The 115,343-nt window shown below is 62.6% G+C and carries 82 protein-coding genes, 1 pseudogene and 1 riboswitch (2 of these 84 running past the window's edge); of the genes and pseudogenes, 42 read left to right on the forward strand and 41 right to left on the reverse strand.

The window, feature by feature from the left end; genetic code table 11:
* The 14 genes from nadA to EJ073_RS13780 form a co-directional block, all read left to right on the forward strand.
* Nucleotides 1–955, forward strand: partial view of a quinolinate synthase NadA gene (gene nadA / locus EJ073_RS13715; protein ID WP_189347625.1) — the 3' portion only. Its footprint begins 20 nt before the window's first position; 955 of the gene's 975 nt are visible here — the last part of the coding sequence; its start codon lies off the left edge, out of view; it ends in the stop codon at nucleotides 953–955.
* The gene (locus EJ073_RS13720; RefSeq protein ID WP_126056209.1) at nucleotides 952–2,487 is read left to right on the forward strand and encodes an L-aspartate oxidase; all 1,536 of its coding nucleotides are present in this window, start codon (nucleotides 952–954) and stop codon (nucleotides 2,485–2,487) included. Before nadA ends, EJ073_RS13720 begins: the two co-directional genes overlap by 4 nt.
* Nucleotides 2,487–3,341, forward strand: coding sequence for a carboxylating nicotinate-nucleotide diphosphorylase (gene nadC / locus EJ073_RS13725; RefSeq protein WP_126059215.1), 855 nt, complete (start codon nucleotides 2,487–2,489; stop codon nucleotides 3,339–3,341). Before EJ073_RS13720 ends, nadC begins: the two co-directional genes overlap by 1 nt.
* Before the next feature lie 62 nt (nucleotides 3,342–3,403).
* A complete protein-coding gene (gene bioB, locus EJ073_RS13730; RefSeq protein ID WP_126056210.1) occupies nucleotides 3,404–4,405 on the forward strand; it encodes a biotin synthase BioB in 1,002 nt (333 codons plus the stop codon).
* Complete coding sequence (locus tag EJ073_RS13735) at nucleotides 4,402–5,541, forward strand: 8-amino-7-oxononanoate synthase (RefSeq protein ID WP_126056211.1); 1,140 nt, start codon at nucleotides 4,402–4,404, stop codon at nucleotides 5,539–5,541. Before bioB ends, EJ073_RS13735 begins: the two co-directional genes overlap by 4 nt.
* Complete coding sequence (gene bioD / locus EJ073_RS13740; RefSeq protein ID WP_126056212.1) at nucleotides 5,538–6,173, forward strand: dethiobiotin synthase; 636 nt, start codon at nucleotides 5,538–5,540, stop codon at nucleotides 6,171–6,173. Before EJ073_RS13735 ends, bioD begins: the two co-directional genes overlap by 4 nt.
* Nucleotides 6,173–7,438 (forward strand): adenosylmethionine--8-amino-7-oxononanoate transaminase, encoded by a 1,266-nt coding sequence (locus tag EJ073_RS13745; protein WP_126056213.1) that lies wholly within the window; start codon nucleotides 6,173–6,175, stop codon nucleotides 7,436–7,438. The genes bioD and EJ073_RS13745 overlap by 1 nt, the downstream gene beginning before the upstream one ends.
* The gene (locus tag EJ073_RS13750) at nucleotides 7,435–8,418 is read left to right on the forward strand and encodes a beta-ketoacyl-ACP synthase III (RefSeq protein WP_126056214.1); all 984 of its coding nucleotides are present in this window, start codon (nucleotides 7,435–7,437) and stop codon (nucleotides 8,416–8,418) included. The genes EJ073_RS13745 and EJ073_RS13750 overlap by 4 nt, the downstream gene beginning before the upstream one ends.
* A gap of 90 nt (nucleotides 8,419–8,508) precedes the next feature.
* Nucleotides 8,509–8,625: riboswitch (TPP riboswitch) on the forward strand.
* A 103-nt stretch (nucleotides 8,626–8,728) separates the two neighbouring features.
* Entirely contained in the window at nucleotides 8,729–10,564 is a 1,836-nt protein-coding gene (gene thiC / locus EJ073_RS13755; RefSeq protein ID WP_126056215.1) for a phosphomethylpyrimidine synthase ThiC, read from the forward strand.
* Entirely contained in the window at nucleotides 10,561–11,562 is a 1,002-nt protein-coding gene (gene thiO / locus EJ073_RS13760; RefSeq protein ID WP_126056216.1) for a glycine oxidase ThiO, read from the forward strand. The genes thiC and thiO overlap by 4 nt, the downstream gene beginning before the upstream one ends.
* Nucleotides 11,531–11,728: a sulfur carrier protein ThiS gene (gene thiS / locus EJ073_RS13765; protein WP_126056217.1), complete on the forward strand. Its 198-nt coding sequence runs from the start codon at nucleotides 11,531–11,533 to the stop codon at nucleotides 11,726–11,728. The genes thiO and thiS overlap by 32 nt, the downstream gene beginning before the upstream one ends.
* A 2-nt stretch (nucleotides 11,729–11,730) precedes the next feature.
* The gene (locus EJ073_RS13770) at nucleotides 11,731–12,504 is read left to right on the forward strand and encodes a thiazole synthase (protein ID WP_126056218.1); all 774 of its coding nucleotides are present in this window, start codon (nucleotides 11,731–11,733) and stop codon (nucleotides 12,502–12,504) included.
* The gene (locus EJ073_RS13775) at nucleotides 12,501–13,106 is read left to right on the forward strand and encodes a thiamine phosphate synthase (RefSeq protein ID WP_126056219.1); all 606 of its coding nucleotides are present in this window, start codon (nucleotides 12,501–12,503) and stop codon (nucleotides 13,104–13,106) included. Before EJ073_RS13770 ends, EJ073_RS13775 begins: the two co-directional genes overlap by 4 nt.
* Nucleotides 13,097–13,858, forward strand: coding sequence for a hydroxymethylpyrimidine/phosphomethylpyrimidine kinase (locus tag EJ073_RS13780; RefSeq protein ID WP_126059216.1), 762 nt, complete (start codon nucleotides 13,097–13,099; stop codon nucleotides 13,856–13,858). The genes EJ073_RS13775 and EJ073_RS13780 overlap by 10 nt, the downstream gene beginning before the upstream one ends.
* 69 nt (nucleotides 13,859–13,927) lie before the next feature.
* Here the strand turns inward: EJ073_RS13780 and EJ073_RS13785 are convergent, their stop codons facing one another.
* The 12 genes from EJ073_RS13785 to EJ073_RS13840 all read right to left on the reverse strand — a co-directional run bounded on the left by EJ073_RS13785 (nucleotide 13,928) and on the right by EJ073_RS13840 (nucleotide 23,029).
* Nucleotides 13,928–14,755, reverse strand: coding sequence for a DUF1445 domain-containing protein (locus tag EJ073_RS13785; RefSeq protein WP_126059217.1), 828 nt, complete (start codon nucleotides 14,753–14,755; stop codon nucleotides 13,928–13,930).
* Between the two features lie 169 nt (nucleotides 14,756–14,924).
* A complete protein-coding gene (sctT, locus tag EJ073_RS13790; RefSeq protein ID WP_126056220.1) occupies nucleotides 14,925–15,740 on the reverse strand; it encodes a type III secretion system export apparatus subunit SctT in 816 nt (271 codons plus the stop codon).
* 9 nt (nucleotides 15,741–15,749) lie between these two features.
* Nucleotides 15,750–16,019 carry a flagellar biosynthetic protein FliQ gene (locus tag EJ073_RS13795; RefSeq protein ID WP_126056221.1) on the reverse strand — a complete coding sequence of 90 codons (270 nt, stop codon included), beginning with the start codon at nucleotides 16,017–16,019 and terminating at the stop codon, nucleotides 15,750–15,752.
* Nucleotides 16,020–16,036: 17 nt separating this feature from the next.
* Entirely contained in the window at nucleotides 16,037–16,690 is a 654-nt protein-coding gene (gene sctR, locus EJ073_RS13800) for a type III secretion system export apparatus subunit SctR (protein WP_126056222.1), read from the reverse strand.
* Nucleotides 16,683–17,798, reverse strand: a complete 1,116-nt coding sequence (gene sctQ, locus EJ073_RS13805) for a type III secretion system cytoplasmic ring protein SctQ (RefSeq protein ID WP_126056223.1) — start codon at nucleotides 17,796–17,798, stop codon at nucleotides 16,683–16,685. Before sctQ ends, sctR begins: the two co-directional genes overlap by 8 nt.
* Nucleotides 17,799–17,818: 20 nt before the next feature.
* Nucleotides 17,819–18,307, reverse strand: coding sequence for a hypothetical protein (locus EJ073_RS13810; protein ID WP_126056224.1), 489 nt, complete (start codon nucleotides 18,305–18,307; stop codon nucleotides 17,819–17,821).
* Nucleotides 18,294–19,652, reverse strand: coding sequence for a FliI/YscN family ATPase (locus tag EJ073_RS13815; protein ID WP_126056225.1), 1,359 nt, complete (start codon nucleotides 19,650–19,652; stop codon nucleotides 18,294–18,296). The genes EJ073_RS13810 and EJ073_RS13815 overlap by 14 nt, the downstream gene beginning before the upstream one ends.
* Nucleotides 19,649–20,266 carry a type III secretion system stator protein SctL gene (gene sctL, locus EJ073_RS13820; RefSeq protein WP_126056226.1) on the reverse strand — a complete coding sequence of 206 codons (618 nt, stop codon included), beginning with the start codon at nucleotides 20,264–20,266 and terminating at the stop codon, nucleotides 19,649–19,651. The genes EJ073_RS13815 and sctL overlap by 4 nt, the downstream gene beginning before the upstream one ends.
* A 4-nt stretch (nucleotides 20,267–20,270) precedes the next feature.
* Nucleotides 20,271–20,888: a SctK family type III secretion system sorting platform protein gene (locus EJ073_RS13825; RefSeq protein ID WP_126056227.1), complete on the reverse strand. Its 618-nt coding sequence runs from the start codon at nucleotides 20,886–20,888 to the stop codon at nucleotides 20,271–20,273.
* Nucleotides 20,885–21,610, reverse strand: coding sequence for a type III secretion inner membrane ring lipoprotein SctJ (sctJ, locus tag EJ073_RS13830; protein WP_245455575.1), 726 nt, complete (start codon nucleotides 21,608–21,610; stop codon nucleotides 20,885–20,887). Before sctJ ends, EJ073_RS13825 begins: the two co-directional genes overlap by 4 nt.
* Before the next feature lie 124 nt (nucleotides 21,611–21,734).
* A complete protein-coding gene (locus EJ073_RS13835; RefSeq protein ID WP_126056229.1) occupies nucleotides 21,735–22,367 on the reverse strand; it encodes a hypothetical protein in 633 nt (210 codons plus the stop codon).
* Between the two features lie 17 nt (nucleotides 22,368–22,384).
* Nucleotides 22,385–23,029, reverse strand: coding sequence for a type III secretion protein (locus EJ073_RS13840; protein ID WP_245455577.1), 645 nt, complete (start codon nucleotides 23,027–23,029; stop codon nucleotides 22,385–22,387).
* 104 nt (nucleotides 23,030–23,133) lie between these two features.
* Between EJ073_RS13840 and EJ073_RS13845 the strand changes: the two genes are divergently transcribed.
* Together EJ073_RS13845 and EJ073_RS13850 are read left to right on the forward strand one after the other, a co-directional pair.
* Nucleotides 23,134–23,754: a hypothetical protein gene (locus tag EJ073_RS13845; RefSeq protein ID WP_126056230.1), complete on the forward strand. Its 621-nt coding sequence runs from the start codon at nucleotides 23,134–23,136 to the stop codon at nucleotides 23,752–23,754.
* A gap of 3 nt (nucleotides 23,755–23,757) precedes the next feature.
* The gene (locus EJ073_RS13850) at nucleotides 23,758–24,684 is read left to right on the forward strand and encodes a LysR family transcriptional regulator (RefSeq protein WP_126056231.1); all 927 of its coding nucleotides are present in this window, start codon (nucleotides 23,758–23,760) and stop codon (nucleotides 24,682–24,684) included.
* A 23-nt stretch (nucleotides 24,685–24,707) separates the two neighbouring features.
* Here the strand turns inward: EJ073_RS13850 and EJ073_RS32930 are convergent, their stop codons facing one another.
* The 3 genes from EJ073_RS32930 to EJ073_RS13865 are packed head-to-tail and all read right to left on the reverse strand — an operon-like array spanning nucleotide 24,708 to nucleotide 36,686.
* The gene (locus tag EJ073_RS32930) at nucleotides 24,708–31,856 is read right to left on the reverse strand and encodes an SH3 domain-containing protein (RefSeq protein WP_348627268.1); all 7,149 of its coding nucleotides are present in this window, start codon (nucleotides 31,854–31,856) and stop codon (nucleotides 24,708–24,710) included.
* A 20-nt stretch (nucleotides 31,857–31,876) separates the two neighbouring features.
* A complete protein-coding gene (locus EJ073_RS32105; protein WP_126056233.1) occupies nucleotides 31,877–35,752 on the reverse strand; it encodes a LysM domain-containing protein in 3,876 nt (1,291 codons plus the stop codon).
* On the reverse strand, nucleotides 35,679–36,686 hold the full coding sequence (locus EJ073_RS13865) for a MurR/RpiR family transcriptional regulator (RefSeq protein WP_126056234.1): 1,008 nt from the start codon (nucleotides 36,684–36,686) through the stop codon (nucleotides 35,679–35,681). The genes EJ073_RS32105 and EJ073_RS13865 overlap by 74 nt, the downstream gene beginning before the upstream one ends.
* Before the next feature lie 214 nt (nucleotides 36,687–36,900).
* Between EJ073_RS13865 and EJ073_RS13870 the strand changes: the two genes are divergently transcribed.
* The 6 genes from EJ073_RS13870 to EJ073_RS13895 all read left to right on the forward strand — a co-directional run bounded on the left by EJ073_RS13870 (nucleotide 36,901) and on the right by EJ073_RS13895 (nucleotide 42,193).
* The gene (locus EJ073_RS13870; protein ID WP_126092905.1) at nucleotides 36,901–37,083 is read left to right on the forward strand and encodes a hypothetical protein; all 183 of its coding nucleotides are present in this window, start codon (nucleotides 36,901–36,903) and stop codon (nucleotides 37,081–37,083) included.
* A 121-nt stretch (nucleotides 37,084–37,204) separates the two neighbouring features.
* Entirely contained in the window at nucleotides 37,205–38,206 is a 1,002-nt protein-coding gene (locus tag EJ073_RS13875) for an EscD/YscD/HrpQ family type III secretion system periplasmic domain-containing protein (RefSeq protein ID WP_126056236.1), read from the forward strand.
* A 38-nt stretch (nucleotides 38,207–38,244) separates the two neighbouring features.
* The gene (locus EJ073_RS13880) at nucleotides 38,245–38,643 is read left to right on the forward strand and encodes a hypothetical protein (RefSeq protein WP_126056237.1); all 399 of its coding nucleotides are present in this window, start codon (nucleotides 38,245–38,247) and stop codon (nucleotides 38,641–38,643) included.
* Nucleotides 38,644–38,660: 17 nt separating this feature from the next.
* Entirely contained in the window at nucleotides 38,661–38,972 is a 312-nt protein-coding gene (locus EJ073_RS13885; RefSeq protein ID WP_245455579.1) for a hypothetical protein, read from the forward strand.
* Nucleotides 38,969–41,140, forward strand: a complete 2,172-nt coding sequence (gene sctV / locus EJ073_RS13890) for a type III secretion system export apparatus subunit SctV (protein ID WP_245455581.1) — start codon at nucleotides 38,969–38,971, stop codon at nucleotides 41,138–41,140. The genes EJ073_RS13885 and sctV overlap by 4 nt, the downstream gene beginning before the upstream one ends.
* A gap of 12 nt (nucleotides 41,141–41,152) precedes the next feature.
* Nucleotides 41,153–42,193, forward strand: coding sequence for an EscU/YscU/HrcU family type III secretion system export apparatus switch protein (locus EJ073_RS13895; protein ID WP_126056238.1), 1,041 nt, complete (start codon nucleotides 41,153–41,155; stop codon nucleotides 42,191–42,193).
* A 180-nt stretch (nucleotides 42,194–42,373) separates the two neighbouring features.
* Here the strand turns inward: EJ073_RS13895 and EJ073_RS13900 are convergent, their stop codons facing one another.
* From EJ073_RS13900 to EJ073_RS13925, 6 genes are all read right to left on the reverse strand, one after another.
* On the reverse strand, nucleotides 42,374–43,177 hold the full coding sequence (locus tag EJ073_RS13900) for an efflux RND transporter periplasmic adaptor subunit (protein ID WP_189347401.1): 804 nt from the start codon (nucleotides 43,175–43,177) through the stop codon (nucleotides 42,374–42,376).
* Nucleotides 43,178–43,226: 49 nt separating this feature from the next.
* Nucleotides 43,227–45,062, reverse strand: coding sequence for a prepilin peptidase (locus EJ073_RS13905; protein WP_126056240.1), 1,836 nt, complete (start codon nucleotides 45,060–45,062; stop codon nucleotides 43,227–43,229).
* 198 nt (nucleotides 45,063–45,260) lie between these two features.
* On the reverse strand, nucleotides 45,261–46,109 hold the full coding sequence (locus EJ073_RS13910; RefSeq protein ID WP_126056241.1) for a SapC family protein: 849 nt from the start codon (nucleotides 46,107–46,109) through the stop codon (nucleotides 45,261–45,263).
* A gap of 191 nt (nucleotides 46,110–46,300) precedes the next feature.
* Nucleotides 46,301–48,448 (reverse strand): peptidase M50, encoded by a 2,148-nt coding sequence (locus tag EJ073_RS13915; RefSeq protein ID WP_126056242.1) that lies wholly within the window; start codon nucleotides 48,446–48,448, stop codon nucleotides 46,301–46,303.
* Between the two features lie 2 nt (nucleotides 48,449–48,450).
* Nucleotides 48,451–50,322 (reverse strand): HlyD family efflux transporter periplasmic adaptor subunit, encoded by a 1,872-nt coding sequence (locus tag EJ073_RS13920; protein ID WP_126056243.1) that lies wholly within the window; start codon nucleotides 50,320–50,322, stop codon nucleotides 48,451–48,453.
* 65 nt (nucleotides 50,323–50,387) lie between these two features.
* Nucleotides 50,388–76,076: a matrixin family metalloprotease gene (locus EJ073_RS13925; RefSeq protein WP_245455583.1), complete on the reverse strand. Its 25,689-nt coding sequence runs from the start codon at nucleotides 76,074–76,076 to the stop codon at nucleotides 50,388–50,390.
* Nucleotides 76,077–77,646: 1,570 nt separating this feature from the next.
* Between EJ073_RS13925 and EJ073_RS13930 the strand changes: the two genes are divergently transcribed.
* Nucleotides 77,647–78,351 carry a TetR/AcrR family transcriptional regulator gene (locus EJ073_RS13930; RefSeq protein ID WP_126056245.1) on the forward strand — a complete coding sequence of 235 codons (705 nt, stop codon included), beginning with the start codon at nucleotides 77,647–77,649 and terminating at the stop codon, nucleotides 78,349–78,351.
* 9 nt (nucleotides 78,352–78,360) lie between these two features.
* Here EJ073_RS13930 and EJ073_RS13935 read toward each other — a convergent pair whose 3' ends face one another.
* Genes EJ073_RS13935 through EJ073_RS13945 form a run of 3 tightly spaced genes read right to left on the reverse strand, consistent with a single transcriptional unit; the run spans nucleotide 78,361 to nucleotide 81,838 of the window.
* On the reverse strand, nucleotides 78,361–80,391 hold the full coding sequence (locus EJ073_RS13935; protein WP_126056246.1) for a N,N-dimethylformamidase beta subunit family domain-containing protein: 2,031 nt from the start codon (nucleotides 80,389–80,391) through the stop codon (nucleotides 78,361–78,363).
* Nucleotides 80,388–80,726, reverse strand: coding sequence for a hypothetical protein (locus tag EJ073_RS13940; protein ID WP_126056247.1), 339 nt, complete (start codon nucleotides 80,724–80,726; stop codon nucleotides 80,388–80,390). Before EJ073_RS13940 ends, EJ073_RS13935 begins: the two co-directional genes overlap by 4 nt.
* A gap of 5 nt (nucleotides 80,727–80,731) precedes the next feature.
* A complete protein-coding gene (locus tag EJ073_RS13945; protein WP_126056248.1) occupies nucleotides 80,732–81,838 on the reverse strand; it encodes a polyamine ABC transporter substrate-binding protein in 1,107 nt (368 codons plus the stop codon).
* A 511-nt stretch (nucleotides 81,839–82,349) separates the two neighbouring features.
* On the opposite strand from EJ073_RS13945, the gene EJ073_RS13950 reads away from it, so the two are divergent.
* Nucleotides 82,350–82,571 (forward strand): helix-turn-helix transcriptional regulator, encoded by a 222-nt coding sequence (locus EJ073_RS13950; protein ID WP_126056249.1) that lies wholly within the window; start codon nucleotides 82,350–82,352, stop codon nucleotides 82,569–82,571.
* An 831-nt stretch (nucleotides 82,572–83,402) separates the two neighbouring features.
* Here the strand turns inward: EJ073_RS13950 and EJ073_RS13955 are convergent.
* Nucleotides 83,403–83,750, reverse strand: coding sequence for a hypothetical protein (locus EJ073_RS13955; RefSeq protein ID WP_126056250.1), 348 nt, complete (start codon nucleotides 83,748–83,750; stop codon nucleotides 83,403–83,405).
* A 163-nt stretch (nucleotides 83,751–83,913) separates the two neighbouring features.
* Between EJ073_RS13955 and EJ073_RS13960 the strand changes: the two genes are divergently transcribed.
* Together EJ073_RS13960 and EJ073_RS13965 are read left to right on the forward strand one after the other, a co-directional pair.
* Entirely contained in the window at nucleotides 83,914–85,605 is a 1,692-nt protein-coding gene (locus EJ073_RS13960) for a winged helix-turn-helix domain-containing protein (protein WP_126056251.1), read from the forward strand.
* Nucleotides 85,606–85,678: 73 nt separating this feature from the next.
* Nucleotides 85,679–85,975 carry a hypothetical protein gene (locus tag EJ073_RS13965; protein ID WP_126056252.1) on the forward strand — a complete coding sequence of 99 codons (297 nt, stop codon included), beginning with the start codon at nucleotides 85,679–85,681 and terminating at the stop codon, nucleotides 85,973–85,975.
* Between the two features lie 117 nt (nucleotides 85,976–86,092).
* Here the strand turns inward: EJ073_RS13965 and EJ073_RS13970 are convergent, their stop codons facing one another.
* The 5 genes from EJ073_RS13970 to EJ073_RS13995 form a co-directional block, all read right to left on the reverse strand.
* Nucleotides 86,093–87,826 (reverse strand): adenylate/guanylate cyclase domain-containing protein, encoded by a 1,734-nt coding sequence (locus EJ073_RS13970; RefSeq protein WP_126056253.1) that lies wholly within the window; start codon nucleotides 87,824–87,826, stop codon nucleotides 86,093–86,095.
* A gap of 1,005 nt (nucleotides 87,827–88,831) precedes the next feature.
* Complete coding sequence (locus EJ073_RS13980) at nucleotides 88,832–89,515, reverse strand: transporter substrate-binding domain-containing protein (RefSeq protein ID WP_126056254.1); 684 nt, start codon at nucleotides 89,513–89,515, stop codon at nucleotides 88,832–88,834.
* Nucleotides 89,499–90,293, reverse strand: a complete 795-nt coding sequence (gene hpaI / locus EJ073_RS13985) for a 4-hydroxy-2-oxoheptanedioate aldolase (protein WP_126056255.1) — start codon at nucleotides 90,291–90,293, stop codon at nucleotides 89,499–89,501. Before hpaI ends, EJ073_RS13980 begins: the two co-directional genes overlap by 17 nt.
* Nucleotides 90,294–90,301: 8 nt before the next feature.
* On the reverse strand, nucleotides 90,302–91,084 hold the full coding sequence (locus tag EJ073_RS13990) for a fumarylacetoacetate hydrolase family protein (RefSeq protein WP_018237596.1): 783 nt from the start codon (nucleotides 91,082–91,084) through the stop codon (nucleotides 90,302–90,304).
* 24 nt (nucleotides 91,085–91,108) lie between these two features.
* Nucleotides 91,109–92,002 (reverse strand): intradiol ring-cleavage dioxygenase, encoded by an 894-nt coding sequence (locus EJ073_RS13995; protein WP_126056256.1) that lies wholly within the window; start codon nucleotides 92,000–92,002, stop codon nucleotides 91,109–91,111.
* A 255-nt stretch (nucleotides 92,003–92,257) separates the two neighbouring features.
* Here EJ073_RS13995 and EJ073_RS14000 point away from each other — a divergent pair, with 255 nt between their 5' ends.
* From EJ073_RS14000 to EJ073_RS14045, 10 genes and pseudogenes are all read left to right on the forward strand, one after another.
* Nucleotides 92,258–92,995 carry a GntR family transcriptional regulator gene (locus tag EJ073_RS14000; RefSeq protein WP_126056257.1) on the forward strand — a complete coding sequence of 246 codons (738 nt, stop codon included), beginning with the start codon at nucleotides 92,258–92,260 and terminating at the stop codon, nucleotides 92,993–92,995.
* Complete coding sequence (locus tag EJ073_RS14005) at nucleotides 92,995–93,816, forward strand: sugar phosphate isomerase/epimerase (RefSeq protein ID WP_126056258.1); 822 nt, start codon at nucleotides 92,995–92,997, stop codon at nucleotides 93,814–93,816. Before EJ073_RS14000 ends, EJ073_RS14005 begins: the two co-directional genes overlap by 1 nt.
* A gap of 46 nt (nucleotides 93,817–93,862) precedes the next feature.
* Nucleotides 93,863–94,528, forward strand: coding sequence for an amino acid ABC transporter permease (locus EJ073_RS14010; RefSeq protein WP_126056259.1), 666 nt, complete (start codon nucleotides 93,863–93,865; stop codon nucleotides 94,526–94,528).
* Between the two features lie 9 nt (nucleotides 94,529–94,537).
* Nucleotides 94,538–95,187: pseudogene (locus EJ073_RS14015) on the forward strand (amino acid ABC transporter permease).
* A 40-nt stretch (nucleotides 95,188–95,227) separates the two neighbouring features.
* On the forward strand, nucleotides 95,228–96,052 hold the full coding sequence (locus EJ073_RS14020) for a transporter substrate-binding domain-containing protein (RefSeq protein WP_126056260.1): 825 nt from the start codon (nucleotides 95,228–95,230) through the stop codon (nucleotides 96,050–96,052).
* Between the two features lie 8 nt (nucleotides 96,053–96,060).
* Nucleotides 96,061–96,834, forward strand: coding sequence for an amino acid ABC transporter ATP-binding protein (locus EJ073_RS14025; protein WP_189362980.1), 774 nt, complete (start codon nucleotides 96,061–96,063; stop codon nucleotides 96,832–96,834).
* 18 nt (nucleotides 96,835–96,852) lie between these two features.
* Nucleotides 96,853–97,710 (forward strand): shikimate dehydrogenase, encoded by an 858-nt coding sequence (locus EJ073_RS14030; RefSeq protein WP_190233856.1) that lies wholly within the window; start codon nucleotides 96,853–96,855, stop codon nucleotides 97,708–97,710.
* A 14-nt stretch (nucleotides 97,711–97,724) separates the two neighbouring features.
* Nucleotides 97,725–98,093, forward strand: coding sequence for a 5-carboxymethyl-2-hydroxymuconate Delta-isomerase (locus EJ073_RS14035; protein ID WP_126056263.1), 369 nt, complete (start codon nucleotides 97,725–97,727; stop codon nucleotides 98,091–98,093).
* A gap of 34 nt (nucleotides 98,094–98,127) precedes the next feature.
* Nucleotides 98,128–98,577: a type II 3-dehydroquinate dehydratase gene (aroQ, locus tag EJ073_RS14040; RefSeq protein WP_126056264.1), complete on the forward strand. Its 450-nt coding sequence runs from the start codon at nucleotides 98,128–98,130 to the stop codon at nucleotides 98,575–98,577.
* A 7-nt stretch (nucleotides 98,578–98,584) separates the two neighbouring features.
* Nucleotides 98,585–99,622 (forward strand): Gfo/Idh/MocA family oxidoreductase, encoded by a 1,038-nt coding sequence (locus EJ073_RS14045; RefSeq protein WP_126056265.1) that lies wholly within the window; start codon nucleotides 98,585–98,587, stop codon nucleotides 99,620–99,622.
* Nucleotides 99,623–100,000: 378 nt separating this feature from the next.
* Here the strand turns inward: EJ073_RS14045 and EJ073_RS14050 are convergent, their stop codons facing one another.
* Genes EJ073_RS14050 through EJ073_RS14075 form a run of 6 tightly spaced genes read right to left on the reverse strand, consistent with a single transcriptional unit; the run spans nucleotide 100,001 to nucleotide 104,361 of the window.
* Nucleotides 100,001–101,260 carry an ABC transporter substrate-binding protein gene (locus EJ073_RS14050; RefSeq protein WP_126056266.1) on the reverse strand — a complete coding sequence of 420 codons (1,260 nt, stop codon included), beginning with the start codon at nucleotides 101,258–101,260 and terminating at the stop codon, nucleotides 100,001–100,003.
* A gap of 49 nt (nucleotides 101,261–101,309) precedes the next feature.
* The gene (locus EJ073_RS14055; RefSeq protein ID WP_126056267.1) at nucleotides 101,310–101,738 is read right to left on the reverse strand and encodes a hypothetical protein; all 429 of its coding nucleotides are present in this window, start codon (nucleotides 101,736–101,738) and stop codon (nucleotides 101,310–101,312) included.
* A 5-nt stretch (nucleotides 101,739–101,743) separates the two neighbouring features.
* Nucleotides 101,744–102,799 (reverse strand): aldo/keto reductase, encoded by a 1,056-nt coding sequence (locus EJ073_RS14060; RefSeq protein ID WP_126056268.1) that lies wholly within the window; start codon nucleotides 102,797–102,799, stop codon nucleotides 101,744–101,746.
* Complete coding sequence (locus EJ073_RS14065) at nucleotides 102,796–103,149, reverse strand: TIGR04076 family protein (protein ID WP_126056269.1); 354 nt, start codon at nucleotides 103,147–103,149, stop codon at nucleotides 102,796–102,798. Before EJ073_RS14065 ends, EJ073_RS14060 begins: the two co-directional genes overlap by 4 nt.
* Nucleotides 103,142–103,633, reverse strand: coding sequence for a DUF3830 family protein (locus EJ073_RS14070; protein ID WP_126056270.1), 492 nt, complete (start codon nucleotides 103,631–103,633; stop codon nucleotides 103,142–103,144). The genes EJ073_RS14065 and EJ073_RS14070 overlap by 8 nt, the downstream gene beginning before the upstream one ends.
* On the reverse strand, nucleotides 103,630–104,361 hold the full coding sequence (locus EJ073_RS14075) for a GntR family transcriptional regulator (RefSeq protein WP_126056271.1): 732 nt from the start codon (nucleotides 104,359–104,361) through the stop codon (nucleotides 103,630–103,632). Before EJ073_RS14075 ends, EJ073_RS14070 begins: the two co-directional genes overlap by 4 nt.
* Before the next feature lie 163 nt (nucleotides 104,362–104,524).
* Here EJ073_RS14075 and EJ073_RS14080 point away from each other — a divergent pair, with 163 nt between their 5' ends.
* From EJ073_RS14080 to EJ073_RS14100, 5 genes are read left to right on the forward strand one after another with little or no spacing between them, the layout of a single operon-like run.
* Complete coding sequence (locus EJ073_RS14080) at nucleotides 104,525–105,325, forward strand: ABC transporter ATP-binding protein (protein ID WP_126056272.1); 801 nt, start codon at nucleotides 104,525–104,527, stop codon at nucleotides 105,323–105,325.
* On the forward strand, nucleotides 105,322–106,089 hold the full coding sequence (locus EJ073_RS14085) for an ABC transporter ATP-binding protein (protein WP_126056273.1): 768 nt from the start codon (nucleotides 105,322–105,324) through the stop codon (nucleotides 106,087–106,089). Before EJ073_RS14080 ends, EJ073_RS14085 begins: the two co-directional genes overlap by 4 nt.
* On the forward strand, nucleotides 106,086–106,994 hold the full coding sequence (locus EJ073_RS14090) for a branched-chain amino acid ABC transporter permease (protein WP_126056274.1): 909 nt from the start codon (nucleotides 106,086–106,088) through the stop codon (nucleotides 106,992–106,994). The genes EJ073_RS14085 and EJ073_RS14090 overlap by 4 nt, the downstream gene beginning before the upstream one ends.
* Complete coding sequence (locus tag EJ073_RS14095; RefSeq protein ID WP_189363233.1) at nucleotides 106,991–107,965, forward strand: branched-chain amino acid ABC transporter permease; 975 nt, start codon at nucleotides 106,991–106,993, stop codon at nucleotides 107,963–107,965. Before EJ073_RS14090 ends, EJ073_RS14095 begins: the two co-directional genes overlap by 4 nt.
* A gap of 5 nt (nucleotides 107,966–107,970) precedes the next feature.
* Complete coding sequence (locus EJ073_RS14100) at nucleotides 107,971–109,260, forward strand: FAD-dependent oxidoreductase (RefSeq protein WP_189375256.1); 1,290 nt, start codon at nucleotides 107,971–107,973, stop codon at nucleotides 109,258–109,260.
* 267 nt (nucleotides 109,261–109,527) lie between these two features.
* On the opposite strand, the gene EJ073_RS14110 is transcribed toward EJ073_RS14100, so the two are convergent.
* Together EJ073_RS14110 and EJ073_RS14115 are read right to left on the reverse strand one after the other, a co-directional pair.
* Nucleotides 109,528–110,715: an acyltransferase gene (locus tag EJ073_RS14110; RefSeq protein WP_126056276.1), complete on the reverse strand. Its 1,188-nt coding sequence runs from the start codon at nucleotides 110,713–110,715 to the stop codon at nucleotides 109,528–109,530.
* Nucleotides 110,716–111,065: 350 nt separating this feature from the next.
* Nucleotides 111,066–111,728: a hypothetical protein gene (locus EJ073_RS14115; protein ID WP_245455586.1), complete on the reverse strand. Its 663-nt coding sequence runs from the start codon at nucleotides 111,726–111,728 to the stop codon at nucleotides 111,066–111,068.
* A gap of 35 nt (nucleotides 111,729–111,763) precedes the next feature.
* On the opposite strand from EJ073_RS14115, the gene EJ073_RS14120 reads away from it, so the two are divergent.
* Nucleotides 111,764–112,216, forward strand: a complete 453-nt coding sequence (locus tag EJ073_RS14120) for a nuclear transport factor 2 family protein (protein ID WP_245455588.1) — start codon at nucleotides 111,764–111,766, stop codon at nucleotides 112,214–112,216.
* A 74-nt stretch (nucleotides 112,217–112,290) separates the two neighbouring features.
* Here EJ073_RS14120 and EJ073_RS14125 read toward each other — a convergent pair whose 3' ends face one another.
* From EJ073_RS14125 to EJ073_RS14140, 3 genes are all read right to left on the reverse strand, one after another.
* The gene (locus EJ073_RS14125; RefSeq protein ID WP_348627260.1) at nucleotides 112,291–113,511 is read right to left on the reverse strand and encodes an NAD(P)/FAD-dependent oxidoreductase; all 1,221 of its coding nucleotides are present in this window, start codon (nucleotides 113,509–113,511) and stop codon (nucleotides 112,291–112,293) included.
* Nucleotides 113,512–114,253: 742 nt separating this feature from the next.
* Nucleotides 114,254–115,078 (reverse strand): plasmid partitioning protein RepB C-terminal domain-containing protein, encoded by an 825-nt coding sequence (locus EJ073_RS14135; RefSeq protein WP_126056277.1) that lies wholly within the window; start codon nucleotides 115,076–115,078, stop codon nucleotides 114,254–114,256.
* Nucleotides 115,075–115,343 carry the end of a recombinase family protein gene (locus EJ073_RS14140; RefSeq protein ID WP_126056278.1) on the reverse strand. It continues 1,294 nt past the right edge of the window, so only the last 269 of its 1,563 coding nucleotides appear in the window; its start codon lies beyond the right edge, outside the window; it ends in the stop codon at nucleotides 115,075–115,077. The genes EJ073_RS14135 and EJ073_RS14140 overlap by 4 nt, the downstream gene beginning before the upstream one ends.

The raw sequence follows: 115,343 nt of genomic DNA on the forward strand, positions 1-115,343 counted from the left end.
CACGGCCGCGCTCTACGAACGCGTGCGCCGGGTCATCCCACCGATCGAATGGCCCGCCTTCGCCGGCGACATCGACGCCGTTCTCGACCTGAAGCGGCAGCGAAACGCTGTCATCCTGGCGCACAACTATCAGACGCCGGAGATCTTCCATTGCGTCGCCGATATCGTCGGCGACAGCCTGGCGCTTGCCCGCAAGGCGATATCGGCCGAAGCGGACGTGATTGTGCTGGCCGGCGTGCATTTCATGGCCGAGACGGCAAAGCTGCTTAACCCTGAGAAGACCGTGCTCATTCCAGACCTGCGCGCAGGCTGTTCACTGGCGGACTCTATTACCGCCGAGGATATCCGCCTGCTCAGGCAACGCTACCCCGGCCTGCCGGTCGTCACCTATGTCAACACGTCGGCTGAGGTGAAGGCCGAGTCCGACATCTGTTGCACGTCAGGCAATGCGAAAGCGGTCGTCGAGTCCCTTGGCGTTCCCCGGGTGATCATGCTGCCGGACGAGTATCTGGCCCATAACATCGCCGCCCAGACCGACGTGGAGATCATCGCCTGGAAAGGGCATTGCGAGGTGCATGAGCGCTTCACGCCAGCCGATATCCGCGAGTTGCGCGAAAACCATCCCGGCGTGACGGTGCTCGCGCATCCCGAATGCCCGCCCGATGTGGTGGCCGAGGCCGACTTTTCCGGCTCGACCGCCGCCATGTCCGATTATGTCGAAAGGCAAAAGCCGCCCCGCGTCGTGCTGATGACGGAATGCTCGATGAGCGACAATGTCGCGCTCCAGCATCCCGAGGTCGAATTCATCCGACCCTGCAATCTCTGCCCGCACATGAAGCGGATAACGCTGGCCAGCATCCGCATGGCGCTCGAGCAGAACCGCCATGTCGTCACCATTGAGCCGGAGATTGCCGGGCGCGCGCGGCTGGCCGTCGAGCGGATGCTGGCGGTATGAGCATGGACGTCCGCGACCTCGACGACCGGCCGGTCATCATCGGCGCCGGCATAGCCGGGCTGATGACCGCACTACACTTGGCACCCGAGCCGGTGCTTCTGCTCTCAAGATCGCCGCTTGGCGCGGATGCGTCCAGCGCGTGGGCGCAAGGCGGGCTTGCCGCCAGCATGGGCGATGATGATGACCCGATCCTCCATCTTACCGATACGCTCGCCGCCGGTGACGGCCTTTGCGATGCGGAAGCAGCAAGGCGCATCGTGTACGCTGCGCCCGCCGCGATCGAATATCTGGCACGGTTTGGGGTTCGTTTTGATCGGACGCCGGCAGGCGCCCTTCGTCTCGGACTGGAGGCCGCGCACAGCCGGCGGCGCATCGTTCATGCCGGTGGTGACGGCAGCGGACGAGAGGTCATGCGTGCCCTGGTCGCGGCGGTACGTTCGACGCCGACAATAGAGGTGATCGAGGGCTTCGAAGCGCGCCGGCTGGTGGCGGAGGACGGCAGAATCGCCGGTGTCCTGGCGAGCGGCGCGGCAGGTCCGGTGTTCCTCGCGACGGCACGGGTCGTCCTCGCCACGGGTGGGATCGGTGGCTTGTTCCACGACAGCACCAATCCTCTGGGCAGTTGCGGACAGGGTCTGGCGTTGGCGGCCCGTGCGGGGGCTGTGCTTGCCGATCTGGAATTCGTCCAGTTCCATCCGACCGCGCTTGACGAGCCGAAGCGCCCGATGTCGCTGATCAGCGAAGCCGTTCGCGGCGAAGGCGCAACCTTGGTCGATGAGACGGGCCGGCGGTTTCTCAGCGGCGTGCAAGGAACGGAACTTGCGCCGCGCGACGTGCTGGCGCGTGCCGTCGGGAACCATCTGGCCAGCGGACACCGCGTCTTTCTCGACGTGCGGGAAAGGCCCGGCCCGACATTCGCGCGGCAGTTCCCGACGATCGCATTGGCTTGCAAAGAGGCCGGCATCGATCCGGCGCGTGACCTCATTCCCATCCGACCGGCGCAGCACTACCACATGGGTGGTGTGGCCGTGGATCTGGCCGGCCGCACATCGGTTCAAGGACTTTGGGCTTGCGGCGAAGTCGCCTCGACCGGATTGCATGGCGCCAACAGGCTCGCCAGCAATTCCTTGACCGAGGCGGTGGTCTGCGCACGCTGGGTGGCAGAAAGCCTGCGGGGGATCCCTGCCCGGCGTGCACAGCAAACGTTTGCAAGTGACTCTCCGTCGCCCGATCCGGCAGCAGTGCGCCCTGTCTTGTCGCGCGCGCTCGGTGTTGTACGGAATCGCGAAGGCCTGGAAGCAGCGGCGCGTGCCTTGTTGCCGCTCGCCGAGTGCGCGGATGCTACCTCAGGTCCGGCCGTGGTCGGGCTGATGATCACGATTGCCGCGTTGCAACGTCGGGAAAGTCGCGGCGCCCACCAGCGGACGGATTTTCCCCTTCATGCGGCCGTCGCCCGCCGCTCAGAAATCACCCTGGAGGCCGCCCTGAGGACAGCGCGGGAACTCGAACCTCGGCTGGAATGCCTGACATGATGGACCTCTCGCCACTTCCCACAATCATGTTTGAGCCTCTGGTACGGGCAGCTCTGCTCGAGGACCTTGGCAGGGCCGGCGATTTGACCACGGACGCCATCGTGGCGAATGAACGCCACGTGACGACCGTGCTGGCGGCGCGCCAGCAAGGCGTCGTCGCCGGCCTTGATCTGGCGATGCTTGCCTTCAAGCTGATCGATCCGAATGTCGAGATGACGGTGGAACGCGCGGACGGCAGCGAGGTCGCGCAGGGAGAGGTCATCGCCTCGGTGAGCGGCCCGGCCCGCGCCATTCTCACGGCGGAACGCACGGCGCTCAATTTCCTGGGCCATCTCAGCGGCATAGCCACGGCGACGACATCAATCGTCAATGCGGTCCGGGGGCACAAGGCGAAAATCGTCTGCACCCGCAAGACGACTCCTGGCTTGCGAGCGGTCGAAAAATACGCTGTGCGCGCCGGCGGCGGCGCCAATCACCGCTTCGGCCTCGACGACGCCATCCTGATCAAGGACAACCACATCGCCATCGCCGGCGGAATTCGCCCGGCAATGGAGCGGGCGCGAATGAGCGTCGGCCATCTCGTCAAGGTCGAAGTCGAGGTCGATACGCTGGTCCAGTTGGAAGAGGCCTTGGCGCACGCGCCCGACGCAGTCCTGCTGGACAACATGTCAGTCGATGACTTGCGCAATGCGGTGGCCATGGTGGGTGGCCGGGCGGTCACCGAGGCGTCTGGCAGGATCACCGCCGCGATTGCGCCAGCCGTTGCCGCAACCGGTATCGACCTGATTTCCATCGGCTGGTTGACTCACAGCGCCCCGATCCTCGATATCGGCCTCGATTATCGTGAGCTTTGATCGTCGGACCTGGCCATCTAAAGTCTAGCCGGTCTCGCCACAACGCAAGGAACAGGATCGAAATGCACGCAGCGATTTCGGAAAAGACCGCGCCTGAAGTTCAATCCCTCGGCGACCGCCGGGTATGGAGCCTGGAAGAAGCCCAGGCTCTCCACGATGCACCTTTCAACGACCTCTTGTTTCAGGCGCAGACCGTTCACCGCCAGAACTTCGATCCCAACAAGGTCCAGCTCAGCCGACTTCTCAGCATCAAGACGGGCGGCTGTCCGGAGGATTGCGGCTATTGCAGCCAGTCGGCGCACCATGAAAGCGGGCTGAAGGCGTCGAAGCTGATGGAGGTCAGGCGCGTCATCGCTGAAGCGACCAAGGCGCGCGACGCCGGCGCCACCCGCTATTGCATGGGCGCCGCCTGGCGAAATCCCAAGGGGCGCGACATGGATGCGGTCGTGGCGATGGTCGAAGGCGTCAAGGCGCTGGGCATGGAGACCTGCATGACGCTCGGCATGCTCGACCTCGGCCAGGCGCAGCGGCTGAAGGAGGCCGGCCTCGACTACTACAACCACAACATCGACACCTCCGAGCGCTACTACTCAGAGATCATCTCGACCCGGACATTTGCAGACCGCCTGGATACGCTGGCCAATGTCCGCGACAGCGGCATCAAGGTCTGCTGCGGCGGCATTGTCGGCATGGGCGAAGAGCCGGTGGACCGGATCGACATGCTGGTGACATTGGCCAACCTGCCGGAACATCCGGAAAGCGTTCCGATCAACATGCTCATCCCGATCGCCGGCACCCCGCTTGCCGATGCCAGGCCGATCGAGCCGATCGAGTTCGTGCGCGTGATCGCGCTGGCGCGCATCATGATGCCGAAATCGCATGTCCGACTTTCCGCCGGGCGCACCGCCATGACCGACGAGATGCAGGCGCTGTGCTTCTTTGCCGGCGCCAACTCGATCTTCGTCGGCGACACGCTGCTGACGGCGGACAATCCCGGCGAGGACAAAGATACGCTGCTGTTCCGCCGTCTCGGCATCGAGCCGATGGACCTCGAGGCGCAATGAACGAAGCGCCGCTTGCCCGCTATGACGCGACCTTGCGCGGACTGGCGCGCAAGGACCGTCTGCGGACGCTTTCGCCGCGCGCTGGGCTCGATTTCTCGTCGAACGACTATCTCGGGCTCGCCGCCTCCAAAAGACTGGGCGACGCGGTTGCGGCGGCGATCGCGCAGGGCACGCCGGTCGGCGCGACCGGATCTCGGCTGCTGCGCGGCAACGCGCCGGAACACGAGGCACTGGAGGCGGACGCGGCAGCGTTCTTCAGAGCCGACCGCGCGCTGTTCTTCGGCAGCGGCTACATCGCCAACTTCGCCCTGCTCACCGCCCTGCCGCAGAAGGGTGACCTTTTGGTCCTCGACGAATTGGCTCATGCCAGCATGCATGAGGGGGCCCGCGCTGGCCGCGCCGAGTTCAAGCTCGCCGTGCACAACGACGTCGATGCTTTCGAGGATGCAATCACGCGCTGGCGCGCCGAAGGCGGCACCGGGCGCGTCTGGATCGTGGTCGAAAGCCTCTACAGCATGGATGGCGACCGCGCGCCGATGGAGGACCTGGTCGCGCTTGCCGACCGGCACGAGGCCTTCATCGTCGTCGATGAGGCGCATGCCACCGGCGTCTGGGGGCCAGACGGCCGCGGCCTTGCCGCCGCTTTCGAGGGCCGCGACAACATCGTCGCGCTCCACACATGCGGCAAGGCGCTCGGCGCGGCCGGTGCGCTCGTCACCGGGCCGGAACTGCTGTGCGACTATCTCGTCAACCGCTGTCGGCCATTCATCTACTCCACCGCGCCATCGCCGCTGATGGCCGTGGCAGCGCGCGAGGCGATTGCCATGCTGTCCGACGAGCCCCAACGCCGTGCCCAGTTGCAGGAGCGCGTTGCCTTCGCGGGCCGCCAATTGGCCGAGCGCTGCGGCGTAGCCCCCAGCGGCTCGCAGATCCAGCCCTTCGTCATCGGCGACAACGGGCGCACCATGGCGGTGGCGGCGGCGCTGCAGGCGCGCAGTTTCGACATTCGCGGCATTCGTCCGCCGACCGTCCCCGAGGGCACATCGCGCCTGCGCATTTCGCTGACGCTGAATGTCGACGAGGCCGACATTTCGGCCATGGTCGAGGCGCTCTTCGAGGTGTTGGCGGCGGCATGACCAAGCGCATCGTCATCACCGGAACAGATACCGGGATCGGCAAAACGGTGTTTTCGGCCGGGCTCGCCTGCCTGCTCGACGGCTTCTACTGGAAGCCGGTGCAATCGGGCCTCGACGAGGAGACCGACAGCCAGGTCGTGGAACGGCTCGCCGGCTTGCCGCCGGGGCGCGTGCTGCCCGAAGTGTATCGCCTGAAGGAGCCGCTATCGCCGCATCGTTCAGCCGAACTCGACGGCGTCGCGATAGACGCCGCAGAGCTGTCGCTTCCGGACTTGCCGGGCCCGCTCGTCATCGAAGGCGCCGGGGGACTGATGGTGCCGCTCAACCGGCGCACTAAATTCATCGACATCTTCGCGCAGTGGCGAGTGCCGGTCATCCTGTGCGCCCGTACCAAGCTCGGCACGATCAACCACACCCTCCTGTCGATCGAGGCGCTCAGGGCCCGATCCATCCCGCTCATCGGCATTGCCTTCATCGGCGATGAGGTGGCCGACACGCAGAGAACAATCGTGGAATTCAGCGGCGTGCGCCAGCTTGGCAGGCTGCCGCTGCTCGATCCGCTGACGAGTGAGAATCTAAGGGAGGCGATGATTACCGGCTTCGACCTCACAGCGATTGCGGGAGGCGAATGATGCCGCAGTCCGATGTGTGGCATCCCTTCACCCAGCACGCGCTCGAGCCCGCCATCCCCGAAATCGTCCGGACGGAAGGCGCCTACCTCTACAAGGCCGACGGCACGTGCATCCTGGATGCCATTTCCTCCTGGTGGGTCGTCACCCACGGCCACCGCCATCCCCGCATCATCAAGGCCATCGAGACGACCGCGGCGAGCCTCGACCAGATCATCTTCGCTGGCTTCACCCACGAGCCGGCCGAACGCCTGGCCAGGGCGCTTGTCGGCCTCGCTCCGGCCGGCCTCGAACGGGTGTTCTATTCCGACAGCGGCTCGACCTCCGTCGAGGTCGCGCTGAAGATGGCACTCGGCTACTTCCGCAATATCGACGCGCCGCGCTCGCGCATCGTCGTCATGGAGCACAGCTATCATGGCGACACCATCGGCACGATGAGCGTCGGCGCTCGCGGCGTGTTCAACGCTGCCTACGAGCCCCTGTTGTTCGAGGTCGACACCATCCCCTTCCCGGCTGCCGGGCGCGAGCAGGAGACGCTCGATCGGTTCGAGGCAGTCTCCCGCGACCGGCACGCAGCCGCGCTGATCGTCGAGCCGCTGGTGCTCGGCGCCGGCGGCATGCTGATGTATCCGGCATGGGTTCTGGCCGAGTTGAAGAAGATCGCCGAGGCCTCTGGCACGCTGCTGATCGCCGACGAGGTGATGACCGGCTGGGGCCGCACCGGAACCATGTTCGCCTGCGAGCAGGCATCAATCTCACCGGACATTCTGTGCACCTCGAAAGGGCTGACGGGCGGCGCAATCCCGCTGGCGGCGACGATTGCCACCGATGCCATCTTCCAGGCCCATTATTCCGAGGACCGGAAGAAGACATTCTTCCACTCGAGTTCCTACACTGCCAATCCGATGGCCTGCGCGGCCGCACTCGCCAATGTCGAGATCTGGCGTGACGAACCGGTGGCCGAGCGGGTCGCGGCCCTGAGTGCAAGACAGGCCGCAGGGCTTCATCGTTTTCGTGACAATCCTTTTTTCACCGACAGCCGCGCAACCGGGACGATCGCGGCTCTCGATCTGCGCACCGGCTCCGCCGGCTATCTGGCCGAGATCGGGCCGAAGCTGCGCGCTTTCTTCCTCGAGCGCGGGCTGCTGGTGCGTCCGCTCGGCAATGTCCTCTATCTTCTGCCGCCCTATTGCATCACCGGCGAAGAACTCGACGGTCTCTATGACGCCATCGAGGAGGCCGGGGAACGCTTCGGCGCTAAGCCATGAGCAGGTCGTCGCGCCTTCTCGGGTTCGGCCATCATGCGCCGGCGCGCAGGGTCGAGAATCAGGAGATCGAAGATCGTCTCGGGCTCGAGCCCGGCTGGATCGAGCGGCGCACCGGGATACGGTCGCGCTTCTGGGCAACCGACGACGACACACTGTCGGGCCTTGCCGCGCAAGCCGGCGACATGGCGCTGACGAATGCCGGCATCGACCGCGGCGACATCGGTCTTCTGTTGCTTGCCACCTCGACGCCTGATCACCTCCTGCCGCCCAGCGCGCCGCTGGTCGCGCATCGGTTGGGACTGAGCCGCGCCGGCGCGATCGATCTGACCGGCGCCTGCGCCGGCTTCATCTATGCGCTTATGTTTGCCGATGGCTTCACCCGCCTGCACGGCAAAGCCGCCATCGTCATTGCCGCGAACATCCTTAGCCGCCGCATCAACCCGGCCGAGCGCGCCAGCGCGGTTTTGTTCGCCGATGCCGCCGGCGCCGTGGTGATCGGGCCCGGCGATGAACCGGATCGGGGCATTCTCGGCGCATCGGTTGATTCCGATGGATCGCGCTACGGGCTGATCCAGATTCCGGCGGGCGGAAGCAACAAGCCCTTCCACGCCGACCTCGATCTCGCTGAGACCCGGATGACGATCACCGACGGCCGCGAAGTGTTCGCCAAGGCGGTCGAGATGATGACCGCCTGCTCGCGGGAGGCGCTCACTGCTGCCCGCATGCGACCGCAAGACATCGACCGGTTCGCACCGCATCAGGCCAACGTCCGCATCTTCGATGCCGTCGGGCGAAACCTCGGTATCGATGATCGTGCGATCGTCAAGACGATCGTCGAATACGGCAATTCCTCCGCCGCGACGATCCCGCTCTCGCTGTCGCTCGCGCATCGGAAGCAGCCGTTTAGGCCAGGCGAAAAGGTTCTCCTGGCGGCGGCAGGTGCGGGTCTCAGCGGCGGCGCCCTGGTGGTCGGGATCTAGCCGGGTAGCGGTGCTGACGGGACAGACTGACTGTATGAGATGACTGGCCGAACACGGCTTGACAAAGTGGCGCCCGCCCGTCCAACCTGAGGCATTCACCAGGGGAGTCCCGGCAAGGGGCTGAGATACTGCTGGCTTTCGCGGCGCAGTGACCCGTTGAACCTGATCCAGTTCATACTGGCGTAGGGACGGTGCAAGCGCTTCGCGGGAGTCTATGCCCGAGGTCCTGTTTCGGCAGGGCGACCAAAGCGTCTTTTCATCCTTCCGGCACAGAACTGGGTCTCCAATGCATGAGCAAAGGAGCCTCAAGATGAATGCCCTCACCCCCACCGTGTCGACGGGACCGCTGCCCGCCTCACGCAAGATCCACAAGCAAGGCAGCCTCCACCCGCGGATCAGGGTGCCGATGCGCGAGATCGCCGTCCATCCGACCGCCGGCGAGCCGCCGGTGACGGTCTATGACTCCTCCGGCCCCTATACCAACCCTGCGATCGAAACGGACATCGAAAGGGGCCTCGCCCGGCCTCGGCAGGACTGGATCGCGGCGCGCGGAGATGTCGAGGCCTATGACGGCCGCCACGTGCGGCCGGAAGACAACGGGTTCGCGACGGGCGAGCGCCTGACGCCGGAATTTCCGGTCCGCAATCGGCCGCTGCGGGCCAAGGCCGGCAAGGCGGTGACCCAGCTTGCCTATGCGCGCGCCGGCATCATCACGCCCGAGATGGAGTTCGTCGCGATCCGCGAGAATCTGGGCCGCGAGGCCCTGCGCGGCAAGCTTAAGCGCGACGGCGAAGCCTTCGGCGCGGCGATCCCCGACTTCGTCACGCCGGAATTCGTGCGCGACGAAGTGGCGCGCGGACGGGCGATCATTCCCGCCAACATCAATCATCCCGAGAGCGAGCCGATGATCATTGGCCGCAATTTCCTGGTCAAGATCAACGCCAATATCGGCAACTCCGCCGTCACCTCGTCGATGGCCGAAGAGGTCGAGAAGATGGTGTGGGCGATCCGCTGGGGCGCCGACACGGTGATGGATCTTTCCACGGGCCGCAACATCCACAACATTCGCGAATGGATCGTGCGCAATGCGCCGGTGCCGATCGGCACGGTGCCGCTTTACCAGGCGCTGGAAAAGGTGGGCGGCATCGCCGAGGACCTGACCTGGGAGGTGTATCGCGACACGCTGATCGAGCAGGCCGAGCAGGGCGTCGACTATTTCACCATCCACGCCGGCGTGCGGCTGCACTATATCCCGCTGACCGTCGACCGGGTGACCGGGATCGTCTCGCGCGGCGGCTCGATCATGGCCAAATGGTGCCTGCACCATCACCGGGAGAGCTTCCTCTACGAACACTTCGCCGAGATCTGCGACATCTGTCGCGCCTACGACGTGTCCTTCTCGCTCGGCGACGGGCTTCGTCCGGGCTCGATCGCCGACGCCAACGACGCCGCGCAGTTCGCCGAGCTGGAAACGCTAGGCGAGCTGACTCAGATCGCCTGGGCCAAGGACTGCCAGGTGATGATCGAGGGGCCCGGTCATGTGCCGATGCACAAGATCAAGCAGAACATGGACAAGCAGCTCGCCGTCTGCGGCGAGGCGCCGTTCTATACGCTGGGGCCGCTGACGACTGACATCGCGCCGGGCTACGATCACATCACCTCCGGCATAGGTGCTGCCATGATCGGCTGGTTCGGCACGGCAATGCTCTGCTACGTCACGCCGAAGGAACATCTCGGCCTGCCCGACCGCAACGACGTCAAGACCGGCGTGATCACCTATAAGATCGCTGCGCATGCCGCGGATCTCGCCAAGGGCCATCCGGCGGCGAAGGTCAGGGACGATGCCCTTTCCCGCGCGCGGTTCGAGTTCCGCTGGGAAGACCAGTTCAACCTGTCGCTCGACCCCGAAACGGCGCGCTCGTTCCACGACGAGACCTTGCCCAAGGAGGCGCACAAGCTGGCGCATTTCTGCTCGATGTGCGGGCCGAAATTCTGCTCCATGCGCATTTCCCACGACATCCGCGCCGAGGCGCAGAAAGAGGGCATGGCGGCGATGGCGGCGAAATATCGCGAAGGCGGCGATCTCTACGTGCCGGCGGACGAGATCGGCGCACCGCCCATACCACAGGGGCGTGAGCGGTCATGAAGGTGCTGGTCAGAGGGGCCGGCGTCGCCGGCCTCACCGCCGCCTTCGAGCTCGCCATCCGCGGCGCGACGGTGACGGTTGCGGAGACAAGGCGCGGCCTTGGCGGCAATGCGTCCTGGTTCGCCGGCGGCATGCTGGCGCCCTGGTGCGAGCGTGAAAGCGCCGAGCAGCCGGTGCTGGATCACGGACGCGACGCCGCCGACTGGTGGGAGGCGGTGTTGCCCGGCCAGGTGACACGGGCCGGAACGCTGGTTGTGGCAGCGCTGCGCGATGCGGGCGAGCTTGACCGCTTCGCCAGCCGTACGTCAGGCCATCGGCGTGTCGACGAAGACGAAATCGCGCTGCTGGAGCCCGACCTCGCCGGTCGCTTCCGCCGTGGACTGCTTTTCCCCGAGGAGGCTCATCTCGACCCGCGCCAGGCGATGACGGCACTCCACAACAGGCTCGCAGCCATGGACGTCTCATTCCGCTTCGGTACCGACGCCGGGCGGGTTTCCGGTTTCGATCGCCAGATCGACTGCACGGGAATGGCCGCTGTCAACGGCAGGCTGCGCGGTGTTCGCGGCGAGATGCTGATCCTGCACACCCCCGACGTCTCGCTGTCGCGCCCGGTCCGGCTGCTTCATCCGCGCTTTCCGCTCTACATCGTGCCGCGCGCCGACCACCGTTTCATGGTTGGCGCGACGATGATCGAAAGCCAGTCCGGGGGACCGATCACAGTCCGTTCGGTGATGGAGTTGCTTGGCGCTGCCTGCGCTCTGAATCCGGCATTCGGCGAGGCTGGTATCGTTGAGACCGGCGTCGGCATTCGCCCGGCTTTTTCCGACAACCTGCCGCGTGTCGAGACTCACGGAAGTACGATCGCGATCAACGGACTTTATCGCCATGGCTTTCTGCTGGCACCCGCCATGGCGCGCGAGGCGGCCGAGATTGTCTTCAGTCAGGACAAACCTTTGGAGTCTACACATGAAACTGATCGTCAACGGCGAAGCGCTTGAGACCCCAACCACGACGCTGGCGGCGCTGCTTGCAGCACTCGACTATGAGGGCGACTGGCTGGCCACGGCCGTCAACAGCGACCTCGTGCACAAAGCCAGCCGGGCAGCATTCCAACTGAGCGACGGCGACCGGATCGAAATCCTCTCGCCGATGCAGGGAGGCTAGCGATGTTGGAGCTTCTGGGAACGACGCTTCCCTCGCGCCTGCTTCTCGGCACGGCACAATATCCTTCGCCGGCCATCCTTGCCGATGCAGTTCACGCGTCGGGCGCGTCGGTGGTGACCGTCTCCTTGCGGCGGGAGATGGCGGGCGGCAGGGCCGGCGAAAAATTCTGGTCGCTGATCCGATCGCTCGGCACGAAAATCCTGCCCAACACCGCCGGCTGCCACTCCATCAAGGAAGCGGTCACGACTGCGAGCATGGCGCGCGAAGTGTTCGGGACGAGTTGGATCAAGCTCGAAGTGATCGGCAACCACGACACACTACAGCCGGACGTATTTGGCCTTGTCGAAGCCGCCCGTATCTTGTGCGAGGATGGCTTCTCGGTATTCCCCTATACCACCGACGACCTCGTCGTCGCCGAGCGGCTGCTGGAGGCTGGCTGCAAGGTCCTGATGCCATGGTGCGCGCCGATCGGTTCAGCCCTCGGGCCGGTCAACATCCCGGCGCTGCGCTCGATGCGCAGGCATTTCCCCGACGTTCCGTTGATTGTCGATGCCGGACTTGGACGTCCGTCGCACGCGACAACCGTGATGGAACTCGGCTTTGACGCCGTGCTCCTGAACACGGCGGTCGCCAAGGCGGCCGATCCGGTCGGCATGGCGCGCGCATTCGGCAAGGCGGTCGATGCCGGCCGCGAAGCGTTCTGCTCGGGAATGCTCGAACCGCGCGAGGTCGCGATGCCGTCGACGCCGACATTCGGCAGGGCGGTTTTATCATGAAGCTCGATCCCTTCTACCTGATCGTCGATAGCGCCGCCTGGATCGAACGGTTGGCGCCGGTCGGCGTCAGGCTGGTTCAGTTGCGCATCAAGGCCATGGACGAGACCGGGTTGCGCGCCGAAATCCGCAAGGCGAAGGCCTTATGCGCCGAGCACCAATGCCAGCTCATCGTCAACGACCACTGGCGCCTGGCAATCGAGGAAGGTTGCGACTTCATCCATCTCGGCCAGGAGGATTTGCAGACCGCCGACCTCTTGGCTGTACGCGCAGCCGGCATGCGGCTCGGGCTCAGCACGCACGATCATGCCGAACTGGAAACGGCCCTGGCCGCCAGGCCTGACTACATCGCGCTCGGCCCGGTCTATCCCACCATCCTGAAGAAGATGAAATGGGCGCCGCAAGGGCTGGAGCGGATCAGCGAATGGAAGCGCCGGGTCGCGCCGATCCCGTTGGTCGCGATCGGCGGCCTCGACCCCGACCGGCTCGGCGGTGTCTTCGCTGCTGGTGCTGACAGCGCAGCAGTGGTCACCGACATCACGCTGAATGCCAATTCCGAGGCGCGCACGCGGGAATGGATCGAAAAGACAGAACGATGGCGCTAGGGCAAGACCCACATGTGCTTGTCGTTGGCGGATCGGACTCCAGCGGGGGCGCCGGGATTGTACGCGACATCGAGACGATGTCTTCCATTGGTGTGCGCACCTGCCTGGCTGTCACCGCGCTAACCGTGCAGACGCACGACGCCGTCATGGAAATCCACAATTCGCCACCCTGGCTGGTGGCCAAGCAGATGCACGCCGCGCTGCAGGCGAACAGGGTAGAGGCGATTAAGATCGGCATGCTCGCGACGGCTGAGACCGTCGTTGCCGTTGCAGCCGTTTTACGTGAAAATCCAGGGGTTCCGGCAGTACTCGACCCAGTGCTGGCGTCAACATCAGGCAGGGTGCTGCTGGAAGCCGGCGCCATCGCCGTCATGAAGCGCGACCTGATGCCACTCTGCCGCCTGATCACGCCCAACCTCTTCGAACTGGCGCTGCTTGTGGGCGCTGAGTGCGCTGCCGACGAGGGTGGCGCGGTCAGGCAGGGTCAGGACTTGCTGGGCGCTGGTGCGCAGGCCGTGTTGATCAAGGGGGGTCATGCTTCGGGACCCCGATCGACCGATATCCTGTTGCGCTCCAATCAAGAACCGATCCGTTTCGACACGCCGCGCCTTGCCGCATGGATGCGCGGGACGGGCTGCATGCTGGCCAGCGTCATTGCGGCGCACCTGGCAAAGGCGCACCCGCTTGAGGACAGCGCGCGTAAGGGCAAGCTTTTTGTATTCGAGAGACTGCAGGAGCATGCAGCCGAATGACGGGGGCTTTATGTGGGGTCCGCGCAGTCTCGAACTCTTGAAAGGTCGAAGATGACCACCCTGCGCTTGCTAAAAGACCTTGAAAGCGCCCGCATCTGCTCGTGCATCCAAGTCCGTGATCAGCATGTGCCCCGGCGACACGGTGATCGAGATTTCGAGTTCGGCACGAGCGAGCGCATCTTGGGCGGTCAGGCTACTGGCCCAAAATACAGGGACCTCCCCGTCCATGATTTCGACCGCATCGCCCCAGTCGGGAGCCATCAAGTCCTTTATCCCGATAATCGTCGGCTCTCCGACATGGATGGGAGAGCCGTGTGCATGCGGGAAGCGTGCGGTGAGGGCGCGAACCTTGTCAACGTCGCAACGCCTTATCGGGCGCATGGAGACGACCATTTCGCCACCAAACGGGCCGACGCCGAGCGTCTCGATCCTGGTTCGGAATTTGGGCAAGGCTTTGCCGCATCCGATGCTGCGGAGCTGGATGCCCTTCCCGGCAAAGGCGGCTTCGACTGTAAGCGAACTGCCCAGCGCGAAAACGGCAAAGTCTTCTCGCCACAGATCGATGATGTCCGTTTTCTGGCGGATCAGCTCCCCGAAGTAATAGATGTTGTACTGGGGGGCATCGGTGCGGATGTCGATATCGCCCAATGCCGGGAGCAATGGACTGCCGGCTCGGCTCACGCCCACCAATGGACACGGTTTTGGGTTGCGCACGCAGAACCGGTGGAAATCGCCAGCGAAGCTGCGGGGCACTATCACGACATTGGCCTGGAGCTTGCCGCGCGCAAGCCCTCCTGTGTGCCCTTCATAGGCACCCATCCTAACCAGCCTGCGCAGCCTATCCGCATCGACCAGTCGCAAATTGTCATAGAACAATGAAGTGATCTGGCGAGGCATTGGCTTCCAATGGAGATGCACGTTCAGCGGCACGTCGAGAGCGCGTAAGATCATCGGCGGGTCGACCGCTTGTCAAATCGTCAGAATCTTTCCTCAATGATAAATTGTATTTATTGGTCGGCCAATCGTGGCTGTCGTTATCATTAGCGTTTGCGAATAAAGCTTCTGTTCACTGACAACTGCGGCAGCCAATAGCTTCTATCTGGCGGCCGGCTTCGTGCAGGAAGCCAAGGTCCCGATTCATGTAAAACAGCAGAAACGCCGCGTAGAGCACGAAGACGAGACTGAAGACCAGCGTCTTGACCACCAGCGAAAGCGCAAAGACGTTCAGATGCGGCGAAGCGCGTGCCAGGAAGGCAAGCACAATGTCGGACAAGAGCATGCAGATGATGAGCGGGAAGACGAGCGTCAGCGCCATCATCAGGATGCGATTCAGCAGACCGAGGAATATCGCGGCAGCATCCTTGCTGAAGACTGGCAGGAGTTGGTCGATCGGCCAAAGGCCATAGCTGTCATAGAGGCTGGTCAGGGAAAGTTCGAAGCCGCCGGCGGCCAGATAGACCGTGACCATGATGACGGCGAGCAAGGTGCCGGTGGCACTCGTCTCGTGGGTCATCATCGGATCGATCAGCGTCCCCATCGTCGAGCCGCGCTGCAGGTCAAGGATATCGCCGGCGGCCTCCGCCGCCCAGAACGGTATGCCCATCGCCAGCCCGAGCGTTACTCCGACTACGACCTCCTTGAGCATGTAGAGGACGATCATCGTCGTCGTAATGTCGGTGTTCGTCAGTTTGTTCACGATCATCGGAAAGACCGGAACGGCCAGCGCCAGAGCCACGCCGTTGCGCAGAAGCCCGGATAGCGGCACCCGCGAAAAGAGCGGCATCAGCAGCATGAAACCGGTCATGCGTGCGAGCGCGAATGCGCCTGCCAGCAGATAGAACTGAAGCTCCTTGATGGATGCGAAGAGTGGTTCGACCGGCATCGGCGCGCCTCAACGCGTGACGACGGGGAACTCGTCCAGCGCCGTCGAGGCCTGCTCGGCGATCTGCTGGCCAAGCAGCGGACCGAAGACGATGATGACCAAAAGGATCACGACGAGCTTGATCGTCTGCGGCAAGGACTGGTCCTGAATCTGCGTCAGCGCCTGGGCAAGTCCGACAAGGATGCCGACCGCCAGCGCCGCGATGATCGCCGGGCTGGACGCGAACAGCACCGTCCAAAGCGCGCCTTGGACCTTCGCCAGGATGAAGTCATTGCTCATGCAAACCCCCGGCGGCGTCAGCCATAGCTCAGGATGAGGCCATGCATCAGCCGCGACCAGCCATCGATGGCGACGAAAAGGAACAGTTTCAGCGGGATCGAAATGAGGACCGGCGAGACCATGATCATACCCAGCGTCATCAGGACGTTGGCGACGACGATGTCGATGATGAGGAAAGGGAGATAAAGCAGGAAGCCGATCTCGAAGGCACGGGTCAGCTCGGAGGCGACAAAGGCGGGAACAAGGATCGAGAGATCGTCGTCCTTGAGATTCTGGCGCGCCTGTTCCGGCCACAGGCGGGTCGTTCCATCGAGAAAGAACTGCCGCTCTTGCGGCTGGGTGAATTTCATAAGGTGTCGCTGCAAAGGTTCCTTGACCAGTTGCGCCGCCCTGGCGAGGTCGTCCGTGGTCTGGAATTGAACCTGCCCTTCCTGAAGCCGGCCGGACATCTCGCTCAGCAACGGCGTCGTGACGTAGACGGTGAGCACCAGCGCTATGCCGTAGAGCACCAAATTGGGCGGCATCTGCTGGACGCCGAGCGCATTGCGGATGAGAAAAAGCACGACCGAAATCTTCAGGAATCCCGTCATCGTGACGACTGCCAGCGGCAGCAACCCGACGACGCCGACAGCGATCAGGATCCCAAGCAGGTTGGGCGAATTCTCAAGCATTGTCGAACATGCGGAGGATTCGCACGCCCAGGCTTTCTCCGATGCGCACAATCTCGCCACGGCCGACACGCTTGCCGTTGGCGATGATGTCCACATTCGCCTCCGTCACATCGGCGAGCGCAACCACTGCACCGGGCGCAAGCTGCCTTACTTCGCCCAGAGGCATTGCCGTGCGGCCGATCTCGAAGGCGAGTGCGACCGGCAGCTCGTCCAGGGTCGACTCTTCCAAAGTCTGGCCGGCCGGCGGCGGCGTGTTCTGGTTCATGCTCCACTCCCAATTCGATCCAGCGATTGCAGTCGGCGCGGCAAGCAATTGCGGCCCGCCGGCGATCAACGCCACCGGCGCATAAAGGCGCTCGGCAATGATGAGTGCCGCCATGCGTTCCTCTTCCGCGTCCTTGAAAAGCACCACATCGTCAGCCTGCAGGCTTCGAAGCTCGCCAAGGGTGATCGCAAGCGGGCCACGCCGAAGGCAGACCGGCAGCGGAAATTCGGCTGGGATCGGCGGCCTCGCCTTGCCGAGCTCGTCGAGAAGGCGGCCGAACCGCGCCGCCAGGCCTGCGTCTTTGGTGTTCAGGACGCAGACTATGGTTTCATCCTTGCCGGTCAGGACAAAGGCGAATGGGGGATCGTCCGGAGTGGTGTCTCCTGGTGCGACCGAGGTGATCGTGATCGTCCCACCCAGTCTGCCCTCGATCCATTCGAGATCTACTTCGAACGCGGCCTCCAACAGCAGTGCGGCGTGGGCGGGCGCCAATCGTTTCATGTCGGCTAGGTCGTCGGCCCTGGCGAAGCCCTGTTCAACGACGGAAAGCGGCAGGCGCAATTTACCCGTCGTGTCTCCGACCATGAACGCGATGTTCCACAGCTGCTGGTTCTCAGGGTTCGACGCCGACCAGGCGGCGGCGATCGCCACCGCCTTTCCCGCAATCGTTATCTCGGCGGGAGCACGGCGGCGGTAGAAGGCGTTCAATGCGCCAACGTCCACAGCCGCAACAGATTCCAGCGTCAGCCGTTCGCCAATGCGCGACCGTGTGGTCGTGCGTTTCGCTGGTTTTACCCGCGCTTTCGTTTTTGCCGGGGCGAAGGCTTGAGGCATCACATCCATAGTCACAGTCACAGATTGGGTTATCGTTCTGTGGGCGGGCGCGGTGGGCCGCGCTCCTCTTCCTCGGAAAGTTCGGCAAGCGCCAGGCGACGACGCGCGGTGCGTTTGCTCAAATGCTCCAGAAGCCCATCCAGCTTCACTACGGCCTTCATGCTTGCGCGATGATGCTTGCGGGCTACCGACAACTCCACCTTCCGTCGCTGTGCGGCGACCTCGGCCATCTTCTCGCTTTCCCGCAACTGCTCGGTTTTTCTGGCGGCGATTTCGAACCGTCCCTGAAGCCGGGAGAGGCTGGCCGCCTTGACCGGCTGTCCAACAAGCGCACCGAAGGCTGCATCTTCGGCGTCGACTATGCGCTGAAGGTGCTCCGTGACCGCGGCGGCCGCCTCCTGCCCCTCCCTTGCGGCCCGGTGCGCGGCGGCGTGCCTTCTGATCACCACTTCCTTTGCGCGTTCTTCACGGCGGTGTCTGAGGTCGCGCAATCGAGCGATCATGTCACGCTCCTTCATAAGCGATCTCCCGCATGCGTTGGCGTGTCTTCTCGATGCTCTCGTGTGTGGCGGACGCCTGTCGCAGGAAGGCGTTGATGGCGTCGATCTTCGCCACAGCCTCATCCGCCACCGCATCGCCGCCCTTTTCATACTCGCCGACGCGCAGGAGAAGTTCGATATCGGCGTAGCGGGCAAGCAGCTCGCGCAGGCGGCTGGCGTCGGCCCGATGCACCGGGGGCACGACGGCATCCATCAGACGGCTTCGGCTGCGCAGGACGTCGATGGCGGGGAAATGGTTGCGCTGCGCAAGTTCGTTCGACAGGAAGACGTGGCCATCTAGAAGCGCCTGGATTTCCTCGGCGACCGGATCCAGCGTGCCGTCGCCTTCCAGGAGAACGCTGTAAAGGCTGGTGATGGACCCCACGCGACCAGGGCCCGAGCGCTCGAGCAGCCGCGGCAGGACGGCAAACAGCGAAGACGGAAAACCGCGACGCGTCGGTGGCTCGCCCGAGGCCAGGCCGATCTCGCGCTGGGCACGGGCAAATCTCGTAATGTTGTCCATCGCAAGCAGCACATGCTTGCCCTGGTCGCGAAAATATTCCGCAATGCTAGTCGCCACATAGGCCGCCTTGACGCGCTCGATGGCGGGCCGGTCGGATGTCGCGACGACGACGATTGCCCGCTGCCGCCCTTCCGGTCCAAGCTGATGCTCTAGGAATTCGCGAACCTCGCGTCCACGTTCGCCGACAAGGGCGACCACGGCGACATCGGCATCGGTGCCGCTGACGATGTCGGAAAGCAGGATCGACTTGCCGACACCGGGCTCGCCGAAAATGCCGACGCGCTGTCCGCGCGCGCAAGTGAGCAACCCATCGAGAGCGCGGATTCCAAGCTGGATCGGCTCGGAAATCAAACTGCGCTCGAGCGGAGATGGCGGATAGGCATTGACCGGATAGCTGCCGACAATGCCATCCGGCGAGAGCGGCTCGCCGTCCAATGGCTCGCCGAGCGCGCTGATCACCCGACCCAAGAGGCCAGGACCGACGGGCACCAACTGCTCCTTTCCGGTCGCAACGACCTCCGTCAGGCTTGAAAGACCGGTCAGGTCGCCAAGCGGAACGAGGATCGCCATCTCGTCCATCAGGCCGACGACTTCCGCCTTGGTCGTCCTGCCGGTTCTGGGGTCTACCAATTCACATATCTCGCCGATCCGGGCCTCCTCCACGGTCGCGTGGATGACCGTGCCGGTAACCCGCCGCACGCGCCCTCGCCTCGGCCGGCTGGCATCGTCGCGCAGGCCGGAACGCAGGCCGGGGATGATGGACGCCAGGCGATTTTCGATTTCGGCAGCGTGCGCCGTCATGGAACCTCCGCCTTTGACCCTATCGCGGCCGCTATGGCATTGAGCTGCGCGTCGATGCTGGCATCGACGACGGCAAAGTCGGTCGAAACGATGCAGGCGCCGGCCGCCAGCGCATCATCCGCGTCGATCTCGACGGTCATGCCCAGATCGCTCTCGCGCAAGACCGCGTCCAGCTCATCGCGAACCCTGTCGACGGAAGCGGGATGAACCCGGACTTTCAGATATTTGGCGCGGCGTATTTCGGAAACCGCGTGCCTCGCGGCCTTGGCGACAAGCGTGCCGACGTCGAACTCGCCCAGCATTCGCCTGACGATTTCGATGGCCAGACCGATGACTTCCGCCTGCAGTCCGCCAAGATAGCGATCCACCTTGACCGCTGTTTCGCCGATCAGCCGCGTGGCGTCCGCATCGCCCTGCGCCTTGCCGTCCTCATAGCCCTGCGCATATTCGGCCGCGTAGGCTCGGCGAGCGGCCTCACGCAACTGCTGGGCATCGCGCCTCGCCTCGTCGAGAAAGGCGTGCCCATCCTGCCAGGCGCGCGCCTCAGCGGCGCGCAGGATGCGGGCATAAGGGCGCCCTGGCATGTCATTGGTCGCTGTTCCCGGTTCGACCATTACGCTAGCCCATCGCTCGTCGGACAATCGCCGGACCGGCTTCGGCAAACGGCTCAGTCGTCTGATCGACAAGCTCGTGCGGCATCAGCTTGAGACGAACTCGCATGCTCGTCCCGCCCGGCATCGCCTGACACCACGCGCCAAGGCAACTCAGGCCGTCGGCATAGACGCGACGGTGAATATCCTCCAAGGGCTGCAAAGGCTGCAGCGGACCGGCCAGGTCGCGGTTGGCGACCGCGAACGTGCAGAGATCCGCACCGAGTGCCACCTGCAACGCATCGGCCTCGCGTCCGTCAATGACAGCGGCCAGATTTCCGGCCCAGTAGATCGCGCCCGAGCGAAGCACGAGTTCCTCCAACTCCTCCCCCGATGACAAGGCGATTGCCCGATCCACCGCGTCGGCCGGTTCATCGACCGCGCAAGAGAGCCGATAGCGCTCGAGCAGCAAATTCGACAAGCGCTGCTGCAGGCGTTGTGTCCGCAGCATGCGCTCGCAAGCGGCCTCGCTGATCGTGCCGTCAAAGCAGTCCGCCAGCCGAGCCGCATCCGCATAGGATGCGGGGTTGGACATGAATGCCTGCCATTCCGGGCTGGCGGTTTGCTGCGAGCCAGTCCGGGTCATGTCTTCTTCACCGGCAGAGCGGTCGCGTCGAGCGCGTAGACACCCGGACGTCGATACCACTGGAGGTAAGCCAGCCGGGCAGCCAGCGCGAGTATGGCGGCCGCCATGCCGTAAAACAGCCACATGGCGGCGGCGACGCTGTCCGGATGCAGCCAAAGTCCGAGGAATGTCGTGAAGCCTGCTTCGCCGGTTTGTTGTTCGGGGGCCGTTGCGGTCACCGGAATGAGCGTGACCGAAACATTGTCATAGGTCAGTCCGGCGATGCCCTTGGCTACCAGCATCTTGACCTGCGGGATCAGCTCATTCATCGGAACCGATGCGCGATGCCGGATGAAGACGGAGGCGGACGACGGCACCAACTGCTGTCTCAGCGGATCGTTTTCGGGCAGGACGAGATGAACGCGCGCCGAAAGCACGCCGTCGATGTCCGAGATCGTCTGCGAAAGTTCCTGGCTCAAGCCGTAGATCATCGTCGCCCGCTCCTCTACCGGCGAGGACACCAGCCCATCTCTCTTGAACACCTCGCCGAGCGTCTGGAATTCCTGCTTGGGCAGCCCGCTTTCATCGAGAATCACCATGGCTTCGGCGAAACGGTCCTTCTGCACGGAGACCGTCATCTTGCCGTCCTTGCCGGCCTCGCGCTGGGCCGGAATCCCGTGACGCATCAGCGTGGCGACGATCTCGTTGGCCTGCCGCTGGTTGAGGTTGGAATAGAGCTCCACCGAGCACGCCTGCAGCACAAGCATACCCGTGACAACGAGCGCGACACGGCACCAGGCGCCGCACCGATTCAAAAACGTTGATCGCTGCGGCAAGGACAGGGTGGGCACGAACACTCCGTAGCGCTTACTGTTGCTTGATCAGCGTGCTGGTGGACGACGTGACCGCGGTCACGCTGCTCGTCACCACCTCGAGATTGGCGGCTGCCCACATCACCGAAATCGATCGCTCGAGCAGTTGCTCGGCATTCTTTGCAGGCGCGTTTTCGCCTTCCTTGCCCGATGGCGCCGCCTTGCCGGCGCCTTCGGGCACCGAGGCTGCTTCAGCGTTCACGGGGGCGTTCGCCTGGCCAAGGGCTTTCTGGACCTGCTGCATGGTTCCTTCAAGCGACCGAACGGCTGACCCAAAGAGTGCCGAGGGATCGGTGAGCGCCCCACCCCCTGCCTTCTCCGCCTCGGCCAGATAGTCGAAGAGTTGGCGTTCGACGATCGGTTCGGTCCGTTCCGCTTTGGCGGATTGTCCAACCATTGCCGGATTGGCGCCGGACGATGCCTGCGCCACCTGCTGACCGGCCCGCGTAGCGACATCGCCGCGCTCGGGCGTGCTGGCCTTTGCGACATCGTGCTTTTCCTGCTTGGCGCCTACCATCCGGTTACCCGGCTGCGCTGCCGCGCCGGCGGTGATCTGCTGTTGTGCGCTTATACTGGTGGTCAAATTTGCCAGCGATGCTTCCAGGGCTCCAATCGGCGCGATCTGCATGAACCTGGCCTCCTGTTTCAGTTTGGACTGACGGGCACATTCTGTGTCTCCGCCAGCTTGCCGCCGCGGAAAACGCGGATCGAAACGACTTTGCCGGGCTCCTGCTTCGTGCTCGATGCGGGAACGCCAAGTGTCTTTCGGACGAGTTCCACATAGGACGGCGGCCCAGACACCGAGACGACATCGTCTTGCCTGGAAACCTTGATCGGAAACCTCGGATCGATGACGCCCAGGCGCTGCAGCCGATCTTCCGCGCCGGCAGCCGTGTCGGCATTGAGCGGGATCATCTCCGTCTGGACTTCAGCCTCGGTCGCGACGTTCATGACGATGCCGTCGAAATGCCAGACCAGCCCGTACCGATTGCAGATCTCTTCCAGGAATTCGCGGGCCGTTCCAACCGGCATGCCGGCGCTCAGGCGCCCCTTCACAAGCTTGCTGACACGCATTGGCACGCGCATGTTGCGGCCAAGCTCGACCAGCGCGTCCGTCACCGACTGATCGACCGTGATGTATTTGTAAGGACCGGCAGGCCAGCGTGGCTCGGCGGCATTTGCCCACGAGGAAGCAAGGCCAAGCATCAGGATCATCGCAAGGCCGCCCGCGAAGACAGCCTTGGTTCCCGACGACCAGTCCGCATGGCAGGTACCGCGTCCCGTCAACATAGGTCCTATCGCAAAGGGACGCGAAGTGATGGCCCGCGTCGCCTGTCTCGTGGTTTACCCGCCAATTCACTTGTATCGTGCGCACTGCAAAATTGGAAGTCCAATTGGATTTCTATTGCGCATTTGGTTCCAAATGTTGCGAACGGTGCGCAAAGCGATATGGTGCGCGCTGGAATCAGACATCACCGGTTCGTGATCGCCGGTTCGATGCTCGAATTTGGGAGGGATGGGGCTCGGTGGCGGCAAACGGGAACCTGGTCGCGAGCCTGGATGCTCACGCCGGAATTCCGGGGCGCTGGACCCTGGTCTGTCCGCGCCTCGTCCAGCGCTTGGGTGAATCAGTTCTGATTGCTGCCACGTTGACTGTCGCCGCGGCGCCGGCGCAGGCTCAATCGAACAGCGGCTATGACCCGCGCAGCTGGAGCTACGATCAAGCCAGAAATGCGCTGGTCTCGCCATCCGCTCCCGACCAGGTTCCGGGGAGAAACACGGTCGGCAATCCCAGGGAGATCGTGGATTTCGATGAGGCTCAACGGAAAGGATCGATCGTGATCAACACCACGAAGCGGCGCCTCTACCACTTATTGGGAGACGGCAAGGCGCTGCGATATGCGGCGTCGGGAGGGAGGGCTCGAGTGGTCCGGTCGCGACACGATTTCGAGCAAGAAGGACTGGCCGGATTGGCGCCCGCCAGCCAGATCGGCGCCCAGATTGTCCGGCATTGAACTGTGATCCCTTTCAACATCAAGCAGCTCGAAACCTTTGTCCTGGTGGCGACTTTCGGAAGCTTTCGAAAGGCGGCGGAACGTCTGAACACAACACAGCCGGCGGTGTCGACCCGAATTGCCGGTCTGGAAGAAGCGCTCGGCGCGAAGTTATTTGAGAGGCAGAGCAGCACCGTAAGGCTGACCGCAGAGGGACAACGGCTGCTGCCGCCAGCGCAGCGGGTGCTGCGCGTGGCCGAACGGCTGCAGTTGACGGCAAACTCTCTATCGGAGACCGCGGGAGTGCTCAGGCTCGGGGTTGCCGAGACCATCGTGCACACCTGGCTTCCCGATTTCCTCAAGGAATTGCAGGTAAACTATCCGCTCGTCGATACCGATATCGTCGTCGACACAACGACGACCCTTCGCAACGAGCTCATGTCCCACAGACTCGATCTTGCGGTGCTGATGGGCCCCATTCAGGAATACAGCATCGAGAATATGGAGCTGCCATCCTTCCCGCTCGTATGGGTCTGCTCGCCCGCCTTGAAACTACCCAACCGGGGCAAGCTGACGGTGAGCGACCTGATGCAATTCCCAATCATCAGCTATGCGCGCACGACGAGACCTTACAGTGAGCTTTACCGCAAGCTGACCGGCGAGTTTGAAGCGACGCCGCGTATCTTTCCCGCCAATTCGCTGGCCGCTTCCATCAAGATGACGCTGAACGGGATCGGTATCGCCTCCCTCCCCAGGGAAGTCGTCCAAGACCACACGGCCAGCGGCACCCTGCGCATCGTCGACTGCGAATGGCATCCCTCCGACCTGCGGTTCACCGCTTCGTACTCCTCCGAGCCATCGAATCCGATAGCGGAGCGGGCGGCAAAGTTGGCCGGTTGCATCGCACATGCATATGCCGCCAGAATCGGCAAGGCGCAGCCTGCCGACTAGCTCGCAGTTGAGCCCGTGGCGCCTCAGCCGACCGACGCTGCTGGCAGATAGATGCGATCGCCTGAAAAGATCACATCCGGGCTCATAATATGATCCATGTTGAGCACGACGGTCGCCGCCACGTCCGCAGAATGGCTCCTGGCGATCAGGCGAATGCTGTCGCCGCTCTTCACCTCGACCCACTGATAGCCGCCCTTCTCCAGCGCTGGATTCGTGCGGCCCTTGGCGTTGCTGCTGCCATCGGGATGAACCTCGACATAGTCGCCGGAAACCCAGCCGCTATGCATTTTACCGTCCGGTCCGAAACCTTCGACAGGTATCCAGGCTTCTCCCGACGGATCGGTCGAAGGTTTCGCGGTCTGTTCGACGAACGTGCCGGGCTGCAGGACCGTGGCCACGTTCGAATTCCCGTCGGGCTCCGTCCGCAGATTCAGACCGTCATCCGCCGACACCACGAGCTGCGGGAAGTCTTCGGGCGGGGTTTGCGGCTTCCCTGGAACATCGGAGGGATCATCGGGCTGCTGGGACGACGCATCGCCATTCTGCTTTTTCGGATCGGGTGGAGAGGTCGGCGCGCCCTCCCAAGGCTCCGCCAGCAAGGAATCCAGCGAGAAGAGAAGCATTCCAATGCCGAATGTGATGCCCAAAGTCCACCGGTCCCATGAACCCCAACGTTTGTCGGACTTTTCCGCCGCCGCGATATCGGCATCGGTTCGCGGCACAGAACGGCGATTCATTCGGTCCGTCCTTATGGCCGACGCCCAGAATTCGGCGCAGCCGAACGTGAACAGGGTGCCCGCGACCGTGGCGATCGGCGCCGGCCAGGAGTGCAGCGTATAGACGGCACAGCCAAGCACATAGCCGGGTCCAGCCAGATGTTCGGCCACATTTCGGATCACCGGTCTGCCGGTGAACGACTGCAGCATCGACTTCGTGCCATAGACGACGTTGCCGAGCGAAAACGTGCTGTTGACGACAAGGTCCTTACCCTGGATCATCCCGGTCGCGGCACCTGGCGCCGCTGCAATGAATGTGGCCCCGCCGAGCGCGTTGAGGAATCGCCCGAACGGCTTGTGATTTGCGGTTGCGTTGGGGAAGATCGCCTGCGAGCCGAAAACGAAGCCTCGCACGCCAAATGCCACGGCTGCGGCAGTCGCGCTCCAGGTTGGCGGCAACGAACTCCACAACGCGTAGGAGGTGGTCGACATGCCGCCAAAGGTGGCGAGCGCCTGAGCGTTTTCGCGCATCCTCGCATGGCTGAGGGCCAGGTCGACACTGGCAGCCTGATCCGGCGTCATCGCCTTCTTGTGGGTGGCACGGAAGGTCGTCAGTTGCAGCACGGAGAGGGCGTTCGTCTGATCCGTCGACATCCAGGCAAACTGCGTTGGCGTGAACTTGCGCAATTGGCCGGGGCCGAGCTCGCCAAGCTGCTTCGGCGTGAGGGCCGCTATCTGCTGCTTCGTCAGCGCCTCGATCTGATGAATCGTCAGGGCGCCAAGCTGCTCACGCGTAAGCGCCGAAATATGGTCCGGCGACAGCTGTGCCGTCGTCACGGGATTGCGTGCCGCGACAAGGTCGGGATTCAACGCCGCGAACTGCGTGGCATCAAGATGGCCGAGTTGGACAGGTCTCATGGCGGCGAACTGCTCCGACGTGAAGGCATTGCGCTGCTCGTCGCTGAGCCCGGCTATCTGGTCGGGCGTCAGCTTGCGCACTTGCTCGATGGTCAAGGCAGAAAGTTGCTCAGGTGAGAGGGCAGCGACCTGATCCGGCCGCAAGGCGCTGATGCGGCCAGGGGCAATAGCCTGCAATCTGCTTGGCCTGATCGCCTGCAGCTCTTCGGCGCTCACCGCCTGCAACTGCTTCGGCCGCAGCGCCGCAACCTGATCGAACGTCAGCTGCTGCTCGGGGCTCAGTGCGGCCACCTGTTCGGGCGTCAGCCTGGCGATGTGCTCCGGCTTGATTGCATGCAGTTGCGCGTCGGTCAGCCCGGAAATCTGATCGGCCGAAAGCGACCTGACCTCGGGCCCGGTCGGCGCGCGCACAGGTTCGGCAAATCCCGGCTCCACGGCGGAACTTACCGGAAGCTCGAGGCCGACGAACTTTCCGCTGGCGGGGTCGAAGACCGCCCTGCCGCGGTCAGGTGCTAGGGGCCATGCGGCACCTGCGGACGATGCTTCGGCGGAAGCGTTCAACACCTGCGGCGTTTCGCTGGCCAGAGGCGCCGCCTCATTGACCACGGCCTCGGTCACCGGCGTCTCCGACGGCGCGCTGATATCCCAGAATTCGTCGGCCGGCCGCAGGATTATCTGCGGGCGTTCGGGCGTCGACACGCCCGGAGCAACGGCATCCTCGTTGCGGGTGAACCCGCCGACGAAGTTGCCGTCAGGATCCATCATCCTCCATCCGTAGACCTCGTTCCACGGTATGCTGCCGTCGATCGCCGTCTCGTCGACGCCGGCCATCCTGTCGCCGACAGGCCGGCCCATCGCCTCGAACTCGGTCGGGACGTGGAGGCGTGGTCTGCTTGGATTCAGCGTGTAAAGATAGGTGTAGCCTTGCTGGCGCGCCGCCCGCGACTCTTCCGCGACGAAGGTCTTGGCCCCGGAGACCGACTGGCTCGTACCAACGAATCGGCCATGGGTGTTGCCCATCACATAGTTGCTCAGCGCGATGCCTTGCGGATTGTCCACCCAGATTCCTGTCGGCGGCGGTGGCGAGAAGCCGCCCGCGTCCCTGATCTCGCTCGGCGAGCGCGTATCGGCGCGGAAAACATAGGGACCGACATTGCCGCGCGACGGGCGGCCGGCATTGCTTGCTTCCTCGGCCGCATTGGCAGGTTGATCGCCCTGTTCCGGCAGGCTTCCCGGCACATGGTCGTCGGAGGCGCCGCGTATCCAAGGCAGCACGACGGCTTCACCCGTGTCGGGGTCATAGACCAGTATGTGCGTCTTGTCCTGGACCTCCGGAGCATCGGCCGCGGCGCGGGGTCCGTCGGAAGGCGGCACATAAACCTGCTCCGGGCTCCTCGGCTCGGTGCCCAGCATTGCCGCGACGATCACCTCGCCATTCCTGTCCTGGAGACGGATGGTTCGGCCCACGCCGACCTGGTTCGACGCCGGTTGAGATTGCGGTGTTGCCGTGGCGGGCTTGCTGTGTCCAAAGATGTTGCCGATAATTCGCGCGTCATCGAGCGCCTGCTGCAACTCCGCGGAAGGCGGCGCATCGAGGAACACCCAGCGCGGCTGATAGGCCGGGTTCTCGTTGCGCAGCGCAACGTCCTTGTTGATCTGCTCCTGCAGTTTTGGCGTCAGCGGTACTTCACGCATCTGGGCGACACCGTTTATGGTCGTCCAGCGATGGTAGGTCTTGACCTCGATGGCCTCGATCACGTCCGGGCTCTTGAAGACAGGCGAATCCACGTAGCGCCCGCCCTCGCCGAAGACGGGATGCGGGCCGTCCGGATTGGCCGCGACCGGGAAATGCGCCTCTCCAAGCGATCCGTTGAGTTCGCGTGTGTAAGTCTCGCCGGCCTTCCATTTTTCAGGCTGCCGCATGTTGCGGACCTGCTGCAGCGAATGGGTCGTTGGCGGCGCTGCTTCGATTGCCTTCCTGGCCGGCATTGCCTGCGGCGGCACGGTTTCTCCCTCCGGCCGTCCCTGGCTGCCCGGGACGTGGTCCTGCGAGCCGCCGCGCACCCATGGCAGGACGTACGCTTCGCCCGTCTCCGGGTCCCGATACAGAATATGCGACTTGTCCATCAGCTCCGGTTCGTCGCCGCGCGCCTTTGGTCCGTCGGCCGGCGGCACATAAACCCGCTCCGGACTGGCCGGCCCGGTGCCCAGCACTGTGGCGGCGATCACATTGCCGCTCTCGTCCTGAAGCTGCAGGGTTCTTGGCGGGCGTTTACCGGCCGACGCAGCGTTGGCGGCGCCAGCGGCCGCGTCTTGCCCAGGCGCAGGGTTGCCTGCCGGCGGTGCTGGCCGTCGAAACAAAAGAGGCCGGTCTGAAGGCGAAGGAGCAACTCCTTGCCTTTGATACCAGCGCGCAAGCGGCTGTTGCTGGTCGGATGGCGCCAGATAGACAAATTCCGGCGGCGGCATCTCAATTGGTTTTGCCTGTGTCTCGAGGAAGTCTCGGACGGCGCTCATCGCGCCAGGCGGAATGAAAGCTTCATCCTCAAGCGACAGCAACGTGGATTGGCGGAACGCCTCAATATCGGCCTTCTGACTGGGTGTCGCCGTCGTTTCGAGTTCATCCAGCCATTTTGCGAACGACGCCCGGCCGCCTCTCGGAAATGCGATACCTCCTCCCATGTCAGCTCGCTGGTCGAGCTCATGCAGCCAGCGCGGAACCGCTATTTCCACAGGCAGTGTGTCGCCAAAGGTAAATCCACGTCTAACGAAATCGGCTTTCGCGACGATCGGGGCGACCTCAGGCAAATTCGTTCGATAAAAGAACCTGATCTCGCCTGTGAAGGCCAATGGCAATTGCAGGAACGGGACCGAGGGCACGCGGAATTTGAGGGCTGGGCTCCGTACCGCAAGCGTGACGTCTAGTGTCGAGGCGACAGCCTCGCGCTTGCCAAAAAGGTTGACGTAGATCGGACCGTCCGAGCGAACGTAATGATTGTAGGGCGCAGGCAATTTGCGCAGGATGATGCGATCGGGACTTGGCAGGAATTTGTGGAATGCCTCGTTGACGATGACCTCGAGCCGGCTTGCGCCGGGATTCCAGACGCGTCGACTTTTTCCCGTGAGATCGACAATTGTCTCTCCCAGTGCCAATCCGGGAACAGCAGATTGCCGCATCCCGCTTTCTGAGCCAGGAATGAACAACATCGATTTCTGAGCATCGATTTCTCCCGACGCCACCAGTTCCCGGATGGTGCTCATGTCAGGATTGTCGGCAAGAGCCTGCGCCGTGTTTTTGTCTTTCACCACGAATTGGGCCCTCAACCGGAGGCGGTCAAGTACTCCCCTGTTTGCGTCGACGAAATCTGAATTGACGATGGTTCCCTTGGGCAATGTTGCGTTCATCGCCACTTCGTATCGCTTCTCGACGCTCAGCAAACTCGTCAGATAATACTTGTCTTCGAGATAAACCTTCCGATACGGAACATCGCCATCGAACTCAGAGAATTCGGTCTTGCCGTCCGCCATTTGACGGAAGAAGTCGCTTTCACCGTTCCTCAAAGTTGCCGACTTTGAGCGAAGGGCGAGGCTGAATGTGAGCTCCAGGGCCCAACCCTTATTCCCTGCCTGACCCTCGACACGGGCAGAACGCGGCATAACCGTGAAGACAGAATCCGGGGCGTCGCCGAACAGCCCCTGACGGGCCGCGTTGAGAAGATCCTCCCCTTTGAATTGAAAGGCGGTCTGGCGCTGAACTTTGAGACCGAGTTGTGCGAGCGTGATATTGCGATGCTCGTTCGGGCGAATGGAGATCCCTAGTTCCTTGCCGAGTGTGTAGCGTACCGGTTCGAGCGACCCGTATTTGACGCTGTCGGCAAATGACTGCCAAAGGGCACGATAGCCGCTGCGTGTTCCGAACCCCACCATGTATGACCGCCAGGTCGGCGATCCTAGCTGAAGTGCCTCGGGCACACCCGGGATCGAATGGACAGCCAGGTTTAGCGGATCGGAATTGAAGCGGACGCGACCGAGCGCCGATATCCTGAAGTCTGGCCAGTTCTTCTGTTTGGCCGGCTCGACCCCTGCCGGTGGGTTGGCGCCAGCGGCTGCGCTTTCGTCCACCTCTCTCCGCAGCGTTTGTGGAATGCCATCCGGACCATAGCGCTCGGCCAGCTCACGGCTGGAATAGTAGCCTTGCTCCCGCTCGTAACGGGCCACGAGCTGCTCGGTGGTCAAGCCGTCGAGATAGGCCGAGGGCGTCGTCGGATCCTTGCCGGTGGTGTAGACATACCCGCTCGTGTCGCGTTCAGGTGTGCCGGTGAACCTGCGTGTCTCCGGGTCCCATACAAGATGCAGGGCGCCGTCCGTCACGATCGGCTTGTTCGGCACGATGATAGGATCGCCGCCAGCGGGGATGGATGAGCTTCGCACGGCCGAGCCGTCCGGATCGCGGCCCGGCAGCATGGTCGGGTCATCGGCGCCTGGCTCATGCAACACGATCGGCTGCGACAGCTGGCCGTCGCCTGATAGATCATTCCTGTCGCCTGCGGGTGGCGGCGGGTTCTGGCCCTCTGATTCGCCGGCCGGCAGCGCGCGCTGGCCGGTTGGATTTCCGGCGTCCGCCGTGTTACCGAAACCATATCCCTGCTGGTCGCTGGTTTCGCCGATCACCTCGCCCTGGATAACGATCTCATTCGGGTCCGGCATGACGTGTTCGCCGGTGGGCCTGTAGACACCGTCCGGGCCCATCGCGTAGACGGCCCGCGGTCGCGGTCCCGAATCCGCTCCGCCAGGCGGTGGGGAGCCTGGCGGCGGAGACCCCGGCGGTGGAGTCCCGTCGCCGCCCCGAGGGCCGGCCGCTCCAGGCATATTGTACAGCAGCGAGCGGCCGCCCAGGCCGGTGCCGACCGCACCCGTACCGATGCCCATGATGGCGTTCGCAAGTTCGGCAAAGGACATTTCGCCGCCATGCTCGGCCAGATCCTCCGCCGATCTGGCAAGCACCGGAACACCCGTGACAACGCCGCCGACATCAAGGCCCCAGGCTGTGGTGGTCAGCTTGCTGCCGCTTTGCAGATAGTTCGCTGCCTGTTCGGCATATGAGGATTGCGTTACGTTTACGCGGAATTTGCCAATGCCCCAGCTGGCGTCGCTCATCCGCGCCATCCCGAAACCGCCAGCGAAAGCCTCGGACGTGGACAAGCCGGCCCTTGCCAGGCCGAACGTGCGCAGGGCACCGGCGCCTACCGGCAGGAACGCAGTCACGCCGGTCGCGATATTCCAGGCCGACTGGCTATCGAAGTCGCCGCCCTGAAGCAGGTGCTCACCTTCCTTGTACAGAGTCTTGCCGCCAAGAGCGGCACCGGAGGTGATCGCGATGGGAATGGCCCATTGACCGCCTGGAACGAACGAGACGATGGTGGCGGCGCCGGCCACGATGCCAAGACCGATGTCGGTGGCCTTGTCCCAGAAATCCACCTTGCGCGCGTCGGCGACCTCCAGTTCGTCGAGTGAGAATCCGTCGGCGCCGAGTCTCATGTCGCCGCCCCTGGCCAGGATCAGCTTGCCCTTCTCGCTGAAGATGCGGTTCTCGTGCTGGAATTCGTCGAAACTGCCGTAGTATTTGCCGGAGCTGTCGACATAGCCGACGTCTTTTCCATCGCTCCTGATCGCGAATAATGCTGTCGACGATTCCATCCCGCCATCAAGCGAGAACATCGGAACGAACTTGACCTCTGCGTCTTCGCCGGCGCGGTCAGTGATTTCACCGGTAACCTTTGCGACCCCTCGCTCGATGCATCGAGACCGAGCGCGCGGGCAACCGCGCCGCTGAGCTCGCCAGGCTTGTATTGCTTGTATTCGCCGGTGAACCCGTTCTCGTACAACCGGTTGAGCTGAACCTGGTAGCCGGCGAGCGCCTGATCCCTGTGCTCCTCAAAATACGTGTTCTTGAGCCGCGCCTCATGCTCCTCGTTGCCATATGTCAGAAGCTTGGGGCTGCTTGCATAGAAGCTGTACCAGTCGCGCGCCGCCACCATCGCAGGGCGGACATCCTCCTCCCAGGTCTCCAATTGAGACTTCTCGGTTTCAGCCAAACCCCTGTCGATTTCCGCGGCCGCCACTTCGGGGTGCACCCAAAGCCACTGGCCACCTATCTCGATCCGGACCGACTTGCCGCTGGCACCGATTGCGCCCGCTCCTTCCTTCTCGTAGGCAGCGGCAACGTCCGGTGCGACCCAAAGATCGCGACCGTTTACAGTGATCTTGACCGGCGTCTCGCCTGGTTGGAGCGTGCCGGTGGGCGCTTCTACCGTTCCCCCGCCATGCTCGGCGATGGCATTGTCGCGAGCCGTCGTCGCGTCGACGAGCCTGGTTTTTGCATCTTGCAGCTGTGCGTCAAACCGCTCGACCTGCACGCCGATGATGTTGGATTTGGCGGCCGCCAGCGCCGATTGCGAACCTGTTCCGGAGGGCGTGCAGACCGGCGCCGACGTCGGGCTTTGCGTCGAGGCCATTAACTCCTGCCACTGCCTGTTGAGCGGATCGTTGCGGAAATCGTCCCTGATATTCTTGTCGTCGAGATCGTATGTCAGAGCATATTTCAGGACTGGCGTGTCATTGCCGTTCTCATCGCTGAAAACATCATTCTCGTAGGTGTTTACGAGATAGAGCTGTCCATTTTCCTCGATCACTTCCTGCGACTTCAGGTTGCCGGTGTTCTCGCCTGCACCGTTCGTGTAGCCGTCCCAATCAAAATGGTGCGGATTTCTCTGCATCGCTTGCGCGATCAAGGCTTGCTTGATCGGCTCGACCCGCACGGCAAGGTCGGCCGCATCTTTTTGCGCAACTCCAAATTGCTCATACGCCTCAGCCAGGGTCACCTGGCTGGCTGCCGCCTCCTGCATCGCTCTCAGGTTCTCGAGCCTGCCATTGATTTCGGTATGCTCGGGGCTTCCGGGCTTGGCCTCGGCAAGCTCCAGCTCTGTTGCACCGACCATCTGGTCGATCGTGGCCTTGTTGCCTCGCGCAGTGTGCAGCGCCGCGTTGATAAAGAGCTGTGCGGCTTCGGCGTGCTCAGCTTTGCCCTGAAGGTTGATTTCCTCACTGGTAGGCCCGCCGGGAGCCCCTACGGACGGCTTGCTCGGATCGCTGAGCACCGGCAGCGTCGCCTGCTTGTCGATGGCGTCAAGGAGGCTCCTCTCGCCCTCCTCGTACTCAGCCCGGGCAGTGCTGGCACTTTGAAGCATGTTGTTGGCGGTGGTCAGCCGCGCTTGCGCATCTGCAAGCGTGCCTTTCGGCTCGGGGGCCTGCAATTGCAGCCCATACGGCGCCAAGACCCTGTCAAGTGTCGTCCCGGCACTCGTCATGGCTCCGCTATATTCGGGATCCAGGGCATAGACGTCGAGTTGGGCTGCGCTCTGCCCAGGCTTTGCCTGTGCTTCGCCGAGGCGCGCTATCACAGCGTTCTCGGCGGCGATCGCCCGCGCAACTTCCGGATCGAACCATTGCCAGCTCCCGTCGACCATCAGCGGCACCCATTTGCCGCCTGACGGAGCCGTGGCCGACGGCGGCTCGCCGAACGGGCCGACCGATGTGGCGCTGCCGTCGAGATTCGGCGTCGCAGGCTTGCCGCCGCCATATTGCTCGATTGCGTCCCTTACTGCTTGCTGCGCGTCTGCGGCTTCCTGGGCAAGCTCGGGACTTGCCCCGCCGAGCACGCCCTCCAGAATCGTCTTGAGAACCGTGTCGGCCTTGGCCTGTTCGGGATCTCTGCTCTGCGGATTGATCGATAGCAGCAGTTCGGCCAACGCCTGCTGCGCCGTGCCAACCTCGATCTTCAGGTCGCTGCCGGTGCTGTTGTTGTGCAGCGTCATGCTGCCGTCGGGCCCGGTGGTCAGCGTGTAGCCGTTGAAGGTGACTTCCACGGTCGTGCGCGTACCGTTTTCGATGGTGATCTTTTCACCGACGTGGATGACGTTCGGGTCGCGAGCGGAGCTGAAAAGCTCAGGATTCGTCCGTCTGAGATCATCCAGCGATACGCCATATTGCCGCGCGATCAGGGTCAGGCTGTCGCCCGGCTTGACCTCGTATACGACAGGTTCGCCGCCGTTGATCTCCTCGGTGGTCGTCGTCGTCACCCGGCCGTCCTTGTCGGTGACGATCTTGGTTTCAGTTCCGGTCCGCGGATCGACGATCGTGGTGGTGGTCTCGCCAGTCTCGGTGTTGCGGACGCTGTGGCGGGTCCTGCCGTTGCCATCGACGGACTGCGACGTTTCCTGGCCGTCGGCGGTGGTCACGACGGTGCGTTGGTCATGCTGATAGTCGTGCGAGTAGACAGTCTTGTCGCCGGTGTGCGGATCGACGATCTCGACAGACTGTACGTCGCCGTTGTCGCTGGTCGGTTGCTGGGTGGTCACCTTATAGCCAGCGGCCTGCAATTCGGCGATTACCTGCTCGCTGGTGAGGCCATTTTCCCGTGCGATCTGCTCGATGCTTTTTCCGTCGGCGAGACCGTTCTTGATGTTCTGGGTGCTGGCGCCACCAGGATCCTGGGAGGGCCTCAGAATAGTCTTGCGACCGTCCGGACCGGTGACGGTGGTTACGGGAAGCGCCGGGCCGACGCCCGGCGTTACCGTTTCCACCGAGGCACCATTGGGCAGCGACGTCCGCTCGGTGACGGTGCCGGTGCCGAGATCGTCTTCATACCGCGTCGTGATGGCGCCGGTATCGGGATTGTAGCTGCTGGTTTCTTTGCGCCCGAGCCCGTCGCGGACCGGCGTGGTGGTTGCCGCGACGTTGGGTTGTGCCTGGACGCTCGTATAGTAGCTGTCGTGCTGATAGTCGTAATATTGGGTGACGGTGCGGCCGCCGGCATCCGTGATCTTCGTCGTCTGCACGTCGCCGTTGCCGCTCGTCGGGTCGGTGGTCGACACGGTCATTCCGCCGGATCTGAGCGCGGCGATGACCTGTTCGCGCGTCATGCCGCGGGCGGACGCAATCTGGTCGATGCTCTTGCCGCCGGTGACGTCGTTGACAATGTTGCGGGCGGTAGTCGCATCCCTGGGATTCTCTTCGGCCGCGCCCCCATCAAGTTTCACTGGCGTCACCGCGGGTGCGGCAAGATCGGGTTGCACATAGAGAGCCGGCGCCACCGTCGCGCCATTGCCTGAGGTGCCGGTGCTGGCATTGACGCCCGGCGTCGCCGGAGCCGCAACCGGTGGCGGTTGAAGGGAACTGAGTTGCGTGTTCACCTGCGCCAGTTGCTGGCGTGCCTGTGCCGCCCAATCACGCTCGCCCATTCTGTTGGCGAGCCTGATCTGCTCCCGCAACTGTGCCGCCTGTGCCTCCAGTCGCGCTATCTCAGCGGTGTTTGCCTTGGCGTTGACCTTTTGCGGCTGGACGGGCGGCTTGGTGAGCGTTATCGGGCGAACCATCTGGACGACCTCCGGAAATCACTGTTGCCGGCAGCCCGGCTGCCGTCACGCCCGCCCCGACAGCACCCGTTCCATTGCTATCTGGGGGCTTCCAATAAATGCCGAAAGCAGCAAGCTGCCCTTCCGACTGCTTTACTCGATCTGCGGCATTCACCTCGGACTGCGCAGCCGTCACCGCCGCCAGAATTTCGACGGCGGCGAAGGCAGGCGCGAGGCTGCGGAAGAACGACTGCGAGTTTGACGTGACGATAATTGCTTCCCGCGCGATCCGGGCCAGCGGCGACACGCTGCTGTCGGTGATTGCCACCACGCCGACACCTTGGCGGACCGACTGGCGCGCCACTTCGATGGTCGTGCGCTCATAAGGCGACATGCCCACAGCCAGAAGCACGTCGCCACCTCCGGCATGCTGCAGGACATCCAGACCCGCGCCGCCCATCTCGCCGACGAGCGTAACCTTGCGGTCGCCATCGACCAGAAACGACATGATGTCAGCGCAATGGCTCGCCACCGGATAGGCCGAGCGCGACGCGAGGACGAACAGATTGGCGGACCGCGCAAGCAAGCCGGCGGCGGCGATCAATTGCATGGCACTGCCATATTCGCCGAGACTTGCAATCTGCGCCGCGAGCGTATCGGCAACGACCCCGACCGTCGAATATCCCGGATCGCCATCCTGCTTGCCCTGACGCGCCGGCTCACCAACGATTGTCTCACGAAGCGCGCGCGCATAGAGGCTGCGCATGTCCTCGTAGCCATCTAGGCCAAGCCATCGCGCCAGCCGCATCATCGTGCTGTGCGAAACGCCGGCCTGGTGCGCCTGCTCGCGCATCGACATCAGCGCGACATCCTTGGGATGGTCGAGCACGAAACGCGCGGCGACCCGCAACTGCGGCGGCATATTCTCGAACCGTTCGACCAACAGCTCGGCCAAAGGACCTTTTTCCATTTTTGAATACCCCATTCACCCGGCTTGGAGGTTACTCCTTGAACGCCGGCAACGCAACAGTTGGAACTGTAGTGGCTCAAATATTCCAAATGGACTTTCATTTTCGGCCATACTGCCTTAAGCTGCCTTGGCAACGTGCCGGATCGCGGCTGTGTGAATCCCGGCGCTTGCAACTTGAATTTCTCGCAAGGAGACAATGATGGCTGCTACCCCTCCCATTACGTCCGGCTCTGCAGGGTCGCCGGAACAGAACCTGGACAAGATGATCAAGCACCAGGAGCGCATGTTTGGCCTGGAGATCACGAAAGAGATCGCGAAATCCCAGCATGACATGCTGATGAGCACCGCGAGGACGCTCGGCCAGTCGGCTGAGAAGGCTTAAGGCAAGGTTCCGCGACCCCATGCGCCGCCGCGAGCAATCGGCGGCGCACTTGTACGGCAGGATTTTTCAACACCGGCGTCAGGCTGCATTTGAAATCGTCATCGGCGGGAGATGAAGTGGCATGACCGATACTCCTATCGGCAGGTATCTGGATGCGGCACCGGCGCGCCGGTTGCGGTCGATCATCGCCCTCTCGCCGGCATCCGGACACTCCGTTGTGCTCAGCGTCACGCACGGATTCCACACCGGCGCCGAACTCTGCTTGGTCGAGCCGCAGTATACGATCGGCTCCAGCACGGAGTCGGACATTGTTCTCAGAGACGCCGGCATCGCGCCGGTCCACGCAAGGCTGCGGCGCAAAGGCGGCCAATTTGAGATCGAAGCCGTCGGCGGCGATGTCGCGCTCGCCACAGGCGAGACCATCCATGAAGGCCACGGCAGCCGCTGCAGGCTGCCGCTCACGATCGACGTCGGCGATGCCCGTATACGGCTGGTTAACCCGGAACGCCCCGCAAGTCGGTGGTCCTTTTCCAATCGCCCGCTCCTGGTCGCGGGCAGCGTTCTGTGCGCCGTATTCGCCCTCTCGCTCGCTGCGAACGGTCTCTCTCTCGCCAAGCCGGACATTGGCGAGATGCAACCCGCTCAAGATGGTGAACCGGTCAGAATGGCCTTTGCCGGCGAGACCGGGAAGGAAGTGCTGGACGATTCATCACCGGCGGAGCTGCAAACCGCCGCCGAAGCGGAAAGCCAGCTCAAGCAACGTCTGGAGCAATCCGACATAAGCACCTTGACCGTTCAGCGATCGCCGGGGCGTCTCGTGGTCTCGGGCATGATCCCGAATGACAAGAGCGGCGTCTGGACGGAAACGCAATCCTGGTTCGACCAGGCGTTCGGCGCGCACATTCCGCTGGTCTCCAACGTCATGATCGGCGATGCGCAGCAGGCCCCGCGCCTGACGCTGCAGGCGATATGGTATGGCGACCGGCCTTACGTCATCGCAGCCGACGGCGCCCGCTACCACGAAGGTGCATTCACCAATGACGGCTGGACCATCAAGCACATCGGCGAGACGGAACTTCTCCTGACGAAGGGCGGCGCCACGGTCGCGCTGAAATATCCGTGAACCGTCGGCTTGAAGGGCCACGACTCGATTCGGCAAGGATGGACACGGCTGGCCGCGAGGTGCGCCAGGCGGAAGGCGTGCGCGGCCAGGCTATCAACCGGCGACGGATGAATGGCGTCGACAAGGCCGCGAGCCGCGCTCAGGGAACGAAATCCGCCGCTGGTGCTGAAAGGCCGCAAACCGCGGAGTTCCAACCCTCCGGCGAGGCGGCTGGCGAATCGCTTGATGAGATCCTCATCAACTTCGTCATGCCCCGTATACCCGAGCCAGCCATCTTGCGGCGCTCCGTGCCTATCCTCCAGCATTTTGTGACACACCTGGTCCCCGACCTGGAGGGCGGCGAGCAGCTCAAGTCGCTTGCGAGAACGCTGATGGAGGATGAAATCGAGCGTCATCGCGACCTGCTTGGTCGCATGCAGGAAGGAATCGAAATCTGACCGGCCCGGATGACACGGTGCATCTGCTGCATGTCCTGGGCTTTCTCTACGGGTCTCACGGGCAGGCAAAGCGGGGCGCGGCGTATCTGCTCATCGCCGCGCAGCTGTCGCCGGGAAATGCCGGCGTGCTGAGGACATTGGCGCATCTGCTCATCCTCGATGGCGAGGCGGAAAAGGCGCTGGCCACGATTGCCAGGCTGGAGACCTTGGAAGGAATGGACCATCCGGCGCTTGCCTTGCTGAAGAGCCGCGCCTTGCTCGTGGCGGGGCGCAAGACCGAGGCGCACAGCGCCCTGCTGAGCTTCCTGTCGCAACGAGGCGTTCAATGACCATGACCGTGTCGGAGCGGCTTCTACAATTCCTTGCCAGGCTGTCACGCCGCAGCGATCTGGTCATCGCCGTCCTGCTGCTCGTCGCGGTAGTGATGATGCTCATTCCCTTGCCGACATTCCTCGTCGACATTCTCATCACCGCCAATATCGCCATCAGCGTGCTCATCCTGCTGGCATCGTTTTACGTTTCCCATCCGCTGCAGTTCTCGTCGCTGCCGTCGGTCATCCTCATCGCCACCTTGTTCCGGCTGGCGATCACGATCACGACGACGCGACTGATCCTGCTGCAGGCCGATGCTGGCGAGATCATTACCGCCTTCGGCACCTTTGTCGTCGGCGGCAGCATTGCGGTCGGCCTGGTCATCTTCCTGATCATCACCATCGCGCAGTTCATCGTGGTCGCGCGCGGTGCCGAGCGCGTCGCCGAAGTGGCGGCGCGCTTCACGCTCGATGCGCTTCCAGGCAAGCAGATGAGTATCGATGCGGAACTGCGCAACGGCGATATCGATCAGACGGAGGCACGTCGTCTGCGCCAGCAGCTGGAGCGCGAGAGCCAGCTGTTCGGCGCGATGGACGGCGCCATGAAATTCGTCAAGGGCGATGTCATCGCCGGCATCGTGATCATCCTGGTCAACCTGATCGGCGGTTTCGCGGTCGGGACGCTGCAGCACGACATGTCCCTCGGTGACGCGGCCGCGACCTACTCGCTGCTGACCGTGGGTGACGGGCTGGTGGCGCAAATACCGGCACTGCTCGTCGCCGTGGCCGCAGGCACGATGGTGACGCGCGTCGGCAGCGCCGACGGTGCGGGCGACCTTGGCCGGCAAATAACCAGTCAGCTTCTGCGCGACTCCCGAGCACTCGGTCTTGCCGCGGTGATCATGGTCGGCCTTGCCATCGTGCCAGGTTTTCCGTCGATCGTGTTCCTGATCCTCGGCGCCAGCTTCGGTGCCGGCGCCTACGCAATCAGTCGCCGTACCGCCCGGGAATCCGAGCCTGACGACGACGCCGGCCAGATCGCAACGCGCGAACAACCGGGGAATTCCGCGGCGCTTTCAGCAATCCCTACCGGAACGCTGCCTCCTTCCTACCGCATCGTCGTGCGCCTCGGAACCGAGCTTGGACGCTCGATCCCGGAGCCCGAATTTGCCGCGCTCGCCGACGGCGTGCGCCGCGAGCTCTTCGGCGATCTCGGTATCGACGTTCCGGCCATCGGCATGCAGGTCGACGAGATGCTTTCATCACGAAGCATCCGCGTCGATCTGGAAGGCGCGCCGATCCTGGATGCCGAAATTCCTGCCGACCGCGTTCTCGTCGAGGCGGATGCGACGCACCTCGACCTGCTCGAGGTGACTTACGAAGACGGCTCGTCGATTGCCGGTCAGCGTAGATTCGCGTGGGTCGATGACAGCCAGATAGCGGCATTGAAGGAGGCCGGCTTCGCCTTTTCCGCACCAGCGGAAACGGCGGCCAAGTGGACCGGAAATGCACTGCGGCTCTATGCCGGCCATTTCGTCGGGATTCAGGAGACACGCAGGCTCCTGTCAGACATCGAGCCGGACTACGCGGATCTGGTCAGGCAGGCCCAGGAGATCGTGCCGCTGCAGAAGATCGCGGAAGTGCTCCGCCGGCTTGTCGGCGAAAACGTGCCGATCCGCAATCTGCGCCTCATCCTCGAAGCGCTGATCGAATGGGGCCAGCGCGAACAGGACGTTGTCCTGCTGACGGAATATGTCCGCACATCCCTGAAGCGCCAGATCAGCTTCCGCTCCGCCGGCCGCAACAACATCATCGCGGCCTATGTGCTGCAGCGGTCGGCCGAGGATATCCTGCGCAACGCGGTGCAAAGCGCATCGACCGGCACATTCCTGAACCTTTCGGACGATGACGCGCAGGCCCTGGTCACCGAGATCGAGCGAGCCCTGTCGCAGAGCTCCATCGATGTCTCGCCGGTCGTGCTTGCCGCGATGGACGTGCGCCGGCATATGCGCAGCCTGCTGATGCACAATGCCATCGAGCTTCCGGTTCTGTCGTTCCAGGAACTCGCGCAGGAATTCAACGTCCAGCCCCTGGCCACGATCACCGGCCGCACCGGCAGGGCCGGCGCGCGCTCGCAGGCGCTGCCGTCGGCTCAGGCGAAAGCCGGGCAAGAGGCTGCCTCATGACGAGATTGCAACATGGCCGAAGAAGCTGAGGAAAAGAAGTTACCGGCGTCGGACAAGAAGCTCCGCGACGCTCGCCGCAAGGGCCAGGTTTCGCAGAGCCGCGACCTGGTCTCCGGCTTCACGTTTCTCGCGGCGCTCGGCTATCTCTATTTTTCCTGGCCGATGCTGTTCAAGCACCTTTCGGAACTCGTGCAGACCGTGACAGAGACCAGCGGCCCGTTCGCGGATGTCAGCCTGCGGGCCATCCGCCATTTTCTTTCGTTGCTGATGCTTGCCACATTGCCGCTGGTCGGGATCGTCGTCGTTCTCACCCTGGCCTTTGGCATGCTGGGGACGTTCGGGCCGGTCTTCTCGTTTGAGCCGCTGAAGCCGCAGTTCGATCACATAAACCCGGCGAAGGGCCTGCAGAAGATCCTGTCGCTCCGCAACGTCATCGAGTTTAGCAAGGGCCTGGTCAAGGTGATGTTGCTGGCAAGCCTCTTCGTATTCGTTCTGATCGCGTGGCTGCAACCGCTCTTCGATGCGCCGGGTTGCGGTCCGTCATGCCTGGAGCCGATCATCAAGGCGGTGCTGATACCCCTTGGCGTTGCCGCCGCGCTTGCCTTCGTCGTCATCGGCGTGATCGATGTTCCCATTCAGCGCTGGCTGTTCCTGCGCGACATGCGCATGACCACCACCGAATACAAGCGCGAGCACAAGGATCTCGAGGGAGATCCCTTGATCCGCCACGAACAGCAGCGGCAGCGGCGCGAAGCGGTGATGCAACCCGCGAAACTCGGCGTTGGAAATGCGGTCATCGTCTTCGTGTCCGGCGACCGCGCCGTGGCGTTGCGTTACCTCAAGGGTGAAACGCCGGTGCCGACGGTCGTCGGCAAGGGCCAAGGCCGCGCAGCCGACGAGATGGTAGCTCAGGCGCGTCAGGCACGTATCGCGATAGTCGAAGATGCGGCCGTCGCCGAACCACTCTTCGAGAATGCGGGCATCGGATCCTATATCGGCCAGCAGATGTTTTCGCCGGTCGTTCGCCATCTCGTCCGGCACGGACTCACTTGAGGCAAAAACGCGCGGTTGTTCTTAGCAAGTATCGTTCCCGCGAGCGACCGATCGGGGAACACGATGGGCGATCCGGCGAGCCGTCCGTCGGCAACGCGCTGGGCCATCGCGATCGGGCATCCTGCGTGTTCGCCACCTGTCAGCAGAAACTAAGCAGCATTGCTGTGCAGGCGGAGCGCTTCAGTTCGACTTGACGTCGAATTCGACCCTGCATCGCTGGCCGGCGGGCAAACGGTTGCCGGCATTGGGCAGCATGATGCGCACGCCGAACGTCCTGCTGGCCGCGTCCAATACCCGGTCGATCACCTGAACTGTGCCGACAAGGACTTCATCGCGCGGCTCGCTGACGGTCACCCGAACGGCGAGGCCGACGCTGAACTTGCTGTATTCGCTGTCGGCGACGAAGGCTTCGACGCTCAACGGGTCGAGCTGTGCGATCGTGGCCAGTTGCCCGTCCTGATCGAGGTACTCGCCGGCATACAGCTTGCGTTCCATGACAATACCGTCGATCGGACTGACGATAACCTTCTGGCCCAGCACGGTCTTTGCCCGGGCAAGCTCGAGTTCGAGAATGCGCTTGCGCGTTTCGGCGAGCGCCAGTTCGCGCTTGGAGACCTCCATTTGCGCGACCGCTTCCTCCACCGCATCCTGGGAGGTGACGTTCATGCTGGCCAACCGCTTGGAGCGGTCCATGCGGTTTACGGCCAGTTGGTATCGTGCCTGCTGGGCCTCGATTTCCGACGTGTTGGCCGCCTGCTCGGACATCAAGTCGATAGTCGACAGCTCGGTGTTGGCATTCAGCCGGGCCAGGATTTGACCCTTTTTGACAATGTCGCCACGATCGATCAGCACCTCCTCCAGAAGGCCAGGCACCGTGCCGCCGACACCCACCACGATCGAAGGATTGACGACGCAATCGAGCGCCGCCGCATGAGCGGCACCCGCCAGAAACACGGCAGCGATGGAGAAGATAGGTCGCAGCATTTGACGTGGCTCCCTGCCCGCCGCGGCCAGTCCAGCCGCCGGCCCAAGTCTATTCGGATTTGCCGGAGAAGGCGAGCAGCACACCCAGCCGCCGGTCCTGGTCGAGCAGGTCCTTTCGCTCCGCTGCATGCGCGCGCTCAGCGCGCATCTGCGCTATCCGAAACAGCGCAAGTGCGGCTCGGCGCCTGAACCAGGTTTGACTCCGGCTGGCCCATTCGACAAGGCGTGGCGGCGCGAGATCGAGGATCGGATCCTCCAGCGAAAGAATGTCCCGCGTTGACCCCCGGTCTCCCTTGCGCGCCGTCCGCCCTTCCATCTGCCGGTCGATCCGACGGGCATCGTGGCGCTCGCTCAGCACCACGTGAAGTCCGCCCATTGCGAGCGCCTCGGGATCGACCTTGATGTCCACGCCGCGCCCAGCCATGTTGGTCGCCACCGTCACCGTTCCGACACGACCCGCTCCCGCGATGACTTTCGCTTCGTCCTCGCTCTGCTCGGCATTCAGCACGGCATGCTCGACGCCGGCGCGCCCGAGACATGCGCTGAGTTCCTGTGATGCAGAGACCGAACGCGTGCCGATCAGTACCGGCCGTCCGAGGGCCCGCATCGTCTCGACCTCCTGCACGATGCGGTTCCATTTCTCCTCGCGCGTCGCACACACAATTGTCGTGAGCTTCGCGCGCCGGGGCGGCACGTGTGTCGGCACTGCGAGAACCGACAGCCCGTAGACGGCGCCCAATTCGCCTTTGACCTCGTAGGCGGTGCCGGACATCCCGGCGAGGCGCAGATAGCGGCGAAAAAAGCGCTGGTACGTGATCCGCGCGGCGGTGCGTTTGCGCGGGGTCACTTTGCAGCCCTCCTTAAATTCGATCAACTGATGAAGGCCATCGCTCCATGTGCGGTCGGCCATGATGCGCCCGGTGAATTCGTCGACGATTTGAACAGTCTCGTCAGCGACCAGATAGTGTTCGCCGCGTCGGAAAAGCAGCAATGCGGAGAGTGCTTGCCTGGCCGATTCCTCGCGTCGGAGGCGGTTGCGCCAGTATCCATCGGCCGCCTCAGCGCGCGTCCAGAGCCTATCCTTGCCGGCTTCCGTCAATTCGATACGGCGCTGGTCCGGCAACAGCACGTAGTCGACATCCTGTTGCAGGTCCTCGATCAGACGAAATGTCTTTTCCGCCCAGTTGCGTTCGTCGACGGAATTGCTTTCCTGGGAGATGATCAGCGGCGTGCGCGCCTCGTCGACCAGCGCGCTGTCGGCCTCGTCGACGATTGCCAGGTGCAGACCGCGCATGACTGTTTGCGAATTCGCACTGCCGGCTTGGCCGAAGCCGCTGAGCTTGCGGTGCAGCAGCCCGGTCCTTTGGCCAAGCGCCATGCGATCGCGCAGGTAATCGAACGCAACTTCCTTGTTGCTCGCATAGACAATGTCCGACGCATAGACTTGCGGTCGCCCTGCCCGGTCGCCGCTCTGGATCAGGCCCGTGGTCAGGCCAAGAAAGTCATAGACAGGCTTGAGCGTCGCAAGGTCGCGTGCCGCCAGATAGTCGTTCACGGTTATGATGTGAACCGGCGTGCCCGCCAGCGCCGCGGCCGATGCGGCGAGACCGGCGGTGATTGTCTTTCCCTCGCCGGTGGCCATCTCCGCCACCCGCCCGTCAAGCATTGCGAGGCCGCCAAGAATTTGAACGTTGTGGTGGCGCAGCCCGAGCTTGCGCCATGATATCTCGCGCACGATCGCGAAGCATCGTTCGATGTTCGTCTGGGTCAGGCCGCCACGGCGCATCACTGGGCGGAACGCCGCGACCCGCTCGACAAGCTCGACTTCGGCTATGCCCGCATAATCACGTCCGAGTGCCTCGATGCGAGGCAGCGCGCGATACATCCGCCGCAGCCTTGCCCGCTCCCGCAACGGCGAGGCCACGCCAACCAGCCACTGGTCCAGCCAGTCGAGGAATTTCGGCGCCGGGTCTTCCCGCTCGGCGCCGAGATCAAGGGCCGGAAGCAGGACGCCGGCCGTTTGCCCAGCCGCCGTCAAGCTCCCGTCCTTCTACGCTCGGGTGACATCTCGGTCGTCACTTTGTTAAGCCTGCTCCAGCCTCATGTCCGCTTCGTCGCCACCCTTGCGCGCCGCCGATTTGCCGGTTTCCCGTTTCGCCTTGGCAGAAGTCGCTTCTGGTGCCGGTTCCGACGTGTCCTCGACATCCGGGCCGGAGGCTGGCATCCGCTCCAGCATGTTGGCGAAGTGCCGCAAGGAGTGGAGGTGAAGGTAGGTGCACTCCAATTCGTCATTTCCGAACATCGTTTGCAGGTCGGCGGCATCGATCGCCTTCAGCTTCTGGCGGTCGACCGTCATGAAGCCGGCCAGCGAACGGCGCTCGCCACTGTTCAAATTGAACTGCGCCTGCATCGGCTGCAGCAGCCCGAGAGACTTCAGAAGATCGCAATATCGCTTGGTGCGCTGAAAGCGCGACTGATAATCCTGAAGGAAGCCGAGCACCTCTTTCAGGTAGCGCGTCTGCTGTCCGTCGGCGTCGAACAGGCGCTCGCCGCGGCCCTCGCGGTTGATGCCTTCAAAGCTCTCGTCGATGTTGAGGATGAATGTCCGGCCGCTGGCATCGGAGGAGAAAACGAAGGGATAGCGGCGCACGAAAGCCGGAACATATTTGCCGCTCCAGTTGCCGGCATCGTCGACATAAAGGTTTTCGGTCTGCTTCACGCCAAGAATGACCGCCGGCATGATCGACTGTTCGGTGCCCGCGAAAACGATCGGATACTCCGCCGCTGCCTGCGCGAATTCGACAGCCGTCACCGGTACCGAGTTCACATTGCGGGCGAAGGCGTAGGAGTGACCCGTCTTGATCGAAACATCCCTGTGACGGTCCGAGGTTACCGGTTTGGCGTCTTGATAGAAAAGAAGCTGCACAGTCATGAAACCCTCCTTGAGGTGGAAAACTCGGTTAATTTATCGTTTCCGCGATATGTAGAACACTAATACTTCAACACCAAGTATTGATCACACCACCGCGGCGTCGGATTGTAAAGTGAAATGCTGCATTTGGCACGATTCCAAGGTAATTGAGTTAGTTCCAACTACAAGTTATTACCTCCGTTCATGGAAGACTAGACCCGATAGACCCGCAGGAACACCTGCCTGATCCAGCGATACGTACGTTCGTAGAGCGGCACATTGCCGTGAAAGAAGCGGACGTAGATGCGCCCGCCGATGCGGTCGATCTTGCTTGGATTGGCCAGCGCCAATTCCAGATGCATCAAGTTGGCAAGGACCCGCTTCTGCGAAGGATCGGTCGGGTCGAGCGAAAACTCCCCACCGCCCACTCTGCTCAATGCGGCGTTCGGCAAAGTTGCGGTCAGCGAAGGCACCTCGCGTATGATCTTTGCGGGATGCGAAACCGATGGGTCTTCGACGAAGCGCACGTCGACGAACGCCGTATGGTTACGAACCAGATCGGCGTCGCTTTCTGGTATCACGGCGCGCAGTGTCGGCTGATCGAACCGCGTCACATAGGCTAACGTCTCGCCACGGCGCACGAACTTGCCGTCGAGATCCTTCGCCGACGGAATGATCAGAGTACCGCTTGCCTGCGCCCGTACCGTCAGCGCTTCGGCACGGTCGCGCGCGAGGACGAGGTCGGCGCGTGCGAGCCTCAGCTCTTCGGCCACCACTTTGGCGTCGACCTTGTTGGAGAGATCAAGCTTCTCGAGGCGGCGCTCAAGCTCCCCGGCCCTCAGATCCAGCAGGACAGTCCGCGCTTCCAGCAACGGGTCTTCCAACCGCAGGATCGGGGCGCCTCGCTCGATCCGGGCGCCGGGAGTCGCGACAATTTCCGCTACCACGCCATCGACACCGGCATTGACGACTCCGTCGCCCGGCAGCCAGACGACACCCTGCGCGGCGGTCGCGTAGGGCAGCGGGATGACGAAGAATGGCATGGCTGCCAGCGCCAGGCTGGCTGCAACGACGGCGAAGGCCCTCCCCCTCGTCCTTCTCAATGATGGGCTCGTGAACAGGAACCACAGCTGGCGCGCCAGCGGCACGCCAACCATCAGCACCAGCGCCCACCCGGCCATCATCATGCCGACGACGAAGAAGCGCTGGCTGACCAGTGTGACGATCGCCACCATGACGCCGATCCGGTAGAAGAACGCGGCGACGCCGTAGCTGAAAAGCCAGAACTCTTCGCCTTGTGCGGTTGCCGGCGTTTCGGCGCTTTCGATGCCGAACAGATACCGCTGCACCACATAGCCGAGATATTTGGTCGCGCGCTGACCAAGGTTCGGTATCTCGAGAACGTCGCTCAGGACGTAGTAACCGTCAAAGCGCAGCAGCGGATTGCCGTTGAAGAGCAAGGTCGAAATGCCGCCGATGAGCATCACGTTGAAAGCGAAGGCGCGCACCAGTCCGGGCTCGGCGTTCAGCCAGACGATCAACGCCAGACAGGCCAACAGCCCCTCGACGATAATGCCTGCCGCCCCCACCAGTGCGCGCTGCCACTTGTCCCGGAATGCAAGGCTCTCCGACGCATCGACATAGGGCACCGGCATGAACACGAGCAGCATCACGCCGATCTCGTGCACTTCGCCGCCCCAGCGCTTGACGGCATAGGCATGCCCGAGTTCATGCAAGGCCTTGATGAAGGGATAGGCAATCAGGATCAGCACGATATTCTCGGCCGAGAGAACCCGGTCGGTCACGTCGCCGGTCAGCGCCTGCCAGTTCATCGCAGCAAGGAAAATCGAATAGGCAACCAGCACCAGGAAGGCGACGCCGCCAAACCAGGACAGGAACGGCCGCACCAGCGGATAGGTAGCGTTCAGGAATTCGTCCGGATCGAACAGCCCGACGCGAATCGCCAGCGGATTGGCGAATTTCGACAGAAGTTTACGGTTGTGCTGCTTGCTGGCGCGGTCGGCGATTTCCTCAATGTCAGGCGGAATGTCACCGAACAGCACATCTGAAGCGTGAAGCTGCCCCAAAAGGCGGATCACCGCGTCCTGTGTGATGACCTTTTCATCGAGGCGTTCGCAGGCGCTGTCCCATACTTCCTGCATGGTGCGTCGGCCGGTCATCAGGCTGATGATGAAATAGGCCTCCGGCGTGAAACGATGAAAACGGCCCGAAGTCCGGTCCTGCATCACATACCAGACCTGGCCGCGGAAGATCGTGCGGTGGATGCTCACCTGGCTTCGCAGCCGCGGCTTCAATTGCGCGACGCGATACCAGGACGAACTGAAATAGCTCCTGTCCATGCTCAGCCCGCCCAGCGCCAGAGGGTCAGGCGCAGCCAGTCGATCATCTTCTGGGTGTGGACGAAGAACAGCAGCCGTTCATCCACATGGGTCTTGCTGACGCCCTCCATGCCGGGACGTAGCCGCGCGGGGGATCCGGCAAGAGAAGCCTCTACCATGAACGAGTTGCGGCCGTTGCCCTGTCGCGAGACAGAGGTGATCTGTTCGATCCTGTACGTCAGCGGCTCCCTCGGCAATGCGCTGACCCGCAACTGGCCGGTCTGGCCGATCTTGATGTCTTCGATGTCGCTTTCGTCGACTTCCAGCACCACGCGGTAAGCATCGAGCGGCGCGATGTGAAACAATTCCTGGCCACGCTCGACCGCCGCGCCGACCGATTGCGACAGGTCGCCGGAGACAATAAATCCGTCAAACGGCGCCACCAGGCGGGTGCGACGCAGCTGTTCGTCGATCAGCGACAGCTGCGCGTCCGCCTGCTTGATCTGGGCCTCGATGATCTGGCTTTCGGCGCGCTCGCCACGCGCCAGCGCGCGGTCAAATTCCGTTTCTTTCTGAGCCTTGGTAGTGACCAGCCGCAGCCGCTCGAAATTGAGGTCCTGATCGTCGAGTTGCGCCAGCAGTTGATCCTTGCGCACCGTTTCGCCTGCCTTGGCGAATTCCGACAGAACATAGCCACTGAATGGGGCGACGATTGTTCGCTGCACCGAGCCGCGAATGACAGCAGGCGCCGTTACCGCATAGGGCGAGGTGGCGACGCTGAGGTAGGCGGCGATCGCCACCGCGGCCAGCGTCACGATCTTGCGGCCGATGAAGCGTGGGCCAAGCAGCCGCTTGATCTGGATCCAGCCTGCCTCGAGCGCCTTGGTGAAGATGGTTCGGTCGTTGCGGCGTTTTTCCTCGAGGACCGGTCCGACCACGGCCGCAACTGCGTCGCAAAGGTAGATCGTCTCCTGGTCAAAGCGCGCGTCGACGGGCCGCAGGAAAGTGAGCGCGCCCGTCATCCGGCCGTTGCTTTGCAGCGGCACGGTCAGGGCAGCGCCGTTCTTGTGCTGGCGCGTCAAGGCTTCGTGCGCGAGGCTGACGCGATATTCCTGCCCCTCGCGCGATGGCGCGACGACCACGGCCCGCTGGTCGATCGCCTCGTCCATCGCCGCGGCGACGTCACGCATGAAACTGACCTTGCTGTCGAATGCCGCCGAGTGGGACACCGCCGCAACGCGCGTCCAGCGCCGGCGCATCACGCCAATAGCGACCGGGTCGCAATTCAACCGCATGGCGAGTTCTGTAACGAGCGCGGTGCAGGCGCTCTTGTACTGCTTCTTCTCAATCACCGTCGCCAGCATGTCGAACGCAAAGCGACTGCGCTGCGCCGCCTGTTCGCTCTGATCGCTCATGCCGCGGCGCACATGCACTTCCACCCAGCCGCAGGCCCACTGGATCTTGCGCATGATGTCGGTGAAGGCAGCGTCGTTTCGCTTCACGGCAACGGCACAGGCGCCGAACAGATGTCCGTCGATGAGGATCGGGGACGCGATGATCTGTGTGTCGTCTGCCGGACCCGATACACTGACGCCCTGACGCTTTCCTGTCGCCATTTCGGCGGCGCCGAGAAGCCCGCCGGCCGGCGACTGTGAGTTCGGCCATGCGGCGGCCAGCACATAAGGCCCGGCATCGGCTTCCCCGAGCACCAGGGCTGCCGCGGAGGCATCGGGTAGCTGGCGGCACAGAAGGCCCAGCCATGCGCCGATGAACTCATCAGACGTCCCGGCAGCACGGAAGCGTGTCCACAGCGCCTGGTCTAGAACGCTGTAGCTGACGATGCCGGTATCATCCAGCATCCTGCGAGTGTCACCTTCAAGGATGCTATCGGCCATGGACACCCGTTTCGAGGCGGCGGACGCAGTTCGCGAAATGTATGAACTGCGCCGTCATCATTGTCTCAGCGTACTCCAAACAGACTGGACAGGCGCGACAGCAGCCCCTTGCGGTTGCTCCATTCGGCGAGACCGTTGAGGTCGTCCGAAGCCGCGTCGCCATCGTCGTGATCCGCATCAGGCGCCGCATGATGCGGACGGACCTGCTGCCGATCCTGCGCGGCAACGAAGGTTCCGCTGGTTTCGTCAAACACCCAGTCGGGCTGGCTGCTTGGCTGCAGGCCGGAAGTAACCCCTGTCAGCACGATATCGCCGGGTTTCGCGCTTGCATCGGCCTCAGAGTCGGAGTTCGCCACCGCCGCCGCATCGCCTGAAGCTCTTGCGGCCGAGATCGTGGTGACGTCTCCGACCGCCTGAGCCGGGGCGATGCCAGCGCTCTGAAGCAATCCATGCTCCTTGGCGCCGACAAAGACGCCCAGGCCATCATGGAAGAGCTGCGTTGCAACCTCCTCACCAGCCGATCCGGCCTCCGGCAGCCGGCGCTCGCCGACGGCCAACTCAGCCGACATCACGCCCGTCTCGTCGTCATCGTGATCGAGGCCCGCCTGATGGCCGATTTCGTGGATCAGTACCGACAGCAGGTCCATCCGCCCCTCGGCCGCGCCGCCGGGCAACGCCGTCAGGTGGCCGGATGCATCGAGCTGGAACTCGCTGCTGTCGAGAGGTGACAGGTCAACGAACCAGCCATTTCCGGCCGCGTTGCGGTCGATCAGCACGGCGCCGAACACCGACTGTGCCAGCGCCATGCCAGGCAGATCGACGACCTGCACATCCAGGCTCGACAGTTTTGCAAGCTCTGTCGCGTCCAGTTGGCCGCTGGCCGACCAGATCGCCATCGCCTGCGCCAGCATCGCCCTGGCCTGATCGACGCCGACCGCCGTTGCTGTGTCTCCCGCCTGGCCGGGCGAAGCCAGTGCCAGCTGATTGGAGCTGGTGCTGAACGCCGAGGCGTTGGTGCGGACCTGCAGCCGGTCGAAGGACGCCCCGGCATTGCCTGTCACCAGGCCGAACTCGCCATCGGCAACGGCTGAGTTGAAGCCATAGCTGCCGACGAATGCGCCGTTGACGGTGATCGAGACGGCAGCGCCACGTATGGTCAACTGGACTTCATAGTCCGTCGTTGAACTGAGCGTGCGGGCAAAGCTTTGATCGATCGCCGTGCCGCCTTTCGACGTCACGTGTCCAACCAGAACCTTCTGGGCCGCCACATCCAGCGTGACGAACTTGTAGTCGTTGGCGCCGTAGTAATCGAAGACGATGCCACCGGTGCCGGCGGTCTTCAACTTCGCCGTCAGTTCCAGATAGGCGTCCGCCCCGATCGCCGGGCCGACATCCAGCAGGTTGGTGCCGGCGCCGGCCGCCGCGTTCAGCCTGCCGCCCGAGAGCGTCCAGCCTTGAGCTGCGGTCTTCGACATCGGATAGGTCGGCGGCGCGTCGAACTCGGCTGCGTAGTCGAGCGTGATCTGGGGCGGCAAGACCTGGACACGGAAGTTGTCCACCGTACCCTTCGAGCCGCTGTTGCCGACACCGACGAGGCCCTTGTTCAGCGCCACCGGCTGGCCCTCGAGGATGCGCGGCGCGAAGGTGTAGCTGAACCAATTCACGCCAGCCACGGTCAAAGTCGCGTTCGTGCCGTTGACCGCGAGCAGGACATCGTAAGCCTGGTTTGCCTTGAGCTGCACCGGCTTGTTGGACTTGACCAACTGATGCCAGCCGCTGGCGTCGCGGTAGCCCATCTCGATCTGGTCGTTCGAGATGTTGATGCCGGCATATTTAAAATCTGTCGGCGAGTAGTAGTCGAAGATGATGTAGGAGTTGGCTTTCCAGCCGGCCGTCGGCTTATCGGTCGTCAAGGTCGCCGCGATCTCGTAGTAGATCGGCGTATAGGCGTCGAGATAGAGAACCGCGGCTGCCTGGTCCCAAGTGCTCGCCGACTGAACGGTGAGCTTACCGCTGGTGACGGCGAAATTGCCCTCGTCGACCGCCACGACCTTGGCGTTGCCATCATTGAAGTCGGCCGTGCGCAACACGTCGCGCTTGCCGCCGGGGATGTTGCCCGCCTGGGGATCCGTCGGACCGCCGGTCTGATCCTGCCAGAAGCCATGATCCTTCTGGGTGATCAGGCCGATTTCGCCTTCCACGCCGCCCATGAACATATGGACGTGGCTGTACTTGTCGTCCCCGTTGATGCTGCCAGTGTCGGCGGTGCGGGTGATGTCGACACCGTCGCTGAATGCCTGCGCGTAAAGGAAGTCGAACAGTTGCGGCGGCACCTGCCGGCTTACCGTCGCGATACCGAACGGTGCGAACGGCACCAGGTAGCTGTTGAACTCGCCGACCCAATCAATCAGGCGGTCGCCACCGGTGTTGCCGATCAGGATGTCGAGCCCTGCCCCGCCGAAAACGCGGTCCTCATACATTGGATGCGTCTCTGGCTGGTCGTTCAGCCAGTTGTTGGTCGAGAGTACATCATCGGCGTTCATGAGGTCGTTGCCCCAGCCGCCATAGATGTGGTCGCGGCCGGTACCGCCAACGATCCAGTCATTGCCCAGGTCACCAAAGACCGCATCGTTGCCGTCGGTGTTGCGCTGCGCAAACGCCGTCGGCGTGCCGTTCGGCGCAAAAGCGATCGCGCCGTTGACCAGCGGTCCTTCATTGTCGACGAGGTTGAGGAAATACTGGCGCGCGATAGGCGGCGTGCCGGCCTTCCATACCGAACCATCGGCGTTGAACATGATCGTCCGGCGTGGATCGTACTCGTCGTAGAGGAAGAACTCGCCGAGCCGGCTCTGCACCGGCTTCGGTGCGTTCCACGGATCGCTGTCAGGACCAAACTTCAATACGTCGCCAGGATTCCACGGCCGCGAGAAGTCGGTGCGCACGATGCCCACGACATTGCCCGCCGCGTCGAAGCGCTGCGTGTAGGACTCCGGCAGGGCCTCGCCGCCGCCGACCGCATCGTCGCCGGAACCGCCATGGATGAAGTCGTCACCCAGGCCGCCGAAAATGATGTCGTCGACGACATTGGCGTCGAACAGCGGATTGTCGCCGCCCTGCGCATTTGGCGTCAGATTGTATGGCGTCAGGTCGACCGCCTTCTTCATCTTGCCGCCGACATTGATCGTCTCGGTCTGCACCTGTCCGGGCGTGTAGATGAACTCGTTGAGCACATCGCCCTGGCTGGTGCGCGTATCCGGATCGGTCGCCAGCAGCGGCAGCACGCCGAACAGGCTTTCGCCGTAGGTCGCGCTGTTGCGGCTGGTGAAGATGCGGCCGTCGTCGCCCAGGATGCCGTCCTCACCGGTACCACCGGAGATCCAGTCATTGCCCCAACCGCCGATCAAGTCGTCATTCTCGGCATCGCCGAACATCCGGTCATGGCCGCCGCCGCCATAGGCGGTGTCGTCACCCGTCTCGCCATGGAACTCATCATGGCCACCGATGTCCTGCTTGGCCCATATGCCGAATTCGCTGCGATAGGCGGGATCGTTCGGGTTGTTCTTGGAGAACAGGTCCGGACGGAAGTCCGGGCCGCCCGGCGTGTAGTCGAGCAGATGGATGCCGCGCACGACGAGACGCTCGCCACCGGCGCGCGCCGGGTCGTTCACGTCGTAATTGAACTGGACATAGAGCTGTTGCCCGGCCGTGCCGTTCGGATTGATGTCGGTGTGATTGACACCGACGATCCGCACGATGTTGCCGTTGTCGCCGATCATGGAGTCGGCATCGCGAGCAAAGCGCGAATTGATCAGCGTGCCGTCATTCGGCAAATTGTCGTCATTGCGGTCGATCTCGATGCCGGCGCCGCCGAAAATGTAGTCGTCGCCGTCGGGCCGCGCATTCGGATCAGTGAGGCTGAAGAAGGACGAGGACCCACCGATCAGATCATCCTGGCCGAGACCGCCGAATAGCTGGTCGTCACCGCCGCCGCCTTCGATGTAGTCCTGGCCGTCAGTCGCCGCCGTGAAGGAGGCGATCACCGTGAGCGGACCGATCGGATCGGTGACGCCGCCGGATGTGCGCGATGCGCCGACATGCGAGGTGCCGGCAAAGGCCAGTTCGATGCCGCCGTCGCCCTGCACCACGTCATGGCCGAGCTGACCGAACAGTTCGTCATGGCCTTCGCTGCCAGCGATGTAGTCGTTGCCGAAGCTGCCGACGCCGACCGTGCCCTCGTCGAAGGCGAAGGTATGCAGCGCCGCGTAGTCGACCGAATACTCGCTCCACCACGGAGCACCGTCCGGATCGCGATACCGCCGAGCGGTACTGTCGACCAGCAGCAGGCCGCTGTTGTCGGCATTGACCGTGCCGAGGCCGGCCGGCATCGGCCGGTCGGTACGGCTGTACAGCAAAGTTCCGGCCAGCGTCTGGAAGCGCAGGCTGAACGTATCGTCCAACAGGTTGCCGTCAGCGCCGCCCTGGCGCGACATGTAGACGTTGTCGCCAAAGACGCGATCGTCTTGCTGGTCACCGTCGAGCAGATCATGCCCGGCGCCGCCCACGATGACGTCGCGGTCGAGGCCGCCGAACACCACATCGTCGCCGCCATTCTGCAGTTCGGCCGATTTGATGCCGGTGACCAGCACCAGCTCGGTCGTCTGGATGCGCTGCTTCAAAGCCGACGGCAAGTTCGGATCGTCGACGAACATTTCGATCACGCCGTGATCGGCGAAGATGATGTCGTCGAAGTCGCCCAGCACGCCGGCAGCCGCGACCGAACTCGGCCCATAGCCGAGATGCGAGGCGCCATCGCCGAAGATCAGGTCGTCGCCCGCATCCATCAGGTCACGAACCGACGACTTGACCGGCTTGATCGTCGTGCCGTTGGTGTCGGTGTCCGGATTCGCCGAAGGCAACGGACTGTTATCCACCGTATCGATGAACAGCTGGCGCGTGAAGATGTTCACGTTGATGCCGCTGTCGCCATAGATGTGGTCGGTGCCGCGGTTGCCGATGATCAGGTCGTCGCCGGAACCGCCGGCAAGATGATCGCCAGCCTGGCTGCCGTAGATCGTGTCGTTGCCCGCGCCGCCATAGATCGTCAGGCCGACGCTCGGCAGGTTTGCCGATGGCGTGCCGGCGAACAAGGCGCTGGCGTCGATGATGTCGTTGCCGGCGAACTTGTAGCGATTGGCGAGCGGGAACACCCACTCGTCATCCTCATTCTCGCCGTCCTGCAGTTCCGGGAACGGATCGAACGGCTTCTCGCCGAATTCCATACCCAAAACATTGTGCGCCTGGCCGGAATACCAGATGCCGTCCTGGCCGGTGTCGCCATAGATGACCAGCGGCGAGTTCGGTCCGGCGCCGCCGGTGACGACAATGTGGTCGCCGCCGATGCGGGCGCCGCCGTCCAGCGTGACGTCGGTACCGGAAACGGTCATCGCAACGCCGACTTTCGGCGTCAGCGCAACGCTCTGCAGGGTCATCACGGTCGCATTGAGCGCCTGGATGGTGAACGTGCCGGCAAAGCCGCTCAGTTGCACCTTCTGGCCCACATGGAAGCCATCCGCCAGCCAGCTGCCGGCGCTGCGTGTCAGGCTGTTGGTGGCGATGTTGACAGTCGCCGTCCCGGTGATGACGCGCGGCTCTGCGACGTGCAGCGAACGCTCGGCATAGATGTTGAACGCGTTGGGCGCGAGCACGGTGCCGGCTGGCTGGCCGGCGCGTGTGTTCGGTGCGCTGAGCACCAGCACACTGCCGTCACCCCATGTCAGCGCGGAGTTGGCAGGCGCCGGCAGAGTCGCGTCGGCGATCGCCAGAATGGTGCGCGTATAGGTCTCGCCCGCAAGCTGGATCACCTGGCCGACCTGATAGCGGTCCTCCGACCAGTCGCGGCCGTCCTGACGGGTGACGATGATCTGTCCACCGGTTCCGGCGGCGATGTTCATCGGGCCGGCGCTTTCCAGATACATGTTGCCGCCGCCATGAACGAGCGTCAGCCCGCCATGCTGGCCTTGCACATAGAAGCTCTTCACCGCGTCGTTTTGCGTCGCCAGCGGCGCACCTTCGAGCGTCAGCGAGAAGCCGTCTTGCGAGATCTCGATGATGCGGAAGTCGCGCTTGCCGTCGGCATCGACCATGGTCACCAGATGTCCGGCGAGGTAGCCTTCATCGGCCCAGTTGACGCCGTCCTGGCGCGTGACGATGCCGCCGGTATAGGTCGGGTCGACGTCGACTTCGGCCACCACGGTCTGCAGCACGGCATTGGTCACCGGGTTGATGCGATTGATCGTGCGCGGCGCTTCCGAGACCGGCGCGAGTTGCCCGCCGATGACGTGCATGACCGCGCCGGCGATCGCCACGATCTGATACTCGCCCTTCGCAAAATCCTCATCGATCGAGATAAAGTCTCCGACCGCAAAGCCGGCCCAGTTGCCGCCGTCGGTGCGCGTGATGATGCCACCCGCCGTCGTGCTGGCCACATCCACCGACTTGTTCGGCGTGATCACATCCTTGTCGAAAGCGGTGATCGTATGCGACCCGTCCGCCACACCGACGAGCGTCGGTCCGCCCAGAACCAGGATCGAGTTGTCATTCGGATCCGCGCCTTCGGCCGGATTGGCCGGATCGATCAGCGCATCATTGATGGCGAGGATCGTCCAGACGCCCGCCAGGTTGTCGAACTTCACCGTTTGGCCGACGAGGAAGCCCATGGCTTTCCAGTCGAAGCCGGTGCGCACGATGGTGCCGCCATTGGCTCCGGATGCCGTTACGTCGAACGTGTTCGTCACCTGAACCGGCGGCGCAGGATTGAGCGTGCCTTCGATGACGAGCTCGTCGTTGCCCTCGCCGAGCATCAGGTTGACCACCTCGATGGTGCTCTTGGTGTCGTCGGTGCCGAAATCGCCATTCGAGTCGACGCTGATGCGCCCGAAGCTGATGCCACCTGGGAAGAAGCCGGATTCACCGAAGGTCGGATCGCCGGTCACACCAAGCCCCAGGCTCAGATCGTCAGCCATGTTGAAGCCGGTGAGCGTCGTCTCGGTCATGACGCCGCCGACATCTTCCTTGCTGGTGTCGTTGAAGATGTTCAGCACGTCGATCTGCTGCGATTCCGGCGGCTGCTGGCCGATCGCGATCAGGAAGTCGTCGGCTTCGCCGGGCAGCTTGAGGCCGTTCTCGAGCGAACGGTCGGCGCCGGTGACGCCGCCCTCGACAGCCAGCGGTCCGCGCAGCTTGGACAGATAGTGACCGGAAACCGGGAAGACCTTGACGCCTTCACGAGTGATCGGCACATCGTATTCGGTGTCGGCGCGCAGCTCGATAGTCTGCTGCTGGTAGTAGTTGGCCGGCGTGAACACAGCCACGGCGGCGGTGCGAACCACACGCACGTCGTTCAGCGTGTCGCCCAGATGCGGCAGGATCTGCGCCACATTGGTGCCGGTGATCTGGATTGTGGTGTCCTTGGTGTCGTTGTCGCCGCGGATGATCGCGATCTTGAAGTCGCCGATCAGATTGTCGGTCGAGTCGAACAGGCGGATCCACTGCCCCTCGAGGAAACCGAATGCCAGCCAGCCATCGTCCTCTTCGCCAAGTCCGTCGATGGTCATCCGGTAGGTCGGAATACCTTCTTCCATGACCTGCTCGAAGCGGATATCGCCGGTGTACTCACCGTCCCGCGCCAAATCGGACAGGATGACGTCGGCCTGCGCGCCTGTCGTGGCGAACAGCTTGTCGACCTTGAAGAACTTTCCATCCGCATCGATCGAGGTGATGAAATAATCGCCGCTGTCGACGCCGGCATTGCCGATGCGTACCTGCTGGCCGACGAAGAACCCTTCATCAACGAAGCTGCCGAGATCGGCACCGACCCCGCGCGTGACCTTGCCCAGGCCACCATCGTTGGAGAAGACAAGATTGCCGTCGAATATCTGCGTTGGCCTGAGGCCGCCAATGATCTCGTACCCCGAGCCGGGCGTGACCGCGATCCCGTTGACGCTGACGACATCCGCCAGACCGTCGGTAAGCACCGCGACGTGAACGCTGGTCGACGGCGCCTTGGTCAGGCGGATCGTATAGTCGTCGGTGTCCGATCCGTCGCCGTTGAGCAGCGTATTGCCTTCACTCTCCAGCACGACCGCGCCGGCGCTGTCATTGTCGATAACGTCGATGTCGACATAGCCCGGGCCTGAGCGCAGGTTCGGGAATACGTAGTCGTGGTCGGCGTCGACCGTCAGCGCCTGGTCGAGCTGGAAGAAGATCGCCGCCGTATGCGGGTCCTCACGCGGGATGTCGTCGCGCGCTTCGATGCCGACGCGCACCGCATCGTCCCAGTTTCCGCTGTCGAAAGTAATGCGCCAGTAGCCGTCGGCACCCTTGAACATGCGGCCGTCGAGATCGTTCGGATCGTCGACGTCGTAGATCATGATGTTTTCGTCGCTGAATTCGTTGACGAACAACTTGACGACGATCGTGTCGGTCGCTTCGGGCGCCGTGGCTAGCTGTACCAGAAGTTCGTCATTCAGCTTGGTCGTGGCATTGCCTTCGATGACGAGCGAGCGGCGATCTTCGGTATTGGTGCCGGGCGCCACTTCGGTGACATAGATTCCGGGCGTGTCGTTGTCACGCAGGTCGACTTCGACGTTGCGCACATCCGCGGCGTCGAAGGGATCGCCGTCCGGATAGGCCGCCGCCAGCACTGCGGGTGCGACACCGCTGGTGTCGGAGATGACACTGTGCTGAATGACGACCACCCGATCGCCCTCGGCGCGCAGATCGTCGGGGGCGTAGAGGTACACGTTCTGCGCCGTGTCCCAGTTGGTGCTGTCGAAGGCGAGCACGATCGAGCGATCGTTGATGATCGTCGGAACGCCGTTGATCATGATGACATGCTGGAATTCGCCGTCGGTTCCCACGGCGCCGGGATCCAGCGTCGAAAGCCAGATCGTGTCGCCGATGCCATTCGGCAACGGTGCCGGGTTGATCAGGGTGCCGTCTTCTTCCTGCTGCGGCGAACGTGCCGCCGCAATCGTCACATAGACGATCTGGCCGGCCAGCGGCGCGACCGCCAGCCTGACAGTGTAGCTGTCGACATTGCGCGGTCCGCCTTCCCGAACAGCCGTGAAGCCGTCCGTTTCGTCGATGCGGACGATGCCCTCTTCGGGGCCTGCCACGTGATAGTCGAAACCGTCGACCAGGACGCCATCGTAGAGTGGATCGCCCGAGGTGACGAGGTGATCAACGGCGCCGGACGCGCCTTCGAGTTCGCGTGTGATGATGTCTTCCGTGACATCACCCGCGACATTGATCGTGTCGGAGCCCAGACCGCCGATAACGCGATAGGCCACGCCGAAAGCCGTCGACTGAACGAAGAATTCGTCGTCGCCTTCAAGTCCGTCAACCTCGACCACTTCGATCGTGGTGTAGCGAACATTGAGGCCGGCGCCGAAGATGCCCTTTTCGGTTATGGCGAAATCGTCGGCGAATTCGGTCCCGAGGATGACCAGCTTGTCAAAGCCGGTGCCGCCGTCGACCGAGACCGGCGCGTTGACATTGTATTGCACTTCGTCCTCGCCGCCGCCGGCGCGGATATCGGGCGCCCGCGCGACCGAGAAGCCGAGCCCGATGATCGGCTTGGCGACGCCAAAGTCGTCCAGCACGATGACGTCGTCGGTGTAGTCGTCCGGCGTCGAGTCAGCGTCGGCGAAATTGATCGCGCCATCGCCATTGGTGTCGAGCGTGACCGCCGGCAGGTCGTCCTGATCGATCGTGCCGTCCCCGTTCCAGTCCTGGTTGGCGACCGCCGCGATGGCGAACGCGCGGACGATGAACAGGTCGTTGTTGTCGTCGCCCTCGAGCCGCAGCTCGGCCTGGTTGGAATAGACCCGGAATTCGTCGTTGCCGGTGCCGCCCTGCGCGACCATCGGCGCAATGATGCCGGGGCTCAACCAGCCGCGTGTCGTAGCCACCATGTCGGGGAACACGTCCTGGTCGAGCAGGCCGCCGCCGAAGAACGGCGTGACGCCGTTTTCCGGATCGCCGGTGCGCTTGTTGCCGAATATCTGGCCGATGTTGAAGGAGTCGTCGCCAGCGCCGCCTTGCAGCGAAACGATCGCCGAGGTGTCGTCGGAGTAGAAATTGTCGTTGCCGCCCTGCCCCTCAACGGTGATCCGGCCATTCAGCGCGGTGTCGTAATTGATGCGCGCGACCTCGTTCGAGGGCTCATTGTCCTCAATAGTGTCGGCATAGGTCTTGGGCTGCCCGTAGACCATGGCGACGTAGGCCGGACGGTCGGCGGATTCGTGCGGCAGGTAGTTGGCGCCGCGCAGGAGGAAGATGTCGTCGATCGGCTTGTTGCCGCCGACCAGACCATTCTGCGACGAGTTGTAGCCGAAGATGGTCAGTTCATCGACACCATCGATGGAGCGCCCGCTGTCGAGGATGTTGATGACGTAGTTGCGCTGGAAGTCGGTGCCTGCGGTGCCCTGGCCCGGATTGTTGGAGCCAAGGGTGTAGATCTCATAGACATCGGTGCCCGACACGCCGTCCAGCGTGAGCGTGTGCTCGGCCGCCGTCTGCACGTTCGGAGAGGTTTGCGTCGCGGTATCCTGGAGGTAGTAGACGCGGAAGCGGTCTTCGCCATCGACGTTGTTTGCATTGAGGTCCTGGCTGCCATAGGCGCGCGTCTTCGAGCCGAGGAAGACGTAGCCGGGACTACCGAGGGTGTTTGTGCCGCCGGCACCCGAGGTGTCGCCGAACTGAATCGTGTCGACATCGGTGTTGCCGAAGATCCGGGTCAGTACGGTCGGTCCGGTGACCGGGTCGGCCGTCAATGTCGGCGTTGCCGAGCCGACCGGCGCGCCGATCGTCTTGTTGCCCGGCGTCACTGTCGCGTTGGCGACGATACGGCCACGCAGCACCATCACGGTGCCGAAGGCGACATCCAGATTGACGAGCGCATGGATGACCTCGTCGGTCGCCGACACGTCGCCATAGATGTCGATGCTCTTGGCCGCCAGCGTCTCGCTGTTGGAGTCGAGCGTCACGTCGTCGCCGACGCGCAGCAGCACGGAACCCTTTTCGGCGAAGATCTGGCCATGCGTGATGACACGCGACGCATCGGGCTGGAAGGTCGGGAAGGTCGTGCCGTCTTCCCCGAAGCGGGCGCTGCCGCTGTGCAGCAGGTCGAGGTTCTCGCCCTGAGCCGAGGTTTCGCGCACCGTGATGCGGATATCGCCATCATAGGCGTGCGCCAGCACCAGCCGCAGATTGCCGGCGGTGCCGCCGGGAACCTCCGGCGCTTCGGCCAGGTAGATGTTGTTGCCGGCTTCAAGCGCGACGTCGTCATCGCTCGAACCGCGCGATGAATCGATCTCGAGATCGTTGGTAAAGGCGCCTATGGAGCCGCCACCATTGGCGTCGAGGTCGATGGTCTGACCCATCACGTCGGCAAAGTCGTCGCCGGCGCCGTTGTTGCGTGAATCCAGGATCGAGCCTGCGACGGTCCTCAGCGACACGTCACGGGTCGTATGGACGGTATGAACATGCATGTCGCCGACGACTTCGTCGAGGAAGATGCCCAGCGTCGAATCCGCGCTGATGTCGAAAGCTCGCAGCACGCCAAGCCCACCGACGCCATTGCGGTTATCAACGTTGATCTCGAGGAAATTGCTCGGCTCACCAATGCCGCCCAAGGGCGAGTTGATGTCAAGCAGCGTCGGGTTGAGCACCTGAGCAGCGACTTGGAAATGGGTCGGATTGAACAGCCCGACGCCAGCGGCCATGGTGATGTTGCGGCCCGAGACATCGGCCTCGATCAAGGCCGGGTCGCCATTGTCATCGCGCGCATCAAGGATGCGCCGCGGCGAATACAGCAGCACATCGGAGGCATTGGAGCGAATGCGCTCGACGCGCATGTCGCCGGTCTTTTCGGTCAGCGCGATGTAGCCGTTGGTCAGCACGTCGATGTCGCCATTGCCGGCGATCTCGGTAATGCCAAGCACGTTGACGGTGGTTGCCGCCGGCGCCGGATTGGCGGCCGCGACGATGATGTCGCCGCCAGCGACGACCGAGCCTGCTTGCAGCCCGGGCAGCGTGCGCAGGCCGGTTGTCGGGTCGAGGCCCCGGAAATCATAGGTCGACGCGACTTCCGTGTTGCCGGTGGCGAAGACGCCACGGCTCAGCGACGGGATGGCTCCCGCATCCGGCCGGAAGAAATTGTAGTAGGTCTGTCCGCCGGCAGGCAACGCCGGCGCCTTGACCAGCAGGCCGCCGGACTGACCGTCGCCGAACTGTTCAATGCTGGCTTGCAGCAGAACATCCGCCGTGTTGCCGGCCTTGATCCGGTCGATCTCGACGACGTAGAAGCCGCCGGCCGGCGCCTCGCGCAGCAGCGCCTTGAGGTCGAGGCTGATGTTGCCGAGCGCGTCAGCGGTGAAGGTTTCCGCCGAAATCAGGCTGTGCAGATCGGTCAGCGCGCCCGCCGGTGCCAGATCGATGGCCGTGCCGGCCAGGGCGTTTGCCAACGTGGTCGCCAACTTGACGCTCTGCCCATCGGGCGAAGCGATGATGTAATAGTAGCCGCCGTCGGTGAGCCCGCCGATGGTGGTGGTCACTGCATCGTAGCGCACCAACTGACCGGTATAGAAACGGTTCTCGACGCCGAGGAAGATCTGGTTCGTCAAGTCAGCGACACGGCCGGTGTCGAAGCCCATGCCGAGCGGCAGGCCGGCGCTGTCGACGATGTCGATGTTCACTCGCGCGCCGGTCGCGCCGATGTTCTCGTCGGCGCGAATGTTCAGGATGTGCGTGCGGATCAGCGACTGGCGGCCATCACTGCCGGTGACGCCGCGATCGTTGGTGGCGAGCACCGATCCGTCCGTGTTGACTATCGACGTCGTACCGATCGGGTTCTCAATCGTACCATTGATGTAGATATCGGAATGGCCACCGGTGTCGGTGATCTCGATCAGTGTCGGCGCGACTTCGCGCACCACGTTGAAGGTCAGTGTCACGCTCTGCGACGGATTGAGCCATGCCAGCGGCTGCTCGTCGGTGACGACATCGATATTGTTGATGATGATGTCCTTGTCGGACTCGTTGCGGATCGACACGCGCTGCAACGTATCGCGGAACGTCCAGGTGCCGCCTGCGCCGGTCATCGAGTTCGAATCGAACACCACGTCGCCCGGACCCGGATTGACGATGTCGTTGACGACAATGTCGTTGCTTTGGATCGTGCTGCCTTGGCCTTCGGTGGCACTGCCGCCGCCCGCGGTGTCGTTGACCGACACTTCGACCGCGACATCGATCTCGCCGTCGGCGCCGATGACCAGTTGCTTGACGACCAGTTCGGGTGAACGGCCGGAAAGGATCAGCACGTCGGAATTGAAGTTGATCGATTGCGGCCTGTCATCCGGACTGCTGCCGCTCGACCCGCCGGCGGCGAGCGAGCGCTTGCTGTGATCGGCGTCATCCGTCTGCGAGATCGAGCCGTTCACGGTCGAGGCAAACAGGGCCAAGTGCTCGGCCGAGCTTCCAGGTTCCTGCGGATAATCCGGGTGTCCGAGCACGGCATCGTTGTTGTCGCGCGGGCCGGCTGTCACCAAGGCGCCTGCCGCGCCGAAAATCTCGGAGGAGACGTCGGTGTCGTTATGCGCGTCGGAATCGACGAAGCCGAACAGGCCCGTCGAGCGGGCATAGGATTTCGCATGCGTGACGACGTCGTTGTAGCGGGTGATGAGGTCGACGCCTTCCCAACCGGTCAGGTCGGCGCCGGCATTGATCCGCACCTGCGCATCCGGCCGTGCCGTGATCGTGCTTTCCGCCTCGCCTTCGCCATAGAATCCGGCGCCGCGCCCGTCGCTGCCGGAGAAGACATGGAACTTGTCGACCCGCGCCGCAAGCGAGGTGCGCCGCGCGCTGAGCACGGCGTTGGCCGCCAGCGAGACGATGGCGTCGGCCTGGTCGGCGTCCGGATCGCCATCGGGCGTGCCGATATTGACGTGCGTGATGGCGTCGCCATCGCCGCCGAAGCCGACGCCGGAGGCAGTCGATTTGGCCGTCACATCGACGGAGGCGTTCGCCGTGCCCTTGGCCAGTTGCCCGGCCAGCACGATGGCGTTGGAGCCGATGGTGGACGTCGTGTTGTACTCGATCCGCACGTCGGTGACCGGATCGGCCAGGCCGACCGCGCCGCCGGCGCTCGACTGCGAGGACGCGCTGGTGATGGCGTTGCTCGCCGAAGCCAGCGTGAAGTTCTTGCCCGCGACGATGCGCGTGTTGTCGCTGATCGTCGCCGCGCTTGTTATGTCCTGGTAGCTCCGCGCATCGGCGTCGCCGATGGCGACGAAGCCGCCGGTGCCGTTGACCGCGTAGGAAGAGGTGTTGGTCGTCGCCGATGTGCTGACGGTGACGTCGCCCACGGTGGTGATCTGCGTCGCCGAAATCGTCGCCGAGACGTTCGGATTGCTGATGATGTCGGCGTCGTTGATCTGCACGCCGACGAAGCCGCCGCCGGACCCCTTGGCGTAGGCGGAGGATACCCCGTCGCCCGATTGCGGAGCAATTTCGCTGAGCGGAACTTCGCCGGGGCCGAACAGGAACTGGCCCGGCGCTGCCGAGGTGGCGCCGTCGCCGATGTCGATGCGCAACTGCTGCTCACTGTCGACATCGTCGGAGATGTCGATCGCGAGTGCTGTAAGGCTGTGATTGCCGTAAGGCCCGGCCAGGCCCGTTGGCGTCAGGACGATCTGACTGCCGCCGCTCGGCGCATCCCACAGTTCGAACGTGTTGTCGCCAGCGCCGCTGACGCCCCGCACGTAGTAGGTCTTGCCGTCTTCCAGCCCGCCGATCGGCAGATTCTTGGCGTTGACCAGCGAATGCGTATCACTGGCACCAACATTGAGGGCGGGATCGGCGCTGAGGCCCTTGTTCGGGTTCAGCGCGATGATCGGCTGATCGAAGGTCTTCGTCAGCGTGTCTTCGGTGACGCTGTTCGCGACGGTAAGGATCAGCGTGCTGCCGGATACGCTGGCGATCGTGAACGTGCCGGAATTGGCGCCGCCGCCGCCGATGAACAGCGTGCCGGCTGCGAAGCCGTTGTCGGCCCAGTTGAGGCCGTCAGTGCGGATGATACGGTCGCCAGCGGCATTGCGAACGAACTGCACCTCTTCGGTAATCGCGTCGTTACGCTTGAGCTGGATCGTCGAGGAATTGACGACGTGCACGCGATAGGTCTGGCCGTCGACCAGGCCGCCGATCGCCAGACCCGTTCCGCCGCTCGCATTCTTGACGTCATAGACGACGTGCTCGCCCTCGGCGAAACCGTGCGCCAGCGCATTTCCATCATCGTCGAAGAAGCGGATGTTGTCGGCGTTGCTATCTGCGATCGGCGAGCCGTCGGGATTGAGGCTGTTCGAATTGACGTCCACCTGGCGACTGACGAAGGTGCGCGCGTCCGGTGCCTCATAGGTCACCGCCGTCCCGTTGACGAAGCCATGCCCGGATATGGTGATGCTGTTGCCCGCGACGTCGTCCGGCTGGAAATTCTTGAGGTAGTTCTGTGGGTTGACCGCCTTGTCGAAGGTGCTCACCAGCTTGATGTGCGACCCGTCGATGACCAGCACATAATAGAGGTTGCCCTCGGTCAGGCCAAAGCTGTCGACCGTTTCGTCCGGTCCCGGATAGTAGCGGACGGCATCGCCGCTCAGGAAATTATGGCCACCCGCGAACTCGATGATCTCGGTGTCTGGATCGATGTCGGCGGCGTTGAAGACGGAGCCGAAATAGAGCGTGTTCGGATCTGTCACGCCTGCATTGACGACATTGATCACGCTGTACTGGCGGTTCACAGCCGAATCGGCCGGGTCCGGCCAGTTGAGGCCGGGAATGACGGCGCCGCCGCTTCCGGCATCATATTCGACCGTGTCGCCGGTCACCAGTCCGTGCCCGTTGACAGTGATCGTGTTGGCGGTGCCATCGACATCGAGGATCTCGTAGGTCGGTTGAACGCCGGGGATCGGCGACGCAGAGGCTTCGACCAGGATATCTCCGGTCGCATTGATCACCGCGCCCGCGCCGATCGAGCTTGCAACAGTCGGGCTGACATTGGTCGTCGCATCCGAAGCGCCGGCGCCGAAAATGCCGCCTATCGAAATACCGACAACCTTGGCGTCGCCTTCGGTTTGCGCCTGTGCCTTGAGCCGGACATTGCGCGCCGACTGGATCGAGGTGTTGTTGCCGATCGAGGCGCTGACCGACGATGGGCTGGCTGTTGCGACTGCGCTGTTGATCGTCAGCGCGCCGAGAACGCCGCCACCGGCGGCTTCAGCCACGGCGAGCGCGCCGTTGACAGCGAGGGCTTCGACCTTAATGTCGGTGACCGAGACGATGTTGGCGTTCATCGCGGCGTTGCTCTGGCCATTGGCCTCGGCTTCGGCCACGGAAGCACCGACCGCCGCGGCGCCGAACGAATTCGCTTCGGAATTGGCGACGGCATAGTTGCGAATGCGCGACTTGATGTCGATGTCACCGGTGATGGTGAATGCGCCGCCGGCACCGATCGTGGTGTTGGCAACCGCATTGGACCGCGCGGTCGGAACCGAGCCCTGGCCGCTGAACAAGCCGCCGCCGGAGGCTTCCGCATAGGCCTTCGCCCCGCGGTCGGTCGCCGTCTCGCCCTCGTAATTGTGTGACGACAGCATGACGATGCCGCCGGCGTGAATCGTCGAATTGCCGCCGATCGATGCGGCCACCGTCGGGACGACATTGACCGTCGCCAGGCTGGTGCCGGCCGCCAGCGCGCCGACCGAAAGCGCGAACACGTCGCCGGTCGCATCGTGCAGCGTCCACGCCTCGACCGTGAGGAGGCCCGTCGCATTGATGTTGGCGCCGCCGCCAATCGATGCCTCTACGTTCGGCTGAACATCGACGAAGGCGAAATTGAAGGTGAGCGCGCCGAGCCCCGCGGCAAGCGCGAAGGTGTCGGAATCCGCGTTGATCGTCGAGTCCGCATGGACGGTGATGGCTCCGACGGTGTCGGTCTGCCCGATCTGACTGCCCGCGCCGATCGTGGCCAGGACTTCCTTGGTGTTGTCGTCGTCATCGCCGATGGTGACGTCGCTGTAGGACGCGCCGACGGCCACCGCGCCGGCCTGTATGCCGGTCGTCAGCACGTCGAACGTCTGGTTGCTGGTCGCCGAGACCGTAAGGCTGGCCGCGTCGTTGACCACTGTGTTGTCGAGCAAGCCGGCCTGAATGCGGCTGGTATCGTTGACCACCGCGACCGATGCGCCGAGGCCGACGAAGCCGGCCTGCAAGGCGACGGTTGTGACATCGACATCCTGGCCGAAATGGCCTTCGACTCGGATGGCATTGCCAGCCTTCAGGCTTCCGCCGGCCTTCGCTCGCACCTGCCCCGACACATTGACGACGGAAATCGAGGCGCCCAGGCCAACAAGACCGGCGCCCAGGCTGCCGACCAACATGTCGACTTCCATCTGTTCACGCGCGTTCACGACGATGTCGTGACCGGCCTCGACCGTGGCGCCGCCTTCGACGGACGCGGTGGTGCCGCGCTCGTCGGTGACGGCGGCCGTTAGCTTGTTAGTCAGGGCGCTGGAGGTCAGCGCGTTGGCGCCGACCTTGTCGCGGGCGCCTTCAACGCCGGCCTTGACCCGCGAGTCGGCCGTATTGCTGTTGGCGCCGCTGCCGAAGCGGCTCAATTCCCCAGTGACGCCTTCGACACCGTCGTCGGCCTGGCCGCCGGCCTCGTCATTGGCGGTCTTGGGGCTTCCGTCGTCCTTCGTCGCGTTGCCGCTGCCACCTTGGTTGTCCTGATAGGAGTCGCTGAATTCCTCGCCGACCGACCAGACCGACACGGACGCGCCGAGCCCGCCGACGCCGATGCCGCCGCTGAAGGCGAACCCACGCAGAACCTTGATTGCAACCGCGTTGACCGACACGTCGCCGCGCGCCCGCACCATGGCGTCGGCGTTGATCGCGGCAACCGTGTCGTTCTTGATGCTACCGAAATCGATGCCACCGGCCAGGCCGATGAAACCGGCGCCGAGAGCGCCCGCAAAGGACGTGACCCGGACCTCGTTCGCAGCGTTGACATAGACGCCCTGCGCGCCCGCGACCGTGCCCGGATGGGCGACGTAATTTGCCGCGCCCTGGTTGATGTCGGCGCCGACCCCGATCAGCGCCTTGGTGTCCGAATTGAGCAGCGTCACAGTGACGGAGCCAGCCAAGCCGACATAAAGGCCACCGGCGCCGGCGACTGTCACGTTGGTGACCTCTTCCGACGATTCGGCCTGCACAATGACGCCATGCGCCTCGGCCGTGCCGAAGCCGCTCGGATCGCCGCCGCCGAGGATCGTGCCGGTAAGCACGCCGCCAATGCCGGCGCCGTTGCCGGACGCGTCGACGCTTGCATTGTCGCCGATCGTCGCTTCAGTAAGCTTGTCGACGGTGACGACCGCGACCGATCCGGCGGCGCCGCCGCCCGACAGGCCGATGGCGACCGCACCCGCGACCACCACCACCTCGGAATCGTCCTTGGCCATGACGGCGACGTCGCCGCCGGCGACAATCGTCGCGTTGGCGCCGACGCGGGCATAGGTCTCGGTGTCGAACGACAGCACCGAGACGCCTCCCGCCAGGCTGACCGTGCCACTGAAGGCAAGGCCGGCGGAGACGACGATGACCTTTTCCTTGGACGTGGAGATCACGGCGACGTCGTTGTTCGCCTTCACGTCCGCGCCGTCGTTGATCGTCGCGAAAGTATCGACCTTGATGACCGATACGTCGACGCCGGGCGCGCCCGCGCCCGAACCGCCGAAGGCCGCACCGGCCCCGACGCCGACATGGCTGAAGTCGCTCGCCGCCGCAACCAGCACGGACTGTCCGGCATTTCCGGCGCCGGCCATGTCCTGGTTGATCTGTGCATCGGCTCCGATGAACGCCTTTGTCTTGGTATCGACGATGTTGACGGCAGCACCAACTGCCACGCCGACCGAACCACCGCCGCCGACGGAAATTGCAAAAGTTTCGATATCATCCTTCGCCGAGGCCGAGACAGCCACGCCGCGGAAGCCGGTGTCGACCGCCGCGTTCGCAATCCGGTTCTGGGTCAGCCCCGGATCCTGCTGGACGTCGTCGCCGCCCTCCTGGTCGAGGTCCTTGAACTGGGTGAGGCCTGACGGCGTACCAGCCTCCAGGCTGCTCGCGGTCGGCTTGTTGCCGCCCTGCGGCTCGAAGCTCGACATCGCCTGGCTGCCCGCGTAGGAGACGTCGTAGCGGCCGGTTCTCGCCGCGACCGTGCCGTGGCCCTCGCCGGTGACGCGTGCACCCGCGCCGATGAAGGCATCCGTCACCTTGTCGACAACCGCAACGCCGGCCGCGACGCCGACACCGGCGCTGCCGCCAATCGCCACGCCGCCAACGATCAGGTCCATCTCGGTCTCGTCGAGTGCCTGGACGAGCACGCTGCCGCGTGCCCGCACATCCGTCAGGCCGCCGATTGGCGCCAGCGGATCCGACCCGATGAAGGCGCGGGTCTTCAGGTCCAGCACGAAGACGTCGGCCGTCAGCGTGACGCCCGCGCCGCTCGACGCGCCCGCAGCCACCGAGAACGAGCCGATGTCCTCGTTGCCGGTTGCTTCGACCGTCACGTTGCCGTCGACGTCAATGTCGGCGCCCGCCTCGATCGATGCAGTCGTTCTCTTCGTCAGCGTCGACACATTGACACCGGCGCCAACGCCGGCGTTGCCCGCGGAAACCGCGAGCGAGCCAGCGACCGTCAGGATATCGGTTTCGTCGCTCGCAAAGACCGAGACGCCGGGATCGTTGGCGAGCGTCTGGCCGGAAACCTTGCTGTTTGCGCCGATGCGCGCCGTCGTTGTCTCGGTCAGCACCGTTACGGCGACCGAACCGGCGACCGCCGCCTGCGCGGAAGCCGCGCCGGCGGCGGCGATGATCAGCACCTCATCGGTGGAAATCGCCGACACGGAGAGGCCGTTGGCGCCGCCGGTGACCACATCGGCGTCGCCATAGAGCTCCGCCTTCACGTCGTCGAGATGGACAAACACGGTCCCGGAAACGCCGATGCCGGCGCTTTGGCCGAACGCCGCCGCGCCGGCCAGCAGGAACACGTCCGCATCGCCGGTGGCCGTCACGGAGACATCTCCGCCGGCGCCCAGATGCGATTTGTTCAGCGCGCTGCCGGCCTCGACGAAGGCCTGCGTCGATGTGTCAAGATAAAGCACGCCGACCGACGCCGCGACGCCGGCCGAGCCGCCGGCGCTGCCGCCGAACGTCGCCGCGATCGAAGTGATGTCGTCGAAGGAGTCGGCGTTGATGACGATGTTGCCGGCCGACGTATCCAGATCCGCGCCGCCGCCCATCCAGGCGCTGGTGTTGCGCGTGATCACCTGCACGTCGAGGCCGATGCCGACGCCGGCATTGCCGTTCAGCGTCAGGCCGATGCCGCCCGCCCCGCTGACCACGGTCAGCAGGTCCGTCGCCTCGATCTTGATGCCGGTTCCGGCCTCGAGGTCGGAGTTGTCGTTCACCGAGGCGTGCGTCTCCATGAAGATCCCGTTGACGCTGGACGAACCGCCGACGGCAAAGCCGCCGGACGCACCGGCGATGCCGGCGGCGAAGCTGGTGACGGCCAGCGAGCCGATGACAGGCAGGTTTTCCGTGACCGGCAGCAGTTCGGCATGCGAGGTGACGTTGATCGCGCCCTGCGCTTCGGCGTCGAGATTGATGCCGGTCTCGGCCTTGGTGCTGAGATCGTTGACGATGTTGACGGTGACCGCGATGCCCACGCCGCCACCGCCGCTGCCGGTGCTCAAGGCCGCACCGCCGGCCAGGTTCTGCATTTCATTGAGACTGACGGCGCCGATCTCGATGTTGCCGGTGTTGGCGTCGAGATCGACATTGTCGCCGACCGATGCCAGCGTGTTGACATCGAGATAGTTGATGCCAACCGAGCCGCCGATCGCGGTGTTCTTGGAGACCGCACCGGAGAGGGCGCGCGCCTGGAACGTGTTCTTCTGGCCGTTGGCGGTCGCGGCGCGGACCTCGATCGATCCCGCTGTCAGATCGGCGCCTGCGCCGATCATCGCGTTGTTGTCGAGGAGGACGATGTTGAGACCGACCGCGGCGGCGACGCCGGTATTGGAACTGGTGTTCGTAGAGGTCGCCGTGGCCAATGCCCGCGCGTCGGTCGTGCTGATCGCCTCGACCTTCATCGCACCAGTGCCGGAGATCGTCACGTTGCCGGCGATCTGCGCCTGGTTGTCTGCATCGAGGAAATTGACGGCGATCGTTGCCGCCACGTTGGTGCCACCGGAGCCATTGCCGCCCTGCGTACCCTTGCCGGTCTGCGCATTGCTGTTGCCATCGGCCTGGCCAAGGCTGCTGCTGCCGCTCTGCGTCGGCGTCTTGGTGCCGCCGCTCTGGTTCTTGGCCATCTCGGTCTGGTTGGTCGTCTCCTGATCGGAGTTGGCACTATCCGTTGTGCCATCGGACTTCTTCGTGGATTGGCCCTTCGAACTCGCCTTGGACTCTGCCTTGGTGTCGAGTGTCGAGGTCGCGGTGATCGTCACCGTGCCGACATTCTGGAAATTGCGGCCGAGGAATGCGTCGTTGGTGACTTCGCCGATGTTCAGCGCAATCGACGCGCCAACGCCAACGCTGCTGCCGGCAGCTTCGCCATCGGCAAGCGTGTGAACCGTCCCGGTGTGCGACGCTTGCGCGGCCAAATTGCCCGTCAGCGTGATCGCTGCGCCGCCGCCGGTGCCGATGTGCGCATCCGTATCGTTGTCGACATAGGCGACAGCGATCGCGCCGCCGATACCGGTAGCGCCTTGCGCGCCGGCCTTGGCCGTCGTCGTCAGCGTGTCATTGGATGTCGCGGTGACCGTGAAATTGCCCGTCGTCCCGCTAACCGTCTCGCCGTCCTCGACGCCAGCAAAAGTGCTGTTCAAGCCGATGCCGAGCGCGATCGATGCGCCGACGCCGACGCTGCCCGAGCCGCTTCCGGCCCCCGAGGAGGTCGCCGTCGTCGTGGTTTCGGTCGTGTTGATCGCCGTGAGCAGGACATTGCCGCCGGTCAAGGTGACCGTCGCGGCGCCACCTGCCGGCTGATCGGCATGGTCGAGACCAATCACGCCTAGCGTGTCGGTATCGGCGAAGCTCAGCGCGAACGAGCCGGCCACGCCGATATCGCCACCGCTGGCACCGGAGGTCGACTCGGCGCCGAAACGATGCGTCACGTCACCACCGACGTTCTTCATCTTCGCTTCGGCTTTCACCCCGTCGGCGGTGATGATGCTGCCCGCCCCGATCGAGGCCTCGTTGCGCATCGTCGCGATATTGATCGCCACGGCGACACCGACAGCGGTGCCGCTGTCGCTCGTCTTTGCTGTGCCATCGGCTTCCGCCGTCGCGTCCATGTTGTTGGACGACTGCAAATTGAGTTCACCGACGCCGGCGCCCTCGCCGGCAATGACCGTGCGCCCGTCATTGATCGACGCCACCGCGACCGACGATGAGACGTTGAGAGCAAGTGCTGCCGCGACGCTGACATCGCCGCCGCCACTGCCGCCTGAACTGTTGGCCGACTTGCTGACGCTGTCGCCATCATTCGACTTGCTGTTGGCCAGATCGACTTCCTTGTCGCGTTGATCGTCGGCCTTGGTGTTGCCGTCTTCGTTTTCTTCGGCGCCAGCCGCGCTGGCGATCGATTCCGCCTTGCTGGAGCCGTCATTGGCGGCCGACAGGCTGATCGATCCGTTCGAACGAAGATTGCGGTTCGAGGTCGAGAACGCCCGGTTGTCCACGAAGGCAAGCGCAATCGCCGCGCCGATCGCCGTCGAGCCGATGGCATCCCCATCGGCCAGCGTCGTGCTCACGCCGTGATTGCTGGCGCTGGCCGTCAAATTGCCGGTGATGTCGAGTTCGCCGCCGGAACCGATGGACGACTCCGTGTTGTTGTCGATGACGTCGATCGCAACCGCACCGCCGATACCGACATCGCCGCCTTCCGCACCCGCTTCCGCCGTGGTCGCAGCGGTATGGGCGCCGGTAGCGGTCATGGTGATAGCATCGCCGGCAACGATGGCCGCATTGTTGCGGATCGACGCCGAGGTGGAATTGTCGACGATGGTCAGGGCGACCGAACCACCGATGCCGAGTTCACCCGCGGCGCCGCTTGCGTCGTCAGGAACCGCATCGGTCTGGACGTTGGTGGTGGAGTTGGCGGTGAGCGACAGATCCGCGCCATTCAGATCGATCGAGGCGTTTGCCGCGACGTCGGCGGAAGCCTCGGTGATAACGATATTGATCGCCAGCGAACCGGCCACCTGCGTCTTGGAGCCGTCGCCGGCGCCAGAGGTCGCCTGGGCGACGAAGCTGTCGCCGGCCGCAATCGTGGCGCTCAATGACACCGCACTCGCCGACAGCGACGAGGTGCCGCCGAGATAGCTGCGCGTCGTGACGTCGGCGATGCTCAGCACAACCGCAACGCCGATGCCGGTCGCGCCGTTAGCGGAGGAGTTCGTGTTGGTGCCGTCTGCCGTCGCCGTCACCTTGTCCGTCGATTGCGCGGTCAGCGTGATCGCGCCACCGGACGTGAGGGTCGAAGCCTGAACGAAGGCTTCGGTCGTCGGCCGATAATCGGACACCGTCACTGCGCCGGCAAAGGTGATGTTGCCGCCGCTTGTCGTCGCCTTGTCGGACGTATTGCTGTCCTTGTTGGGGTCCTTCAGACGCTCCTCGGATTCGTTGTCACCGCCTGCACTTTGGTCCGATCCGCCTGCCGTCGACCTGGCAATCGTCGTGATGTTGCTCGTCAGCGTCGCGCCGAGCGCGATCGAATCCGGCGTATTGCCGGCATTTGCGCCAATCGTCGAGCCGCCGGAGACATTGGCGCGGGTTGTCGCATTGACTTCCGAAACCGCAACGCTGGCGCCCTTGCCGCCGCTACCGCCATCGGCCTCGGTGGTCATCGTCAGATTGCTGGTCGCAGTCAGCGACACCGCGCCCGAGACGCTGAGCACGCTGCCGGCGAGCACTTCGGTGATCGCGTCGCTGACCAGAACGGTGACGGAAACCGCCGCATCCTTCTTTTCATCGTTGTCGGAACCGGCATCGGACTCGTCCTTTGCGGTCAGGGTCACGGTTACGGTGCTCGACGCCGACAGGCTGGCCGCGGTCACATCGGTGCTGCTGAACTTGACCCGTGCCTCGGGCAAGATCGTCGCGATGACACCCGCGAGCGGCCCAACCTCGGCAGTCTCGGCCTCGACATTGGCTGTCGCGGTTGCGCTGAATTGAGACGCGCCCGTCACGATGATCGTGGCGCCGGTGAGGTCGATGATCGCCTCCGGGGTCGCGAAATACGCGCCACCCGTGATTTCTCCATCATCCGCCGCCGCCGCAGTCAGGGTCACCGAACCGGCATTGACGGTGCTGGAAACGCTAATCTTCTCGGCATTGACGTTGACTGCGCCGGCAGTCAGCGTCCCGGAGATCGTCACCTCGTCCTTGCCGTCCTGGCCGTTGACGAAGAGCGCGGCCGAACCAAGGTTCACCGCATTGATGGTCAAGGTATCCTTTGAAAGAATAGGAATGCCCAGATCATCGCCGAGATTGATGGTGAGGCTGGTGCTGGGTTTGTTGAAAGTGATCGATTCGAATGTCGGAATGAGGGAATCCGACGACAGCGTCAGTGTCGCGCCATTATCGCGCAGGGTCGCTTCATCGTCGGCATTGCTGGTTGTGATGACCCGGTCCGCAACGACACTGTTGTCGATGATCGGTTCAAGTCCGTCATAGTGGAGCACGACGCCGTCACGCGTGATTGTGCCCGACGTCTGCCCGGTGGCCACATACTTCACCGAGGCGAAGGTGCCACCGTCGAGAACCATGCTGTCGAAGCCGGCATCGCCACCGGCCATGACGCCGCTCAACTTTCCGGCCGCACCAACAAAGAAGGTGTCCTCGTTGTCGGCTGAACCAATCAGGTTCTCGACCGTAACGAAGGACACCCCAGCAACATGACCCGAACCGTCGCCAGTAAGATGCCAATCGGTGTCCTGCGGAGGCCCGACAACGGCGTCGCTGCCGGCGCCGCCACTCAACAAGACCTTGCCAGCCAAAGCGGGGTCGATCTCCTGCAGCACGAAGCTGTCGTCACCCGCCCCCGCGTCAACGGTCAACGAGACCGCAGGAACTGCAAACCTGTAGGCGATCAGATTGTTGGAGGTTCCGGCGTCAAGCACCGCCAGATTGTCATCTGAACCATCTGAACTGCCGATGCGGATCACCCGCGCCTGCCCGGAACTGTCGGCATAAATTCGCTCGCTGGCCGCTGTATCATCCTCGACCGCGCCAACGCTCGCCAGGCCAATGCTATGGGTCAACGCGCCGGCTTGCGCGGTAATGCTTCCTGACTGGCCGGTGTCGGTCGCGAGCCGCACGGCGTCGAAGCTGCCGCCCGTCATAGCAAGCGTATCGTTGCCGGCACCACCGTCGAAGCGTACGTCGAGCGCCGCCAGGAAGTTTTCGCCGAAGTCGATGGTGAGCTTGTCGTCGGCGGCGGTGCCGCGCACCACGATATAGTCGACCTGCTGCGCGTTGCGCTGGTCGATCAGCGTATCCGTCTTGTTGTCATAGATCTGGATCGTCTGGATCAGATTGTCATAGCGCAACGAATAGTCGGCCCCGGCCAGGTCGTTCATGTCGACCGCGAAAGGCACGACGTCGGCCGACAGCAGATAGCGCGCCTCAAGAGCCTCAAGCGCCAGGTTCGGCAGATCTGATGTTTTGCTGGGCCGTCGGGCTCGCCCCGGTGAGCGCCTCAGGAGCGAACTCGCCAGCCAACGACCAAATACGCCAGGGACTGGCGCCTCTTCTTTGCTGGCTAATATAAATCTCTTCTGGAACGCGTCAAAAAAGGCTGGCCGCGACAAAATGTTCATTTTGCCCCCCCGACATATGACCGCAGATTTATGAATGTATGATAGAGTTCTAACGTACATCCGAAAATTCTTGAACGCAATACAACTCATACAGCAGCGATGTGTCTATATTTATGTAAAATTTGTGACAATATAGAATATTTGTGTATATCGCGATATATTCCGTTATTATGCATTGCCAATTGCTGAACACCGTAAATATTATGCTTATCACTCCAACGTCTATCTGGGATTTAGTTTTTTTATATTTCCATAGTTTAAGAATTTCTTAGCGAAAGAAACACAGATCGCCTCTTAAAATATTGGCAGATCCTGGGACCTCAGCGACAGCTTCCGTAACGGCAGGCACGAAATCCAAATAAGGAGCCCGGCACGAATGTCGCGCCAAGCGAACCGATGTCGCTGAGACAGGGGGCGTGATGGCACAGTACGTGCGGAATTCCGGTTCGCGGTCTTGCGTGACCAGTTCCGACCGATGACGACTGAGGAATCATCTATTCTCTGGATAGATGATTCACATGGATTCTCCCGAAAATCCTCATATATTCTTGCTAGGCGGCGCTTTCCATAGCAATTTCAAGACTTAAGCCATCAAAACAATGCCGCCAGCGCGCGAATTCACCTGCGATATGCCACCGAGCCCGCTTGAGCGCCGTGAATATACCGGAAATACCGTTGGATTTTGTCGCCGCCTTCTATGCCGCCAGGCAACCAATCAAAATCTAGCTTTTTAGAATCAATAGCTTGCCGGTGTCGAAGTCCTACCCTTGCCGGTGTCGAAGTCCTACCGATGACGCAGTCCGATAGTCACAAGGCCGCAGATAAACCGCATGCTCTACGCTAAAATAGCCCCTTCGCCGAATTTCGCAGGTCTTCCCCCTACTCGATTGTCTCCAACCCAAATAGGCCATTGACGTTGCTGATTTTTTTCTTTGTTTGCGCCTAGATATCCGACGCACTGTCCGCCAAAAACTTACGGTATTGATTTCAAAGAGAAATTCTTGACGGAATCTTTTTCGAGGTTTCGCGGACTACCGATATCAATCGCGCGTTTTCTTTCTGTGCGCGAAAGGAAGCTGGGATTCCATCTCGTGAAAAAGTATCGTCAACCGGCCCTGGGCTGATCGCTGGACTGCAACTGTGACGCAAAAGAGTGCAGGGTAAACAGTGTGCTTGAGCAAACTATCGGCACTGCCGCATAATTACGATGTTAAGCGTCGGCCAGGCCGTAGGACATTCGAGCTGCGGCAGGTGGCCGCGCTTCCGTCGACATCGCTGGGAGCCAGATACCTCGCTTGACGCTGTCGTTTCGCTTGCCTAATCCACTTCCATGTCAAAGACGGAAGATTCCAAGGAAGGGCGGCGACCAGCGCATCGCGTCCGTGCCGTCCCAGACACGCCTCGGCGCGAGGAAAAGCGCGCCGAGCGCCGCCGTCAATTGATCGAAGCCGCCCTGGAAGCAATCGCAGAGCGTGGATTTGCGGCCTGCACCGTTTACGACATCGCCCGGCACGCCGGCCTCTCCCATGGTCTGGTCAACTTCCATTTCGACAGCAAGGAAAGCCTGTTCGAGTGCGTGATCGACATGCTGGCCGCAGAGTTTCGCGCTGCCTGGCAGCTTGCCTTGCAGCATTCAGAAGCCGGCACGGTGGAGCGCGTGAAGGCCCTGGCGTTGGCTCCATTGGATAAGGCGATCTGCTCGCGCAGCAAGCTGTCGGTCTGGTTTGCCTTTTGGGGAGAGGCCGGGCCGCGTCGGCGCTACCGCGAGATAAGCCTCGAATTGGAACGAGAATATCTCGCTGCCCTGACCGAGGCGCTGCGGCAGGCAACCGGGCATGCCGCATCCGACGCCGCAACCGACGCAAGCCTGATCAGCGGCTTGTGCGACTCTCTTTGGTTGGAGATGCATCTTGGCCAGAGTGCATTGTCAGTTCAGGCCGCCAGGTTGCGGATGACCAAGGGGCTCACCCGTCTCCTCCCGGACCTGAAGCCTGGGGGAAAGCGAACGGCCTCGGATCAGCAAAGCGCCGGATAGCGTTTTCAGTTAACCGACCGACATCGGTCCGTCCCTGCTCGGCGGCCATCGCCGCTCCCCAGGCGATCGAACCCGTGGAGAAGACCGCCCCCCGGCCGGTGTTTCGAAGAAGGTCAGGTCTGCCCTGACCCTGGCGTTCACGTCGCCCGTGGTCGCCGAATGCAGGAATACCACTTCCTCCGGCGCAAGGTAGTAGCCGGCTCCCAGCATGGTGGACGATGCGACCACGAGAGCATGATCGGGCGTGCCCAACTCCGGGTCGGCGGCATCGACCTCCTGCCCGGCCGCTCCCGGATGCGCGTCGCAGGGGGCGCCGAGGACGTCGCCGTGAACGCCTTCAAAGGCGAAGGCCACGCGCGGGTCGCGCGCTGCGTCGGTAAGCCTGTAGCCTGCTCCACGGTCCCAGCCGTCGGCGACCATGCCGACCCCGACCAGACCTTGCGGCGGCCTGCCGAGCCGGCGCCAGAGGCCGCCGCGTTCGCCGCTGAACTGCATATGATATTCGGCCGGTTCGGCCTCGTTGTAGCGCGCGCCCGATTCCGCCCGGCGAAGCTCCATCAGCCAGGGACGGTCCTGCGCGATAGCCACGCGCCAGTAAAACCCGTTGCCGCCGAGATAGATGAGGCGGCCGCCACGGTCGAGGAAAGCGACCAGGGCGCCCCATTCGCGCGTGGAGAGGTATTCCGGATGCGTCCCGGTGATGAGGACACGACACCCGTCCAGCGCCGACACCCCCTCATCGTGAAGCAGGTCGTCGGTCACGATATCGTGGTCGATTTCGCGAGCGTGCAGGAAGGCCGTGATGCTGGTATCGGCATTATAGGACCAGTTGCTGGTGTCCGGCGCCATGTTGAGGATCGGCCGCCGGCGCGTCGTCACGTAAATTGGATGACCGTCGACATGCCGATCATAGTGTGACGCCCCGAGTTCCGGCATATGCTGCAGGGTCTGCAGTTCCTCGTCGAGGACCGGCAGGGCGCTCAGCTCCGAGATTTCGTATTCCGGGCTTTCAAGCGCGATCCGGTGATTGGCATAGGCATGATAGGTGAAAGTTGAGGCGAGCAAGGCGACTGGCCTGCATGGCGCCGCCCGAGCAGGGTTCACGAAGAACGGAACGTAGGTCGTCTCTGTCGATCCTCTTGCGCGCAGCGCGTAGGAGCCGCTCTCGAAACCCGGCGGGATGACCCAACTCGCGCTGGCTTCCCATCGGGCATCCTCGAGGTCGTCGCTGTGGAAATGAACGGCGTCATAGAGAGCCTGGTCTTCCGCCGGCGAGAACGCCTGTCCCGCCCAGTTGGGACCGGGCACGCCGCGCGTCGGTGCGTTGACCAACCTTGCGCCGACCTTCGCGGTACCCCGGTTGGTGAGTTGGTCGCAGTCGAGACGATCGCGGAAGTCGAGGGCAATATCCGGACTTGACTCATCGGCGCCCCACAGCCGGAATCCCGAGACGACCCCGTCGAGTGCCGAACTGCCGTCTGTCTTTGCGCCAAGCGACAGGCGTTGGATGCCTTGCCAGCCAAGCGGCACGGGTATGGAGATCGTGCAGGCCGGCCCGGCAGACGCTGTTTCCACCGTGACGACAGCCGACTGCTCGATCGCATCCAGCACGATGCGAACGGAATGCCACTTACCGCGCGCCATTCGGTGGCAAGCCACCCGATTTGGCTCCCCGGCGCCTTCGAGCGCCAAGCTGCCACCCGCATCGCGCCACAGACGCAAAGTGCCCGTATCCAAGATGCAGGCCAGCGCATCGCGTGTCGGCTTGACGCTGAAAGCCACGGTCACGCCACGTTGGGCGAATCCGTCCTGCATGGTCAAGGTCAGGTAGGATCCGGTCCGGATCGGCTGATTGGCTACCGGCCGCGACCCCAGCGTTGCGCCGGGAATCGGTCGCAGGTCAAGCGCTGCCGGCGCTCCGTTGATGACACGCACAATGTCTAGCGAGACGGTCTCTTCCGGCTCGCTGGACAGGAAAAAGTCGACGGTATCGCCGGGTCTGACCGACCATTGGCTGGCATAGCCCAGAAGCCGTTTCATGCTTGATGCATAGTCCCCTGGCATGAGCCCGCGTCCGGCGGCACTTGTCCAAATAATTGTCGCCAGCGGATAGCGAAGGCCGCCGTTTCGGCCTCGTGGAGCGACGCGAAGCTCTCGTCGCTGAGGAACTCCAGCGGTCGTCCCCTGCCCGACAATCCTACCAGGCGGTAGCCTGCCGGACACTCGATGGCCGCCACCCATGGCATGGTCGTTCGCGACCGCATCACCTTCAGCAGGCGCGCCAGTTCGGGACAGTGCGGGCCGCCGGGGTTTCGCATGAATTCATCGAAAAGCTCACGCCGCGGCCGCAGATCGAGTTGCTCGACAACCGACATGCCGCTCATTGTTGGGTGGCAATGCGCGTCCACATGCGGGTCATCGCGCGGGTCACTGCATTGTCGTACATGGTGATCACGTAGAGCCGGTTCATGACCTGATCCCCCGGATAGACGGTCGGATCGTTGACCATGGCCGGATCGATCCTGTCCTTGGCCGCAAGGTTGCCGCTGGCATAACGAACGTAGTTGCTGATCTGGGCCGCGATCTCAGGGCGCATGATGAAGTTCAGGAACTGGTGCGCCTCGTCGGGGTGAGGCGCATCTGCCGGGATGGCAACGCTGTCGAACCAGATTTGCCCGCCTTCCTTGGGTAGTATGTAGGCAACGTTGATCGGCTTGGTGCCGAGGCCCTTGGCCGCTTCGAGCGCACGGTCGCGCGCCTGCAGGACGTCGCCGGACCAGCCGATCGCGACGCAGATGTCTCCCGTCGCCAGACCCTCGATATAGGCCGACGAGGTGAAGTTGCGGATATAGGGACGGACCTTGGCGACGACGTCGGCGGCCTTCTGTAGATCATCGACATTCTTCGAGTTCGGATCGAGGCCGAGATAGTTCAATGCCGCCGGCAGCACATCGTCGGGCGCGTCGAGCATCGTGACGCCGCAGCCCTGAAGCTTGGCCATGTTGGCGGGATCGAATACCAGGCTCCAACTATCGGGAACGCTTCCGAGTGCGGCCTTGACCTTGTCGACGTTCACGCCGATGCCAGTGGTGCCCCACATCAGGTTGATGGCGTATCGGTTGCCCGGATCGTAAAGCTCCATCCGCTTCATAAGCGCGGGCCACAGGTTTTTCTCATTCGCGAGCTTCGACCTGTCCAGCGGCTGATAGACGCCAGCCAGGATCTGGCGCTGAAGGAAATAGGCCGAGGGAACGACGATATCGTAGCCGGTCCTTCCAGCCAGGAGCTTGGTCTCCAGGATCTTGTTGTCGTCATAGACGTCATAAACGACCTTGATGCCTGTCTCGGCCGTAAACTGGTCCAGAACCTTCGGATCGATGTAGTCCGACCAGTTGTAGATGTTGACCACCCTTTCCTGCGCCGCCGCGGAGAAGGTCATGGCAACGGCGATGACGAGCGAAAAGCCCCACAATCGCGGGATTAGCATCGGTATTCCCCTTTAGTTATTTTTTATCTGTCCATCCAAATAAATCATGTGCCCCGCCAGATTGTCAAGTCATGGTCCCCGCGCTCTTGGTCGACATGTTCGGGAATGTGCGTGCTCCGGCGGAGGTCCATTCGCCGGAGCTCCCGAACCTCAATTGTCCGGAGGCCCTGGCGGGCATTGCGTGACTTCCAGCTACCGGGCGTTTCACCCGTGCGAAGTCGAAGCCCTGGCTGAACAAATCGAATTTGGTCGAGGTCGCCTACCAAAGCGCGCGCGGCAGTCAAGAATACCACCGTCGTGGTCACCGAGAACCTCATGGGCAGAGAGCACCGCCTCGCTCGCAAGGACTCCGATGGAGGTCTCGCTCGTCTTGTCAGACGGAAAGCAACACGCAAAGGGCTGCTCCATGCCTCACCGATCAAGCCGTGGTCGGTATCGGTACCTGTCCGCGGACAGCATCTCTTTCGCAAGTTCGGCTGCCTAGGCATACCCGATTTTCGGTACCAATGCCGTGATGTGGGCTGTCGAACCCTCAAGGTTAGCCAATCGCAGCCAGCTGAACCGCTATCTCTCCGGCTCCTCGACGCCGCGGCCGCCGCTGATGCGCAGGATCTGCGACTATTTCAGCGTCGAGAATCACGAGATCCGTTTGCCGCAGTCCGACTTCGCGGCGATCGTCAAGCTGAAGGGGCTCGCTCCGACAGCCTGTCGCGCACGCGTTTCGACCGCATAGCGGCGCGAAACGATCCGCGCATCTTTCCAGCTGACCGGCACCTTCTTCGAATATTGTTGGTCGATGTCGACCCCCGCCGGATCATCCGCGGCCTGGTCGGCAACCGCAGGACGAGCATTTGTTCTATCGCTGGCTGGAGCGTATCGGCGATCCGCGCGCGCCGGTCCGGCGGCATTCCGTTATCAAGGCCTAGCGCTGATGACCGGCGACCGGGTGTTCATGAACGACTATGAAATTGGCGCCGGCATCGAGGTCACGCAAATGATCGTCTACCCGACTACAGCTTCCGCTGGATGTCGCTCCACTGCGTCAAATGCGGCGTCCGGACGGGCTTCCGGGGGGAACGGCTGAGACTTTTGAGAAGGCATCAGAGCGATGGCAGCCCCTACTCCCACTCAATTGTTTTTATCCCAGCTAGGCCATTGATCTAGCTGGGTTTTTTCTTTCTTGCTGCGCCTAAAGCTGACCCCGAGCCCGTCAAAAACCTACGGTATTGATTTTAAAGGGAAATTTTTGGCGAAAAAATTTTTGAGGTTCCGTGGACTATCGAGATCAATCGGACTTTTGACCTTGCCACCGCACCGGAACGTGTGCTCCCATTGCTTTCAAAAAGTACCGTCAGGGTGCCGACGCCGGCCGCAACTTAACGCGATGCTTGAGCCCTCGCAAACTCGATCATTCGACTGCCGAAAATGGGCCGAGATCGGAACCTCCGCTTTCGGGATGATTGGGCTAGAAAGCCGACCTTTTCACCCAGCGTAGCGCCGACCGCTTTGCGCCCCAGCGGACGTCCGATACTTGCAAGAACTACTCTCACTACGGAACTCGCCGTCAAATCGAATCGGGCGGCGCGAAGAAGCAGTTCATATACTCCTCACTTGGATGCAGGCAGATATGAAAATCGTGGTCACCGGACGGCAGCGCGTCTCTATACGGAATCTGAAACAAATGCTGTCGAGTCACCAGGTGGTGGTCGCCAGGGAGTAGTGTAACGGAAAAGCCGCTCGGTCCAGTCTTCACCGATGCGCCCGGGATGCGCTCGCAATCGCCTCCCAGGTCATCTCCCTTGCAGCAAGCTGGCGGATAAGGCCAGCCGCGCACCGCATCATGCGCGCCCGCGCTTCCGCCCGATATCAACGCGCAAGCTGCTGCCAGTACAGCCGTGGGTTTCGAAGCCATCAAAAGTTGGACCTGCTACCCCTCGTCGCTAGTCGGCATGATCGGCCAAGACAACCTTGGTGTAACGAAAGGAAACCGATCAAACGCCGATTTTCTCCCGATCTGGAGTTTGATATGCTCATGATCAAGGGTTCGACGTTCTGCGCATGCAAAGAGATGCGGGATGAATCCGCGCTCATCCAAGACAATCGTGGTGAACGGCATCACTCTCGATTTTGCCGCCGGGATTTTGCGCGACAGCCAAGGCAAGGATGTGGTCTTGCGCTCGCAAGCCTTCGCGGTGCTTGAATACCTCAGCAGGCACACTGATCGCGTCGTCACAAAAGACGAGCTTATGCAAGCGATATGGCCTGGCATTGCAGTAACCGACGACAGCTTGGTGCAATGCATCGGTGATATCCGCCGGGCACTGCGCGATAAGAACCAGATGGCTCTCAAGGTAGTGCCAAAACGCGGGTACAGACTCGCAATTGACGCCGCGGAATGGCCGATCGAACCGACAGGCCGGAGTCGGTCGGCGGCCATCATAGCTCTTGCCATTGCCTTGTTTGCGGCAGGACTCCTCTGGGGCTTTAATCATCGCGCCGATGAGAGTGGCGCCGGGGCAGTTCTGCCCTCCATTGCGGTGCTGCCATTTGGGATGATCGGTGGTGATGCGGACCAGCAGCGGCTGGCTGACGGCCTGACCGAGGACATCATCACTGACCTTGCCCGATTTCCAGAATTTCGGGTGATAGCTAGCAATACGACCACAGCTTACAAGGAGAAGACGTCTAACACGAAAGAAGTGGGGGCGGCTCTCAATGCTGACTTCATCGTCGAGGGCTCGATCCAGCGCCAGGCCGATCGCGTGCGCATCACGGCGCAACTTGTTGAAACTGCGACCGGCAAGCACATCTGGTCGGACCGGTGGGATCGGCCCGAAAACGACTTTTTCGCGATTCAGACCGAGATCGCCGAGCAGGTCTCGAACCGGCTCGGTGGTGGCGCGGGCCTGATTCAAGTGGCGGGCCGCCGGGAGGCGCATCGCAAGCCGCCAGCGAACCTCAACGCCTACGAGCTCTACCTTCTCGGCACCGAGCGGCTCGAGCGGGTCAATCGCGACGATCTGGAAGAGGCGATCCGGCTTCTCACAAGGTCGCTGGAGCTTGATCCCTCCCTCGCCCGGGCTTGGATCGAGCTTTCGCACGCCCACAAGGTCCTTGCCGGCTTCGGGGTGGAGCCCCTGCGGAACCAAAAGCTGGCTGCCGATGCTGCGATGCGCGCGGTCACGCTCGACCCAGGTGACGCAGAGGCGCATGTGGTCCGCGCGATTACCCTGGCCGAGAGCGCCGATCTGGCGAAGGCGAAGGCGGAGTTCGACACAGCCCTCAGCATGGCGCCGAACGAGTTCGAGATCCTGACCTTCTACGTTACCTGGGCGGCCATGTTCGGCGAGCCCGAACGCGGAGCCGAATTGGCCGACAGGGCGATCAGCCTGAACCCGAACTTCCCGATGTGGAGCACCCGTCCGCTCAACGTCGCCTACTTCTGGGCCGGTCGTTACGAGGACGCCCTGCGCATGACGGACCGGCTCGGCCCTGACAATTACGATCGCTGGGTGGGGACGTTTCGAGCTGCCGCGCTTGCGGCTCTGGGCCGGACGGATGAGGCGCGGACGCTTGTCGCGTTCACCCTCCAGAAGTATCCGGACTTGAGCATAGAGGGAATAATCGCCAACCTCCCCTTCACCGAGGTACAGCGGAACCGGCTGATCGAAACGATGAGCCTCGCCGGCTTTCCACGCTGTGCCAAGTCTGAGGACCTCGCCAAACTTGAGAAGCCGGTCCGGTTGCTCGGATGCAAGTCGCCGTAGACGGCAAGCGACAGTCTGCATGATCGAGGGGGCGCATTCTGTTCGCACGAAGGCACCGTAAGGAGGTATCGCCGTGATTATCCGCATTTATCGCGGCACGGTCTTTGCTGGAAAGCAGCGTCTCTGGCAGGAGCGTGTTGAGTCGCTTTCTATTCCCTGGCTGAGGAAGCAGGCGGGCCTCATCGCCTTTTACCCCGGTAAGCCACCTGCGGAGAGTGCGGGCAGGACGTTCTGCATGGTGATGGTCTGGGATGGTCTGGAGTCGGTGAAGGCCGCTATCGGGCCAGACTGGAATAACGCGATTTATCATGGCGATGAAGCCGAGTTGATCGAGTCTGCTCAAGTCGAGCACTTCGAGCTCTTTCCGTAGGCTGCCGAGCGCAGGGCAACAATGGGGCCGATGGCGGAATGGCGGTTTTTTGGCGTCCGAGGAACAATAACGGACGTTCAGCCCAGGTGGCCCAAGTCCGAAATTGACCCAATGCGGTCATTCCGGCAAGCCCGCTGTGCGCATGCCTTCAGCTAGATGCTGGCGGTCTTCGATGCGAAACAGCGGCTCCTTGGCCACGTATCTGGCAGTGGAGAATTCTGGGATCCGCCGCAGCAAACCAGCAACGCGATCTCTCGCAAGATCGGGCTTGCCAGCCATTGCGTAGCTTGCGGCGAACCAAACCTCTTTCGAGAACGTCAAAGAACTTGATCGGCGCATGTTGACAATGGCGTCGTCATAGCGGCGCGCGTTGAAGTAGACGGCGGCGAGTTCGCCCCAATACCAAGAAGGGTTGAAGAATGGGTCGAGGCGCTTCGCCTCCAGCATCCCCTCAATGGCTCTCTCGGTTTCGCCGCGATAGTTATAGAACATCGCCAAGTCGGTGTGATTGACCGGATGGTTTGGATTTAGAGAAATGGCCTTGGCGAAATGCTGTTCACCCACTTCGTAGGCGCCGCGATCGACCTGTGCCCAAGCCATTACTAGTTGGCAAAGATGGTCGTTTTCATCGAGCGCGACGGCTATCCGCGCCATCTCGAACGCCTCGTCGCGCAAGCGGTTCGAACCACTCATGTCGAGAAACCACTCTCGCTCGATAGCTGACGACAACAATGCGTAGGCACGAGCGTAGCTGGGGTCGAGTTCGACGGCCCTTTCGAAGTAATGCCGTGCCTCTGCCTCAATCTCCGGCGTCCCAATTGGCAACGCATCACCGCGCAGGACACATTCATAGGCCGCCAGGCTGGCTGGGGGCTTGCGCAGGACCACCTCGGTGCGCGCGGCCGTCATTCGTCCTACAAGTGTTCCGACGATAGTGCGAACAATGCGATCCTGGACATCGAATATCTCGTCTTGCACACTGTCATAACGCTCTGCCCAGACGTGATTGCCCGTCGTGGCATCGATCAATTGGGCCGTTATCCGGATGCGCGTTCCCATACGGCGGACACTGCCTTCGACGAGGTACTGCACGCTGAGTTCGCGTCCCGCTCGCATCATGTCAACGTCGTCTCCGCGGAAGCGGGAGGACGAATTGCGCGACGCAACCTGCATCTGCCGGAAGCGTGAAAGCTCTGTGATCAGGTCCTCTGTAAGCCCGTCGCAGAGGTATTGCTGCTCGACATCGCCACTCATGTTCTGGAAGGGGAGGACGGCGATCGAAGGCTTGTCCTGCTGGACTAGTCGCCCTCGTGCGACTTCCGGTTCCGTCGATGCGGTACCGGACAGCATGTGATAGGCGCGCACTGGCCTGGCGATGTTTTTCAAGGTCTGCTCGCCCAGATCGACAAACTGTTCCTTGAGCTTTTCACGTACCTGCTCGTAGGCCGAACCCGACAAGCAGATTCCGTTCGGCTTCGCCAAGCCTTCCAGGCGGGCAGCGATGTTTATTCCGTCGCCCATCAGGTCTCCGTCACTCTCCTCGACGACATCGCCGACGTGGATGCCGATGCGGAATTCAATGCGCTCATCGAGAGGCAGTCCTGTGTTCCATTCGACCATGCCTTCCTGCATCTCAGCAGCGCAACGCACGGCCTCGACAACGCTGCGGAACTCCACGAGAGCGCCGTCTCCAGTACGCTTGACCACTCGTCCATCGTGTGCGGCGATCGTCGGATCGAGCAAGTCGTTCCGCAGAACCCGCAGCCGCGCAAGTGTCCGATCCTCATCCGCTTCTGCGAGGCGGCTATAGCCAACCACATCCGCTACCAGAATCGCTGCGATCTTCCGCATTTTGGTTCATCACCTGCCTTCGAATGAGAAAGATATCACGTCTCAGGAATTGTGCTGCAATGGAGCGGCGAGCCAAGTCGGCTTGTGGCGCAACCGCGACCTTGGAGTGGTCGCCTGCGACGTCAGCTTTCAGGAAACGGCAAAGCGGATCTACACGGCCGAGATGCGGCGCTAAGCAGACACGGCCTTATAAACGCTATTGTACTTCACAGCGCTCGAACCGTTCGAAAGCACTTTACTTGATCCGGAATATGGCCGCAGATCGCGTCTGCCCCATCGGAGCTGGAGATTCTCAGTCGAGTAGGAGGCAGATACGGACACGAAGGCAATTCATAGGGCAGCGAAAATCGCCGCCGAAACTACGCTATTGCCGCCGTTTTCCCTCTACTCCCTACTCAATTGTTTTAAACCCATCTAAATCATTGATTTAGATGGGTTTTTTCTTCGTATTGGCCTGAATTTCCGACACGCAGGCCGCCAAAAAGTTGCGATATTGATTTTAAAGAGAAAATTGTCGCAAAAATTCTTTTGAGATTTCCGCAACTATCGGTGTCAATCGGCCGATTTTCGCTCTCACGGTGTTCGGTCGCACACTGGACTCGAACGCAAAAAGTACCGTCAGCACAATCTATCACGCCCCGCTGGAGCGATCCATCCATCGCGAACCAAAAGAGCTGGCCTGCTCCATCGGGGTTCGCCTGAAACTCAACCGCTCCGAAGTCAGAAGGATCAGCGTTCTCGAGAATGAGGGGGGCATCGTCGGGACGGATGCGGTTCCATAGATCCCAGGTTGGGTCCCCACGGTACCGCGCGAGGCGATCTAAACGAGATCAGCGAGCCCGCAGCAGGCAGCAGGGATCCAATTCGGATCCCTGCTGCCTGCTGCGGCGTCGTCGGCCTCAAGGCCTCGCGCGATCGTTTCCCGGTGAACCGCGCCTGGGAGAGTGTCTCTACCGAAGGGCCGTTGACGAGAAACGTGCTCGACAGCGCCCTGCGGCTCTCTCTTCAATTGCTCGGCTTACCCGCACTGCAATGCTGCTGGATGAAGTCCGACAGGAATGTTGAAGCGTGAACGCACCTCCGATGGACAGCGATCGCCTGAGGCACTTTCGAGAATGTCCCCTCAACAACGCGGAAACCTGGATTCTCTTCGCAGAAACGTGACAGGGACTCAGTCAAGCCCGCAGCAGCATCGCACTGGGAGGACATAAGCATGTGCAGGGCGGAGGCGGGATTTTCGGTTTGGAGGAGGATCGCATTTCTAACCTGTCGCTCAAGCTGCTTTGTATACGCAGCGGTTTTGGCGGCGGCGATGCGCACCCCTTCGACGTCGACGTCCCCCACGCTGCCTAGCGGGCTGCTGTCTGACACCAGAAAGCTGGCGGTCACGGTGGTATAGGGGGCCGAGAAGGATAACATGTCGGCACGTGACGGATCGGGAGCAATGAATGCAACGTCCCACTCGTTGCCTTCGGCAGCCGCAAGAATGTCAGCGGCCGATCCGTATCGAACCAGCGACAAACAGCAGTCGAGTTCTTCCGCAAGTGTGATCGCGATCCGCGCGCTCGGTCCTGTTAGAACGCCTGTCACTGGATCGAGTTGGACAAGTGCGGCATTCGACATGTTGACCGCGGCTCTGATGACTCCCGTCGGTGCGATTTCAGTGAGGAGTTCATCGCGTTCCGGCATCGCGGGGCGCTCCTTGCGATGCAAATCGTGCCGCGAGTGCTTCCGATCCCCTCGCCAGAACAGCGACATCGACACCAACGGCAGTAAATAGTGTTCCCAGCGAGATGCACCGTGCCGCGAACTTCTCATCCGGGGTAAGAATGCCCGCAGGCTTGCCCAACGCTTTCAGGCGTTCAATCGCGCCGACAATTGCATCGACCACCTCCGGGTGGCTCGGTTGTCCCCTGTGTCCGAAACTCGCTGCAAGGTCTGCCGGTCCTACGAATACGCCATCCACTCCCTCTACCGAAGCAATCGACTCGAGGTTGCCAAGCGCTTCCCGCGTCTCAACTTGCAGCAACAGGCAAATTTCCCGTTCCGCATTTTGCGCATAGTGCGCAACTCGGCCGAAACGAGTGGCGCGTGTCAGCGCAGAAACACCACGAATTCCATCCGGAGGATATCGCACGGCCGCGACTGCGGCTTTCGCCTCTTCAGCGTTCTGAACGTAGGGGATGAGCAGTGTCTGAACGCCGATATCCAGGAAGCGCTTGATCAGAACGGGGTCGTTGATGGCCGGGCGGACGACTGGGGAAACGTCGTATGATGCGACCGCTTGCAATTGTGGCAGGACGGTCAGAACGTCACCCGGGGAATGTTCCGTATCGAACAGGAGCCAATCGAAACCTGAAGGCGCGACGATTTCCGCGGCGTAGTTTCCCGGCAGGCCACACCACAGGCCGATCTGACTTTGACCAGCAAGGAGCTTCCGCTTGAACCGATTGACGGGATGATCCAACTGGCACCTCACACGAACGACACACCGATGGAGCCAACAGGGCCATAGTCGGCCTGGATGACATCACCTTTCGCGATATCGACAGGACGCGTGAAGGAGCCGGCCAGGACTATTTGTCCCTTCTTCAGGCCACCGCCCACAGCATGAAGTTTGTTGACCAGCCACGCGATGCCGGCTGCCGGATGTCCCATGATCGCCGCCGACACGCCCGACTCCTCGATGATGCCGTTCTTGGAAAGAGTCGCTCCGACCCAACGGATATCGATGTCCATCGGGCGAATTATACGGCCGCCAACGACGAGGGCGCCGAAAGCCGCGTTGTCCGCAATTGTATCCGTGATCGCTCGAGGGACTTCGGTCCGATAGTCGATAATCTCGAGCGCCGGGACAACGAATTCGGTCGCACGCATGACGTCATAGATCCTGGTGCCGGGCCCGACGAGATCCTCACCCATAACAAAGGCCAGCTCGACCTCAAGGCGCGGCTTGATAAACAAGTCAGCCCTGATCTGCGCTCCGTCGTTGTAAAGCGCATCGTCAAGAATGCAGCCATAGTCCGGCTCCGTCATCTTCGAAGCCATCTGCATTGCGCGTGACGTCAGGCCAATCTTATGCCCGACGATCCGTGCGCCCTTGGCTACCCTCGCCTCCGCCCACAAAGCCTGAATTCGGTAGGCGTCCTCGAGCTCGAGGTTCGGGTAGGTCTCGCTGGGCTGTATGATCGGCTTGCGCTCGATTTCAGCTTTGAGCAGCGCGTCTGCCGCGGCCCGGCGTTCTTCTTCGGTGATCATATCGTTTGCTCAGCTGATTGTGATTTATTTGATCGGGGGACGCGGCAAAACGGCTTCGCCGGGCTCCATGGCATAGGTGTAGTCGAGCGAGAACCACGGACCAGGAATATCCGCTTCGGTCGGATGGGGCTCCTCATGACGAACGAAGTCGCCGGTCAACGCTGCCGTGACACCGAACTGAACATCGGAGCCGATGTTCGGGTCGCTGGGGTCGAAGACCTGGGAAATCAGCGTCTTGTATCCATACTTGAAGATCAGTGCGTGCAGGTGCGCGGGTCGGTACGGATGGCGTCCCTGAGCTTTGAGCAGGCGTCCGACCACGCCATCGACCGGGATCGGATACCCGACCATCTTGACGGTCCTGAACCAGAACCGACCTTGCTCGTCGGTCGTGAATTTGCCGCGCAAGTTCATCTCGGCCTGGTCCGGGTCCTGGTTTTCATAAAGACCGACGGGAGATGCATGCCAGACATCCACTTCAGCGCCGGCAATTGGCTTACCGTCGCGGTCAACGACCTTGGCATGCACGAATAAGGGAGTGCCCGGCGTCTCGGATCGGATGATCGACGCGCCATTTTCGACTCGCGGAGAGTTGAGGCGCCAGAATGGACCCAACAGCGACTGGGAGGTCTCGGTCTGTCCTCTGTCGCCATTGTTCAGCAGGCAGACAAGTGAAGACACGCCAAGAGAACCGGCCATCAGCACAAACTCGTTGTGGTGATCAGTATGCAGTTGCCCGATCTCGTTCAGCATGGCTGTCGCCTCCCGAAACTCGACCTCAGTCAGTCGAACCTCGCGCACGAAAGCATGAAGATGCGCGACCATCGACACGAGGATTTCTCGCAGGCGGGGGTCTTCAGTGCGATTCATCACAGCGAGGACGGCTGGCGTCAGATCGCTTTCGGTTTTGATTACCATAAGGGGCTACCTCCCGATTTGCCCGACTATCAAAATAATCGATTATCTGTCAAGGCCACCGTGGCGCATTGTCGTGACACCAAGATGCCAAAATAATCGAGACGAACACGTCTAAATTGTTGATTTAACTCTATTTAATCGAAGGAAGCGAGGTTACCTCGTGGCTTTTTTCGCAGATTTCATCGCGTCCGAAGTTGACAAGAATAATCGTTTATAATACCGATCATCGACGAATGAATCTTGGGAGCCGGGACAATGGTACCGCATGATGACGGCGCATCTGCTCCGCCGGCAGAAGATGCTCCATCGTCTTCTGGATTCCTCGACGACGGCAAAAACACGATTGGGAGCCAGCTTGCATCCCGTCTTCGTGAGGCGATCATCTCCGGCGAGCTTCAGGCCGGCAGCAAGATCAATCTCGACAAGGCGCGCAAGACGTTCAACGTAAGCCTCAGTCCGCTGCGTGAAGGGTTGGCGCGGCTGATATCGGACGGTCTAGTGGAGTTCGAGGACAATCGCGGCTACCGCGTTTCATCAATCTCCCTGGCAAATCTGGAAGAGATCACCGTCCTGCGCGAAGAGCTCGAAGTCTTTGCCCTTCGCGAGTCCATGCGGATCGGCGATGTGGAGTGGGAAGGCAACGTCATGCGCGCGCTGCATCGCCTTAACCGCACTGAGCGTGACGCGGCCCGCCCCGAGACACTCGAGCGCTGGGAAGAGTTCCACCGCGAATTCCATCTGACACTTATTTCCGGCTGCGGGAAGCCAATCCTGCTCCATTTCTGCAGCCTGCTGCTTAATCTCAACGACCGTTATCGCCGGGTGTTTCTGACCCGCACGTCGGGTGACCGCAACGTCAGCCAGGAGCACAGTGAGATCGCTCAGGGAGCCGTCGCCAGGGATCTGGACTATGCGTGCGATATGTTGCGTCAGCATATCCACCGCACGGGAACCAATCTGCGCAACCACCTTGCGACAAAGGGCACCTTGTGATGACCGTCGCGACGCCAGGGCCGGGCCTTGAACTGGGCGTAGCGCATTTTTCATCGATCGCGCTGCCGCCCAAGGAATTCGCGTTGATAGCTGCTCGGGCGGGTTTTGCCTCGATAGGGCTTCGCCTGCACCCCGCCTTTCCCGGAGCCCCCTTTTACGAGTTGCCGGTGGGCAGCCACAGTGCCCAGGAGTTCAAGACAGTTGCCGATGGCGAAGGCATCAAGGTGTTCGATATCGAGTTCTTCGTGATCGACGAGAGCTTCCTTGCGGCCTCCCACGAGGCGACCGTGGCAGCCGCTGCGAACATAGGGGCGCGCCGGCTGAGTGTTTGCGGCGATGATCGAGACGGCGGCCGTCTTGCCACAAACCTGTCTGAGTTTTGCGCCCTCGCGGCGCGATATGCCATGTCAGTCGACATCGAAAACATGGGCTGGCGGACGGTAAGGACCTTTCGCGACAGCCTAGCGATCTTGAATGCCTGTGGAGCAGAGAACGCCGGTGCCCTTGTTGACGGGATTCACTTCTTCCGAAACGGCGCCTCGATCGACGAGCTTCGCGCAAATTCAGGGAAGGTAAAGCACATCCAGCTTTGCGACGTCCGCGGGCCTGCGCCCAAAACATCGGACGCAATGATCGCCGAGGCGAGAAGCGGCAGGCTCGCTCCTGGAGAAGGCGAACTGCCATTGAAGGACCTCTGTGCGGCAACTGAACACGGCGCTGCTATCTCGGTCGAAGTGCCACTCGTCGGGCCGGTGGACCCGAAAGCACATTTAAAACATCTGCATGCCGGCGCACTGGGAATTTTGAAACCAGATCACTGATCTGGCGCCGACGCGGCCTAGGCCGGTCAGGAGGAGGAAGTCTTACATGTATACGTTTGATTTCGGTGCGGTCCTCGACCGCGCCCCGGAATTGCTATGGGGTTCGCTTGGAACGGTTGGCCTTGCGTTAGCTGGGATGCTCCTCGCACTCGTCATCGGGCTCCTGGGCGTCGTTGCAAGGAGTTCCAAGAGCGGGATCACGCGGGCTGCCGTGATCATGTTCGTCGAGGTTGTGCGCAATACGCCATTCCTGGTGCAGATCTTCTTCATATATTTTGCCCTTCCTCTCATGGGCATCCGCCTCAATCCGACCGTCACGGCGATCATTGCCCTCGGCATCAATGGTGGGGCCTACGCAATCGAGATCATCCGCGGCGGGATCGAGAGCGTTTCGCGCGGCCAGATCGAGGCAGGTTTCGCACTTGGTCTTCACAAGGCGGATGTCTTCCGGCTCATCGTGCTCAAGCCGGCGCTGCGGGCGATTTATCCCTCGCTCACAAGCCAGTTCATTATGCTGACACTGACAACGTCTGTCTGCACCTCGATCGCCGCCTACGAGCTGACCTCGGCCGCTCAGCGCATTGAGTCTGACACTTTCCGCAGCTTCGAAGTCTATTTCACGGTGACCGCTATCTACCTGGCCATCTCAAGCCTGATGATGGGCCTCTTTGCGCTCATTTCTCGCCACTACTTCAACTACCCGACGCGATAGGAAGCAGCCATGGGTCCCATCGGAGAAGATCAATTTCTCTTTTTGATGCAGGGTTTGAAATGGACCGTGCTGCTTGCGATCGTGGGCTTCATCGGTGGGGGATATTCGGAATCCTGATCGCGCTCTTGCGCACCTCGAAGAACAAGGTCGCCCGGACGATCACCGCAGGGTATATCGGCGTCTTCCAGGGCACGCCCCTTCTGATGCAGCTCTTCGTTGTCTATTACGGCGTTGCGCTGTTGGGCATCGACGTTAACGCGTGGATCGCGGTCGCAGTCGCCTTCACGCTCCATGCCAGCGCCTTCCTGGGCGAGATCTGGCGCGGCTCCATCCAGGCTGTGCCGAAGGGCCAGACGGAAGCCGCCAACGCCCTCGGTTTGCATTATGTCTCGCGGATGAAAGACGTCATTCTGCCGCAGGCCCTGAAAATATCGATGCCGGCCACGATCGGCTTCCTTGTCCAGCTCACCAAGGGCACGTCGCTGGCAGCAATCGTTGGCTTCATTGAACTGACCCGCGCCGGTCAGATCATTTCAAACCAGACCTATCGTCCGCTGCTCGTCTTCGGGATCGTCGGCGCAATCTACTTCATCATTTGCTGGCCGCTCTCCCATGCGGGAAGTCGCCTTGAAAAACGGATGGCGAAAGCTGCCCGCTAACCGCTTCGCTGGAAGCAAAACTCGTAAGGAGGAGAAAAGCATGCATAACAGTCGTAGGATTTTTCTTGGACTTGCACTGGCAACTATTGCCTTCGCAACCATTGGCACTGCCGCAGCCTCTGCGGCAACTGTAGAGGAAATCAAGGCAAAAGGCACGCTCGTGGTCGGCATCCAGGGTGACAATGCGCCATGGGGGTTCGTCAACACAAGCGGCGTGCAGGACGGCTTCGACGCTGACATCGCCAACCTTTTTGCCAAGGAATTGGGCGTGAAGGTTCAATTCCAGCCACTCGCCGTTGCCAACCGAATTCCGGCGCTTACCACCGGCAAAGTCGACATCCTGTTCGCAACGATGGCGATGACGGAAGAACGCGCGAAAGCAATTCAGTACAGCAAGCCTTACGCCGCCAACACGATTTCGCTGTATGCTGCCAAATCCGACACCGTTACGAAGCCTGAAGACGTTGCCGGATGGGAGATCGGCGTTCCGAAATCCAGTTCGCAGGACAAGGCAGTAACGAACGCCGTCGGATCCACCGCAACGGTTCGCCGCTTTGATGACGACGCCGCAACCATCCAGGCTTTGGTCTCCGGACAGGTAAAGGCGGTTGGGGGCAACCAGTTCTATGGTCAACGTCTGGATGCGGCGAGTGCCGGCACGTACGAGCGCAAGATTAACTTTTTGACGACCTACAACGGCGTCGGTACCCGTCTCGGCGAGAAGGACTGGAACGAAGCCGTCAACGCCTTCATCGACAAAATCAAGGCCAATGGTGAGCTCGCCGCCATCACGAAGAAATGGATGGCGATCGATCTGCCGCAGTTCCCGGAATCCATTCCGAACATCCCGTTCACCGTGCAGTAAAAGCCCAAATGGAGGGTTCCGTGCTCAATTCCGCAAAACATCAATCGAAGCTGATTTCCCTTGAGGATGTGCAGAAGTGGTACGGCACTTTCCATGCCTTGAAATCCATCAGTTTGTCGGTCCGCAAAGGCGAAAAGATCGTCCTCTGCGGGCCGTCAGGCTCCGGGAAATCAACGTTAATCCGCTGCATCAATGCCCTCGAGACGATCGAGGAAGGCAAGATCGTCGTCGAGGGTCACGTACTGGACGGAAGCACCAAATCCATCGACGCTGTACGTCGCGAAGTGGGAATGGTCTTCCAGAGCTTCAATCTCTTCCCCCACATAACCGTACTTCAGAACTGTACCCTCGCCCCAATGCGTGTTCGTGGCGTGAGCCACGCTGACGCAGAGCGACTGGCTCGAAAATATCTCGAGCGCGTTCGTATCCTTGACCAGGCGGACAAATATCCCGCGCAGCTATCGGGCGGACAACAACAACGCGTCGCCATTGCCCGCGCGCTCTGCATGGAGCCGAAGGTCATGCTCTTCGACGAACCGACCTCTGCCCTCGATCCCGAAATGGTGAAAGAGGTGCTCGACACCATGATCGGGCTCGCCCGTGACGGCATGACGATGATCTGCGTCACGCACGAGATGGGGTTTGCCCGTCAGGTCGCTGACCGCGTCATCTTCATGGACTCCGGAGAAATTGTCGAAGAGGCCGAACCGGAGGTCTTCTTCAAGTCTCCCGAGCACCAGCGCACGAAAACCTTCCTCGGTGAAATCCTGGCCCATCACTGACTTTCGAAAGCGATGCCAATGCAAAAGAAATTCCTCGTGGGGCTGATCGGTGCCGACATTCAAATGTCAAAGTCCCCGGCCCTCCACGAAACGGAGGGGCGACGCCAGGGCCTCGATTACCGTTACGAGCTTCTCGACTTCTCCGAGCGAGGCCTTCCCGCCTCCGCGCTGCCGGACCTCCTGGACGAGGCAGAGCAGCGCGGTTTTGCCGGCAGCAACATTACACATCCGTGCAAGCAGACGGTGATCGCCCACCTCAGTCGCCTTTCCGAGGATGCAGAGATGCTCGGTGCGGTCAACACCGTGGTCTTTCGCAACGGCGAGAGGATCGGCCACAACACGGATTGGTACGGTTTCTACGAGAATTTCCAGCGCGGACTTCCGGACGTCGCCAAGTCGCATGCCGTGCTGCTTGGCGCCGGCGGCGCCGGTGTCGCCGTGGCCCATGCAGCAATCAAGCTCGGTATTGAGACATTGTCGATCTTTGACCAGGATTCAAAACGGGCGGAAACCTTGGCCCAGCAGTTGAACGATCGGTTCTCAAGGGATTGCGCGCGTGCCACGACGGATGTCGGCAGCGCCCTGCGCTCCGCGGACGGCCTTATCCACGCGACGCCGACGGGTATGAAGAGCCATCCTGGTTTGCCCATAGATGCGGAATGGCTTCTGCCACGGCATTGGGTGGCCGACATCGTCTATATGCCACTCGTCACAGAGCTCCTTGCTCTCGCCGAAGGAAAAGGCTGCCGGACCCTTCGGGGCGGCGGCATGACCGTCTACCAGGCAGCAGCGGCTTTCGAATTGTTCACCGGGATAGCACCGGACGCAGACCGCATGTCCCTTCACTTTACGGACCTATGCCGCCTGTCGGCTTGATGGGGAAATGCCAAATGCCGCATATCATCATCGACTATAGCCGGGGCGCAGGCGAGCATGTAGCGATGGATCGACTGACGCTGACCGTGCATCGCTGCGTTCGCGATGGCGGCCTTGTGAAACCTTCCGCCGTGCGCACGCTTGCGCGGGAGGCGACATACTCCTGCGTTGGCGATGAGCATGTCGATCATCATTTCATTCAAATCATCGTGCGGATGGCACCGGGTCGTACTGCAAAGACCAAGCAGAAGCTTCTCACTGCCGTTCTCGAGGCCGCGCGGACGATCGCCGCGCCTGCTCTCGAAGCTGGAAAGCTCGGCCTGCGCGCGGATCTCTACGAGTCGGACCCTGATTTTGCCGTTCAAGCAATCGCGTTCGTCTGACCAGGACAGCGTTGCTCAAGAAGGACACTATGCCATGAGCCTGATCTACGTTCTCAACGGACCAAACCTCAACCTGCTTGGCAAACGCCAGCCACATATCTACGGGCATGAAACGCTCGCAGACGTAGCGGCGGACTGCCGCAAGCTGGCAGCCGACCTCGGCCATGAAATCCTCTTTCATCAGAGCAACCGGGAATACGAGATCATCGATTGGATTCATGAGGCGCGCGAGGACGGTGCGGGCATCGTCATCAACCCGGCAGCCTTCACCCATACCTCGATCGCGATCCTCGACGCTCTGAACACATTCGAGGGGCCTGTGATCGAGATCCACATCTCCAATGTGCACAAGCGCGAAAGCTTCCGACACCATTCGTTCGTTTCGCACCGCGCGGACGGCGTGATCTGCGGCCTTGGCACGGAAGGATACCAGCTTGCCATCCGACGTGCGGCGACAATGATCAAGGCGGCGGGCAAGTGCTGAGGTGACCATGACCCAACGGGTCAAGCTGGCCGTCGTTGGGGCAGGCCTCATCGGCAAGCGCCATATTCAGCACGTCCTGGCCGAGCCCTCGGCGCAACTCAGCGCCGTGGTCGATCCCACGCCGGTTGGCGAGACCATTGCCAAGGAAGCCGGCGTGAAGTGGTTTCCAGGCTTCGCGGACATGATTGCCGCAGACCGACCTGATGGGATCATCGTGGCTACGCCAAACCCGGCTCACGTCCAGAACGGGTTGGAAGCCGTTGAAGCCGGCATTCCTGCACTCATCGAGAAGCCAATCGCCGATGACATTGCATCCGGGGAAAAGCTGATCGCAGCGGCTGAGGCAAAAGGTGTTCCTCTTTTGACCGGTCATCACCGCCGACACAATCCGATGATGCAGAAGGCAAAGGAAATCATCGAAAGCGGAAAGCTTGGTCGCGTTCTTGTTGTCAATGCGATGTTCTGGCTATTCAAACCCGACGACTACTTCGACATCTCGTGGCGTCGTGAGCGCGGCGCGGGGCCGGTTTTCCTCAATCTCATCCACGATGTCGACAATCTGCGCTACCTTTTCGGCGATGTGGCTGCGGTTCAGGCACGCGAGTTCAACGCGGTGCGCGGCAACGCAGTTGAGGAAACGGCTGTGATCCTGATTGAGTTCAAGAACGGAGTGTTGGGAACTGCGACAGTCTCGGACGCAGTGGTCGCACCGTGGAGCTGGGAGATGACAACCGGAGAGAATCCGGCTTACCCCAAGACCGAGCAATCCTGTTACATGATCGGAGGGACGCACGGATCGCTGGCTGTTCCGTCGCTCGAGGTCTGGCGCAATCCTGGTAAACGGAGTTGGTGGGAACCCTTTGACCAAACGCGTATCGAGGTCGACGACGAGGACCCACTTGTTCTGCAGATCAGACAATTCTGCAAGGTGATCCGCGGAGACGAACCGCCGCTTGTCAGCGGGCGTGAGGGGCTCAAAACCTTGAGGGTGGTCGATGCGGTAAAACGCTCGGCGGCAACGGGAGAACGTATCGAGTTGAACTGACGCATGAGTAATGTGACCGCCTGCTCGCCCTTCGCGTCTCCTTGCTTCCGGTGCGATGAGACGCCGGCTCAACACCGCGCTTTTGGCGGAGGAACCGTCGCCGCCTTATCCCATGTGAATGTTTGCCGCTGGCGGTCGCCGCCTGAATCGAGCCTTGGCCAGGGCGCATTGTGCGCTGCCGCCGCCGCGCCTGAACCAGCAAAGTCCGGTGACGCACGACACGCCCCGGCGGGCCTGGTCAATGTGCAGCCCTCACCGGCACATGCACCACGGCCGCACAGCGTCGTCCCCCGCTGAACGCTCGACGCATCTGTATCCTTACAAAGCTATCTCGCTTGGCGCCGATCTCAATTGCGCTCGGCGCCAAGCGAATGACCTTTACTGCAACTTCGCCTGCAGCGCATTGACATCATCCGTCGTCATCTCGCCGTCGGTCGTCACATTGCCGTCGACGATCTTCCACAAGCGGAACGGACCGGTAATGTCGCCATATTTGTCGAAAGAAACCGGACCGATGACGCCTTCGTAGCGGATCGGCTTGCCGTCCTTGATCAGGCCGAGCGCTTTGGCGAATTCGTCCTTGCCGGCATAGATCGGCGTGCCGGCCGGATCGACCGCCTTGTACATGGCGTCCTTGATCTTGGCCGGGTCGTCGGAGCCGGCGATGGCGATGGCAAGCCCGACAATGGCGCCGGCGTCGTAGGAACGATCGGCGGCCGGGTTCGATGGCTCGATGCCTGAGAATTCCTTGTAGTTCTTGTTGAAATAATCGGTCGACGCGGTCGGGCTGGTGCCGGAGGAGGTGCCGTAGGCGTCCTCGAGATAGTCGGCGCCGACGGAATCGATGAAATCGGGACTGTTCATGCCGTCGTTGAGCAGGAACTTCTGCACCCCGCCCTGCGAGATCCAGGTGCGGGCGACGGTGGCGCCGTCGACCGGCGTGCTGACGAGATAGAGCCCGTCCGGTTCGCCGGCCATCGCCGCCGTGACTTCCGACGCATAGCTCGACTGCTTCTCGTTGTAGGGCGTGTCAGAGACGATAGTGCCGCCGAGCGCCTTATAGGCGCGCGAGAACTCGGCCACCATGTTGACGCCGAAGTCGTTGTTGACATGGATGACCGAGAGCTTCTTGAAGCCCTTGTCGATGGCGTATTTGGCGGCGGCCACGCCCTGCAGCGCATCCGAGGTGATGGTGCGGAAGAAGATGCCGTTGGTCTTGCCGTCGCGGCCGAGCGCGGTCAGCGTCGGCGACGAGGAAGCGGGTGAGACCTGGACGATCTTGGCTGGCGCGGTGACCGAGGTGAGGATCGGGATCGACACCGAGGAGATAATGCCGCCGATGATCACAGGCACCTTCTTGACCTGGACGAGCTGGGTCGCGGCATCGACCGCGACATTGCCTTGGCTCTGGCTGTCGCGCGTGTCGGTCGCAAGGTCGCAGCCGCGTACCCCACCCGCGGCATTGATGTCGCGGAAGGCCATCTCGACCGATTTGGCGCCGGCCTGGCCGTATTCGCCGGCGGGGCCTGTCAACTCCATGACGAGGCCGACGGTGATCTTGCAATCGGCGGCTTGAGCCGCACCTGCCAACGTGACGAGAGCGAGCGCGGCGGTGAATTTCAGTATCGTGTTTCTCATTGTTGTTCCCCTTGAGTTACTCGATTGTGGTCTGATGTCTTGAGCCTGTTCAGCGTTCCGGCACCTGCAACCAGGTCTCATGCAGATGTCGCCATTCGACGCCGTTTGGCGCCGATGAACTGGTGGTGAAGACGGCGCTCGACTGGCGGCGGCTGCGCTTGCCGCCGCGCAGCTGCGCCTCGACATAGAGGACGACGATCGTGTCGTCGGTTTGCCAGCCGGGCCGGATGTCCTCGATCGAGATGGCAAAGCCGTCATCGAAGGTGGCGCGGCTTTGTCTGACATGGTCGACGACCACATCGCGACCGAGGATCGCGCCGCTCGGCGCGATCATGGTCAAGCCTTCGCCCATGATGGCTTCGAAGCGACCGAAGTCGACGGTGTCGGCACGCGCGGCGACGAACCAGTCGACGAAGAAGCGATGCAGATCGACGATCTCGGTGCTGGCGCGGGAAAACAGCGAGGCCTGCTGGCTCATGGCGCTCACATCCGACCCGCGTTCAAATTGTAGTGCATGATCGAGCCGTGGCGGCCATGGCGGTCGCGCTCCAGCGTGTAGACGTCACCTTCGAGGCCGGGGCTTTGCGCGATCACGGCGCCGATCGTCGCCTTGTCGTCGGGGCTCAGTTGCACGTCCATGATTGCCGCATTGGCAAGCGCATGCGCCTGGTTGCGGGCGCCGACGATGACGGCCGCGACCTGCGGCTGTTCCAGCACCCAGGCGCTGGCGATCGTGGCGATGTCGACGCCGTGGCGATCGCCGGCCGTCTTCAATGCCCGCAGCAATTGCTGGAACAGGTCCCAACCGCCAAAGTCGTCGATGATAAGCTTGTATTTGACCAGCGATCGGTTTTCGAGCGGCGTCGCCGGTTCGGCAGCGCCAAGCCATCGATCGCTGAGGAAGCCGCCAGCTACGGAACCGTAGCAGAGGAAGCCGACGCCGTTCCTGGCGGCAAGGGCCGCAAGCCTGTCCGCCGGCCGCTGGTCGAGCACCGAATATTGTAGTTGCTGACTGACCAGCGGAATGCCTGCCGCGAGGATCTCGGCGAGCCGCGGCGTGTCGAAATTGGTGGTGCCGAGGTTGCGCACCTTGCCCTCGCGGCGCAGCTCGTCGAGCCAGGCCATGGCCTCGACATAGCGAGGCTGCGCATAATCCCACCAGTGGAACTGCACGAGATCGATGCGCTCGGTCTTCAGCCTGCGCAGCGACTGGTCGACGATGCTCCTGATATAGTCGCGGCTGATGCCGGCCAGCCGTTCGAGGTCGGGCACCAGCTTGGTGTGCACCTTCATCCTGGCGGCGGCATCAAGGCCGCGCTCGTTGGCGAGCCGCAGCCGCGCGGCGCCGAACAGCTCCTCGACGCCGGTGTAGATGTCGGCGCAGTCATAGGTGAAGATACCGGCGTCAAGAGTGGCGATCAGGTCGGCCACCGCCTGCTCGCGGTCTATCGCGCCATGACCGCCGGCCAGTTGCCAGCCGCCGCGGATGACGCGCGAGATGGTGTAGCCGGTGGCGAGTTCGAAAGTCCTGGCAGTCATTTGTGCTCCGTCTTCCCCGGCAGCGGCACCGCCGTCGTTTCGGCATGGCTGAACCGCCGCTTGGCCACCCTGACGATCCTGAGCCGGCTGGCGCAGTTCGGATCGGGACAGGCGATCTCGGCGTCCGACGTCATCCAGTCATTGGCGTGCGTCGGCCGCTGCTTGGCCGCCAGCAGCGGCAGCACGGCGGCTAGCGAATAGATCGAAAAGCCCTGCCCGGCCGGCAACGACAACATCTCGCCCTTTAGGTCGAAATAGTCGCCCGCCTTGGCGCCGCAATAGATCGGCTTGCCTTCGGGGATGACCGCCTCTACGCGAAGATCGAAGAGCTCGAAACTGTCGTCAGCCATTTGAGGCCTCCACCAGGCTGAAGGAGATGTCGGAGGCGCCGTTGCGGCGGATGACGGCGCAGGCAGTGGCGAACTGATCGCGCTCCTCGGCAACCACCTGCGCCACCACGCTGCCGGCGAGCCAGCCGATCGGGAACAGAAGCCGCGCGCCTGGCCCGTAGAACAGGCCGATGTCGAAGATGGCATTGGGGTTGCCGCCCCAGACGCGCCGCGGCACGTAGGACAGCACGATGTCGCCAGGCTGCGGCGTCAGCGTCGCGTTTTCTGCTGGCAGAGGCTGAGCATAGGCCTGGCCCGCAAGATCGGCAGCGGGAACCGGACAGGAGATTTCAGGCCCGGTCCACATCGCATGGATGCCGGGGATGATCCGCGGCCTACCGAGATAGGCACCCAGGAAAGCAACGTTTTCCGGCGCTTTCTCGGGCAGCAACAGCGCCGTCACGGAAAGCTTCGAGCGCGGCTCGGTGATCCTGATGGAAGTCATGTCTGGTCTTTCGCTGCCGATTGCAGCTTGTGGCGCAGGAAGGTGAACGGCCGGCTGATATCGGCGACAAGCGCTTCGCGCGCTGCCTGAGCGTCCTGCGTGGCCAGCGCCGTGACGATACGGCGGTGATACTGGGCTGTGTCGACCTCGCCGGCTTCCGAAAAGGCGTAGATGGCGACGCGGATGCAGGGGCCAGATTGCAGCCACAGGCTCTCGATCATCGGGATCAGCACCGCCGAGCCGCAGGACCGGTAGATTTCGAAATGAAAGCTCTGGTTCAGCGTCACTTCGCGATCGACATCCTTCTTGTGCTTGAGCGCGCGCATTTCGTCCCATTCGCCCAGAATGGTCTCGATGGTGGCGATCTGGCGCGGGCCCATGCGGGTCGCGGCCAGTGCAATCGCTTCGCCCTCGATCAGGATGCGAGCGCGCAAAAGATCGTCGATGCGTTCCAGCGTGATCGGCGGCACGCGCACCGAGCGGTTGGGCAGCGCTTCCAGGGCCTTTTCGGTGATCAGTCGTCCGAGCGCCTCGCGCACCGGCATGGTCGAGGTCACCAGCGCGTCGGCAAGGCCGCGGATGGTCAGCATCTGGCTTGGCTCGAACAGGCCGCCAATCAGAGCGCGGCGCAGCTCTGAATAGACCCGGTCCTGAACGGTCTCTCGGCCGACAGGCGCAAGCTGGGCGCCGATCGCATCGTTCTTCCGCTCGGCGGTAGCCTTCTGCATGGCGTTCCGATCCTGGCCCGTTTTTGGCCGGCTTCTCTTTTGACAAGGGCTTGGCCGTTTTCGGCTTGCGGATAAAATTAAAGCCGAATACCGTGATCAAAGCAAGTGTGATCACATATCAAAATTCAGAAAGCGACAACGATCGCTGCGGCCAGAGGGACTGATGATCGAGACGGCGACACAGCATGGGCCGGAGACCCGTGCGCCGGTTCTGACAGCGAGCAACCTCGTCAGGCGCTTCGGTGGTCTTGTCGCGGTCAACGACGTGTCGTTCGAGGTAGGGTCGGGCGAAATCCTCGGACTAATCGGTCCGAACGGCGCCGGAAAGACGACGATGTTCGACCTTCTGGCCGGCAGCATCCTGCCAACCAGCGGCGAGATCCGTCTCAACGGGACCCTGGTATCGGGCGAGGCCGCGCACCGCCGCATCGGACGTGGCCTCGGCCGCACCTTCCAGATTCCGCGGCCGCTGCCCAATTTGACGCTGATCGAGAACGTCATGCTTGCCGCGCAAGGGCAGACCGGCGAGCGGCTGCTTGCCAATTTCCTCACGCCGTGGCGGGTCGCCGCCGAGGAGAGAGCCGCCGCGAGGAAAGCCGCCGAGTTGCTGGAACTCGTCTCGCTGACCCGGCTGGCGCACGAGCCGGCACGCGTGCTTTCCGGCGGCCAGCGCAAGCTGCTCGAACTCGCCCGCGTGATGATGGCCGACCCGGCGATCATCCTGCTCGACGAGCCGGCGGCCGGCGTCAACGCCACCCTGCTCGAGGTCATCATCGACCGCATCCGCGACATCAACGAGAGCGGCATCACCTTCCTGTTGATCGAGCACAACATCGACATGGTGACGCGGCTTTGCCACCGCGTGCTGGTGATGGCGAGCGGCGAGCTCTTGTGCGAGGGCACCGCCGACGAGGTGGCGCGCGACCAACGCGTCATCGAGGCCTATCTCGGGGGCGCGGCATGAGTGAAGCCGTGCTTGACGTCAGTGAACTCGAGGCCGGCTACGAGCCTGGGGTGCCGATCGTGCGCGGCGCCTCGATCACTGTCAACAAGGGCGAGATCGTCGTCGTCCTCGGGCCGAACGGCGCCGGGAAGTCGAGCCTGATCAAGGCCGTCGCCGGCCTTGTTCCGATCAGCCGGGGCAAGGTGCTGCTCGATGGCAAGGACATCACCGCGGCGCCGGCGCACACCATGGTCCGCCTCGGCCTTGCCTTTGTGCCGCAGACCGAAAACGTCTTTCCAATGATGTCGGTGGAGGACAATCTGAAGGTCTCCTGCGGCATTTTCGAGCGGCGCGAGGCGCCGGGCCGTGTCGAAGAGATGTACGCCATGTTCCCCGACTTGGCGCGCCAGCGCCGAGCCGCGGCCGGCAATCTTTCCGGCGGGCAACGGCAAATGCTGGCCGTGGCGCGAGCGCTGATCGTCCATCCCAAGGTGCTGGTGCTCGATGAGCCGTCGGCCGGCCTGTCGCCGAAATTCGTGTCGATGGTGTTCGAAATGCTTTCGGCCATTCGCAAGTCCGGCGTCACCATCCTGCTGGTCGAACAGAACGCCAAGGCAGCGCTCGCCATCGGCGACCGCGCCTATGTGCTGGTCGAGGGCAAGGATCGCCATGAGGGCGTTGCCTCCGAACTATGGAACGATCCGGTTGTGGCCGAGCTCTATCTCGGCCAGCGCCCTCTCAGCACAAAGAAGACGGGGCACGCCGAGAACGGAGGCGCGGCATGAGTCTGCAATTTGTCGTCGACGGGTTGCTGACCGGCTCGATGATCGGCCTCGGAGCGATAGGCGTGACGCTGACCTACTCCATTCTGCGCTTCTCCAATTTTGCCCATGGCGACTTCATGGCCTGGGGCACCTATGCGACGCTCGCCGTCGTCAGCGCCATCGGCGCGATCTTCGGCAAGGTGGCGCCGATCGCGCCCCTCTCCTTCGGCTGGCCACTCCTGGTCGCACTTGTTGTCGGCATGGCCTTCACAGCGCTGCTGGCACTGCTCCTCGACAAGGTGCTGTTTTCGCGGCTGCGCGCGCAGGGCCAGGCGATCATCGTGGTGATGGCGAGCTTCGGCGCCTCGATGGCGCTGCGCAGCCTGCTCGAATTCACCTTCAGCTCGCGGCCGACCTATTTCAGCCGGGCGATCCAGATCGCCATGCCGGTCGGCTTCGGTATCCGCATCACGCCCGACCAGATCGCCTTGCTATTGCTGACCATCGTGCTGGTTCTCGGCGTGCATCTCCTGATGACGCGCACCCAGATCGGGCGCGCCATGCAGGCGCTCAGCCAGAATGCAGCTCTTGCCCGCATCGTCGGCATCGACGTCGCCGGCGTGGTGCGCGTCACCTGGATCCTTGGCGCGGCCCTTGCCTGCGTGGCCGGCGTGATGATCGGCATTTTGGTGCAGATCCGCCCCTTCATGGGTTTCGACATGCTGCTGCCGATGTTTGCCGCCGCCATCCTCGGCGGCATCGGCAGCATTCCGGGCGCAGTGCTCGGCGGCCTGATTATCGGAATCGCCGAAGCCGGGGCGGTGCAATTGATCGGCGCCGAATGGCGCGCCGCCGTGTCCTTCATCATCCTGATGGCGGTGCTTTTCGTGCGGCCGATCGGCCTTTTCGGAGTTCGGGAGAGATGATCGACCTCGTAGGCTACGGCGCATTCTTCCTGACCACCGCGCTGATCTTCTCGCTGGTGACGCTCGGGCTCAACCTGCAATGGGGGCTGACCGGCCTGTTCAATGTCGGGCTCGCCGGCTTCGTCGCCATCGGCGCCTACACCTCGGCCTTGCTGACCACGCCCGACGATGCCGCACGCGTGGGCGGCTTCGGCCTGCCGATCCTGGCCGGCTGGCTTGGCGCCATGGTCGTCGGCGGTATTGCCGCCGCGCTGACCGGCATCGCCACACTGCGTCTCAGGTCCGACTATCTTGCGATCACCACATTCGGCGTCGCCGTCGTCGTGCAACTGGTCGCGCTCAACGCACAAAAGCTCACCGGCGGCCCGTTCGGCATCGGCTTCATTCCGCGCCCCTTCGGCAGCCTCGCCGAGACCCCATTGCTGTTCAACCTCTCCAACCTTGCCATCGTCTGCGCGGTCACGCTGATCGTCTATCTGGCCCTGGAGCACCTGTCGCGCAGCCCGTGGGGGCGGGTGCTGAAGGCGCTGCGCGAGGACGAACGCGCGGCGATCTCGCTCGGCAAGAGCGCGCGCTTCTACCGGGTCCAGGCTTTTGCCGTCGGCGGCGCCGTCATGGCGCTGGCCGGCGCGTTGCAAGCGCATTTTACCGGTTTCATCGCGCCCGACAATTACCTGCCGATCCTGACCTTCCAGGTCTGGGTGATGCTGATCGTCGGCGGCTCGGGCAGCAATACCGGCGCCGTCGTCGGCAGCATCCTGGTGTGGGCGATATGGGCAGGATCGGGCACCATGACCAGCATCCTGTTCTCGCCCGAGCAGCAGGCACGCGCCGCTTCGCTGCAAATCGTCGCCATCGGCGTGATGCTGTGCGTCATCCTCCTGGTCCGGCCGAACGGCCTGTTCGGTGAACGGCCGCGGCGAATGCGCTTCGGCAAGCGAGCGAAGGCCACCGCCAGCGAGAGGTCCTGAACCCAATGGCGCGACAGGAAGCGCTTTCGTTGTGGCACGCGGTCAGTCGCGATCGCCTTCCCCGGCCAGCGCTGGAAGACAGGCTCGATGTCGACCTTGCCATCGTCGGCGGCGGCTTTACCGGTGTTTCGACGGCCCTGCATGCCGCCGCCAAAGGTCTTTCGGTGGCTGTCCTCGAAGCCGAAATCATCGCTTGGGGGGCGACCGGCCGTAATGCAGGCTTCGTCGTGCCGAACTTCGCCAAGATGGATCCGGACGCCATATCCGCGCATCTCGGCCCCCAGCGCGGCGAGCGGCTGATCGAATTCGCCGCCGGCAGCGCCGACCTCGTCTTCGGCCTCGTAGAGCGGCATGGCATCGCCTGCGACGCCGTGCAGAACGGCTGGATACAGGCGGCGCACTCATGGGCTGCTCTCGAAAAAATCCGATCCCGCGCCAGGCAATGGGCGGAGCGCGGCAGGCCGGCCGTGATGCTGGACCCCCAGCAGACCGAGGCGTTGACCGGTGCCTGTGGTTATGCCGGCGGTTGGATGGACCACTCGGGCGGGGTGCTCAATCCGGTCGAATTCGCGCGCGGCTTGGCCGATGCCGCCGAAAAGGCCGGCGCGCGGATTTTCGAGCACACGCGCGTCACATCGATCGACCGTGCGTCCGACGGCTGGACGCTGAAGACGCCTTCGGGTTCACTGCGTGCCGGCAAGGTGCTGATCGCCACCAACGCCTATGGCGGAGGGCTCAACCCGACACTGCGGCGGACCTATTTCCCGCTGAAGGTTTTCCAGATCGCGACACAGCCCTTGCCCCCGAAGGCGCGCCAGCGCCTGCTGCCAGGCGGCCAGGGTTTTTCCGACACCAGACGCAATCTCATCACCTTCCGCTTCGATGCCCAGAACCGGCTGATCAGCGGCGGCATGCATGTGGTGAGCGCGGGCGCCGACGGGCGCGTGCCGCAAATACTCTGGCGGCGAATAGCGCGGTGTCTGGAGCTGCCTGACCTGCCGCCGCTTGAGTATAGTTGGTCGGGGATCGCCGCCGTCGAACCGGATTTCCTGCCGCATCTGATCGACCTCGGCCCAAGTCTGATCGCCGCGCGCGCCTGCAACGGGCGCGGCATCGCCATGACCACGGCCATGGGCAAGGTGCTGGCCGACTGGGCGGCCGGGACAGAAGCGCGGAGCCTACAGCTGCCATTCGCGCCGGCAGCGCCGATCCCGTTCCACGGCCTGCTGCGCTATGCGCCCAACATGCTGTTGCCGTGGAGCATGCTGCGCGACCGGCTGGATCGGACTGGGTAGGGGAGGTTCCGACGGTCGCGGTGATCGCGACCTCGTCGCCGACTTTGATGCTGCCCTTCGCGCTACGCTAGCCGCAGCTGGCTGCGCATCCGCCGGATCGAGGCGTTCACCGCCTTTCTCGAGGCGGGCAACCGGAAGGCCTCCGACGTGATCGAGATATCGCCCGGCTGGACCGCTATTGGAAGGCGACCCGTCCGAACTATCGCTCGGTCGACTTCCCCGACTTCAAGCTCTCCCGCGACCGCACCGACGAGCAAATCTCCGTCGTCATCGCCGACCAGGGGCTGGATCATGTGCAGCGGCCGACGCCGGCGTCGTTTCCAGCATCGTCTTGCGGCCGAAGCGCTGGACGACGAAACGGCCAGCCTTCTGGCCCGGAATCTCGATCAGGTTATAGGTGATCCAAGACAGCAGGCTAACCGTTGGCAGGACAATGAGAAGGACGATCGCGAAGCGAAGCGGCGCCACCAGATCGTGGCCATATTGCGTGATGACGAAAGCCGCGACCGGTTGGAGAACCAACAGATGGATCAGGTAGATGCTGAAGGAAAGCTCTCCCATCAGATGAAAGAACCGGTTGCCGAGCGTCGTGGCTATCCTTGCTGCCACGACAGCCGCCATTCCCGGCAGCATCCGATAGAGCACAAGCGCAAAGAAGCCCATCACCAGCACTTCGCGTATCAGCAGCTTTCCCAGCCCATATTCGCCGCCATAGGGCAGCGCCGCCAACAGCATGGCCAACGCCAGATGGAGAATGGGCCGTAGCCGGCTCGGATGCAGAACGCCGGCCAAAAGCATCCCGCACAGGAATATCTGCATCTTCAGCGCCAGGAACGACGGCATCGGAAAATGCACCGACATTTGCCCCATCGCAAACACGACGAGGCCGCCGAGCGCCGCGATCAGCACGGCGCTCCGTATCCAGTCGAGCCTGCGGACAAGCAGCATGACGGCCGGAAAGACCGCGTAAAACTGCATCTCCAGCCCCAGGCTCCAGTCGGGAAGCGGCGTGCGGTAGGCGAAATTCGGCAACAGGCCAAACAGGAACAGAAGATGGGCGACGATGTTCTTCAGGCCGCTGTCGAGGTAACGCTCGGGCGCCTGATGCGATCTCAGCAGGAAGTCGTCGATGACCGTCCTGGATTCGTAGAGATAGGGCCCGAGCGCCAGCGCCAGGAAAAGCATGACATAGAACAGCGGCGCTATCCTGAAGTAGCGGCGTGTCCAGAATTTCAGCCAGGTCTCCGGACTTTGCCAAGGCTCCCTGTCCTGGCGAAGCTGGTAGTGGAACACCATCAGGAAACCGGACAGCATGATGAAGAGATCAACGCCGAGATCCGGTTCGCCCAGGACCGGAACACGCCAGCCGGTCAGAAGCAGACAGTGCCCGACAAGCACCCACATCGCGGCAAGCGCCCGAAGCCCGTCCAGGCATTCGACACGGGATCGGGTCATGCGAACTCCTTGAGAGCGGGAGCTTCAGCAATGCAAATCGTTCATCAAGGCAGGCCGGTGGCCGGGATGATACTGACACGCCAAAACCCCGTGCAGAAAACCCCGCCGCGAGGAGTTTCGAGCCGGTGCGCTGATATCGCAATGCAACAAATTTAACGCAGTGCAACATGAGCGGAGGTTTTGGGGGACCCGGGAGGAAAGGCGGAGGCCGGAACTGCCGATCTCCCCCTTGTGTCCCTCGCGGGCGAGATCAGCCATATCACCGCCGCTTCACCAGCCGCGCATGCCGGCGCCAGTACCACCAGTCCAGCACGCGCCGGCGAAAGCTTCGCTTCATCGCGGTCATGGCGTCAGACTCCGAGCAGCACGCGGCGACGGCCGGCGAGATCGCCGGGCGCGAGGTCGGTCTTGACCGTGGAGAGCGTGCCCTGGCGCTGCTCGAGCTCAGCCCGCAGCGCAGCCTCGCGCGCCTGCACGTCCTTGTCCTGCGCGGTCGGCGTCGGCGGCAGCGGCTTCAGTTCCGGCGGTTTTTGAAACAGACACATTTTTCCACGTTTCCCTTGTCCAGTCATAGAGGAAGAAATCTTCGCCGTTCTTGCCGTAGCCCGGCAGGCGGCAGCGTTGCGTGGCGCCGAGCCTGTCCAGCCAGCGCAAGGCAAGATTGTTCCCGGCAAGCGCCCTCGCCTCGACCCGCCAGGCGCCCCTGGCCGCGACCTGGGCCCAAGCACGGTATGAAAGAAGCGCGTGATCTGAGGCACGCAGCGCCGCGTGCGGCGCGTGCCCCAGCTCCAGGCGATCCACAGCCCGCCGCGCTGCTCGGCGGCGCCGAAGCCGGCCTCCGGATTGCCGTCGAGTTCGGCGACATGGGCAATGCCCTGCAGGGCAGTGAGCGCCAGCAGCGCCGGCGTCCAATGGTCGAGCTGGCATTCGATCTCGACCCGGTCTTCGGGGCGCAGGTTGGCGGCGATGTAGGAGAGATCGCGCAGCGTGGCGGGAATGATGCGGAGGGGCATGAGCGGGGACGCGTTTTGCGGGAGCCTCGGAGACCTTGACCGGCATCGCCGCCGGTGACCTACTTCGATCATCGAACGTGCACGTTATCTGCTATCCGACCGGAGGAGACGGGCGAATGGACATTCGATCGACGCTGACGGAGCTATGCGAGGCCTTCAACGCCCACGATCTCGATCGCATCATGGCGTGCTTTGCCGACGACTGCGTCCTGGAGATGCCGAGAGGCAACAAGCCATGGGGTTCCCGCTTCGAAGGCAAAGCGAAAGTTCGCGATGCGCTGGCTGCACGCTTCGAAGGCTTGCCCGATGTTCACTACGGCAACGGTGAGCATTTCGTGGACGCGACGGCCAATACCGGCATCTCGAAATGGCTCCTCACCGGCACTGCCCGCGACGGGACGAGAAAAGAAGTCCGCGGTTGCGACTTCTACACGTTCCGCGACGGCAAGGTGATCCGCAAGGACTCGTACTGGAAGATCGTCGAGTAGCAGCTGGGGCGGCAAACGAAACGCTCAACCGAATTGCGGTGACAGTGCACTATTTTATGGCTGATCAGTCCGAGTTAACATATGGCCGACAAATCGACGCGCCTCGTCTTCGACAGCCATAATGGTGCCTGACCGGCGTGTGGACGCAAAATCAAGCCCGGCAAAATAGATTCCGGGAACCGGGGCAATGCCATCTTCGTGAACCGGCTGACGTCGCTCGTCGAGAACGCCGGGTATATCGATCCAGCTGAAGTCGCCCTCGAAGCCCGTGCACCAGACAATCGCTGAAATGTTCCGCTCAACGAGATCGAGCGACAGAATGGGGGCCGGGGTAGGCGCGGAGCGACCGCCTCCGCCTCGTCCTCAACGGGCGCGGGAGCGTTGAGACCATTACATCTGATAAATTCATCGATACGGCTTTTGAACTGCGCGGAAATCTCGTCGCCGAACCGAATGTTTTCGAGAACGTCGTCGGTGAAGACGAGCCGACCGCTATCCACTCCGACAAATCGTCCCAGCAGCACAACGCCCTGCGCGCTGAGAGACTGCAAGCTTATCGTGTGCAACGCGCCAAGCATGGGCCGAGCGGCAACGCGGCCGGACGGATCGACGAAATCCTTGCGGGGCACGTCAAACAATCCGGTCTTCACCAACCACACGGCAATGTCGTGCCCGCGATAGCGTCGTGGCAGACGGCCAATATGGCCCGCCGCAAGATAAGTCTCCCTGCCCGCCAGGATCAGGTCTTCGGCGATCTGGCAACCTGACTGTGCGCTGCCGACGACAAGCACGGCTCCGGCTGGAAGGTCGCCGGCATTACGGAAGTCTGAAGCGTCAAGCTGCACTGGCCCGCCCCTCAACGCGGAGGCCGAAGGCGGCCGACGCGGGCGGTTCAGGCTGCCGCTGGCGACAACCACGTTTTTCGCCAGCCACGTCTGCTCCGGCGTCACGACGCGAAAGACCCCGTTACTTGCTTCCAGTTTTGTGACCGAGACGCCGGTGCGAACCGGCAGTCGGCGCCGCCGCGCATAGTCCTCGAGCAGCGTCACAAACCCTGTATGCGTCATAAACCCTTCAGGGTCCGCGCCATCGTAACTATCGCCGGGCATCACGCTGTACATGTTGGGAAGATTGAAGTGGAACGAGTCCCAACGTTGGGTCCGCCACGTTTCGCCGACGCGCCCGCGCTCCAGGACGCAGTGCCGCATATCGGCCTGCGCCAGCGCATAGCTGACGCCGAGACCGGCCCACCCAGCGCCCACGACCACGGCATCAAGAACGCCCGCTTCGTCCATGGCAGCTTCCTCCCACGGTAAGTATTATCATGGAAGGCGGGAAAACGGGCAAGCAAGACGGACATCTGGCGGTGGTCAGCAACCACTGACTTAGTCGAAAATGACCCGCGTCGCACAGCCAAGCTGGAACGGGACGGATTCGAACCTCGTCATGGGAATGCGAGAGGTGGTTCGCCCAGGTCAGTAACAATGTGTCGAGGCGGAGTTCGGTCCGCGGCTCACTCCGCGGGCGGCGTGCCGGCCATGCGCCTGTCAATTCGCACCGTCTTCAACAGCGTCTCATGCGGTGATCGCACGATGGCGATATCAGCAGGCCGACGATGCTTAGATGCAGCCGCTCCGCTGCCGCCAGGAATTGGCTTAGTTGCTCGGTGCTGCTTGGTGGTCGCCTTAGTAAAGGGCGGCCTATGCTAAGTTGCCACCGAATGTTGTCAGGCGGCGTCCGATTCCGTATATCCCGCAGGCTGCTTCACCCCGCCCGTGCCATCGCACTCAGCGCATGTCACGGTAATTCCAGGACATCTGTGCCGATGCGTGCCCGCCGGGCAGCAATGACCGTTCGAGCTTCGCCATCTCGCACAATCGAACATCGTGCCGGTACCGCCGCAGCCTTGGCACTCGCCAATCTTAAATAACGCCAACCCCATTTTCGGCCAACCCTGCATGCGCTGCCTGGCAACGCCGCTACCCACGTTTAGACCGCAGCGGGTCCCCACCCCCTGATGACATTACCGTAGGGCAATTAAGGATTTTCTAAAACAGGGAATCTGGGAGTTGTCTCCAATCCCTGTTGAAATGCCGCAAATTGTTCTGGGAAACGAGGGGCGAGATACCGCACCACCTTGGGACTGTCCATCAGGCGGTTGATATACCCTCGCGCCGCCAAAAGTTCGAGACTCCACGAGCCCCAGCGCTCGGCGGCGTTTCGGAACTCCTGGCTCAACTCGGCAAACTCAATTTCCATAGCGGTCAACCGTACGGCATCAATGCCAGCGAACTGCCATCGCGGCGTCGAAGGGTCCGCAAGCTGTGACTGCGGCGTGAGGGCGATGAAAACCCTTGCGGTATTGAGCTTTACCCTTTCCAGCGCAACCATGAGTTGGGCGATCTCGATCTGCCGGCTTGGCACGACCTGGCGCAGCAGGCCGAACATTTTTGGCGGAACGACGCAATCCTGCAAAAGCTCAAGGACTTCCGGGCAAATTCCTCCGATAAGCTGCTTGCTCGTCGTTTCGCTTTGGTTCGGTTTCGCTTCGGCGATGGGGGCAGTCAGGCCCACAATTCTATCCGCCAGTGTCGCTGGCATCAGCACGAAACCTTCCGACTTCAGCAGGTCTCGAAACATGTCAACGGCCAGCAACTGGCGGAATGCTTGCACAACGATATCTAGCCGCTCCCGCAACGCTTTCGCCTCGCCAATGAAGCACCGCATTCGATCGGTCAGCTTTCTATACGTCTTAACAAACGGGTACTTCTTCAGCGTCCTGGCCGGCTCGCGCAAATCGCCCGTTAGATGAATTGCATGTCGGCTGCTCTTCAAGATGGGAGAGGCTTCAGCTTGCGTCATGCTGCTCTTCCGATGGGTGCCCGTTTTGCCAATTCGACCAACGGCGCCAGAGACGGGAATAGGAAGGCGTCAAGGCGCACGCCGTTGTTTGGGGAAAGCATGGGCGGTGCCTGCTCGGCTTCCCAGGCCGGCGCAATGAAATAATCGCGAACCGTTGCATTATCGGGCAGCACCCGGATCAGCACCGAAACGTCACCCCCCAACAGCCGGCGCTTGCGGAATGGCCAGTGAGAGTATCCGTAAGGCGAGGGCCGGCAGCGGGCGA

The organism is Mesorhizobium sp. M4B.F.Ca.ET.058.02.1.1 (assembly GCF_003952505.1).
Taxonomy (GTDB): domain Bacteria; phylum Pseudomonadota; class Alphaproteobacteria; order Rhizobiales; family Rhizobiaceae; genus Mesorhizobium.

Coding starts and splice junctions, on each gene's coding strand:
- EJ073_RS13900 (WP_189347401.1), bottom strand. CDS start 43,177: ATGCTGCGACCTATCTTCTCCATCGCTGCCGTGTTTCTGGCGGGTGCC.
- thiS (WP_126056217.1), top strand. CDS start 11,531: ATGAAACTGATCGTCAACGGCGAAGCGCTTGAGACCCCAACCACGACG.
- EJ073_RS13810 (WP_126056224.1), bottom strand. CDS start 18,307: ATGAAGGAGCGTGACATGATCGCTCGATTGCGCGACCTCAGACACCGC.
- EJ073_RS13990 (WP_018237596.1), bottom strand. CDS start 91,084: ATGATCACCGAAGAAGAACGCCGGGCCGCGGCAGACGCGCTGCTCAAA.
- EJ073_RS13995 (WP_126056256.1), bottom strand. CDS start 92,002: ATGGTAATCAAAACCGAAAGCGATCTGACGCCAGCCGTCCTCGCTGTG.
- EJ073_RS13815 (WP_126056225.1), bottom strand. CDS start 19,652: ATGACGGCGCACGCTGCCGAAATCGAAAATCGCCTGGCGTCCATCATC.
- EJ073_RS14025 (WP_189362980.1), top strand. CDS start 96,061: ATGGAGGGTTCCGTGCTCAATTCCGCAAAACATCAATCGAAGCTGATT.
- EJ073_RS14010 (WP_126056259.1), top strand. CDS start 93,863: ATGTATACGTTTGATTTCGGTGCGGTCCTCGACCGCGCCCCGGAATTG.
- nadC (WP_126059215.1), top strand. CDS start 2,487: ATGGACCTCTCGCCACTTCCCACAATCATGTTTGAGCCTCTGGTACGG.
- EJ073_RS14050 (WP_126056266.1), bottom strand. CDS start 101,260: ATGAGAAACACGATACTGAAATTCACCGCCGCGCTCGCTCTCGTCACG.
- EJ073_RS14095 (WP_189363233.1), top strand. CDS start 106,991: ATGATCGACCTCGTAGGCTACGGCGCATTCTTCCTGACCACCGCGCTG.
- EJ073_RS13785 (WP_126059217.1), bottom strand. CDS start 14,755: ATGCCTCGCCAGATCACTTCATTGTTCTATGACAATTTGCGACTGGTC.
- EJ073_RS14045 (WP_126056265.1), top strand. CDS start 98,585: ATGACCCAACGGGTCAAGCTGGCCGTCGTTGGGGCAGGCCTCATCGGC.
- EJ073_RS14125 (WP_348627260.1), bottom strand. CDS start 113,511: ATGGACGAAGCGGGCGTTCTTGATGCCGTGGTCGTGGGCGCTGGGTGG.
- sctL (WP_126056226.1), bottom strand. CDS start 20,266: ATGGTCGAACCGGGAACAGCGACCAATGACATGCCAGGGCGCCCTTAT.
- EJ073_RS14020 (WP_126056260.1), top strand. CDS start 95,228: ATGCATAACAGTCGTAGGATTTTTCTTGGACTTGCACTGGCAACTATT.
- EJ073_RS14080 (WP_126056272.1), top strand. CDS start 104,525: ATGATCGAGACGGCGACACAGCATGGGCCGGAGACCCGTGCGCCGGTT.
- EJ073_RS14135 (WP_126056277.1), bottom strand. CDS start 115,078: ATGACGCAAGCTGAAGCCTCTCCCATCTTGAAGAGCAGCCGACATGCA.
- EJ073_RS13735 (WP_126056211.1), top strand. CDS start 4,402: ATGAACGAAGCGCCGCTTGCCCGCTATGACGCGACCTTGCGCGGACTG.
- EJ073_RS14035 (WP_126056263.1), top strand. CDS start 97,725: ATGCCGCATATCATCATCGACTATAGCCGGGGCGCAGGCGAGCATGTA.
- EJ073_RS14110 (WP_126056276.1), bottom strand. CDS start 110,715: ATGACCCGATCCCGTGTCGAATGCCTGGACGGGCTTCGGGCGCTTGCC.
- bioD (WP_126056212.1), top strand. CDS start 5,538: ATGACCAAGCGCATCGTCATCACCGGAACAGATACCGGGATCGGCAAA.
- EJ073_RS13770 (WP_126056218.1), top strand. CDS start 11,731: ATGTTGGAGCTTCTGGGAACGACGCTTCCCTCGCGCCTGCTTCTCGGC.
- thiC (WP_126056215.1), top strand. CDS start 8,729: ATGAATGCCCTCACCCCCACCGTGTCGACGGGACCGCTGCCCGCCTCA.
- EJ073_RS13825 (WP_126056227.1), bottom strand. CDS start 20,888: ATGACCCGGACTGGCTCGCAGCAAACCGCCAGCCCGGAATGGCAGGCA.
- sctT (WP_126056220.1), bottom strand. CDS start 15,740: ATGCCGGTCGAACCACTCTTCGCATCCATCAAGGAGCTTCAGTTCTAT.
- EJ073_RS13750 (WP_126056214.1), top strand. CDS start 7,435: ATGAGCAGGTCGTCGCGCCTTCTCGGGTTCGGCCATCATGCGCCGGCG.
- EJ073_RS13895 (WP_126056238.1), top strand. CDS start 41,153: ATGGCCGAAGAAGCTGAGGAAAAGAAGTTACCGGCGTCGGACAAGAAG.
- EJ073_RS14090 (WP_126056274.1), top strand. CDS start 106,086: ATGAGTCTGCAATTTGTCGTCGACGGGTTGCTGACCGGCTCGATGATC.
- EJ073_RS13920 (WP_126056243.1), bottom strand. CDS start 50,322: ATGGCCGATAGCATCCTTGAAGGTGACACTCGCAGGATGCTGGATGAT.
- EJ073_RS13910 (WP_126056241.1), bottom strand. CDS start 46,109: ATGACTGTGCAGCTTCTTTTCTATCAAGACGCCAAACCGGTAACCTCG.
- EJ073_RS14070 (WP_126056270.1), bottom strand. CDS start 103,633: ATGACTTCCATCAGGATCACCGAGCCGCGCTCGAAGCTTTCCGTGACG.
- sctV (WP_245455581.1), top strand. CDS start 38,969: ATGACCATGACCGTGTCGGAGCGGCTTCTACAATTCCTTGCCAGGCTG.
- EJ073_RS14100 (WP_189375256.1), top strand. CDS start 107,971: ATGGCGCGACAGGAAGCGCTTTCGTTGTGGCACGCGGTCAGTCGCGAT.
- EJ073_RS32930 (WP_348627268.1), bottom strand. CDS start 31,856: ATGAGACTCGGCGCCGACGGATTCTCACTCGACGAACTGGAGGTCGCC.
- EJ073_RS13835 (WP_126056229.1), bottom strand. CDS start 22,367: ATGCAGATCGCGCCGATTGGAGCCCTGGAAGCATCGCTGGCAAATTTG.
- EJ073_RS13840 (WP_245455577.1), bottom strand. CDS start 23,029: ATGTTGACGGGACGCGGTACCTGCCATGCGGACTGGTCGTCGGGAACC.
- EJ073_RS13880 (WP_126056237.1), top strand. CDS start 38,245: ATGGACACGGCTGGCCGCGAGGTGCGCCAGGCGGAAGGCGTGCGCGGC.
- EJ073_RS13795 (WP_126056221.1), bottom strand. CDS start 16,019: ATGAGCAATGACTTCATCCTGGCGAAGGTCCAAGGCGCGCTTTGGACG.
- EJ073_RS13915 (WP_126056242.1), bottom strand. CDS start 48,448: ATGGACAGGAGCTATTTCAGTTCGTCCTGGTATCGCGTCGCGCAATTG.
- EJ073_RS13935 (WP_126056246.1), bottom strand. CDS start 80,391: ATGAAACGGCTTCTGGGCTATGCCAGCCAATGGTCGGTCAGACCCGGC.
- EJ073_RS13945 (WP_126056248.1), bottom strand. CDS start 81,838: ATGCTAATCCCGCGATTGTGGGGCTTTTCGCTCGTCATCGCCGTTGCC.
- aroQ (WP_126056264.1), top strand. CDS start 98,128: ATGAGCCTGATCTACGTTCTCAACGGACCAAACCTCAACCTGCTTGGC.
- EJ073_RS13960 (WP_126056251.1), top strand. CDS start 83,914: ATGAATCCGCGCTCATCCAAGACAATCGTGGTGAACGGCATCACTCTC.
- EJ073_RS13745 (WP_126056213.1), top strand. CDS start 6,173: ATGCCGCAGTCCGATGTGTGGCATCCCTTCACCCAGCACGCGCTCGAG.
- EJ073_RS13940 (WP_126056247.1), bottom strand. CDS start 80,726: ATGTCGGTTGTCGAGCAACTCGATCTGCGGCCGCGGCGTGAGCTTTTC.
- thiO (WP_126056216.1), top strand. CDS start 10,561: ATGAAGGTGCTGGTCAGAGGGGCCGGCGTCGCCGGCCTCACCGCCGCC.
- EJ073_RS14115 (WP_245455586.1), bottom strand. CDS start 111,728: ATGCCCCTCCGCATCATTCCCGCCACGCTGCGCGATCTCTCCTACATC.
- EJ073_RS14055 (WP_126056267.1), bottom strand. CDS start 101,738: ATGAGCCAGCAGGCCTCGCTGTTTTCCCGCGCCAGCACCGAGATCGTC.
- EJ073_RS13955 (WP_126056250.1), bottom strand. CDS start 83,750: ATGGCTTCGAAACCCACGGCTGTACTGGCAGCAGCTTGCGCGTTGATA.
- EJ073_RS14075 (WP_126056271.1), bottom strand. CDS start 104,361: ATGCAGAAGGCTACCGCCGAGCGGAAGAACGATGCGATCGGCGCCCAG.
- EJ073_RS13930 (WP_126056245.1), top strand. CDS start 77,647: ATGTCAAAGACGGAAGATTCCAAGGAAGGGCGGCGACCAGCGCATCGC.
- EJ073_RS13780 (WP_126059216.1), top strand. CDS start 13,097: ATGGCGCTAGGGCAAGACCCACATGTGCTTGTCGTTGGCGGATCGGAC.
- EJ073_RS13905 (WP_126056240.1), bottom strand. CDS start 45,062: ATGTATCGCGCGCTGCCTCGCATCGAGGCACTCGGACGTGATTATGCG.
- EJ073_RS14060 (WP_126056268.1), bottom strand. CDS start 102,799: ATGACTGCCAGGACTTTCGAACTCGCCACCGGCTACACCATCTCGCGC.
- sctQ (WP_126056223.1), bottom strand. CDS start 17,798: ATGGATGTGATGCCTCAAGCCTTCGCCCCGGCAAAAACGAAAGCGCGG.
- EJ073_RS13970 (WP_126056253.1), bottom strand. CDS start 87,826: ATGCGGAAGATCGCAGCGATTCTGGTAGCGGATGTGGTTGGCTATAGC.
- EJ073_RS14000 (WP_126056257.1), top strand. CDS start 92,258: ATGGTACCGCATGATGACGGCGCATCTGCTCCGCCGGCAGAAGATGCT.
- EJ073_RS13720 (WP_126056209.1), top strand. CDS start 952: ATGAGCATGGACGTCCGCGACCTCGACGACCGGCCGGTCATCATCGGC.
- sctR (WP_126056222.1), bottom strand. CDS start 16,690: ATGCTTGAGAATTCGCCCAACCTGCTTGGGATCCTGATCGCTGTCGGC.
- EJ073_RS13870 (WP_126092905.1), top strand. CDS start 36,901: ATGGCTGCTACCCCTCCCATTACGTCCGGCTCTGCAGGGTCGCCGGAA.
- EJ073_RS14065 (WP_126056269.1), bottom strand. CDS start 103,149: ATGGCTGACGACAGTTTCGAGCTCTTCGATCTTCGCGTAGAGGCGGTC.
- EJ073_RS32105 (WP_126056233.1), bottom strand. CDS start 35,752: ATGGTTCGCCCGATAACGCTCACCAAGCCGCCCGTCCAGCCGCAAAAG.
- EJ073_RS14005 (WP_126056258.1), top strand. CDS start 92,995: ATGACCGTCGCGACGCCAGGGCCGGGCCTTGAACTGGGCGTAGCGCAT.
- EJ073_RS13875 (WP_126056236.1), top strand. CDS start 37,205: ATGACCGATACTCCTATCGGCAGGTATCTGGATGCGGCACCGGCGCGC.
- bioB (WP_126056210.1), top strand. CDS start 3,404: ATGCACGCAGCGATTTCGGAAAAGACCGCGCCTGAAGTTCAATCCCTC.
- EJ073_RS14085 (WP_126056273.1), top strand. CDS start 105,322: ATGAGTGAAGCCGTGCTTGACGTCAGTGAACTCGAGGCCGGCTACGAG.
- EJ073_RS13980 (WP_126056254.1), bottom strand. CDS start 89,515: ATGCCGGAACGCGATGAACTCCTCACTGAAATCGCACCGACGGGAGTC.
- EJ073_RS13775 (WP_126056219.1), top strand. CDS start 12,501: ATGAAGCTCGATCCCTTCTACCTGATCGTCGATAGCGCCGCCTGGATC.
- EJ073_RS14030 (WP_190233856.1), top strand. CDS start 96,853: ATGCAAAAGAAATTCCTCGTGGGGCTGATCGGTGCCGACATTCAAATG.
- EJ073_RS13925 (WP_245455583.1), bottom strand. CDS start 76,076: ATGAACGACCTGGCCGGGGCCGACTATTCGTTGCGCTATGACAATCTG.